This window comes from Rhodanobacteraceae bacterium (assembly GCA_016713135.1).
Lineage (GTDB): Bacteria > Pseudomonadota > Gammaproteobacteria > Xanthomonadales > SZUA-5 > JADKFD01.
Window position 1 is genome coordinate 1 of record JADJPR010000018.1, and the last position, 115,343, is coordinate 115,343.

82 protein-coding genes, 1 tRNA gene and 6 pseudogenes (1 of these 89 running past the window's edge) are annotated in these 115,343 nt (G+C 67.8%); 46 read left to right on the forward strand and 43 right to left on the reverse strand.

Annotated elements, in window-relative coordinates; all coding sequences use genetic code 11:
- The first annotated feature begins 543 nt into the window (after positions 1-543).
- From IPK27_14385 to IPK27_14420, 8 genes are all read left to right on the forward strand, one after another.
- Positions 544-1,023, forward strand: a complete 480-nt coding sequence (locus IPK27_14385) for a hypothetical protein (protein ID MBK8068762.1) — start codon at positions 544-546, stop codon at positions 1,021-1,023.
- A 408-nt stretch (positions 1,024-1,431) separates the two neighbouring features.
- Positions 1,432-1,647 (forward strand): hypothetical protein, encoded by a 216-nt coding sequence (locus tag IPK27_14390; protein MBK8068763.1) that lies wholly within the window; start codon positions 1,432-1,434, stop codon positions 1,645-1,647.
- An 880-nt stretch (positions 1,648-2,527) separates the two neighbouring features.
- Positions 2,528-3,046 carry a hypothetical protein gene (locus tag IPK27_14395; protein ID MBK8068764.1) on the forward strand — a complete coding sequence of 173 codons (519 nt, stop codon included), beginning with the start codon at positions 2,528-2,530 and terminating at the stop codon, positions 3,044-3,046.
- Between the two features lie 477 nt (positions 3,047-3,523).
- Entirely contained in the window at positions 3,524-3,718 is a 195-nt protein-coding gene (locus IPK27_14400; GenBank protein ID MBK8068765.1) for a hypothetical protein, read from the forward strand.
- Positions 3,719-3,869: 151 nt separating this feature from the next.
- Positions 3,870-4,151 (forward strand): DUF1441 family protein, encoded by a 282-nt coding sequence (locus IPK27_14405; protein MBK8068766.1) that lies wholly within the window; start codon positions 3,870-3,872, stop codon positions 4,149-4,151.
- On the forward strand, positions 4,141-4,371 hold the full coding sequence (locus IPK27_14410) for a DUF1441 family protein (protein ID MBK8068767.1): 231 nt from the start codon (positions 4,141-4,143) through the stop codon (positions 4,369-4,371). The genes IPK27_14405 and IPK27_14410 overlap by 11 nt, the downstream gene beginning before the upstream one ends.
- Positions 4,322-4,588, forward strand: coding sequence for a hypothetical protein (locus IPK27_14415; protein ID MBK8068768.1), 267 nt, complete (start codon positions 4,322-4,324; stop codon positions 4,586-4,588). Before IPK27_14410 ends, IPK27_14415 begins: the two co-directional genes overlap by 50 nt.
- Positions 4,554-4,703 (forward strand): hypothetical protein, encoded by a 150-nt coding sequence (locus IPK27_14420; GenBank protein MBK8068769.1) that lies wholly within the window; start codon positions 4,554-4,556, stop codon positions 4,701-4,703. The genes IPK27_14415 and IPK27_14420 overlap by 35 nt, the downstream gene beginning before the upstream one ends.
- 77 nt (positions 4,704-4,780) lie before the next feature.
- On the opposite strand, the gene IPK27_14425 is transcribed toward IPK27_14420, so the two are convergent.
- Positions 4,781-5,050, reverse strand: coding sequence for a hypothetical protein (locus IPK27_14425; protein MBK8068770.1), 270 nt, complete (start codon positions 5,048-5,050; stop codon positions 4,781-4,783).
- 107 nt (positions 5,051-5,157) lie between these two features.
- Here IPK27_14425 and IPK27_14430 point away from each other — a divergent pair, with 107 nt between their 5' ends.
- On the forward strand, positions 5,158-5,745 hold the full coding sequence (locus IPK27_14430; protein MBK8068771.1) for a DUF4124 domain-containing protein: 588 nt from the start codon (positions 5,158-5,160) through the stop codon (positions 5,743-5,745).
- A 16-nt stretch (positions 5,746-5,761) separates the two neighbouring features.
- On the opposite strand, the gene IPK27_14435 is transcribed toward IPK27_14430, so the two are convergent.
- The 3 genes from IPK27_14435 to aspS all read right to left on the reverse strand — a co-directional run bounded on the left by IPK27_14435 (position 5,762) and on the right by aspS (position 11,007).
- Positions 5,762-5,837: transfer RNA gene (locus IPK27_14435), tRNA-Thr, on the reverse strand.
- A 47-nt stretch (positions 5,838-5,884) separates the two neighbouring features.
- Positions 5,885-8,836 (reverse strand): EAL domain-containing protein, encoded by a 2,952-nt coding sequence (locus IPK27_14440; protein ID MBK8068772.1) that lies wholly within the window; start codon positions 8,834-8,836, stop codon positions 5,885-5,887.
- Positions 8,837-9,204: 368 nt separating this feature from the next.
- Positions 9,205-11,007, reverse strand: a complete 1,803-nt coding sequence (gene aspS / locus IPK27_14445) for an aspartate--tRNA ligase (GenBank protein ID MBK8068773.1) — start codon at positions 11,005-11,007, stop codon at positions 9,205-9,207.
- A gap of 174 nt (positions 11,008-11,181) precedes the next feature.
- Between aspS and IPK27_14450 the strand changes: the two genes are divergently transcribed.
- Both IPK27_14450 and IPK27_14455 read left to right on the forward strand, forming a co-directional pair.
- Entirely contained in the window at positions 11,182-12,414 is a 1,233-nt protein-coding gene (locus IPK27_14450; GenBank protein ID MBK8068774.1) for an HD-GYP domain-containing protein, read from the forward strand.
- 10 nt (positions 12,415-12,424) lie between these two features.
- Positions 12,425-13,648, forward strand: a complete 1,224-nt coding sequence (locus IPK27_14455; GenBank protein ID MBK8068775.1) for an EAL domain-containing protein — start codon at positions 12,425-12,427, stop codon at positions 13,646-13,648.
- 258 nt (positions 13,649-13,906) lie between these two features.
- Here IPK27_14455 and IPK27_14460 read toward each other — a convergent pair whose 3' ends face one another.
- From IPK27_14460 to IPK27_14470, 3 genes are all read right to left on the reverse strand, one after another.
- The gene (locus IPK27_14460) at positions 13,907-14,902 is read right to left on the reverse strand and encodes an NADP-dependent oxidoreductase (protein MBK8068776.1); all 996 of its coding nucleotides are present in this window, start codon (positions 14,900-14,902) and stop codon (positions 13,907-13,909) included.
- 125 nt (positions 14,903-15,027) lie between these two features.
- Complete coding sequence (rraA, locus tag IPK27_14465) at positions 15,028-15,525, reverse strand: ribonuclease E activity regulator RraA (protein MBK8068777.1); 498 nt, start codon at positions 15,523-15,525, stop codon at positions 15,028-15,030.
- A 528-nt stretch (positions 15,526-16,053) separates the two neighbouring features.
- Complete coding sequence (locus IPK27_14470) at positions 16,054-17,655, reverse strand: proprotein convertase P-domain-containing protein (GenBank protein ID MBK8068778.1); 1,602 nt, start codon at positions 17,653-17,655, stop codon at positions 16,054-16,056.
- Positions 17,656-17,838: 183 nt separating this feature from the next.
- On the opposite strand from IPK27_14470, the gene IPK27_14475 reads away from it, so the two are divergent.
- The gene (locus tag IPK27_14475) at positions 17,839-18,438 is read left to right on the forward strand and encodes a peptidyl-prolyl cis-trans isomerase (GenBank protein MBK8068779.1); all 600 of its coding nucleotides are present in this window, start codon (positions 17,839-17,841) and stop codon (positions 18,436-18,438) included.
- Positions 18,439-18,445: 7 nt separating this feature from the next.
- Positions 18,446-19,174: a UDP-2,3-diacylglucosamine diphosphatase gene (locus tag IPK27_14480; GenBank protein MBK8068780.1), complete on the forward strand. Its 729-nt coding sequence runs from the start codon at positions 18,446-18,448 to the stop codon at positions 19,172-19,174.
- A gap of 37 nt (positions 19,175-19,211) precedes the next feature.
- Here IPK27_14480 and IPK27_14485 read toward each other — a convergent pair whose 3' ends face one another.
- The 8 genes and pseudogenes from IPK27_14485 to IPK27_14520 form a co-directional block, all read right to left on the reverse strand.
- Complete coding sequence (locus IPK27_14485; GenBank protein MBK8068781.1) at positions 19,212-19,985, reverse strand: hypothetical protein; 774 nt, start codon at positions 19,983-19,985, stop codon at positions 19,212-19,214.
- The gene (gene glmU, locus IPK27_14490; protein MBK8068782.1) at positions 19,978-21,351 is read right to left on the reverse strand and encodes a bifunctional UDP-N-acetylglucosamine diphosphorylase/glucosamine-1-phosphate N-acetyltransferase GlmU; all 1,374 of its coding nucleotides are present in this window, start codon (positions 21,349-21,351) and stop codon (positions 19,978-19,980) included. Before glmU ends, IPK27_14485 begins: the two co-directional genes overlap by 8 nt.
- A gap of 72 nt (positions 21,352-21,423) precedes the next feature.
- Entirely contained in the window at positions 21,424-21,954 is a 531-nt protein-coding gene (locus IPK27_14495) for a hypothetical protein (GenBank protein ID MBK8068783.1), read from the reverse strand.
- On the reverse strand, positions 21,942-22,922 hold the full coding sequence (gene dusB / locus IPK27_14500) for a tRNA dihydrouridine synthase DusB (protein ID MBK8068784.1): 981 nt from the start codon (positions 22,920-22,922) through the stop codon (positions 21,942-21,944). Before dusB ends, IPK27_14495 begins: the two co-directional genes overlap by 13 nt.
- Positions 22,923-23,073: 151 nt before the next feature.
- The gene (gene leuB, locus IPK27_14505; protein MBK8068785.1) at positions 23,074-24,162 is read right to left on the reverse strand and encodes a 3-isopropylmalate dehydrogenase; all 1,089 of its coding nucleotides are present in this window, start codon (positions 24,160-24,162) and stop codon (positions 23,074-23,076) included.
- Between the two features lie 157 nt (positions 24,163-24,319).
- Positions 24,320-24,887, reverse strand: a pseudogene (gene leuD, locus IPK27_14510) (3-isopropylmalate dehydratase small subunit).
- A 151-nt stretch (positions 24,888-25,038) separates the two neighbouring features.
- Entirely contained in the window at positions 25,039-26,436 is a 1,398-nt protein-coding gene (gene leuC, locus IPK27_14515) for a 3-isopropylmalate dehydratase large subunit (GenBank protein ID MBK8068786.1), read from the reverse strand.
- Positions 26,437-26,596: 160 nt separating this feature from the next.
- Positions 26,597-28,186, reverse strand: coding sequence for a 2-isopropylmalate synthase (locus IPK27_14520; GenBank protein MBK8068787.1), 1,590 nt, complete (start codon positions 28,184-28,186; stop codon positions 26,597-26,599).
- 306 nt (positions 28,187-28,492) lie between these two features.
- Between IPK27_14520 and IPK27_14525 the strand changes: the two genes are divergently transcribed.
- Together IPK27_14525 and IPK27_14530 are read left to right on the forward strand one after the other, a co-directional pair.
- Positions 28,493-30,307: a hypothetical protein gene (locus IPK27_14525; GenBank protein MBK8068788.1), complete on the forward strand. Its 1,815-nt coding sequence runs from the start codon at positions 28,493-28,495 to the stop codon at positions 30,305-30,307.
- Complete coding sequence (locus tag IPK27_14530) at positions 30,252-30,719, forward strand: hypothetical protein (GenBank protein MBK8068789.1); 468 nt, start codon at positions 30,252-30,254, stop codon at positions 30,717-30,719. The genes IPK27_14525 and IPK27_14530 overlap by 56 nt, the downstream gene beginning before the upstream one ends.
- 688 nt (positions 30,720-31,407) lie before the next feature.
- Here IPK27_14530 and IPK27_14535 read toward each other — a convergent pair.
- The 7 genes from IPK27_14535 to IPK27_14565 all read right to left on the reverse strand — a co-directional run bounded on the left by IPK27_14535 (position 31,408) and on the right by IPK27_14565 (position 39,255).
- Positions 31,408-32,532, reverse strand: coding sequence for a bifunctional chorismate mutase/prephenate dehydrogenase (locus IPK27_14535; protein MBK8068790.1), 1,125 nt, complete (start codon positions 32,530-32,532; stop codon positions 31,408-31,410).
- A 115-nt stretch (positions 32,533-32,647) separates the two neighbouring features.
- Positions 32,648-33,079, reverse strand: a complete 432-nt coding sequence (locus tag IPK27_14540; protein ID MBK8068791.1) for a CBS domain-containing protein — start codon at positions 33,077-33,079, stop codon at positions 32,648-32,650.
- Between the two features lie 328 nt (positions 33,080-33,407).
- The gene (locus IPK27_14545; protein ID MBK8068792.1) at positions 33,408-34,787 is read right to left on the reverse strand and encodes a leucyl aminopeptidase family protein; all 1,380 of its coding nucleotides are present in this window, start codon (positions 34,785-34,787) and stop codon (positions 33,408-33,410) included.
- A gap of 31 nt (positions 34,788-34,818) precedes the next feature.
- Positions 34,819-35,220: a VanZ family protein gene (gene vanZ, locus IPK27_14550; protein MBK8068793.1), complete on the reverse strand. Its 402-nt coding sequence runs from the start codon at positions 35,218-35,220 to the stop codon at positions 34,819-34,821.
- Between the two features lie 275 nt (positions 35,221-35,495).
- Positions 35,496-36,677 carry an SAM-dependent methyltransferase gene (locus tag IPK27_14555; protein MBK8068794.1) on the reverse strand — a complete coding sequence of 394 codons (1,182 nt, stop codon included), beginning with the start codon at positions 36,675-36,677 and terminating at the stop codon, positions 35,496-35,498.
- Positions 36,678-36,833: 156 nt separating this feature from the next.
- Positions 36,834-38,027: a hypothetical protein gene (locus tag IPK27_14560; GenBank protein ID MBK8068795.1), complete on the reverse strand. Its 1,194-nt coding sequence runs from the start codon at positions 38,025-38,027 to the stop codon at positions 36,834-36,836.
- 4 nt (positions 38,028-38,031) lie between these two features.
- Entirely contained in the window at positions 38,032-39,255 is a 1,224-nt protein-coding gene (locus tag IPK27_14565) for a uroporphyrinogen-III C-methyltransferase (protein ID MBK8068796.1), read from the reverse strand.
- A 223-nt stretch (positions 39,256-39,478) separates the two neighbouring features.
- On the opposite strand from IPK27_14565, the gene IPK27_14570 reads away from it, so the two are divergent.
- The gene (locus tag IPK27_14570) at positions 39,479-39,925 is read left to right on the forward strand and encodes a hypothetical protein (GenBank protein ID MBK8068797.1); all 447 of its coding nucleotides are present in this window, start codon (positions 39,479-39,481) and stop codon (positions 39,923-39,925) included.
- 64 nt (positions 39,926-39,989) lie between these two features.
- Here the strand turns inward: IPK27_14570 and IPK27_14575 are convergent, their stop codons facing one another.
- Both IPK27_14575 and dnaE read right to left on the reverse strand, forming a co-directional pair.
- Positions 39,990-40,742 (reverse strand): uroporphyrinogen-III synthase, encoded by a 753-nt coding sequence (locus IPK27_14575; protein ID MBK8068798.1) that lies wholly within the window; start codon positions 40,740-40,742, stop codon positions 39,990-39,992.
- Complete coding sequence (gene dnaE / locus IPK27_14580) at positions 40,739-44,266, reverse strand: DNA polymerase III subunit alpha (protein ID MBK8068799.1); 3,528 nt, start codon at positions 44,264-44,266, stop codon at positions 40,739-40,741. Before dnaE ends, IPK27_14575 begins: the two co-directional genes overlap by 4 nt.
- 512 nt (positions 44,267-44,778) lie before the next feature.
- Here dnaE and IPK27_14585 point away from each other — a divergent pair.
- Entirely contained in the window at positions 44,779-46,560 is a 1,782-nt protein-coding gene (locus IPK27_14585; GenBank protein ID MBK8068800.1) for a YadA-like family protein, read from the forward strand.
- Between the two features lie 290 nt (positions 46,561-46,850).
- Here the strand turns inward: IPK27_14585 and IPK27_14590 are convergent.
- Positions 46,851-48,042: pseudogene (locus IPK27_14590) on the reverse strand (PLP-dependent transferase).
- Positions 48,043-48,140: 98 nt separating this feature from the next.
- On the opposite strand from IPK27_14590, the gene IPK27_14595 reads away from it, so the two are divergent.
- The 6 genes from IPK27_14595 (at position 48,141) to IPK27_14620 (ending at position 56,846) form a co-directional block, all read left to right on the forward strand.
- Positions 48,141-48,611, forward strand: coding sequence for an Lrp/AsnC family transcriptional regulator (locus IPK27_14595; GenBank protein MBK8068801.1), 471 nt, complete (start codon positions 48,141-48,143; stop codon positions 48,609-48,611).
- Between the two features lie 172 nt (positions 48,612-48,783).
- Positions 48,784-49,677 (forward strand): sulfide/dihydroorotate dehydrogenase-like FAD/NAD-binding protein, encoded by an 894-nt coding sequence (locus IPK27_14600; protein ID MBK8068802.1) that lies wholly within the window; start codon positions 48,784-48,786, stop codon positions 49,675-49,677.
- Positions 49,678-49,702: 25 nt separating this feature from the next.
- Complete coding sequence (gltA, locus tag IPK27_14605; protein MBK8068803.1) at positions 49,703-51,220, forward strand: NADPH-dependent glutamate synthase; 1,518 nt, start codon at positions 49,703-49,705, stop codon at positions 51,218-51,220.
- A 352-nt stretch (positions 51,221-51,572) separates the two neighbouring features.
- Entirely contained in the window at positions 51,573-53,420 is a 1,848-nt protein-coding gene (locus IPK27_14610; GenBank protein MBK8068804.1) for a 2-oxoacid:acceptor oxidoreductase family protein, read from the forward strand.
- Positions 53,417-54,391, forward strand: a complete 975-nt coding sequence (locus IPK27_14615) for a 2-oxoglutarate oxidoreductase (GenBank protein MBK8068805.1) — start codon at positions 53,417-53,419, stop codon at positions 54,389-54,391. Before IPK27_14610 ends, IPK27_14615 begins: the two co-directional genes overlap by 4 nt.
- A gap of 268 nt (positions 54,392-54,659) precedes the next feature.
- Positions 54,660-56,846, forward strand: a complete 2,187-nt coding sequence (locus IPK27_14620) for a hypothetical protein (GenBank protein MBK8068806.1) — start codon at positions 54,660-54,662, stop codon at positions 56,844-56,846.
- A 102-nt stretch (positions 56,847-56,948) separates the two neighbouring features.
- On the opposite strand, the gene IPK27_14625 is transcribed toward IPK27_14620, so the two are convergent.
- Together IPK27_14625 and IPK27_14630 are read right to left on the reverse strand one after the other, a co-directional pair.
- A complete protein-coding gene (locus IPK27_14625; protein MBK8068807.1) occupies positions 56,949-57,395 on the reverse strand; it encodes a nuclear transport factor 2 family protein in 447 nt (148 codons plus the stop codon).
- Entirely contained in the window at positions 57,392-58,174 is a 783-nt protein-coding gene (locus IPK27_14630) for a dienelactone hydrolase family protein (protein MBK8068808.1), read from the reverse strand. Before IPK27_14630 ends, IPK27_14625 begins: the two co-directional genes overlap by 4 nt.
- A 717-nt stretch (positions 58,175-58,891) precedes the next feature.
- On the opposite strand from IPK27_14630, the pseudogene IPK27_14635 reads away from it, so the two are divergent.
- The 7 genes and pseudogenes from IPK27_14635 to IPK27_14665 all read left to right on the forward strand — a co-directional run bounded on the left by IPK27_14635 (position 58,892) and on the right by IPK27_14665 (position 66,789).
- A pseudogene (locus IPK27_14635) lies at positions 58,892-59,329 on the forward strand (hypothetical protein).
- Positions 59,330-59,697: 368 nt separating this feature from the next.
- Positions 59,698-59,991, forward strand: a complete 294-nt coding sequence (rpoZ, locus tag IPK27_14640; GenBank protein MBK8068809.1) for a DNA-directed RNA polymerase subunit omega — start codon at positions 59,698-59,700, stop codon at positions 59,989-59,991.
- A gap of 96 nt (positions 59,992-60,087) precedes the next feature.
- Complete coding sequence (locus IPK27_14645; GenBank protein MBK8068810.1) at positions 60,088-62,187, forward strand: bifunctional (p)ppGpp synthetase/guanosine-3',5'-bis(diphosphate) 3'-pyrophosphohydrolase; 2,100 nt, start codon at positions 60,088-60,090, stop codon at positions 62,185-62,187.
- A gap of 158 nt (positions 62,188-62,345) precedes the next feature.
- Positions 62,346-62,729, forward strand: a complete 384-nt coding sequence (locus IPK27_14650) for a RidA family protein (protein MBK8068811.1) — start codon at positions 62,346-62,348, stop codon at positions 62,727-62,729.
- A 4-nt stretch (positions 62,730-62,733) separates the two neighbouring features.
- Positions 62,734-64,823 (forward strand): annotated as a pseudogene (gene recG, locus IPK27_14655) (ATP-dependent DNA helicase RecG).
- A 109-nt stretch (positions 64,824-64,932) separates the two neighbouring features.
- Positions 64,933-65,178, forward strand: coding sequence for a type B 50S ribosomal protein L31 (locus IPK27_14660; protein MBK8068812.1), 246 nt, complete (start codon positions 64,933-64,935; stop codon positions 65,176-65,178).
- 321 nt (positions 65,179-65,499) lie between these two features.
- Complete coding sequence (locus tag IPK27_14665; GenBank protein ID MBK8068813.1) at positions 65,500-66,789, forward strand: citrate synthase; 1,290 nt, start codon at positions 65,500-65,502, stop codon at positions 66,787-66,789.
- Positions 66,790-66,881: 92 nt separating this feature from the next.
- Here IPK27_14665 and IPK27_14670 read toward each other — a convergent pair whose 3' ends face one another.
- The gene (locus tag IPK27_14670) at positions 66,882-67,232 is read right to left on the reverse strand and encodes a hypothetical protein (GenBank protein ID MBK8068814.1); all 351 of its coding nucleotides are present in this window, start codon (positions 67,230-67,232) and stop codon (positions 66,882-66,884) included.
- Positions 67,233-67,303: 71 nt separating this feature from the next.
- Complete coding sequence (locus IPK27_14675; protein ID MBK8068815.1) at positions 67,304-69,790, reverse strand: penicillin-binding protein 1A; 2,487 nt, start codon at positions 69,788-69,790, stop codon at positions 67,304-67,306.
- Between the two features lie 214 nt (positions 69,791-70,004).
- On the opposite strand from IPK27_14675, the gene IPK27_14680 reads away from it, so the two are divergent.
- The 7 genes from IPK27_14680 to IPK27_14710 all read left to right on the forward strand — a co-directional run bounded on the left by IPK27_14680 (position 70,005) and on the right by IPK27_14710 (position 79,421).
- Positions 70,005-71,063 (forward strand): pilus assembly protein PilM, encoded by a 1,059-nt coding sequence (locus tag IPK27_14680; GenBank protein ID MBK8068816.1) that lies wholly within the window; start codon positions 70,005-70,007, stop codon positions 71,061-71,063.
- On the forward strand, positions 71,063-71,665 hold the full coding sequence (locus IPK27_14685; GenBank protein ID MBK8068817.1) for a PilN domain-containing protein: 603 nt from the start codon (positions 71,063-71,065) through the stop codon (positions 71,663-71,665). The genes IPK27_14680 and IPK27_14685 overlap by 1 nt, the downstream gene beginning before the upstream one ends.
- Positions 71,662-72,309, forward strand: a complete 648-nt coding sequence (gene pilO, locus IPK27_14690) for a type 4a pilus biogenesis protein PilO (GenBank protein MBK8068818.1) — start codon at positions 71,662-71,664, stop codon at positions 72,307-72,309. The genes IPK27_14685 and pilO overlap by 4 nt, the downstream gene beginning before the upstream one ends.
- Positions 72,306-72,836 (forward strand): pilus assembly protein PilP, encoded by a 531-nt coding sequence (locus IPK27_14695; protein MBK8068819.1) that lies wholly within the window; start codon positions 72,306-72,308, stop codon positions 72,834-72,836. Before pilO ends, IPK27_14695 begins: the two co-directional genes overlap by 4 nt.
- A gap of 44 nt (positions 72,837-72,880) precedes the next feature.
- Positions 72,881-75,115, forward strand: a complete 2,235-nt coding sequence (locus IPK27_14700) for a type IV pilus secretin PilQ (GenBank protein MBK8068820.1) — start codon at positions 72,881-72,883, stop codon at positions 75,113-75,115.
- A 17-nt stretch (positions 75,116-75,132) separates the two neighbouring features.
- Positions 75,133-77,871, forward strand: coding sequence for a hypothetical protein (locus tag IPK27_14705; protein ID MBK8068821.1), 2,739 nt, complete (start codon positions 75,133-75,135; stop codon positions 77,869-77,871).
- A gap of 341 nt (positions 77,872-78,212) precedes the next feature.
- Positions 78,213-79,421, forward strand: a complete 1,209-nt coding sequence (locus IPK27_14710; protein ID MBK8068822.1) for an EAL domain-containing protein — start codon at positions 78,213-78,215, stop codon at positions 79,419-79,421.
- A 57-nt stretch (positions 79,422-79,478) separates the two neighbouring features.
- Here the strand turns inward: IPK27_14710 and IPK27_14715 are convergent, their stop codons facing one another.
- Positions 79,479-80,042, reverse strand: a complete 564-nt coding sequence (locus IPK27_14715) for a porin family protein (GenBank protein ID MBK8068823.1) — start codon at positions 80,040-80,042, stop codon at positions 79,479-79,481.
- A 182-nt stretch (positions 80,043-80,224) separates the two neighbouring features.
- A complete protein-coding gene (locus IPK27_14720; GenBank protein ID MBK8068824.1) occupies positions 80,225-81,298 on the reverse strand; it encodes a GGDEF domain-containing protein in 1,074 nt (357 codons plus the stop codon).
- A 178-nt stretch (positions 81,299-81,476) separates the two neighbouring features.
- Here IPK27_14720 and tkt point away from each other — a divergent pair, with 178 nt between their 5' ends.
- On the forward strand, positions 81,477-83,480 hold the full coding sequence (gene tkt / locus IPK27_14725) for a transketolase (GenBank protein MBK8068825.1): 2,004 nt from the start codon (positions 81,477-81,479) through the stop codon (positions 83,478-83,480).
- Positions 83,481-83,534: 54 nt separating this feature from the next.
- On the opposite strand, the gene IPK27_14730 is transcribed toward tkt, so the two are convergent.
- Positions 83,535-84,308, reverse strand: coding sequence for a S1/P1 nuclease (locus tag IPK27_14730; protein ID MBK8068826.1), 774 nt, complete (start codon positions 84,306-84,308; stop codon positions 83,535-83,537).
- Positions 84,309-84,385: 77 nt separating this feature from the next.
- On the opposite strand from IPK27_14730, the gene prmC reads away from it, so the two are divergent.
- The 3 genes from prmC (at position 84,386) to IPK27_14745 (ending at position 88,012) form a co-directional block, all read left to right on the forward strand.
- Positions 84,386-85,285, forward strand: coding sequence for a peptide chain release factor N(5)-glutamine methyltransferase (gene prmC, locus IPK27_14735; GenBank protein MBK8068827.1), 900 nt, complete (start codon positions 84,386-84,388; stop codon positions 85,283-85,285).
- A gap of 51 nt (positions 85,286-85,336) precedes the next feature.
- On the forward strand, positions 85,337-85,774 hold the full coding sequence (locus IPK27_14740) for a MerR family transcriptional regulator (protein MBK8068828.1): 438 nt from the start codon (positions 85,337-85,339) through the stop codon (positions 85,772-85,774).
- Between the two features lie 138 nt (positions 85,775-85,912).
- The gene (locus tag IPK27_14745) at positions 85,913-88,012 is read left to right on the forward strand and encodes a VWA domain-containing protein (protein ID MBK8068829.1); all 2,100 of its coding nucleotides are present in this window, start codon (positions 85,913-85,915) and stop codon (positions 88,010-88,012) included.
- Between the two features lie 148 nt (positions 88,013-88,160).
- Here IPK27_14745 and IPK27_14750 read toward each other — a convergent pair whose 3' ends face one another.
- The 4 genes from IPK27_14750 to IPK27_14765 all read right to left on the reverse strand — a co-directional run bounded on the left by IPK27_14750 (position 88,161) and on the right by IPK27_14765 (position 94,744).
- A complete protein-coding gene (locus IPK27_14750; GenBank protein ID MBK8068830.1) occupies positions 88,161-89,585 on the reverse strand; it encodes a DUF3999 family protein in 1,425 nt (474 codons plus the stop codon).
- 188 nt (positions 89,586-89,773) lie between these two features.
- Positions 89,774-93,826, reverse strand: a complete 4,053-nt coding sequence (locus tag IPK27_14755; GenBank protein MBK8068831.1) for a DUF2339 domain-containing protein — start codon at positions 93,824-93,826, stop codon at positions 89,774-89,776.
- Between the two features lie 154 nt (positions 93,827-93,980).
- On the reverse strand, positions 93,981-94,382 hold the full coding sequence (locus IPK27_14760; protein ID MBK8068832.1) for a hypothetical protein: 402 nt from the start codon (positions 94,380-94,382) through the stop codon (positions 93,981-93,983).
- Entirely contained in the window at positions 94,349-94,744 is a 396-nt protein-coding gene (locus IPK27_14765; GenBank protein MBK8068833.1) for a hypothetical protein, read from the reverse strand. The genes IPK27_14760 and IPK27_14765 overlap by 34 nt, the downstream gene beginning before the upstream one ends.
- A gap of 197 nt (positions 94,745-94,941) precedes the next feature.
- Here IPK27_14765 and IPK27_14770 point away from each other — a divergent pair, with 197 nt between their 5' ends.
- Positions 94,942-96,078 (forward strand): winged helix-turn-helix domain-containing protein, encoded by a 1,137-nt coding sequence (locus tag IPK27_14770; protein MBK8068834.1) that lies wholly within the window; start codon positions 94,942-94,944, stop codon positions 96,076-96,078.
- Positions 96,079-96,516: 438 nt separating this feature from the next.
- On the forward strand, positions 96,517-97,848 hold the full coding sequence (locus IPK27_14775; GenBank protein MBK8068835.1) for a tetratricopeptide repeat protein: 1,332 nt from the start codon (positions 96,517-96,519) through the stop codon (positions 97,846-97,848).
- A gap of 277 nt (positions 97,849-98,125) precedes the next feature.
- Here the strand turns inward: IPK27_14775 and IPK27_14780 are convergent, their stop codons facing one another.
- The 5 genes and pseudogenes from IPK27_14780 to IPK27_14800 form a co-directional block, all read right to left on the reverse strand.
- Positions 98,126-98,290: a hypothetical protein gene (locus IPK27_14780; protein ID MBK8068836.1), complete on the reverse strand. Its 165-nt coding sequence runs from the start codon at positions 98,288-98,290 to the stop codon at positions 98,126-98,128.
- Positions 98,291-98,832: 542 nt separating this feature from the next.
- On the reverse strand, positions 98,833-100,596 hold the full coding sequence (locus IPK27_14785) for an EAL domain-containing protein (GenBank protein ID MBK8068837.1): 1,764 nt from the start codon (positions 100,594-100,596) through the stop codon (positions 98,833-98,835).
- A 145-nt stretch (positions 100,597-100,741) separates the two neighbouring features.
- Positions 100,742-101,656, reverse strand: a complete 915-nt coding sequence (locus IPK27_14790; GenBank protein ID MBK8068838.1) for a PAS domain S-box protein — start codon at positions 101,654-101,656, stop codon at positions 100,742-100,744.
- 93 nt (positions 101,657-101,749) lie between these two features.
- Positions 101,750-103,685 (reverse strand): annotated as a pseudogene (gene dxs, locus IPK27_14795) (1-deoxy-D-xylulose-5-phosphate synthase).
- 188 nt (positions 103,686-103,873) lie between these two features.
- Complete coding sequence (locus tag IPK27_14800; protein ID MBK8068839.1) at positions 103,874-106,231, reverse strand: hypothetical protein; 2,358 nt, start codon at positions 106,229-106,231, stop codon at positions 103,874-103,876.
- 123 nt (positions 106,232-106,354) lie between these two features.
- Here IPK27_14800 and IPK27_14805 point away from each other — a divergent pair, with 123 nt between their 5' ends.
- From IPK27_14805 to IPK27_14815, 3 genes and pseudogenes are all read left to right on the forward strand, one after another.
- Entirely contained in the window at positions 106,355-106,855 is a 501-nt protein-coding gene (locus tag IPK27_14805; protein MBK8068840.1) for an SUF system NifU family Fe-S cluster assembly protein, read from the forward strand.
- Positions 106,852-107,172 carry a non-heme iron oxygenase ferredoxin subunit gene (locus IPK27_14810; GenBank protein ID MBK8068841.1) on the forward strand — a complete coding sequence of 107 codons (321 nt, stop codon included), beginning with the start codon at positions 106,852-106,854 and terminating at the stop codon, positions 107,170-107,172. The genes IPK27_14805 and IPK27_14810 overlap by 4 nt, the downstream gene beginning before the upstream one ends.
- Positions 107,173-107,322: 150 nt before the next feature.
- Positions 107,323-107,799, forward strand: a pseudogene (locus IPK27_14815) (peroxiredoxin).
- A gap of 110 nt (positions 107,800-107,909) precedes the next feature.
- Here IPK27_14815 and IPK27_14820 read toward each other — a convergent pair.
- A complete protein-coding gene (locus tag IPK27_14820; protein ID MBK8068842.1) occupies positions 107,910-110,720 on the reverse strand; it encodes a serine/threonine protein kinase in 2,811 nt (936 codons plus the stop codon).
- Positions 110,721-110,939: 219 nt separating this feature from the next.
- Positions 110,940-115,343, reverse strand: partial view of an NAD-glutamate dehydrogenase gene (locus tag IPK27_14825; GenBank protein ID MBK8068843.1) — the 3' portion only. It continues 534 nt past the right edge of the window; only the last 4,404 of its 4,938 coding nucleotides appear in the window; its start codon lies beyond the right edge, outside the window — the gene reads right to left on this strand; the stop codon is at positions 110,940-110,942.

A 115,343-nucleotide genomic window follows, 5' to 3' on the forward strand; every position in this document is an offset into this window, starting at 1 on the left:
TGCGCACGGCACGCGACGCCATCGCCGCCACACTCGCGCCTGCCGATGCTGCCGGGCAGGTTCGCCGCGTGGCGCAACGGTTTGCGCTGGTTGCTGCTGCCGGCGAACTGGCGACGGAGTACGGCTCACAGGATGGTCCGAGGGCGAAGCCGCCTGCCGCCGCCGTCTGTTTCTGCGCGCATGGCTCGGCGCACGCGGGACCACTGGCGCGGCCGAACCCCGCAGCAATGCTGGCGCAGGTTCGCCGCTTCCTGAGGCGCACGGCGAAAGCCGCTTTGCACCGATGGACGAGGCCGACAACCACGCCACCATCAACCGGGCCGGGTTCCGTCGGAAACATCCGAGGGCACGGAATACCTGATCCTTCGCGAGCTTCCGCGAAATCTGCACGGGCTTCGACCATAAGGCCGTCGCGAAGGTATTTCGCTGAGGCCGGCGCATTGAAACCCGACAACGACGGCAGCACGACGAAACCGGAACGGCTGCCGGGGTTCGGTCTCACCCGGTGCTACGTCATCACCGCAGCAATCTGGAGCGCCGGCAATGCTTGACCTGCCCCGCATCCTCGCCGCTGTTACGGCTGTTACGGAAGGCCGCGCGCCAGCCGTAACAGTGAAAACCGCACCAGAACAAGCCTGTACGGCTGTTACGGAAGTTACGGCCGGAATCAGCAAGGGCGCGACTGATTCGGCAGAAGCCCCACAACCACCGACCACCGACCACCCGGAAAGGCTCACGCGAGTCTCTAGTTTTCACCGTAACAACCGTAACAACCGTACAGCCAGCAGTGACGCGGGTTCCGCTGTTACGGAAGCCGAAACGGAAACCGTAACAGCCGTAACAACACCCGCCGCGGTTGTGCAATTGGTGACCTGCGAAACCTGCCGGCACTTCCGACCGGACCCGATCAACCCGCCTGCCGGTGTCGGCATCTGCGCCGCTGGTGTCGCGCATCTGAGCATCGGCCGCGCCCTGCATCCGATGGCGCCACGGTATTGCGCCGGGCATGAGGTGGCGGGATGACCGGGGGGCGTGGGTCCCACAGGGGCGGCAATGCAGGCGGGTCTATGCCGCGCGTCACAGCGCTTGCGCCAGCCGTCGCCCGACTTCCTACCGGCCGGACATTGCCCGCGGCTCTGGCGCTGGTGAGGCATTGCGGTTTACCCATCCGCTCCGATGCAACGTCACAAGGACCCCGGCCGAGGGATTGTTACGGATTGTCCGGGTCCCTGTAGAGGCTCGAAAAAGCACCGCGGGCGCCCTGCCGCGGGGCTCGACAATTTTTCGGCTCCCTAGCGACACAGCAACAGATGCCCGATTTGCGCGTCCTGACGCGCAAAATCGACTGTATCAACTGTAGCGGCACGTTCAATAGGCGGCGACTATGACCGACCACGAACTAGACCAGCGAGTGCAAGCCTGGCCGCCCGGCTGGAGCAACGCGGACATTGGCGTTGGCCCCGAGTTCGCGTCCGCGAGGCGACAGCGGCGCATGTGATCGGCGTGGCCGGCAGAACCTTGCAGCGCTGGCGTGAGGCTGGCATCGGTCCGGCATTCGTCGTGATCTCGCGCAGCGTGACGTATCGCCTGGCTGACTTGCTCGCGTGGATCGACGAGCGCCGGCATGCAGCGAAGGGTCAGTTGTAGCCGCCCCCACGTAATGCGATTGAAGGATGAGTTTGTGCTCACGCACAAACTGCCCATCAAGGGAGACGTTACCACCAGTTGTAACGTCGAATTGCCACCAACCCGCACCGACTCAATCGGCCGCGCGAAAACGGCATCCGCCCCACCCGAGGCGATGTGCGGCATGCGGTGGAGCTGGCGCTGCGGACCTGGCCGGAGAAGTCGCAGCGGTTGATCGCCGAGCAAGTAGGGGTGCGATCAAGGTCACGTGTCGCGACCAAGACTGAGTTTATGCGTAGTCATCACTGCCCGACGCCCCCGCCACCGTCACCGGCAAAGACGGCAAGGTTTACCCAACATCGAAGCCGCGCGAGAAGCGCCGGTGGAAACGCAGATGCCCCTCGGCGAAGACTTGACGAGATCGCCGGCAACCGCCCGTTTCGCGTGATCGTTGTCACCGTCACGACACCAGGCGACACGCGCCGACGCTGACGGCTCACGGCGCAACGGCAGCGCCGGCAAACTGGCACCCATCGACGACAGAGGGTGCAGGATGGACTACTGGCAAGCATTCACGCGAGCCGCCGCGATTTCGGTCGGCGCCGATGTTGCGCGCGCCTCATTGCTCGCACTCGGGCCGCTGACGACCGATGTCACACAACGAACCGATGGCGGTGCAGGCGCAGCTCGCGAACTGCGCGAAGCTCCCGGCCGCCGCGGTGCTGGCTGGACGCGGGCAACGCTGAACGCCGAGATCGCACGATTGAGCGCCAAGAGCGCCGGCTCACGATCCGCCGCGAAGGGCTTCGCGAGCACGAGGCGCGCATGCAAGAGGAGCTGGGCCGCCTGACTCGGCAGCGCGAGAGCACCGGCCGTCTTCTCGAAGAACTGACGCGCGACTTTGAGGCGCTGGCGAACGCCGCAGAAAAGGAGAAAGCAGATGCACGCTGATATCACCAAGGTTCGGGCCGAGATCGAGCGCGTTTGCGCTGAACTGCGCACCCTGAAATCCGGATCAATGACCGTCCCGGAGGAAATCGCGCTCCGTCGCGTGGATCAACTGACCGCGCACTATGCGGAGCTCGCCGAGCCGTGGCTCCGCGGCCTGATCGGCGAACTGACTAGCACGGGCGGCGACAACCCCGCGGCCCTGCTGGAGTGCGGAAACCACCGTGCCCTGCAAATGCAACTGGTGGCGCTGCTGCCCGACCTGATCGGCGACGCGCTGAAATCCAAAGTGCGCGCCCACTACTCGGCAACCGGCGAAACCGGCACCGATCCGGCAACGCTTCCTGCGCGTATCCGCAAGCTGGAAGCCGACTTGCTGGCGCTCGAAATCAAGGACGTTGCACTCAGCGAAAAGCACGGCGAACCGCTGCGCGCCGACACCAATGCGCGCGCCTTGCTCGGCGTCGCTTGATCCACCACAACCGGAGTACGCAAAGATGAAGACGCTGTCGCTGGAAGAGTTCAACGCGCCCGTCGGCCAAGACGAAGCCGGCCGCCGCCTCCACCACGAAGCCGGCCAGCAAGGCCACCACGCCGAACCCCTTCACGCGCGAATACGTCGCCTCGGTCTACGCCGCCCGCAAGGCCAGCACCCCTTCGGCTCCACGCGCCTAGTGCGCGGCGGGATTAGCCGGAGAGTGCCCGCGGAACGCAAAACCCCGGCAGCCGCGGTCCGTAGCTTCTGAGTAACTCCGGCGCGGATGACGCGGCAAACACCACCAGGAGACAGAACATGCAGCCCGATTCCTTCAACGTCCGCCACCAGGCCCAGCGCCGCCCCGAGCCGCCCCGAGCCGCCGGCACCCCAGCCGCGAACCGCCCGCGAGAAGTTCATCGCGTTTGCGACTCGGCGTGCTGCCGAGCTGGGCATCAAACCGGGCTATGACGCATGAACGCCGCCACCTTTTGCGGACTCACTGATGCCGAGAAGCGCGCACACGTCGCCACGCTGAGCAACCACCAGCGCCGCAAGCTGATTGACGCGGTGGCCGACTATCACCAGAGCAACGGCAACCCGGACCCGTTCAAGCTGAAAGCGAATGCCGAGTTCCGCGAGTGGGCAGCCAAGCGCGCGCCGAGGTGACAAGGCCTGCCGCGTGTCTCATTGCACGCGAGAGCCGGCCGCCGGCTGCGATGCCGGCCGCCTGGCCGGTGAGTGGCGACAAACCCCGGCAGCCGCGGCTCGGCCGTTCGTCGGCGAGTGACGCGGCAACCCTGCAACCGATAGGCGCACCGTGGACGAACTGACTTTCAGCATCGCGCAGATTGCCCGGAGCATGAGGGCGGCTCGCGAGACAGTCTCACGGAAGCTAGCCGCGGCAGGCGTGGAGCCAGCCGGGCAGCGTGGCGGATATCCGGTGTACGACCTGCCCGCCATCGTGGCCGCATTCGCAGCGCACGGCGGCAAGCGCGACCCTAGCCAGATGAGCGCGTTCGAGCTGCGCGCGTTCTACGCCGCCGAACGGGATCGGCTAAAGCCTGGGCGTCGAGGCCGGCGACCTGCTGGTGCGTGCTGATGTTGCCGCTGTCCTCGGGCGCATCGCCGGGCCGCTGGTGCGCGAGCTGGAAACGCTGCCGGATCGCCTAGAGCGCGACATGCGCGTCAGTGGTGAGGTTGTGGAGTACGTGCGCGGAGTGATCCGGGCAGCGCGTGATCGGATGGCGGCAGCGATAGACGAGGTGGGAAGTGAACGACTACACCCAGCGCTTCAACGAAGCATTGGCCGCGATCTGTGACCGCGCCGACGCCGCGATGCAAGCGGAGCCGGAGCGATGCCGCGAGATCCGCCAGCAGGCCGAGCGCGACATCGCCGCCCTACCGGAAACCCTCGCGCCCGATCCCGCATGGCCGGCTGACAAGCGGCAGGCGTTCGAGCTATGGCGCGGCGATCTGATCCAGCAGCAAAGGAGAAAGCAACATGCAGGACAATCCGATCATCAACCCCACGGTTGAGCAAGCGAGGTTCCTCGAAATCGCCGACCGGCAGGCCGCGCTTCGCGACTATGAATCGGCCCTGGCGCGCGTCCGTGTGGCAATGAATGTGCATCGCGGTGCCTGTCGGCAATGACTTCACGTTCCCGGCGCGACCGACTGACCGACGCCGACAACGAAGTCCACGAGCCCGGCCACGTGCCGGGCTTTTTGTTACTGCACCTGCCCGCCATCTGGCACCAGCGCGCCCGCTATCTCGTCGAAGCGCCAGCGCGCCGCGCGCTGCCTGTCCGCGTCGCCGTCCACGATGGCTAGCGCGTAGTCGGATAGCAGGCCGCGGAATCGAGCCGCTAGCGGTGTGTCGCCGTCAGGCCGCAAGGACTCGCGCACCCACCGCGCCACCGTCTGCGCCTTCGGATCGTCCGGCAGGCGTGCGCACTCGTCGAGGATGCGAAGGGCTTCGCGTAGTCGGTCGGGCTGCATGCCTGGACTATCGCACCGTCTGCGGCTCGCTGGGGACTTGGCACGATGCAGGCCGGGAGGCATCGGTGGGATACTCGGACTCGCTGAGGCACTCACAGAGGGCAAGCATGCGAACCGTGATCGCAATCGCGCTGACACTGGCCGCTAACGCCGTGTTCGCCTCGCAGGTCTACAAGTGCAAGGACGTCAATGGGACCGTTGTGTTCAGCCAGCGGCCCTGCGCGGATGATCCGGCGCAAGTGGAAACCGTTGATACGTCGCGTTCGCTCAAGACCGGAACGGGTGGATCGGTCGAGGAACAGAGCGAATTCGCCGCTATGAACGAGATCCGCCGCAAGTGTGCGGCCAGACTGGACGGCATATCCGGCCGATACGCTGCGCAGCGAGCCAGCATCGCGAGACAGATCGCGGCACTGGAGGCCAGCATCGAGCGGACCAACAACAACTTGGCCGGCGCAACGGCGGAATCCGGCTTGCGTCAGCAGATTGGAAGCCTGTCGGTCGAACGTGGCTCACTCGCTGCCGCTGAGGCAAGCGAGATGCAGTCAGCACGTCAGCAGTGCCGCGACGAGAGAGAAGGCAGAGGAAGAGCGCCAAGCGGAGGCGCAGAGGGAGCGCACGAAGTAGCGCTTGTTACGCAGTCGTTACGCACCGGCAAAATTGTCGCCTTTTCGGACGTCCAAAAACAGCGATAACCTATTGATTTATAAATGGTGCCGGCGGAGGGAATCGAACCCCCGACCTACTGATTACAAATCAGTTGCTCTACCAATTGAGCTACGCCGGCGCGGGTTGGCGATTGTAAGCGCTGGGCGGTGTGTGCGCGAGGGTGGATCAGGCGTGGCCGGGTGTGAGGAAGCGGCGGGCGAGTTCTTCGGCGTTGACCGCGGGGCTGATCAGGAAGCCCTGGAAATGGTCGCAGCCGCGCGCGCGCAGGAATTCGAGCTGGGCCTGGGTTTCCACGCCTTCTGCCAGGATGTCGAGGTGCAGGGTGTGGCCGAGCGCGATGATGGCTGCGGCGATCTCCGCGCCGCCTTCGTGGCTGGGGATGTCGGCCACGAAGCTGCGGTCGATCTTCAGCGTGTCCAGCGGCAGGCGCTTGAGGTAGGCGAGCGAGCTGTAGCCGGTGCCGAAATCGTCGATGGCGACGCGCACGCCCAGGCCGCGCAGCGCGTGCAGGGTGCCGATCACCATGCTGCCGTGCTCCATCAGCATGGATTCGGTGATCTCCAGCTCCAACGCGTCCGGGTCGAGGCCGGTGTCGGCGAGCACACGCGTCAGCCGGTCCGGGAACTCCGGTTGGCGCAACTGGCGCGCCGACAGGTTGACGCACAGGCGCAGGTCCGGATGCGCGCTGCGGCGCCAGCGCTGGACCTGGCGACAGGCGGTCTCCAGCACCCAGTCGCCGAGCGCGGAAATCAGGCCGGTTTCCTCGGCCAGCGGGATGAAGCGGCCCGGGTAGACCATCGGCTCGCCCGGTGGCTGCCAGCGCACCAGCGCCTCGACGCCCATGATGCGGGTGCTGTCGCAGTCGAGCAGCGGCTGGTAATGGACCTCGAATTCGCCGCGCGTGAGTGCGCGGCGCAGGCGGCCCTCGAGTTCCAGGCGGTCGCTGGCGGCGTCGACCAGGCTCGGCGTGTAGAAATGGAAGGTGTTGCGGCCCAGGTCCTTGGCGCGATACAGCGCCGCGTCGGCGCAGCGCACCAGGTCGGTGGCAGTGCTGCCATCCTCGGGATACAGGCTGATGCCGATGCTGGCGTCGGCGAAGACCTCGTGACCGCTGGGCAGCAGGAAGGGCTCGCTCAGCGTCGAGAGCAGATGGCGCGCGACATCGCCGGCGGCGCGCGCGTTGCCCACGCTCTCGACGATCACCAGGAATTCGTCGCCGCCGAGGCGCGCGACCGTGTCGCTGCTGCCGGCGGCGCGGCGGAAGCGCTCGCCGACGGCGCACAGCAGCTCGTCGCCCACCTGATGGCCGAGGCTATCGTTGACCGTCTTGAAGCGGTCCATGTCGATGAACAGCAGGGCCAGCCGATGCCCGTCGTGCTCGGCGCGGCTGATGGCGTACTCCAGCCGTGTCTGCGCCAGCAGTCGATTGGGCAGCCCGGTGAGCGGGTCGAAGTGCGCCAGGCGCGCCAGTTCGGCCTCGGTCTGCTTCAGCCGCGAGATGTCGGTGACCACGCCGACGTAATGCCGCAATCGGCCGCCTTCGTCGCGCACGGCGCTGATCGTCAGCCACTCGGGGAAGACCTCGCCGTTGCGCCGGCGGCTCCAGATCTCGCCCTGCCAGTGGCCCTTGCCGCCAAGGTCCGCCCACATCTCGGCGAAGAAGCGGTCGTCGTGGCGCCCGGACTGCAGCAGGCGCGGGTTCTGCCCGAGCAACTCGGACTCGGGATAGCCGGTGATCTCGCAATAGGCGCGATTGACCGCAATGATGCGAGCGCTGAGGTCGGTGACCACCACGCCATCGCGGGTGCTGTCGATCACCGCGGCCGACAGGCGCAGGCGCTCCTCGGTCTGCTTGCGTGCATCGATGTCGAGCAGGATGCCGACCATGCCTTCCGGGCGCCCGGTGCTGTCCACCAGCGTACGCCCTACCGACTGCACCCAGCGGGGCGACTCGTCCGTGGTCTGCACCCGGTATTCGATGGACAGCGGCGCCGCGGTGCGGAAGGCGTGCTCGAACTCGGCGTCCACCCAGGCGCGATCGGCCGGATGGACCGCGCCCAGCCAGTTCTGGTAGCTCGGCTCCACGCACCCGGGTTCCAGGCCGAGCAACTCGAAGTAGCGTTCCGACCAGCGGCTGGGTTGCCCCGGGCGCCATTCCCAGGCGCCGGCGCCGGCGCCCTCCAGGGCCATGCGCTGGCGTTGCTCGCTGGTGCGCAGGGCGGCAACCACGCGTTCCTGTTCGATCGCCGCGGCCAGCGCGGCGGCCGTCAACCGCAGCACGCGTTCTTCGGCCGAAGTCCAGTGGCGCACATGGCGCACGGAATCGAAGCCGACGAAGCCCCACAGCTGGCCGCGCAGGTTGACCGGCACCACGATCAGGCTCTGGATCTGCTGCGCCTCAAGGATCTCGCGCTCTTCCGCAGGAAACCCGGATACGGCCCCGGCGACCGCGCTGTCGCCACGCAGCAGCGCCAGCCAGCGCGGGAACAGGCGCTCGAACGGCAGGTCCCGCAAGGTCGGGTTGTCGATCTCGGGAGCGATCCCTTCCTGGCACCATTCATGGCGCTGGCTGGCGAGCACTTCGCCATGCATGCTGTGGGTCTCGAAGATGTAGACGCGGTCGGCGCCCATGCCCAGGCCCAGGCGCTCCAGCACGCGCTGCACCAGGTGCCCGAGTGGCTCGTCCTCCAGCAGCGCCGGCACCGCGCTGGCCGCGAGTTCCAGCCCAAGCTCGGCTTGCTTGCGCCCGGTGACGTCGAGCAGGACACCGTTGAAGGCGACCGGATGGCCGTCCGGCGCGCGTTCGATCCAGGTGTGGTCCTCCACCCAGCGCCAGCCATCCTGGCCGTCGCGCAGGCGGTACTCCTGCAGGAAGCGGTCGCGGCCCAGGGTGGCGTGACGCTCCACCTCCAGCGCCACGCGCGGCAGGTCCTCCGGGTGGATCAAGTCGGCGAATGGCGGGTCGCCGCGTTCCAGAGCGCGCGGTTCGTAGCCCCAGCGACGCACGTTGTCCGACACCATCGCGACCGGCCACCCGGGTGCAGCAATCCAGCGGAATGCGACCGCTTCGGTGCGCAGCAGGATTTCCCCGAGTGCCGCGGTAGACGGTTCCTGCATTGCTCGCGTGGCCAGAAGGGTGGCGCGGTCCATGTTAGTGACACTGGCTGCCGGTGTCACAGTTTGGGCCAAGTGTTGCGCAGTCCCAAATAGCGCTTTGGCCTAATCCGGCGATTCCGCGCGCGGGCGCACGGAAATTTCCCTCTCGCCGAACATGCCGCAAGGCATTGATTTAGCGATGATAAATTCGGAGGGCACGAGGGCACGAGGGCAAGAGGGCGCGAGGGCACGCAAGGCGCTCCTGCGCACCGACCGGCTCTTGCGTGCCCTCGTGCCCTCGTGGCCTCATGCCCTCCAGTCCGACGCGCGAATGGCCGCACCGACAGGGGCGACCGGCCCACCCACGGGTGGATCGGCCGGCGGGCTTCTCAACCGTTTGCCGCGTCCTTTTCCTTGCGCACCACACGCACGGAGAGCTCCTGCAACTGGCGGTCAGGCACCTCGGACGGCGCGTCGGTCAGCGGGCACTGGGCGCTGGCGGTCTTCGGGAAGGCGATCACCTCGCGGATCGAGTCGACCCCGCACATCAGGGTGGCGATGCGGTCGATGCCGAAGGCGATGCCGCCGTGCGGCGGGCAGCCGTAGCGCAGCGCTTCGAGCAGGAAGCCGAACTTGACCTTGGCCTCTTCCTCCTCGATGCCCAGCAGGCGGAACACCGCCGACTGCAGCTCCGGGCGGTGGATGCGGATCGAGCCGCCGCCGATCTCGTTGCCGTTGAGCACGCAGTCGTAGCCGCGCGACAGTGCATCGCCCGGGTTGGCGGTCAGCTCGGCCACATCGTCGATCGACGGCGCGGTGAACGGGTGGTGCAGCGAGACCCAGCGGTTTTCTGCGTGATCGAACTCGAACATCGGGAAATCGACCACCCACAGCGGACGCCAGCCGTCCTCGACCAGCTTGCAGTCGCGGCCGACCACCAGGCGCAGCGCGCCCATGAAGTCCGACACCGTCTTGTACGGGCCGGCGCCGAAGAAGATCAAATCGCCGGTCTGCGCACCGACGGCCTTGAGGATGCCGTCCAGCGCCGCGTCGTCGAGGAACTTGACGATCGGGCTGGTCATGCCGTCGCGGCCCTTGGCGAGGTCATCGACGCGGATCCACGCCAGGCCCTTGGCGCCGTAGCGCGCCACGTAAGGGCCGTAGTCGTCGATCTGCTTGCGCGTCAGCGTCGCGCCGTTCGGCACGCGCAGCGCGGCCACGCGGCCGCCGGCGTCGTTGGCCGGGCCGGCGAAGACCTTGAAGCCGCTGGTCTTGACGAACTCGGCCACGTCGACCAGTTCCAGCGGGTTGCGCAGATCCGGCTTGTCCGAGCCATAGCGCCGCATCGCCTCCGAGTAGGGCATGCGCGGGAAGGGGTTGGCCAGTTCCACTCCGATCACCGTGCGGAACACATGCCGCACCAGTTCCTCGACGCGGTCCTGGATGTCCTGCTCGCGCACGAAGGCCATCTCGATGTCGAGCTGGGTGAATTCCGGCTGGCGGTCGGCGCGCAGGTCCTCGTCGCGGAAGCAGCGCGCGATCTGGTAGTAGCGGTCCATGCCGGCCATCATCAGGATCTGCTTGAACAGCTGCGGGCTCTGCGGCAGGGCGTAGAACTGGCCCGGGTTGACGCGGCTCGGCACCAGGTAGTCGCGCGCGCCTTCCGGCGTGGCCTTGGTCAGGATCGGCGTCTCGATGTCCTGGAAATCCTGCGCGTCGAGGTAGTGGCGGATCTCCTGCACCAGCTTGGTGCGCAGGCGCAGCTGCTTCTGCATCTGGCTGCGGCGGATGTCGAGATAGCGGTAGCGCAGGCGCGCCTCCTCGTTCGGTGTCTCGTCGAGCATGAAGGGCAGCGGCGCCGACGCGTTCAGCACTTCCACGGTGGTCGCGATCACCTCGATCATGCCGGTGGACAGGCGCTCGTTGACCTGCGAAGCCGGCCGCGCGCGCACCGTGCCTTCGATGCGCAGGCAAAACTCGTAGCGCACGCGGTCCGCCGCGGCGAAGGCCGCGGCATTGTCCGGCTCGATCACCACCTGGACTACGCCGGAGTGGTCGCGCAGATCGACGAAGATCACCCCGCCGTGGTCGCGCCGCGTATTCGCCCAGCCGCAGAGCACCACATTGTTGCCGGCCAGGGTCTCGTCGACTCGGCCGCACAGGTGGCTGCGAAAGGAAGTTTGGGCGGACATGGCACGCTCATTGCGAGGGGAAAGGGGCCGCGGATGCTACGGGAGGCGTGCGCGAGGCCGCAAACCAGAGCCGCGTCCCCGCTACGCCCAAAGAGCTGGCTGCGATTGACGTCCGGCAAGCCCCATGCGTGGCATGCTTGGGCCAGGAAAGCAGGGGCGGTCGCCAGGCTTGCGATGGAAATCGAAGAGCGCAGAGTCGACATCGACCAGCTAGCTCCGGGCATGTATGTCTCGCGGCTCGATCGCCCGTGGGCGGAAACCGACTTTCCGCTGCAGGGTTTCCGGGTAGACAGCCAGGCCGACGTGCAGCGACTGGGCCAGGTTTGCCGCCACGTCTACATCGACGTGCAGAAGAGTGTGCGCGCGGAGGCGGTGACGCCGCTGCAGCGCCTGGGTTACGACAGCGTGCGCCTGCGCGGGAGGCCGCTGCCACCGCCGCTGGCGTACACGGACAGCGAGACGCTGGCCGAAGAACTTCCGGCGGCACGGCGCGCCTTCGATGAAGCGCATGCGCTCGCCGCCAGCTTCATCGCCGATGTGCGTGCGGGGCGCCGGTTGTCGCCGGCGGCGCTGAATGGTGCGATCGAGCCGATCGTTGCCAGCGTGATCCGCAATGCGGATGCCTTCCATTGGCTCAATGCGCTGCGCAAACGCGATTCCTACAGCTACAGCCATGCGGTCAACTGCTGCGCGCTGGCAGCGAGCTTCGGCCGGCACCTGGGTTTCCCACGCGAGATGCTGGTCGACCTGGCCAGCGCCGGCATGCTGATGGATATCGGCAAGTCGGTGCTGCCGCAGGAAATGCTGGCACGCCCCGGCCCACTGGCGCCGATCGAGTGGCCCCTGGTCGAGTCGCACGTGTCAGCGGGTCTGCGCATGCTCGCCGAATCCGGGATCGACCAGCCCGAGATCGTGGAGATGATCCGCGCCCACCATGAACGCCACGATGGCTCGGGTTACCCCGCCCGGCTGAGTGGCAGCCTGATCCCGCTCCCGGCGCGGATGCTCGGCCTGATCGATACTTTCGATGCGCTGTGCAGCCCGCGACCGCATCAGGTCGCGATGTCGCGGCACGACGCGCTCCAATGGCTCTATCGCCAGCGCGACCTGCTGTTCCAGGCCGAGCTGATCGAGCAGTTCAGCCAGTCGCTGGGGGTTTACCCCACCGGCACCCTGGTGCAGCTCAGCACTGGCGAGATCGCCATGGTGATGGCGCAGAATCCCGCGCGACGTTTGTATCCGCGCGTCACCGTGCTGACCCGTGCGGACAAGACGCTGGATCCGGCCTTCCGCCAGGTGGACTTGTGGTTGCTGGCGAATGCCGGGTCCGGCCAGACCCGGGTGGTGATCGAACGCGCGCTGCCGCCCGGTGCGCATGGTCTCGACGTGAGCGAGCTCTACCTGTGAAGCGGGCTCCGTGCTGATCGGCCGCGCCGATCTCGACAGCATCGACCGGACCCTCGCGGAGTCCGCGTCGCATGGCGCATCCGGCCTGCTGCTGGTGCACTTGCGCGGCATGCGCCAACTGGTCGCGCTGCTGGGGATCGAGGCCGGCGCGGCGCTCGCCGATGCCGCCGAGGCGCGCTTGCGGCAGTTGCTGCGGCCTCAGGATCAGGTCTGGCGCCTGGCCGACGACGAATGCCTGGTGGTGCTGCCGGGTTTGCTCAGCGCCAACCACGGCATGCTTGCGGCACGCAAGGTCCAGCGCGAGTTCGAAACCCCGCTCGATGTCCTCGGCCGGCCGATGACGCCGCTGCTGACACTGGCGCTGGCTACCTGCACCGAGGCGGACCCGGACAGCGACCGCCTGCTCCGGCGCGCGCTGGTGGCGCTCGATCGCGCGCTGGAGCGCAACAACCGCCTGGAACTGGCGGGCGATGCCGCCGACGACCTCTGGCTGCAGGATGATCTGCGCGACGCGCTGGTCAACAATGAGCTGTCGGTGCTGTTCCAGCCGGTGGTGGCCTTGGCCACGCGGCGGATCGTCGCGGTGGAGGCGCTGGCGCGCTGGAACTCACGCCGGCACGGCATCATCCCGCCCAGCCGCTTCATCGCCCTGGCCGAGCAGGCCGGGCTGGCGCCGGAGCTGACGCGCTGGAGCGTGAATGCGGTCCTGCGCGAATACGCACCGCTGCGCAGGCAGGCGCCGGCGCTGCGCTGCGCGATCAACCTGTCGCCCAAGGTGTTCAGTCACTACGGTTTCGAGGACCAGATCAAGTCCGCGCTGGCGATCTGGGACGTGCCGCCGGCCAGCCTGACGCTGGAAGTCACCGAAACCGCGGTGATGGAGGATCCCGAGCTGAGCAGCGCCGCCCTGCGCGAGTTGCGCGCGGACGGTGTCCGGGTGGCGATCGACGACTTCGGCCAGGGCTATTCCTCGTTCTCCTACCTCAAGCATTTCCCGGCGACCGAACTGAAGATCGACCAGTCCTTCGTCACGCCGATGGTCCGCGACGCGCGCGCCGCGCAACTGGTGCGCTCGATCGTCGACCTCGCCCACCATCTGGACATGGAGGCGGTGGGCGAGGGCGTGGAGGACGACCAGACCGCCCAGGCGCTCGCCGCACTGGGTTGCGATCTCGCCCAGGGCTATCACCTCGGCCGGCCGATGCCGGCCCGGGAACTGCTGGCGTTGATGTAGGAATCCGGGTCAACGCTGCCGGTGCGCTTGTTCGCGCATCTAGTCGTGGATGCGCGTAGCCCGGCGGTACGCGCGCAGCGCGTTCCCCGGGTGCTTGCCGCCAGTCGCCGGCGGTGAATCGCTGCGCGATACGCCGCCCTGAAAAAGAGCGATTCTGCGTGCCCTCGTGCCCTCGTGCCCTCGTGCCCTCGTGCCCTCCTGGCCCATCACCGCGAGATCATCGCACCGCGAAAGATCCGGGCAGAGCGCGGCGGTCGCTCAGACCTTCAGCACCTGCTTGCCGAAGTTTTTCCCCGCCAGCAGATGGCGCAGCGCCGCCGGGAAATTCGCCAGTCCCTCGATCACGTCGACCTTGCCCTTGAGCTTGCCGGCCATCACCAGCGGTGCCATCGCGGCGATGGCTTCCTCGCCGCGGTGCAGGTAGTCGATCACGACGAATCCCTCCATCCGGGCGCGTGACGAAATCAGCGAGAGGTAGTTGGCCGGGCCGCGCATCTCGCCGGTGGCGTTGTACTGCGAGATGCCGCCGCAGACCACGATGCGGGCGCGCAGGCGCAGGCGCTTGAGCACCGAGTCGAGGATCTCGCCGCCGACGTTGTCGAAATAGACATCGATGCCATCCGGGCACTGTTCCGCCAGCGCCTTGCCGACCTTCTCGGACTTGTAGTCGATGACGCCGTCAGCACCAAGTTCATCCTTCACGTAGGCGCACTTGTCCGGGCCGCCGGCAATGCCGATCACGCGGCAGCCCCAGGCCTTGGCCAGTTGCACCACGGTGGAGCCGACCGCGCCGGCGGCCGCGGAGACCACCACGGTCTCGCCCGCCTTGGCCTGGCCGATCTCCTTGAGGCCAAAATAGGCGGTGAATCCGGTGGCGCCGAACACATGCAGCGCCCAGGTGGGATCCGGCAGCGCGCGCGCGTCGAAGGCGCGCAGCCCGCGGCCGTCGGTGATCAGTTCCTCGGTCACGCCGGTCATGCCGCCCACCCAGGTGCCGACCGGCAGCTTCGGGTTCTTCGACTCGACCACCTCGCCGGCGCCGCCGGCGCGCATCACCTCGCCCAGGCCCACCGGCGGCCAGTAGGACTTCTGCTCGGTCATCCAGATGCGCATCGCCGGATCCACCGACACATAGCGCACCGCCACCCGCGCCTCGCCATCGTGCAATTCACGCGGCGCGATCGGGCGCAGTTCGAAATCGGAATCCTTGGGCTCGCCTTCAGGGCGGGCGATGAGGTGCAGGGAGTGGGGCATGGTGGGGCTCGCAGGTAGAGGCGGAAGGGAAATCGTGGGACGCGGAGAAGGTCAAAAGTGAAAAGTGAAAAGTGAAAGCCGCGGCCCGCAGTCCTTTCACTTTTCACCTTTTACTGCATCACGCTTCACCCGGCATGTAGCCGTACACCCGACACCAGCACGCCGTCCACGTCCGCGTAGATCCAGTCATCAGGCGCGATGGTGCAGCCGGCGAATTCCACCACGCGGCCTGCATGGCCGGTGTGCAGGCCCTTCTCGCTCTTGCGCGGATGGGGGGCGAGCGCCTTGATGCCGATGGCGTGCTGGACCAGCTCGGCCAGGTCGCGGACGCAGCCATTGACGATGATGCCGGCCCAATTGTTGCGCCGCCCGAGCTCGGCCAGCATGCCGCCTACCAGCGCGCAGCGCAGCGAGCCGCCGCCATCCACCACCAGCACCCGGCCGTCGCCCGGGGTTTCCAGGGTGGCGCGCACCAGTGCGTTGTCTTCGAATACCTTGAGCGTCACCGCGCGCCCGTGGAAAGCGGTCACGCCGCCGAAATCGCGAAAGACCGGCGCCAGCGCGCGGGCTTCAGGGTGGGCATCGGAAAGGTCGGTGGTGGCGAGCGTCACGGGCGGGGCCATCGAGTGCAATGCCCACGATTCTAGTGTCCCCTGCCATTCGTTGGTTGAAGAAATTTCCGATGCATTTTGGCCCGAGGCGAGGCGAGAGGAGGGTGAAACCGGCGGCTTGCGCGGCATGCCGCGCGCCGGCTTGGACGCCCGCAACTGGTTGCGGGCCGGAACCGGAGGTCATGGCAGGGCTATGGCGACGACGAGCAACGCCGCATCGGTGCAAAATTCATCGGAAATTTCTTCAACTTAATTACGGAACACCACACTAGGCCGGGATTCCGCCGCACCTGATTCGTACCAATCCTCATCGCGGGAGCGCCCCAAGAGCAACAGCGTTTGGACAAGGTCCAAACCCACGCACAGCAAGCTCGCGGTATCTGTGGGTTCGGACCTTGTCCGAACGCTTCGCATCGCCAGTCCATCGGCGATGAGGATTGGTACGAATCAGGCCGCCGCAAGTGCGAGCGCGCCCCCGGAAACGGCCGTGGGCGGCCCCTTGCGGGTGCCGCCCACGGCTTGCGTTGATCGCTTGCAGCGTCAGTTGTTGCGCGAACGAGCCACCGGGAAGTCACCTTGCTGTCCCGCCGGCACTTCCAGCGGTGTCGCCGTGTTGGTCGAGCGACGGACGATGAACTTCGATTCGCCCGGCGTGGAGCTCGGGCGCCACACAGCGTAATCGTCCAGGCCGTCGCCGTCATAGTCGCCGGTGAGAATGAAATCGATCCCGGAATTCCCGAGTATCACCGTGGGTTGCGCCACGCCCGTCACTGTCTCCCGGGTGGTCCAGTTGATCGAGCCCATGACGCCGCGTGCCACTGTAATGTCGCCGCGCAGATTGCCCGCATGGTTGCCCGGGACGATTACATCCGAGGGTGTGCCGAAATTCGTGTCCAGGAAATTGAAGCCCGAGGTGCCGTCGAACAGGCGGAAACGTCCATTGCCGCCGCCGCCATTCGTCTGGACGCCGATGTCTGCACGCGTGTCGCCGTTGAGATCGATGCCGCCGGTCGGGAATGCGCCGTTTTCGCCAGCGACAAGGGTGCGGATCTGCCCGGTCGAAGACAGCCGAATCAGGAAAAATGACGGGTTTCCGGCCGAGGCGCCTTCGCGATACATCGTGGCATCGGTCACGCCGTCGCCGTCATAGTCGCCCATGGTGTTCGGGTTGTCGCCGGACTGGCCATGCGGGATCAACAGGTTGAAGTCCGCCGGCCGCGAGGAACGCCGCACGTACAGCATGCCCTCGGCTGCGCGCCAGACGGCCAGGTCGGCAATGCCATCGCCGTCATAGTCGCCATCAAGGAAGAAGTCCGAGGCGAGGCCATGCGGGAAAATGAAGGTGGCGCCAGTGCCGCTTCCCGTGCTTTCCAGGATGGTCCAGGTGATCTGGCCATTGGCCCCGCCGCCGGTGTTGCGCAGCGTGGCGAAATCGCTGCGGCCATCGCCGGTGTAGTCGAAGAATGCCTTCTTGCAGATGCCGGCGGCGGCCGATGCGGCGGCTCCCGGGCCGTTCGACACGGTCTCGAAGCCGGACGCGAACATCGACGGCGCCGGCTCCAGCGTCAGGGTGGCGGAATTCACCGAGCCAGTGTCGTTGTTCGCCGTGTCGACAATGTTGACGGTCCAGTTGCCGCTGGCCTGCGCCGAGCTCAGGCCACCGAAGGCCAGGTCCAGATGGGTGGAGCAGCCGCCGACATCGGAGACACCGGGAGCGCCGGCGGTGCTGGTGCGATAGGCGCCCTCGGGGATGGTTTGCGACGTCGACAGCGGCTGGGCCGTGGCCCAGAGGTCGCCGCCCAGGGCGTCGTCGAACACGTAGAAGCCACCCAGGTTCGAGCTCGCGCCCAGGCTGGTGGAGCGCTTGTTGCCGACTTTCGCAAGGATGACCAGGCGCGCGATTCCCGACGGCGCATTCAGCGTGATCCGCAGGTCGCCCACGTAGGTGTGGGTCAGGTTGAGGCTGAGCCGGACATGCTTCAGCGGCCCCTGGAAACCGGTGGTGTTGAAATTGACGGTGCGGCCCTGGGGATCGTTGTCCGGGATCGCGCCCACGCCGGTGCCGGCGTAGTCCACCGCACTTGCGGCGCCGGTCGCCAGCAAGCCGAGTGCCATCGTCCAACCGCGCAGTGTCGTCGTCATGTCGCCTGTCCTTGTTTGCCGAGTCGAGGTGTTGCGCTCGCCGGGGTGCGTGGCGTGGCCGGGCGAGTGCGTTCGACAAGGGGAACGCGCATTCGACAGGGAACCGGACATGCGGCGCGTGCGGCCCATTTCGGCGAGAATCTGTTATCACTCGCGCCCTCAGCCTGACAGGAGTCCATGACCATGTTCCGCACCGCCGCTGCCATCGTCCTGATGAGTCTCGCCGCCACCGGGTGGGCGCAGACCCCGAATCCGAAGGTCCTGATCAAGACCAACCAGGGCGACATCACGGTCGAACTGGATGCCGCCAAGGCGCCGAAGTCGGTCGAGAACTTCGTGGCCTATGTGAAGGCCGGCCAGTACGACGGCACGATCTTCCACCGCGTGATCGACAATTTCATGATTCAGGGCGGCGGCTACACCACCGAACTGGTGCCGAAGGGCGGCGAGCGCGCCCCGATCCAGAACGAGGCGACCAACGGCCTGTCGAACCTGCGCGGCACGCTGGCGATGGCACGCACCATGGATCCGCATTCGGCGACCAGCCAGTTCTTCATCAACGTGGTCGACAACAAGGCGCTGGACCATGTCAGCACCGCCGACGGCCGCACCTGGGGCTATGCAGTGTTTGGCAAGGTGATTTCGGGAATGGAGGTGGTCGACAAGATCAAGGTGATGCCGACCAGCCGGTTCTCGCCCGAGTTCGCAAACCTGCCGCGGCCATACGTCGTGATCGAGAAGGCGACGCTGGTGGAGGAAGCCGCAGCCAAGCCGGCGCAGTAAGCCGGTGATGGGCGCGGTCTATTTCGCGTCCGATCTGCACCTGACGGCGGTCGAAGACCCGGTCTTCGACCGCTTCGTCGTTTTCTGCGCGCGCGTGGCTGCCGATGGCAGCGCGCTGTACCTGCTGGGCGATGTGTTCGAGGCCTGGGTCGGCGACGATGACGATGCGCCGCTGGGCGGGGCGGTCGCCGCCCGGTTGCGCGCGCTCAGCGATGCCGGCGTTGATGTGGCGTTCATGCATGGCAATCGCGATTTCCTCGTCGGCAGCGACTTCGCCGCCCGCGCCGGCGCGCGGCTGCTGGGCGAGGTCGAGTTGATCGAAATGGCCGGCCGGCGTGTCGCGCTGCTGCACGGCGACACCCTTTGCACCGACGACCTGAAGTACCAGACGGTGCGTCGCCAGTTGCGCGATCCGCGCTGGCAACAGGCTTTCCTGGCGCAGCCGCTGGCCGCGCGGCGCGCCTTTGCCGCCCAGGCGCGCGCCGAGAGCGCCTCGCATACGGCGATGGCCGCGGCAGAGATCATGGATGTGAACCCGGGCGCCGTGTCCGCGCTGCTCGCGGAGGGCAATGTGGACTGGATCATCCACGGCCATACCCACCGCCCGGCGGTGCACTGCCTGGATGGCGAACGCAAGCGCGTCGTGCTCGGCGACTGGCCGCGCGCGGCGTCCTGGCTGCGGGTGGAGGGCGATTCCGCAGTGTTGCATTTCGAGGGGCGCGAGGTGCCCGCGTAGGCCGCTGTATCGCGCAGCGATTCAGCGGCAGGGATTGTCAGCGCAGCAACGCAAACGGCACCGGCAGCAGCAGCCACAGCGCCAACTGGCCGAGGATCAGGCCCATCCCGGATTCGTTCGCGTACACATCGCCGATGGTCTTGTCGCCGCGCGCCAGCGGGCGCAGCCAGAGCCAGTCGCGCACGCACTGGATGGCGAAAGCTGTTGCCAGCGGGAGCTGGCGCCAGCCCGCGTATTCGGGGTTGATCAAACGCCAGCCGGCGACGAAGGCCCACAGGAAACAGCCGGTGAAGATCGCCAGGATGATGATGCCGGGCCAGGCCATCTCCTTGCCTTCGCCTGGCTGCAGCACCATCACCAGGACCAGCATCAGCAGCAGTGCGCTGACATCGACGATGGTGATCTCGATCAGTGCATTCGCCAGCGCGTGGCCCGCATCGCCCCAGCCCTGGGTGGCGAACAGCAGCGTGGGTGCGAGCAGCCAGGCCAGGTTCCACGGATTGCGTCGCGCCTGCGCCATGCGCTGGTTGTGCGCGCCGACCGCGAACATCTGCCACACCAGGATCAGGACCCAGCCGGTCAGCACCGCCGGCATGGCCTGGTCATGGGCAACCGCGAGCAGCGCCAGGTAGCCGCACCAGGGCAGCAGCCACAGCCAGGCGAGCTCCAGCCGCTCGCCCAGCGTGCGCCGGGCGTGGTCGCGACTGACCACCGCGACATAGGCATCGAAGACCCGTCGCTTGAGCGCCTCGCTGCGGGCGCGCGCCGCGGCGATCCGGGACTTCTCGTCGGCGTGGCCGGGGTCAGCCACGCTTGATCGGCCGCTTCCAGCCCTTGACCGTCAACTGCCTGGCGCGCGCCACGGTCAGTTCGCCCTCGGGCGCATCCTTGGTGAGGGTGGAGCCCGCGCCGATGGTCGCGCCCGGGCCGATGCTGACCGGGGCCACCAGCGAGGAATTGGAGCCGATGAAGGCACCGTCGCCGATGCGGGTCTCGTGCTTGTTCACCCCGTCGTAGTTGCAGGTGATGGTGCCGGCGCCGATGTTGACGTTGGCGCCGACCACCGCGTCGCCGAGGTAGCTCAGGTGGTTGGCCTTGGAGCCCTTGCCGATGCGCGCCTTCTTGGTCTCGACGAAATTGCCGACATGCGCGCCGGTTTCCAGATCGGTCCCCGGGCGCAGCCGCGCGAAGGGGCCGATGCGGCAATGCCCGCGGGTGGTCACCCCGTCCAGGTCGCAGTGCGCCAGCACCTCTGTGCCGGAGGCCAGGTGGCAGTCGCGGATGCGCACGAAGGGCCCGATGCGCACGCCGTTGCCGAGCGTCACGCGGCCCTCGATGAGCACATTCACATCGATCTCCACGTCGCGGCCGAAGGCCAGTTCGCCGCGCAGATCGAAACGCGCGGGATCGGCCAGGCGCAGCCCCTCCTTGCACAGCGCGCGCGCCTGGCGCCGCTGGAAGTGGCGTTCCAGTTCCGCCAGCTGCCAGGCGTCGTTGGCGCCGAAGGCTTCGTGCGCGTCGCTGCACGGGATCGCCAGCGCCGGCGCAGCGTCGGCGCTGGCCAAGGCGAACACATCGGTGAGGTAGAACTCGCCCTGGGAATTGTCCGGCCGCACCTGGGAAAGCCAGCCCCGCAGCGCCCCGCACTGCGCCGCCACCACGCCGGTGTTGACCATCCGCACCCGGCGCTCCTCGGCGCTGGCATCGCGTTCCTCGACGATCCGCGTCACCCGGCCGTTGGCATCGGTCAGCACCCGGCCGTAGCCGTGCGGATCGTCCAGGTGCGCGGTGAGCACGGCCAGGCGCGTCGGCGCCTCGATCAGCGGCCGCAGGGTCTGGCCCGTCAGCAGCGGAACATCGCCGTACAGCACCAGCACGCGCGCGTCCGAATCAATGTGCGCCAGCGCCAGCGACACCGCATGCCCGGTGCCGCGCTGCTCGGCCTGGTGCACCCAGCGCAGATCGCAGGCATCGTCGTAGGCCTCCATCAGCGCGCCGCCGCGATGGCCGTAGACCACGTGAATGGCCTGCGGTGAGAGTTCGCGCGCGGCGGCCAGCACGTGATCGAGCATCGGGCGACCGGCCAGTGGCACCAGTACCTTGGGCAGGTCCGAGCGCATGCGCTTGCCTTCGCCGGCGGCGAGGACGATGACGTGGAGCGGCTGGGTCGGGAGCATCGATGCCACCTGGGAAGAAGGAAACCCGGGATTATCCACCGCGGCAACCGCCACTGCTTGCCCGGGATCAGGTCAGGACGACACCCGCGCCACCCCGTCGACCACCTCGAAACGGAAGCGCATGTCGAAGCGGAAAGGGCGGGTCTGCTCGCCCACCACCTGCTGGCCGTCCGGCTCGCCGTTGCCGTCCGCATCCGGGCCGTCGGCCCACTCGATCACGCGGAAAGGTTCGAAGCGCCACCGCATCACGGCCTCGCGCACCGCAGCGAGGAAGCGCGCATCCGGCGTCCCGGCGCCTTCCAGCGGATCCACCCGCGCGACACGCCCTTCGCGGTCCACCACGATGCGCACGCTGACCGATTGCGGCGGCAGGCGTGCCGCGATGAGTTCCGCCGGGTAGACCGGCGACAGGTTGCCGGCGCGCTGCATCGGCGGCTCGTGCACTTCATCGGGCTCGGGCTCTGCGACCAGCGTGCCGGGATCCAGGATCAACTCGCCCGACACGCGTCCGGAAGCGGCCGGCTCCGGCGGCACTGGCGGCTGGCTCGCGCAAGCGGCCAGCATCGCCAGCGCGGCGAGCGCGCAATGCCTCAGGCGGCGCAAGCCAGGGTCTCCCCGGCCAGCCAGCGCTCGGTGAACGCATATTGCGCGTCGGCACAGTCGAAGCGCACTACCGCCTGGCGGAAGGCCTCGCCGTCCGCGCGGGTTTTCGCGTACCAGCCCAGGTGCTTGCGCGCGATGCGCAGCCCGTGGTGCTCGCCGTAGAAGTCGTACAGGTGGCGCAGATGGCCGAGCAGGATGCCTGCGGTCTCCGCATCGGAAGGCGGCGCCAGTTCCTCGCCGGTGGCCAGGAAATGTGCGATCTCGCGGAAGATCCACGGCCGGCCCTGCGCGGCGCGGCCGACCAGCACGCCATCGCATCCGGTGGCGTCGAGCACCGCGCGCGCCTTGGCCGGGGAATCGATGTCGCCATTGGCGAGCACCGGGATCGACAGCAGCGATTTCACCTCGGCGATGGTGGCGTACTCGGCCTCGCCCTCGTACATGTCCTCGCGCGTGCGCCCGTGGATCGCCAGCGCGGCGATGCCCGCTGCCTGCGCGATGCGTGCGATCGCCGGCGCGTTCTTCACCGCGCGGCACCAGCCGGTGCGGATCTTCAGCGTGACCGGCACCGGCACGGCGGCGACCACCGCATCCAGGATGCGTCCGACCAGTGCCTCGTCACGCATCAGCGCAGAGCCGGCGTCGACCTTGCACACTTTCTTCGCCGGGCAGCCCATGTTGATGTCGATGATGTCGGCGCCGTGGTCGACATTGAAGCGCGCCGCCTCGGCCAGCTGTGCCGGGTCGTAGCCGGCGATCTGCACGCTGATCGGCGCCGGTTCCCCCGCGTGATCCATGCGCCAGCGGCTCTTCTTGGTGTCCCACAGGCGCGGGTCCGAGGTGGTCATTTCGGACACGGCCAGCCCCGCGCCCAGCCGCTTGCACAGCAGCCGGAACGGCTTGTCGGTGACCCCGGCCATCGGAGCGAGGATCACGGGCGGGGAGATGAGGTGGGGGCCGATGTTCACGGGAAGCACGAGGGCACGAGGGCACGAGGGCACGAGGGCACGAGGGCACGAAACAGCAGGCGGCCCGCGGTGTCAACCGGCTCGGTCCATAGGACCCATTTGGCGAGGTGAATCTGAAGGCGGGGGGCAATGAGAACCGCGAGGACTGCTCTCACGTGCCCTCGTGCCCTCGTGCCCTCGTGCCCTCCAGGGCCGCCAGCACCGCCGCGGTCATCTCCCGCGTCCCCATCGCCGGGCCGCCGTTGGCGATGTCGGCGGTGCGCGCGCCGCTGGCGAGGACGCGGTAAACGGCGTCCTCGATGGCCCGGGCTTCGGTCTCCAGCTTCAGGCTCCAGCGCAGCATCATCGCGGCGCTGAGGATGGTGCCGATGGGGTTCGCCTTGTCCTGGCCGGCGATGTCCGGCGCGCTGCCGTGGATCGGCTCGTAGACGCCCGGGCCGCTGTCGCCGAGCGAGGCGGAGGGCAGCAGGCCGAGCGAGCCGGCGAGCAGCGCGGCCTCGTCGGTCAGGATGTCGCCGAACAGGTTCTCGGTGACGATCACATCGTAGGCGGCCGGCTTGGCGATCAGGTGCATCGCCATCGAATCGACCAACTGGTGTTCCAGCTGGATCGAAGGGAATTCATCGCTCATCACGCGGGTGGTGACCTGGCGCCACAAGCGCGAGGTCTCCAGCACATTGGCCTTGTCCACCTGGGTCAGGCGGCCCTTGCGCGCGCTGGCGAGGCGCGCCGCGAGGCGCACCACGCGCTCGACCTCGGCCACGCTGTAGCTGCAGCCGTCAAAGGCCACGTCGCCCTCGCGCCGCTTCTCGCCGAAGTAGATGCCGCCGGTCAGTTCGCGCACCACCAGCAGATCGACCCCGACCAGCCGGTCCGACTTCACCGGCGCCAGGTCGGCGAGTTGCGGATGCACCGTGACCGGGCGCAGGTTGGCGTACAGGCCCAGCTCACGCCGCAGCTTGAGCAGGCCCTGCTCCGGCCGCACCGGCGCATTCGGATCGCTCCACTGCGGGCCGCCGACCGCGCCGAGCAGGATCGCGTCCGCGCTGCGGCAGGCCGCCAGCGTCTCATCGGGCAAGGGATTGCCGCTGGCGTCGATCGCCGCACCGCCAATCAACGCCTCGCGGAAATCGAAGGTGTGGCCGAAGCGCTGCGCGATCAAGGAAAGCACTTCGGTGGCCGCAGCCACTACTTCGGGGCCGATGCCGTCGCCGGGGAGCAGGGTGATGGTGGAGTGCATGGTTGGGAGGTGGTCCGTGGCGGGTAAGTGACAGGCGAACAGTTGTGGGTTGTGGGTTCTGGGTTGTGGGCGGCGAGAGCCGGCGAGATCGCGACCGTGTCGGTGCGGGCGCGCTTTCGCTGCCCACAACCCAGAACCCACAACCCACAACCAGATGTCAGCTTTCGAATGCCTCGATCGCCGCGCGCTGCGCCAGCAGGTAGCCGAGCTGGTCCACGCCCATCATCAGGCAGCGGCGGGCGAAGGCGTCGAGGATGAACTCGGCATACCAGCCGTCCGGTCCGCTGATGCTCATCGATTCGAGGTCGATGCATAGCTCGATTCCGGGCCGCGCAAGGAGTTCGGCGTGCTTGTCGGGCGCGAGCACGATGGCCACGAGGCCGTTCTTCAGCGCGTTGGAGCGGAAAATATCGGCGATCTCGCTCGAAATCACCGCCTGGAAACCATAGTCCAGCAGCGCCCACGGCGCGTGCTCGCGCGGAGGAGCCGCAGGCGAAGTTGCGCCCGGCGACCAGGATTGCGTGCTCGCGCGCCTCGGGCTGGTTCAGCAGCGCATCGGCGCGCGGCTTGCCATCCGCGTCGTGCCGCCAGTCGTAGAACGCCGCCCGGCCCAGGCCGGTGCGCTCGGTCGTGGTCAGGAAGCGCGCCGGGATGATCTGGTCGGTGTCGATGTTTTCCTGGGGGAGGACCAGGGTGGTGGAGCGGATCGAGGTGATCGGTTTCATTGGCATTTCCGGGAACGAGCATTGGGTCCGCAAAGGACGCAAAGGACGCAAAGAGAAGCGATCGAGGATTGGGTCAAGAGTCCGCTTTTGCGCCCGATTGCCTCCGCTTTCCTTTGCGCCCTTTGCGTCCTTTGCGGACAAGAATCAGCTTTCAACCCAGCAAGGCTCGCGGATCGGCGATCGCGCCCGCAATCGCGCTGGCCGCTGCAGTGGCGGGGCTCGCCAGTACGGTGCGGGCGCCCTTGCCCTGGCGGCCTTCGAAGTTACGGTTGCTGGTCGACACGCTGGTCTGGCCTGGGCCGACCAGGTCGCCGTTCATCGCGATGCACATCGAGCAGCCGGGTTCGCGCCACTGCGCGCCCGCGGCAAGGAAAACCTCGTGCAGACCCTCGGCCTCGGCGTCCTTCTTCACCGCTTCGGATCCCGGCACCACCAGCATGCGCACGCGCGGGTGCACCTTGCGTCCGCGCAGCAGCGCGGCGGCGGTGCGCAGATCGGACAGGCGCCCGTTGGTGCAGCTGCCGATGAACACCACGTCCACCGGGTGGCCGAGCAGCGCCTCGTCGGCGTCGAAACCCATGTAGGCGCGCGCCTTGGTCAATTGCGCGTCATCGCCCGCCGGTACGCGCGCGTCAATCGCCGCACCCATGCCCGGGTGGGTGCCCCAGGTCACGGTCGGCTTGATGTCCGCGGCGTCGATGCGCACCACGCGGTCGAACTCGGCGCCCTCGTCGGTGGCCAGTTCGCGCCAGCGCGCGACGGCCGCATCGAAGTCTGTCCCCTGCGGCGCCAGCGGACGTCCGCGCAGGTAGTCGAAGGTGGTGTCGTCGGGCGCCACCATGCCGCAGCGCGCGCCGGCCTCGATCGACATATTGCACAGGGTCATGCGGCCTTCCATGTCGAGCCCGCGAATGGCGCTGCCGCGGTATTCGATGGCGTAGCCGGTGCCGCCCTCGACGCCGATGGTCTTGATGATGTGCAGGATCACGTCCTTGGCCGACACGCCCGCGCCAAGGGTGCCGTCCACCTCGATCGCCATGCGCCGGGGCTTGCGCTGCAGCAGGCACTGGCTGGCGAGCACATGGCCCACCTCGCTGGTGCCGATGCCGAAGGCGATCGCGCCGAAGGCGCCGTGCGTGCTGGTGTGGCTGTCGCCGCAGACGATGGTCATGCCGGGCTGGGTCGCGCCGAGTTCCGGCCCGATCACGTGCACCACGCCGCGGTGCCCGGAGCCGAAGTCGTACAGGCGCACGCCAAACTCGGCCGCATTGCGCCGCAGCGTCTCCACCTGCGACTTCGCCTCGGCCGTGTGGTACGGCAACTCGCCGTCCGCGCCCGCCGGCAGCGTCGGCGTCGAATGATCCAGCGTCGCCAGGGTGCGATCCGTCCGCCGCACCGGCAACCCGCGCTGCTTGAGCTCGGTGAAGGCCTGCGGCGAGGTCACCTCATGCACCAGGTGCAGGTCGATGTAGAGCACCGCCGGCGCATCGGCGGTCTCGGGCACCACCACGTGGGCGTCCCAGAGTTTGTCGAAGAGGGTCTTGGGCATGGTTTCCTCTTGAAGCTGGCTTTGTCCGCAAAGGACGCAAAGAGAAGCGAAGGGCGAATGATGTGTCCTGCAGGAAGCGACCCGGCGCGACTCCCGCCGAATCAACCTTGCTCTGGCTTTCCTTTGCGTCCTTTGCGTCCTTCGCGGATAAAAAGGCTGTTCAAACGCCTGCCTCTTCCACCGCAGCCGCAGCCGCGCGTGCGCGGGCCTTGAGCAGGCGGTTGGCGACGTCCAGCCAGGCCAGCGCGCTGGCTTCGAGGATGTCGGTGCTGGTGCCGCGGCCGATGTGTTCGGTGCCGTTCCACTCCGCCTCGACGGTGGCCTGGCCCATCGCGTCGGAGCCGTAGCTGATCGAGCGGATGTGGAAGCTGCGCAGCACGATCTCGGCGCCGATGGCGCGGCCGAGGGCGCGGAACAAGGCGTCGACGGGGCCGTCGCCGACCGCGGCCTCGCACACCTCGCTGCCGTCCGGCGCGGCCAGGCGCACGCTCGCGGTGGGCATGCGCGACTCGCCGGTGGCGGACTGGATCGACAGGCTCTTCAGCTGGTAGCTGGAGGTGTTGCCGCCAGTGACGGCCAGCACCAGCGCTTCCAGGTCGGCGTCGTAGACCTCCTTCTTCTTGTCCGCCAGCGCCTTGAACGCGGCGAACACCTTGTCGGTCTCGGCGTCGTCCAGGCTGTAGCCCATGCGCGTCAGGCGGTCCTTCAGCGCATGGCGGCCGGAGTGCTTGCCCAGCACCAGTTCGCTCTTGCTGATGCCCACGTCCTCCGGATGCATGATCTCGTAGGTCTGGCGGTGCTTGAGCATGCCGTGCTGGTGGATGCCGGATTCGTGCGCGAAGGCGTTGTCGCCGACGATCGCCTTGTTGCGCTGCACCTGCTGGCCGGTGATCGACTGGAGCAGGCGCGAGGTGGGGTAGAGCTTGCGCGTATCGATGCCGGTGGTCAGGCCGAAGCGCTCCTGGCGCGTGCGCAGCACCATCACCAGTTCTTCCATCGCCGCGTTGCCGGCGCGCTCGCCGATGCCGTTGACGGTGCATTCCACCTGGCGCGCGCCACCTTCCAGTGCCGCCAGCGAGTTGGCCACCGCCAGGCCCAGGTCATTGTGGCAGTGGCAGCTGAAGATCACACCCTCGGCGCCGCGCACGTTCCGCTTGAGGTAGGCGAACAGTTCGCGCACTTCCTCGGGCGTGCTGTAGCCCACCGTGTCCGGCACATTCAGCGTGGTTGCACCGGCGGCAATCACCGCGCTGAAAACCTCGACCAGGTACTCAGGCTCGGTGCGGATGGCGTCCTCGGCCGAGAACTCGACATCCGCCACATGGCTGCGCGCCAGTTCCACCGCGGCGACCGCGGCATCCAGCACCTGCGCCTTGTCCATGTTCAGCTTGTGCAGCCGGTGCAGCGGACTGGTCGAGATGAAGGTGTGGATGCGCGGTCGCTCGGCGTGTTCCACGGCGCGTGCCACCGCCTCGATGTCGCCGCGTGTCGCGCGCGCCAAGCCGGCGATCGTTGCGCCACGCACCTCGCGGGCAATTCCGGCGACCGCCGAGAAATCGTCCGGACTGGCAGAGGGAAAGCCCGCCTCGATCACATCGACCCCAAGCTCCGCCAGCGCGTGCGCCAGCCGCCGCTTGCCGCGCGGGTCCATCGAGAACCCGGGAGCCTGCTCGCCATCGCGCAGGCTGGTGTCGAAAATGATGACGCGGTTCTGGTCATGCACTGCCATGGTGCTTCTCCGGATGCCCATAAAGCGAAAGCCCCGCCCTCGTGACCGAGGTGCGGGGCTTTCAGGTTTGTCGCTTCCTGTCGCCTGGGGTGACTTAGACCCCTTGGCAGCCGCACACCTCGCGTGAGCGCAGAAGAAGTCGAAGCGCCAGTAGCGCTGCGGCTGCGTTCGTGCTGCGGTGCGGCATGGAATTCATGGCAGCGAGAGTGCATTCGCGGGCGTGGAGATGTCAACCCTACCTTGGTCGTCGCCTCAGGGCCTTCTGGCAGGGGATGCTGGTGTGGCAGGCGCCTACAATCGCGCGCCCCGAACCTGCCTGGTCCTCCCATGCGCGTGCTGCTTTCCGGATTGGCGCTGCTGTCGCTGGCTGCGCACGCGGCTCCGTCGGCCATCACCATCGACGGCCAGGTCGACGAGCCCGCGTGGGAGCAGGCGCAGGTCTTCCGCGATTTCGTGGTGGTGGAGCCTTTCACGTTGGGACAGCCGGCGTATCCGACCGAGGCACGGCTGCTGTCGACGCCGGAGGGCATCGCGATCGCCTTCCGCTGCACCCAGCCGGAAGGCGTGCCGCGGATCCGCGAACGCACGCCGCGCGATGCGGACATGCCGGGCGACCGGGTCAATGTGTTCATCGACTTCAATGGCGATGGCGAGACCGCGTACAACTTCACGATCGCGCTGTCGCACTCGGTGCAGGACGCGACGATCACCAACGAGAATGCCTACAGCACTGACTGGGACGGCGACTGGAAACACCGCGTGGCGGAAACCGCGGACGGCTGGAGCGCGGAGTTCCTGCTGCCGTGGACCGTGGCCTCGATGAAAGGCAGCGATGCTCCGCGACGCACGGTGGCGATCATGTTCGATCGGGTGCTCGGACACACGCGAGAGCGCGCGGGCTTCCCCGCGGCCAGTTTCATGCGACCGCGCTTCGTCTCCGAGTTTCACAAGGTGGAGATCGATCAGTACCAGGTCTCGGTATTCCACGTGTTTCCGTACGCCACCGCCGCCTACGACTTCAAGGGCGATGCGCGCGACGGCAAGGCCGGCGCGGACCTGTACTGGAAGCCGTCCGGCGACCTCCAGCTGACCGCCGCACTGAACCCGGATTTCGGCCAGGTCGAGGCCGACGAACTGGTGGTCAACTTCGATGCCATCGAGACCTTCTTCTCCGACCGGCGCCCCTTTTTCACCGAGAACCAGGCGTTGTTCGACGTGCGCACGCCGGACAACGGGCTGCTGATCTACACGCGCCGCATCGGCGGGCCGCGCGACGACGATCCGGCGCGCGCAGCGGAAATCGACCTGGCGCTCAAGCTCAATGGCTCGGCGCTGGGCCTGGATTACGGCGTGCTCGCGGCGCAGGAGGCGGAATACGCGGACGATGTCGGAAGCCTGTTCTATGCGCAGCGGCTGCTGCGTGCCAGCGGGGCGCTCAGCGTGGGTTACCTCGGCACCTATGTCGAACGGCCCTTCCTCGGTCGCGAGGCACTGGTCAACGCGGTCGACGCCACCTGGCGCGTCAATGATCGCTGGGCGGTCACCGGCCAGGCGATCGCCAGTGGAATCGAGCGACCAGGTGCCGACAAGGACGGCAGTGGCGCGTGGGCGCGCATCGACTACACACCGGATCCGAACCTGCGCCAGGAACTCGAAGTGACGCACTTCGACCGCGAGCTGGACTTCAACGACATGGGCTTCCAGCGCCGCGCCAGCCTCAACGAGGCGGAATGGACGATCCAGCGGCAGCAGCCGGTGGACGACGAGGCCTCAGCCCTGCGCAACACCAGTTGGACCTTCGAGTTGCAGGCGCGCAGCAACGATGCCGGCGACCGGCTGCCGCTGGTGTTCATCGGCAACCGCAGCTGGGGGTTTCGCGACGGATCGGAACTGTCGCTGGATCCGTATGTGGAGAGCGCCGGGTACAACGACCTGCTGTCGCGCGGGAACGGCCTGGTCTACTTGCCGCAGCGCACCTCGATCTTCATCGAGTACGACACCCGGCGCTTTGCCAGCCCAGTACGAGATCGGCGGCGGCTGGCGCGAAGAGGGCCTCGGCGGAGGCAATCTGGCTTTGTGGGGTGGCGTGCAGTGGTTCGCCCGCGAGAACCTGACACTGGAGGCCAATTTCGGCTGGGATGATGGGCGCGACTGGTTGATCTGGGACAGCGGCGCGCTGCTTGGGCGCTACCAGCGCGAGCAGCTGAGCACCGACTTCAACCTGGATTGGTTCCCTGCACCCGGGCACGAGTTCCGCCTCAAGCTGCAGTGGCTGGGCCTGAACGCATTCGACGCGCGCGCCGTGCGCATCGGTGCGGGTGGCCGGCTGCATCCGGCGGACGACGTGCTCGAGGACTTCGTCGTCAACAACCTCGGCCTGCAACTGCGCTACCGCTGGGAGTTCGCGCCGCAGTCGGACCTGTACGTGGTTTATGGCCGCGGCGGCATCGTCGAACGCGCCGGACGCGAGCGCGATTTCGTCGAGCTGCTGGACCAGGCGCTCGAATTGCGCGACGCCGACCAGGTGCTGGTGAAGCTGCGGCGCAGGTTCTGAGGGGAGCGACGGCCAGTTGGCCCCCGGTGCGAGCGGCTTCAGCCGCGAGCCTTTTCGGCGATCGGCGTACAACCGCTCTCACCGAACATCAGATAACTCATTGATCTGAAGAGCAGTTTGTCCGCAAAGGACGCGAAGGACGCAAAGAAGAGCGGAAACCGTTTTCGCTTCCTTTGCGTTCTTTGCGTCCTTTGCGGACAAAAAAGTAGCGCGGGTCGCGAAGAAGTTCGATGCGCGAATAAGCGCACCGGCAGGGGCGACCGGAACTCTCACCGAACATCCGATAACTCATTGATCTGAAGAGCAGTTTGTCCGCAAAGGACGCGAAGGACGCAAAGAAGAGCGGAAACCGCTTTCGCTTCCTTTGCGTTCTTTGCGTCCTTTGCGGACAGGGGTCGCGTTGGGCGGCCGCTCCTTTGCTTGCTCCCGGACAAAAGTGGCGCGGGTCGCGAAGAAGTTCGATGCGCGAATAAGCGCACCGGCCAGGGGCGGCCGGGACTCTCACCGAACATGTCGCAAGGCATTGATTTATAAATTATAAATTCGGATGGCACGAGGGCAAGAGGGCACGCAAAGGCGCGCCTTCGCACCGAACCGGCTCTTGCGTGCCCTTGTGCCCTCGTACCCTCGTGCCCTCCAGTTCGATGCGCGAACAAGCGTGCCGGCAGGGGCGATCGGGACCCACAAATCAGCGGCCGGGTGCGCCTCTCGCCGCCAGATAACCGCGCCCGCGCTCCATCAGGGCCACGAAGCCGATCTCGTCGCCCTCCTCGACGCAGCGCACCAGTTCGCCCACGGCGCGCTTGAGGGCGCCGAGCGCCTCGCCGCGGTAGGCGTTGAGGCTCTGGATCTCGTAGTACATCCGCGGGTTTTCGCCGGCCACGCCGCTGGCGATCTTCAACTGACGGTCGAAGGTGGTGGAGGACATCTGCGCCAGCTTCGGTGCGGCTTCGCCGGAATTGGCCAGCGCGGTGAAGAAGGCGATGTTGAGCGCGTGGCTCAGGCCGAGCACGTAGGCGATCAGGTGGTCATGCTCCGCCAGCGGCATCTCGACCGCCTGCACCATGGTCTCGGCGAACAGTGCGCGCGCTTCCTTCACTGCCTCCGGCGCGCCGACCGGCATGAAGATCACGTGGCGGTCCGACAGCAACTCGGTATCCGGCCCGAACATCGGGTGCACCGAGCACACGCGCAATCCAGCCGCGGCGCAGGCTTCAAGGCCCTCGGTCAACGGGGTCTTGAGCGAGCCGATGTCGAACACCAGGCCTTTGGGCTGGCGCTCGGCGAGCCCGAGCAGGATCTCGTTGCTGCGCTTCATCGGCGCCGCAACCACGATCAGGTCCTGGCCCAGCGCACCGTCCTTCCAGTCGCTGCGCCCGCTCACGCCCTCGGGGGTGCCGGTGGGGTCAGCCACTTCGACATCGAAGCCTTGCGCGGCCAGGAAGCGCACGAACCAACGGCCCATGCGTCCGTTGCCGCCGATGACCAGCGCGCGCCGCCCGCCGCCCTGTCCGGCCAGGCGCACGCGGTCCTGTTCCTGGGTGGTCAGCGAGGATTCGATCAGCAGCTTCATCACCTGCTCGGCGATGCCCGGATCGAGGCCGACGACCTCCGCCCTGCGGCGGACATTGGCGATCACCTCGCGCTCGCGCTGGAAGTCGCGCAACTGCTTGCCCTGCGCATGCTTCCAGCGCCCGATCTCGGCGACCAGTGCCTGGCGCCGCTGGATCGCTGCAATCAGTTCGGAATCGACGGTATCGAGTTCGGCGCGGAGTTCGGAGAGGGGGCGCGGGGCAGCGGTGGCTTCGGTCATGGAGGGGATGAGTTCGCAGAGGAGCAAAACGTAAAACGTGAAACGTCAATGCGCACCCGATTGCCGGGCGCGGCCGATTGACGTTTGACGTTTGACCTTTGACCGCTGTTCCGCCTCACCCCGCGATGTACTGCTTGAGCTGTTCCACTTCCCCTTCCAGCCCCTCGATGATCGAGCGTACCAGGTCGCCGATGGAAAGCATGCCGACGACCTTGCCGTCGTCGACCACTGGCAGGTGGCGGATGCGGCGGTCGGTCATCAGGCGCATGCATTCCTTGGTGCGCGAGTTCGAGGACACGGTGACCAGCGGTGCCGGGGTCATGATCGCGGAGACCGGGGTGTCTTTCGACGAGCGGCCCATCAGGATCACCTTGCGCGCGTAGTCGCGCTCGCTGAGGATGCCGAGCAGCTGGTCGCCCTCCATCACCAGCAGCGCACCGATCGACTTGTCGGCCATCAGGCGGATGGCTTCCAGCACCGGGGCGTCCGGAGACAGCCGGTAGATTTCCTGACCTTTTCCGGCAAGCAACTGGCTGACTGGAACCATCGTCCGTCTCCGCAGGTGGTGGCGTGGCTCACCATCTTTTCACGCGCTGGCGAAGCGTGCAAACGGTTTGGTGAAATCTCGCGGGGTTGGTCAGGGTCTCCGCGATTGGCCAGCCTGCTCCCCGATTCAGTGCCTTGCGCCAGCAGCCCTCAGTGACGAATGGGGCCTCGACGCTTTCGGGCAAAGGCATCCAGCCTTCGTGGACGCGGTCGCGGTGGGCGGAATGGAAACGATCGTCGACTGGCGCAATACACCGGCCTACGCAGGTCCCGAGCGTAGGCCGGGGTGGCGCGCAGCGGCTCCCCGGCCCGCACGCAGACGGCCAGTCTCAACCGTAGCGTTCTTCGAGGTAAGCAAAGGCCGCGCGCAGGCCCTGGCAGTCGCCGCCGGCGGGGCGGCCGGGCTTGCCGTCGCTCCAGCAGTAGGTGTCGAGGTGCGCCCACGGGATGCGGTCCGGAACGAAGCGCTTGAGGTACAGAGCTGCGGTGATGCAGCCGGCCATGCGCGAGCTGCCGGCGTTGTTGAGGTCGGCGATCTTGCTGTCGAGCAGGCTGTAGTAATCCTCCCACAGCGGCATCGCCCACAGCGGATCGCCGGCTTCCCGCCCCGCTGCGACCAGGTCCAGCGACAGCTCTTCGCGGTTGCTGAAGACCGGCGGCAAATCGGGGCCGAGCGCGACACGCGCGGCGCCGGTCAGGGTGGCGAAGTCGAGGATCAGCTCCGGCTCGGACTCGCTGGCGTAGGTCAGCGCATCGCACAGGATCACGCGGCCCTCGGCATCGGTATTGCCGATCTCGACACTGAGCCCGGCGCGCGTGGCGATGACCTCGCCCGGCCGGTAGGCATTCGGGCCGACGGCATTCTCCACCGCGGCGACCAGCAGTTGCAGTCGCACCGGCAGGCCGGCTGCCATCACCAGGCTGGCCAGGTGGATCGCCACCGCCGAGCCGCCCATGTCCTTCTTCATCAGCGCCATGCCGTCGGAGGGCTTGAGGTCCAGGCCGCCGGTGTCGAAGCACACGCCCTTGCCGAGGATGGCCACCCGCGGATGCGCGGGGTTGCCCCAATTCAGTTCGACCAGGCGCGGCGCGCGATGGCTGGCGCGGCCGACCGCGTGGATCGCCGGGAAGTTCCTGGCCAGCAGCGCCTCGCCGGCAATCGAATGGAACTCGGCACCATGCTTTGCGGCGAGTTCGGCGATGACGTTTTCGAGATGCTCGGGACCCAGGTCCTCGGTCGGCGTGTTGACCAGATCGCGCGCGCCGTGCACCGCCTCGGCGATCCGCGCGATCGCCACACGCTCGGCCTCCGGCTCCAGCACCAGCGAAGCCAGCGGGCGCGCCGCTTTCGGCTTGTAGCGCAGGAACTGGTAGGCGCCGAGCGCGAAGCCGAGCGCCAGGCGCTGCTGCGTGCCGGCCGGCAGCGCGTTGCTGAGGGTGTAGCTCTGCGGCGGCAGGGTCAGCGCGGCGTTGCCGAGCGCCCACACATCGTTGTTCCCGCGCACGCCCACCACCGCACCCGCGAGGCGGCCGCTGCCGTCGAAGCGCAGCGCCTGGGTGTAGCGCTTGCCCTCGAAGCGTTGCGCCGACAGTTGCGCGCGGGTGGCTTCGTCCTGCGCGGCAATCCAGGCGGCGTATTCGCTTTCGAGGACGATCTCGATCGGGACGGCATTTCCAGGATCGGAGGTCAGGATCGCAGCGAGGCTCATCGGGGATTCCCGGGTGGACAAACCCCGGATGTTACAGCCTCGCGCGTGAGGGTAAACGGCGCTCGATGGCCAGCATCAGCCGGCCCAGCGCCGTCGGCAGCAGCAGCGCACCGATCGCCATTCCGCTGAGATTGGCCGCCAGGTCCGCCAGCTCCGCCGTGCGCGGCGGCAACTGCGACTGCAGCAGCTCGATGGTGATCCCGTAGGCGAGCAAACCTCCGGCCACAGCCAGCCTCCGGCGCCAGCCGCCGCCGACCAACTGGCCGAAGTACAGCATCAGCACGCTGTAGGCGAGCGCATGGTTCAGCTTGTCGCTGTTGGGCAAGTCGAGGTCCGGCCCACGGATGGGCAGCAGCGACAGCGCGGTGATCAGCGCCAGCAGCGCGCAGCCGAGGGACCACCAGAGGCGGGAGAGTTGGGGCAGGGCGGTCAAGAGTGAAAAGTGAAAAGTGAAGGGGAAGCTGTGAAAAGTGAAAAGTGAAAAGTGAAAAATGAAAAGGGCGGGGCGAGATACCGGTCCGCGCACTTCCGTGTCTTCAGTCCGGCCGTCCCGTCAGTTGCCGAACTCCCTTCTTTTCACCTTTACTACCCTCAGGGGAAGTGGGGAGTCCGGTCCGCGCACTTCCGTGTCTTCAGATCCGGTCCTGCCCGAGCCCGTCAGATTGCCGAACTCCCCCTTTCACTTTTCACTTTTCACCTTTCACCGCTTCACCCCAACATCCTCCGCTGCCCCTCGCCCAGCAGTCCGTCTGGCAGCCATGTTTCATCGATGCCGCGGCCGAGGAGCATGATCTTGAAGCGTTCGCCCATTTCGCCGGGCAGCATCAGCTGCTTGACCTGGCTGGTGATGCGCAGGCGGGCGCGGTCGTCGAGGGTGTCGAGGTGGGCGAAGATCCTTTCGATGCCGGCGCCGAGCAGGAAGCCGCTCTGGTTCTCGTAGGCGACGAGGTCCAGGCCGCAGTCGATGCCGGCTTCGGCCAGCGCGGTGAAATCGACCGAGGCCGAGAGGTCGTTGAGGCCGGGGTACCAGTACGGATCGGCATGCGCGTGCTGGCGGTAGTGGCAGATCAGCGTCCCGTCGCCACGGTCGGGGCGGTAGTACTCGGGGCGCCCGTAGCCGTAGTCGGCCAGCAGCACCAGGCCCCGGCGCAGCGGCGCGCTGACGGCCGCGAGCCAGGCGCCGAGTTCCGGGATCACTTCGCTGGTGTAGCCCGGCGGCAGCCGCGCGGGCAGGTCGCGCTGGATGCGTTCGAAGGCGGCGCAGACGCCGGGACGTGCCGGGATTCGGGTCTCGACGAAACGGCCGTCGCTAACATCGACGGCCAATTCCGTGGCGCCGTCCGGCGCGACCACGAAGCGCGCGCAGGCCAGCGCATCGACCACTTCATTGCCCACGATCGCGCCGTCGAAAGGTTGTGCGGGCGGCTGGTCCAGCCATTCGACCCGATCGGCCAGCGCGGGCAGCGCCTCGTGGATTCTCTCGCGCTGGCGCTGGCGCAGGTCGGCGCTGCGTTCGAGGATCCGGTAGCGCGCGGGCAGGGCATCGCGCCGGGCGAGGGCGCCGAGCAGGTCGACCGCCAGCGCGCCGCTGCCGGCGCCGAGTTCCATCAGCACCGGCGAGTCGAACTGCCTGAGCGTGGTCGCCAGCGCCTCGGCGAGGGTTTCGGCAAACACGCTGCCCAATTCCGGCGCGGTGATGAAATCCCCCGCCGCCCCGAACTTCTGCGCCCCGGCCGCGTAATAGCCCAGCCCCGGCGCGTACAGCGCCAGCTCCATGTAGCGCTGGAAGGGCATCGGGCCCTGCGCGGCGATCTCGCCGGCAATCAGTTGGCACAGGCGCGCGGAGTGTGCGCGGGCGTGGTCGTCGGGTTCGGGCAGCATGCGGGTCAAGCTGGGGAGGGCACGAGTGCACGAGGGCACGAGGGCACGCAAGAGCAAGGGCGTGCTTCGAACTCGCTGTTGCGTGGCCTCGTGCCCTCGTGCCCTCGTGCCCTCGAGGGGCGCCGTGTCCGTTTCGCCCTGCAAAGCCCGATCATCAGAGTGGCCTCAACGGAGCAACTGCGCCAGGTCTTCCTTCGACGGGCCTTCGCCGAGCGCGGTCTCGGCGGCGATGCGCCACGCCAGGCAGGCGCGTTCGGGTTCGCCGCGGGCCGCGGCGAGGCGCGCAGCTTCGGCGATGGCCAGCGGGCGCGGCGCCAGGCTGAGCGACAGGCGCAGGTACTCCTGGGCCTTGCCGGAGATCTGCTCGATGCGGCACCAGCGCGCCAGCGCGAGCAGCAAGCCGGGGCTCTGCGGGTGCTGCAGCAGCAGCTTCTCGGCACGCTTGATGCGCGGCGACGCCTGTTCCACCGGCGCCTGGGCGTAGAGTTCGGCCAGCTCCTCGCTCCATTCGCGCACCAGCGCGGCCTCGATCGCGGTGGCGGCGAGGTCGCGGCTGCCCACGCGGGATTCGGCGCGGATCAGCGCCTGCAGCACCATCTTCTCGCGCCGTTCCTGGCGGCTGAAGCGCTGCCACAGGGCGTCCAGCGCGGCGCGGTCGGCGGCCTGCTCCAGCGCCTGCGACCACACCCGGCGTTCCAGCGCAGCCAGTTCTCGATCGCCAATCTGGCGGCGTTCCGCCAGCCGTTGCAGGGCCGACACCGCCTCGCCGGCGCGCCCACGCGCGAGCAGGCCCTCGATCAGCGCGCGCAGCACCACCGGTGCGGCATCGGCGGCCTCGGCGCGCTTGACGATGGCGGCGAAGGCGGCCTCGTCGCCGCGCTCGGCGCGCCAGGCATCGGCCAGCAGCGGGGCGACGCGCTGGCCGCGTTCGAGTTCCATCGCATTGCGCAGGATCTCGTCGACCAATCCGGTCTCGCCGCGCTGGTGGGCCACCTCGGCGGCGCTCAGTAGCGCCGACAGGCGCAGCCGCGGCTCGGTGCTGGCGTCCAGCAGGGCGCGCTGGGCATCGTGCAGATTGCCTTCGAAGGCGAGCACCAGCCCGTTGTCGAGTTTCTCGGTGGCGCGCGTACGCCTGTGCCAGCCGAAGCGCCGCGGCCAGCGCACCACCAGGGTGTAGATCGCCAGTGCGAGCAGCGCGAGCAGCGCCACGACGATGCCGAGGAAAACCACGCTGGTCTCCACTTCCCAACCCTGGAAGCGCACGTAGACCATGCCGGCATCCTGGCGCAGCCAGTAGCCGATCAGCGCGGCCGCGAGGGCCAGCAGCAGGAACACGCTCAGCCGAAGGATCCAGGCCATCGTCTCAGCCTTGCGGCGCGGTGTCGGCGGCGTCCGCCGATTCGCCGTCAGGCGCGGCCGGCGCGTCGCCTGCAGCTTCGGGCACGACCGGCGGGATCACGTCGAGGTGCCCTTCGGGCGCCTCCGCGGGCGCGGGATCCGGCGGCAGCGCGGCCGCGGGTGCGTCGACCGGCGTGGACGGCTCCTGGGCCGGCGCCGGCGGCGCAGGTTCCGGGGCGCCGCGCAGGCGCGCCAGCTCGCGGCGGGCCTCGCCCAAGCTCGGCAGCGCCGGCGCCAGCGGCGCGCTGCGGATCTCATCCAAGACCGTCAGCGCGGCGGAGACGCCGTCATCGGCGGGATCGAATTCCGCCTGCAGGCTGGCGCGCACGGCCTTGATCGCGCGCAGCGCCAGTTCACCCTCGCCGCGCAGCAGCAGCAGGCGCGCACGGCTCAGGTCCAGCGCCATGCGTTCGCGCAGGAGCGGCCCACCGGCGGCATGCTCGTCCGGGTCGACGCGGCGCACGCGGAAATAGCGGTCGATGCTGCCGGCGGCGCGCCGCCACCAGCCCGCTGGTGGTGCGTCGCCCGTGGCGGGCGCGCCATCGCGACCGCGCAGCGGCCAGTGCGACACGCCTTCGGCCAGTCCATCCAGGCGGCCGAGGATCACCGGCAAATCGGCCACGGCGATGGCCGCCAGCGCATCGCGCTCCAGCGCCAGCGTCTGGCGCACCGAGGTGGCGCGCGGATCGCTGACCTCGGCGAGCTGCGCGTCGGCCAGTTCGAAACTCGCGCGCGCCCCAGCGACATCGCCAAACAGGCGCAGGCGCTCCTCACCCAGGCGCAGCAGGAAATCGGCCTCGGCCAGGCGCACCGCATCCACGCCTGGCGCGGCGCCGCGTTCCATCCCCGCCAGACCATCCTCGACCAGGCCCACGCGTTGGGTCAGCCCGAGGACCTGTTCGCGCAGCGCCCGGTTGACACGCGCGGCGTCGTCCAGGCTGCGCTGCAGGGTGGCGACGTCCACGGCGGCGGCGGCGGGCGCGGCAGTCTCGTCCGGCGTCGCGGCGAAGTTGTCGTCGGCCGCGGGCGACCTGTTCCACAGGTACCAGCCAGCTGCCGACACCAGCCCGACCACGAGCAGCGCCCATGGCCAGCGTGCAGCCCTGCGCCTGGCTGGGGCAGGGCTGGCGGCGGTCGCGGGTACCGATTCGCGCAGGGCGGCGTCGGTCGGGTCGGCTTGGTCGGACATAGAACCGGGTTAAGAATTCGTTTGGAGGGATGGTAGCGGATCGTTACTGCCAGCGCACCCCAGCGGCTGTGACGGCGAGGTCTTGGATCCCGATGAACGAATCGTGCCGCCCGGGAGAGCCAGAAAGGCGTTGGCCAGGGGCGCAAAGTGGAGGTGGGGGCCGTCAAGGAAGGCTCCAGAACGAGCAGCATGCGTGACACCTCGGCCAGCGTTGCGTCCTCGCTTGCTCTCGTCCGCGTACTTCACGTCCAATGCGCTTCCGGGCAGCTCTCGCGGCAGTGGCAAGCACATGGTCTGGCGGATTCCAGGCGGCGACTGGCTGGTCCGGGGGCGGAGCAGCACCATCCAGCTCAGCTTGAGCCGTAACCGCGTGCGCCTGCCGGACGGTAGCCTGGTACGCGAATCCTGCGAGTACTTCCGGATTGGTCCGGACGGCGCGCTGCTGCAGCGCTATCCCGGGCCACAGACATCGACGGTCGACGATGACCTTTACGCGTTCGACATCCACGTCGTGCTGGATGGCGCTCTGCACCGATGCACCTGGATCGAGAACTTCCGCGATGGCGACGAACTGCGCGACAGTGTCTGCCTGACCGGGCTGGAGGCGGCCGCTGTCGGCGTACTTCCCGAGGCGGTCGCGCAGGCAATGGCGCGGCTGGTGGCGGCATGAAGCGCTGGTTTGCCATGTGGCCGAGGCAAGCACCCGGGGAACGCGCTGCGCGCGTACGCCCGGGCTACGCGAGTGGTCCGTCGTCGCGGGCGAGGGCACCGGCCAGCGCCTGGGCCGAGGCGCCGCGGGCGACGCGCACATCGGTGTAGCCGAGGTCGGCGGCCATCGCGGCAATGCGCGGGCTGGCGACGACGAGCGGCCGTGCGCGCAGCGGTGTCAGACCGGCACGCACCAGTACCGCGTCCAGCGCCTGGAGCAACAGGCCGCTGCTGGCGCTCAGCACCACAGCCCCCCTTGCCAGTCGGCGCAGGGCCGCAGGCCGCGGCCGCAGCGGAATTCGCCGGTACACCATCAGGGTGCGCACTGCAGCACCGCGGCGGTTGAGTTCGCTGGCGATGCGATCGCGCCCGCCAGGCGCCGCCCAGATGGCGATGCGCTGTCCGGCCACCGATTGCAGTTCGGCTAACCTGAGGATGCCGTCGCTGTCTTCGGCATCGCCCGGCGCGCGCACCACATCGAGGCCGAGGCGCTCCAGCGCGGCGCCGGTCGCCGCACCGACCGCGATGTGCGTCCTGGCCGCCGCCAACTGCGCCGGCGCCAGCGCCGCCGCCGCGGCCACTGCCGCGCGGCTGACGAAGATCTGGATCGATGCGCTGGCGGCCCAGGCAAGGTCCGCCGCCAGCGCGGCCGACGCCGGCGCGCGCCGGGTGGACTGCAGCGGCATGCGGACCGCGTCGATTCCTTGCGCGGCCAGCACCCGCGCGGCCTGGCGCGACTCGCGCCGCGGCCGGGTCAGCAGCACGAGGGGCGCACTCACGCCGCCTCGCTTTCCGCAATGCGCCGGTTGAACACCCATTCGGCCGACAGCACGCCCGGGATGCGCAGCAACAGGTCGGGCAGCGCCGGGTCCGCGCGCAGCCGCCAAGATTCGGGGAATTCCAGGTCGATGCTGGCCGGCCCGCGCCGGTAGCGCAGCCGCAGCGGGGTGCCACCGCCGCGCCAGGGTGCCAACGCCTGCTTGAGGTCGGCGGCGAAGTCGGCGGCCGGGTCGCGCACGCTGATCGAAAGCGCCCGCGCATGGTGCTGGCAGGCGGCGATCAGCGGCCAGGCGCGACGCACGCGCAACTGCGGCCCGCCGTTGAAGTCGTCCCAACTGGCGCTGCCTTCGACGACGATGATCTCGCCGGCCTGGATCAGCCCGCCGAATTCGGCATAGGCCTCGGTGAAGAAGGCCGTCTCGAGCTTCCCGCTGCCGTCCTGCAACTGGGCGAAGGCGATGTTGTCGCCGCGCTTGCGCACCGGGCCGACCATCCCGGCCAAGGTGAGGTTCAACTCGTCCCGACGGCCCTTACGCTCGCGCGGCACGCGCGCGGCGGCCTCCCCGAGCGAGCAGCTGACGATTTCGCGCAGCCAGGGCGCGAGGGCATCCACCGGATGGCCCGACACGTACCAGCCGAGCGTGGCGTATTCCGCCTTCAGCTTGTCGATCAGCGGCTGCTCCGGCAGCCGCGGCATCGGCGGCGGGGGCGCGGCCGCGGCGCTCGACACGCCGAACAGATCGACCTGCCCCGCGGCGCCATCGCGGCTGCGTTGGTCGGCGGCCTTCAGCGCATCCGGCAGCGCGGCCAGCAAGCTGGCGCGGTTGGGCCCCAGCGCATCCAGCGCGCCCGCAAAGATCAGCGCTTCCAGCACGCGCTTGTTGAGCTTGGACAGGTCGACGCGCTGGCAGAAATCGTAGAGGTCGCGATAGGCACCGCCACGTCCGCGTTCCTTCGCGATGGCCTCGGTGGCGGGAAAGCCGACGCCCTTGATTGCGCCGAGGCCATAGCGGATGGTGCGCGGATCGGTCGCACGGAAGTGGTAGACCGAGTGGTTGACGCAGGGCGGCAGCACCGCCACGCCGCGCGCCCGGGAGTCGGCCAGGAACTCGACCACCGCCTCGGTCTTGTCCATGTCCGAGGACAGCGTGGCGGCCAGGAACTCGGCCGGGTAGTGCGCCTTCAGCCAGGCGGTCTGGTAGGCGACCAGCGCATACGCGGCGGCGTGCGACTTGTTGAAGCCGTAGCCGGCGAACTTCTCCATCAGGTCGAAAATCTCGTCGGCCTTGGCCTGGCCGATGCCGTTTTTGGCTGCACCCTCGCGGAAGATGGCACGGTGCTGGACCATCTCCTCGAGCTTCTTCTTGCCCATCGCGCGGCGCAGCAGGTCGGCGCCGCCGAGCGAGTAGCCGCCGACGATCTGCGCCACCTGCATCACCTGCTCCTGGTAGACCATGATGCCGTAGGTCTCTTTCAGGATCGGTTCGACGCGCGGATCGGGGTAGGCGATTTCCTCGCGCCCGTGCTTGCGCGCGCAGAAGCTCGGGATCAGCTCCATCGGCCCCGGGCGGTACAGCGAGACCAGCGCGATCAGGTCCTCGAAGCGGTCGGGCTTGGCGTCCTTGAGCAGCCGCTGCATGCCGGCCGATTCGAACTGGAACACCGCCACGGTGTCGCCGCGCGCGAACATCTGGTAGCTCGGGGCGTCGTCCAGCGGCAAGAGGTCGATGTCCAGCGGCGCCTCGCCCGCGGCGGCGCGGCGCTCGTTGATCGCCTGCACGCACCACTGGATGATGGTCAGCGTGCGCAGGCCGAGGAAGTCGAACTTGACCAGGCCGATAGCCTCGACATCGTCCTTGTCGAACTGGGTGACCGGCAAATCGGTCTCGACGTTCGCCTTGGCTTCGACGTAGAGCGCGGTGAAATCGGTCAGCGCGGTCGGCGCGATGACCACGCCGCCGGCGTGTTTGCCCGCATTGCGCGCCAGGCCTTCCAGCGACAGCGCCAGCTCCAGCACCGGGCGCGCCTCGTCGTCCTCGTTCTCGTAGCGCGCCTTCAGCTCGCTGGAGATGCGGTCCGGCTCCTTCTTCGACTTCTCCGACAGCCCGAGTGCGTCCTCCAGCGTCAGGTCGAGCGGGCGCGCCGGGATCAGCTTGGCGATGCCGTCGACCGCCGGGAACGGCAGCCCGAGCACGCGCCCGCAGTCGCGCACGCAGGCCTTCGCCGCCATTGTGCCGTAGGTGATGATCTGCGCCACCTTGTCGGCGCCGTAGCGCTCGCGCACATAGCGGATCACCGCGTCGCGGCGCTCCATGCAGAAATCGATGTCGAAGTCCGGCATCGACACGCGTTCGGGGTTGAGGAAGCGCTCGAACAGCAAGTCGTAGCGCAGCGGGTCGAGGTCGGTGATGCCGAGCGCATAGGCGACCAGCGAGCCGGCGCCGGAGCCGCGCCCCGGGCCTACCGGGATGCCGTTGCGCTTGGCCCAGCCGATGAAGTCGGCAACGATCAGGAAGTAGCCGGGGAAGCCCATCTTCGCGATCACCGCGGATTCGAGTTCCACCCGGTCGATGTAGGTCTGGCGCGGCTTGGCCAGCGCCCCGGCGCCCTCCAGGCGTGCCAGGCGCACCTCCAGCCCCTCGCGCGCCTCGCGCGCCAGGCGCTCGGCGGCGGTCTCGCCCTCGCGCGTCGGCACTTCGGGCAGGTAGTAGGTGCCGGTCTTCAGCGTCAGGTTCAGCCGCCGCGCGAGGTCTACGCTGTTTTCCAGGGCCTCGGGCAGGTCGGCGAACAGGATTGCCATCTCGGCGGGCGACTTGAGGTACTGCTCCGGGCTGTAGTTGCGCGGCCGGCGGCTGTCGCCCAGGGTGTAGCCTTGGGCGATTGCCACGCGCGCCTCGTGCGCGTCGAAGTCCTCGCGGTCGATGAAGCGCACGTCATTGGTGGCCACCGCCGGACAGCCGGCGTTGGCGGCCAGTTGCGCCGTCGCCAGCGTGAGCACGTCTTCCTGCGGCCGCCCGCAGCGCGATAGCTCCAGGTAATAGGCATCCGGAAACAGCCGCATCCAGCGGCGCAACTGCAGCGCCGCGGTGTCTTCCCGGCCGGCCAGCAGCAGGCGACCGATCTCGCCGTCCATGCCGCCCGACAGCGCCACCAGACCCTGGGTATGACCGGCCAGCCAGTCGCGCTGCAGCACCGGGCGGTCCAGTTGGCGGCCCTCGCTGTAGGCGCGGCTGAGCAGGATGCACAAATTGCGGTAGCCGTCGCGGTCCTGGCACAGCAGCGTCAGCCGCGCCGGTTCCTCGCTCTCCTGCACCCAGACATCGGCGCCTGCGATCGGCTGGATCCCCTTGCCCTCGCATTCCTTGAAGAACTTGAGCAGGGCGAAGACGTTGCCGTCATCGGTCAGCGCCAGCGCCGGCATCCCGCGCTTGGCGCAGGCCTTGACCAGCTCGTCGATGCGCACCGTCGAGTCGGTCAGCGAGTACTCGCTGTGCAGTCGCAGATGGACGAAACGGGCGGTCATCTGCCGGGTCAGGGAGGAAGGCGGGCGGGCTGGTCAGTATAGGGGGCGGCGGGCGTGATCCTTGGGCTGGACCGGGCGTCGAGGCTGGCGACCCTGCAGGCGGCAAAGGCGGGGCAGGGGTCAAGGGGCAGGGGCCGGGAACTTCGGCTCGGCCGGAGTGTGCGCTGGGCCCTGAAACGGAGCAGGGACCGCGAATTGCGGCTAGATCCAACCTTGCGCAGGCCCTCGTCCCCTGTCGCCTGACCCTTGCCCCGCTTTTCCCGCCCTGGACTTCGCAGCCGCATCGCCCATCAAGTGTCCCCTTTTGTCACGTTTCGTCGTAAGGTGGCGGGTGCGGCGCCCATGTTCCGAATCGTTTCAATATCGACAGATCATTCACACGGGCGGGCGTGTCATCCCCGGGGATGAAATGACCGGCTGCCACCGGAGGATGTCCGCTCACTGCCTTTTTCGCCGTTTCTGCGTTTGCTGTAACCGTTCCATTCCCAACGCCAGACAAAAGGAATTCAGCAATGAACACCCCCATGCTCCGCCGTGCGCCGCTGGTTGCCGCCCTGCTTCTCGGCTTGGCCGCGAACTACGCCCATGCCGGCCAGGACTGCGACGATTCACCCGGTTCCGTGACTGGCGTCAGTGCGCCCGGAGTTGAAGCGTTTGCTTGCGGAACCGGCGCCCGCGCCACCGGCGTGCGCTCCTCGGCGTTCGGCACCCGCGCCAATGCCAGCGATGAAGAAACCGTCGCGGTCGGCACGGACAGTGTGGCCTCCGGCTTTCATTCCAGCGCGATCGGCGCGCTCGCCGTCGCCAGTGGCCGTGGTGCCACGGCAACCGGCTGGCAGTCACGCGCCTCCGGTGACCTGTCGACTGCCACCGGCAACAATGCTGTCGCCAGCGGCGCAAACAGCACCGCCAACGGGCGCGCGGCGCAGGCCACCGGCAGCAACAGCACGGCGGTCGGCCAGGATGCGCAGGCGACCAATGTGAACACCACTGCAGTCGGCCAGGGCTCGCGCGCCACCGGTGAGGATGCCACCGCCGTCGGCCAGGGCTCGGTTGCTTCAGGCTTCCATTCCAGCGCCCTCGGCGCACTGGCTGTCGCCAGCGGCCGCGGCGCCACCGCCACCGGCTGGCAGTCACAAGCCACCGGCGATCTGTCGACCGCCACCGGTAACAGCGCGGTCGCCAGCGGCGCCAACAGCACGGCAACCGGCCGTGCGGCCACTGCGAGCGGCGCCAACTCCACGGCGACCGGCCAGGGTGCGTCGGCCACCGGTATCAACGCCACCGCGACCGGCCAGGGTGCCGTTGCCTCGGGCGAAGACGCCACCGCGACCGGCCAGGGCGCTCAGGCGGCCGGATTCCACGCCACCGCCACCGGTGCGCTCTCGAATGCCTCGGGTCGTGGCGCCACTGCCACTGGCTGGCAGGCCGCCGCCACTGGCGATCTCGCCACCGCGACCGGCAACAACGCGGTCGCGAGCGGCGCCAACAGCACCGCGAACGGCCGCGCTGCGACCGCCAGCGGCGCCAACTCGACCGCCCTTGGCCAGGGTGCGACGGCAAGCAGCGTGAACAGTTCTGCGCTCGGCCAGGGCGCCGTGGCCAGCGACGAGGATGCGCTGGCCGCCGGCCAGGGCGCGCAGGCGACCGGCTTCCACTCGACTGCGGTCGGAACCCAGTCCGTCGCTTCGGGCCGCGGCGCCACCGCCAGCGGCTGGCAGGCGCGCGCTACCGGCGAGTTGTCGAATGCCTTCGGTAACTCGGCAGTCGCCAGCGGCGCAAACAGCACGGCGGTTGGCCGCGCGGCGACCGCTTCGGGCGCCAACACGGTCGCGCTCGGCAACGGCGCCAATGCCTCGGCATCCGGCAGCGTCGCGCTCGGCAATGGCTCGGTTGCGGATCGCGCGAACACGGTGTCTGTGGGTTCGGCCGGCGCCGAACGCCAGATCACCAACGTCGCCGCCGGCACGGCGCGCACCGATGCGGTCAACTTCGGCCAGTTCACCGATGGCCTGACCGACTTGCGCACCTATGTGGACCGCCGCTTCTTCGAGCAGGATGAGCGCATCGACAAGCTCGGCGCGATGAACGCCGCGATGAGCACCATGCTGGCGAGCGCCGCCGGCATCCAGAAGGAGAATCGCCTGGCGGCCGGCGTCGGCTTCTCCGGCGGCGAATCGGCCTTCGCGATCGGCTACCAGCGCCAGCTCAGCGAGCGCGCGACCTTCACCCTCGGTGGCTCGTTCACCGACGATGAGAGCAGCGCTGGCCTGGGCTTCGGCTTCGGCTGGTAAACGATAGCCGCAAGAGCAGCACTGAGTCCCGCGACGCGGACTCCAGCGAGAGCCCGCGCATCGCAAGGTGCGCGGGCTTTTTCATGGCGCGGTGCCGCCCGGCGAGGTGGGCGGCGGGCGGCACTCGTTGCTGGTCGACGGCGAGGACGTCGAGCTGTCGAACCATCGCAGCGGCTGGCGCCGCGGACATGCGCTGTACCGCCTGGCGCTGCCCGCGGGCGAAGGCGAGTTCGGCCTCGACGCCGACCTGTCCTTCCTGCGCCAGGACTCGACCAGCGGCCCTTGCAACCTCAGGCCGCCTTCGCGACCGGCTGGGTGGCCGCATCCAGCGCCTGCGCCAGGTCCGCCCACAGGTCCTCGCCGTCCTCGATGCCCGCCGACAGTCGCAGCAGTCCCTCGCTGATGCCGCTGGCCTGGCGGGCGGCGGGATCGACCACGCGGTGGGTCAGCGCCGCCGGACGCTGGATCAGGGTGTCCACCGACCCCAGGCTCACCGCCGGGGTGATCAACTGCAGCCTCTGCAGCAGCGCGTCCGGGTCCACCTCGGGGCGCACTTCAAAGGCCAGCACGCAGCCCGGGCCGTCCATCTGGCGCCGCGCGATCGCCGCCTGCGCACCCTGGTGGCGCGCCGGGTAATGCACCGCGGCGACCGCCGGGTGGCGCGCCAGCCGGGTCGCCAGCAAGGTCGCGTTGTCCTCCGCCGCGAGCACCCGCAGCCGCAGCGTCGCCAGCCCGCGCAGCAGCAGGAAGGCCGCCAGCGGGTGCAGCAGCGCACCGGTCAGGATGCGCACCTGGCGCAGTGCCGCGGCAAACTCCGCATTGCACGCGACCACGCCGGCGATCACATCGCCATGGCCGCCGAGGAACTTGGTTGCGCTGTGCAGCACCATCGCAGCGCCGTGTTCCAGCGGACGCTGCAGCACCGGTGTCGCGAAGGTGGAGTCGACCAGCACCGGCACCTTGCCGGCCTGGCGCACCAAGTCGGCGATGTCGACCAGCTTGAGTGTCGGGTTGGCCGGCGTCTCCACTACCACCAGCGCGGTGTCCGGGCGGATCGCCGCGGCGATCCCGTCGGGCTCGACGAAGCTGACCTCGGTGCCGAGCAGGCCGGTGGCCAGCAGGTGATCGCTGCCGCCGTACAAGGGACGCAGCGCGACCACATGCCGCCCGTGCGTCGCGCGTGCCAGCAGCACCGCGGTCAATGCGGCCATGCCCGAGCTGAAAGCCACTGACTGCTCGGCGCCTTCCAGCGTGGCCAATGCGCGTTCGAAGCGCGCAACGGTGGGATTGTGCAGCCTGGAGTACACGGGGTTCGGCGCTTCGGCCGCGCCCGCGACGAGGGGCGTCGAGACTGGCGCCGGCGAGCGCCGGGTCCGGTGTGGGATAAGTGCTCGACAGGTCGATGGGCGCGACATGCACGCCCATCCGGACCAGGTCCTCGCGCCCGGCGTGGACTGCCTGGGTAGCCATTCGATGTTCCATGACGATCCCTCCCGGATTCGCTGATTCGGAAGGAAGCGTATGCTCTGCGGGTATGGCGCGCACAAGGGCCGAACAATCTTCGGGGATCGTCCGTGAAGATCGAGCTTGACCGAACGGATGTCGAATTGATCAAGCTCCTGCGCAAGCATGCGCGGATGAGCAACAAGGACCTCGCCGAGGCGGTCGGCGTGGCGCCTTCCACGGCCCTGGAAAGGGTGCGCCGGCTGCGCGAAACCGGCGTGATCCGCGGCTATCACGCGGAGTTTGATCCGGATGCGCTGGGCATCGCGCTGCAGGCGATGGTAGCCGTGCGCCTGGCGCGGCATTCGCGCGAGATGGTGGATGCTTTCCACGCGCACCTGCTCGGCCTGCCCGAGGTGCTGGCCTTCTACCACGTGGCCGGTGCCGACGATTTCCTGGTCCACGTGGCGGTTCGCGACAGCCACCACCTGCGTGGCTTCTTGCTGGCCGCGTTCACCCAGCGCGAGGAAGTCGCGCACATCGAAACCCACCTGATCTTCGAGTATCGGCGCAATCCCGAGGTGCCGGTCTACGTGCGGCCGGAGTAGGGCGCGACGAGGGCACGAGGGCACGGCAAGGCGGTTGGATGCGAGCTTGTGATTCGCCGCACCGTCCCGCCCTCTTGCCCTCGCTCCACTTGATCCACCGCAAGATGCACTGCACGCATCGGGGTACGCTGGAACGGCCTGATGGCGCCACTCCGCGGATGCAGAGGCTCCCATGTCCGACTTCGAAATCGTCACCCGCCAGGATTTCTCCGAAGTCACTTACCTGCTGGAGGTCCGCCATCCGCTGATGGCGAAGGCAGCGAAGCCGGGGCAGTTCGTGATCGTCATGGAACACGAGCATGGCGAGCGCATTCCGCTGACCATCGCGGATTTCGACCGCGAGCGCGGCACCATCACGCTGGTGATCCAGGCGGTCGGCAAGACCACCCGCGAGATGCAGCAGAACTGCCGCGTCGGCTCCCACCTTTTCGCGATGGTCGGGCCGATGGGCATTCCAAGTCATCTGGGCAAGGCGAAAAAAGTCATCTGTGTCGGCGGCGGCCTGGGTGTCGCGCCGGTGTTTCCGCAGGCGCGCGCCTACAAGCAGGCGGGTGCCTACGTCATCGGCGTGCTCGGCTTCCGCAACCAGGGACTGATGTTCTGGGAGGACAAGTTCCAGCAGGTTTGCGATGAACTGATCGTCTGTACCGATGACGGTTCAGCCGGCATCAAGGGCCTGGTGACCGAGGGCATCCGCCAGGCAATCGAGAAGCATCCGGACATCGACGAGGTGGTCGCGATCGGGCCGCCGATCATGATGAAGGGCTGTTCCGACGCGACCCGCGCGCACGGCATCAAGACCATGGTCAGTCTCAATCCGGTGATGGTCGACGGCACCGGCATGTGCGGCGGCTGTCGCGTCAAGATCGGCGAGACCATCAAGTTTGCCTGCGTGGACGGGCCCGATTTCGACGGTCACCAGGTCGATTTCGACGACCTGATGAAACGCCTCGGGCGCTACAAGCCGACCGAGAAGGCCGCGCTGGAGGTGTTCAACGACAGCTGCCGCATCCGCAACGCCGCGCCCGTGGCAGGTCCCGCCGCGCCGCACACCCACGAGCACTGATCCGCAGCCTGCCGGAGCCGAGGCCATGGCCAAGAAGAAGACCATCCGCAGCATCCCGCAGGCGCGCACGCCGATGCCCGAACAGGCACCGGAAGTGCGCGTGCACAATTTCGACGAGGTCGCCTGCGGCTACCGGCTTGAGGATGCGCTCACCGAAGCACAGCGCTGCCTCGATTGCGCCGACCAGCCGTGCGTGCGCGGCTGCCCGGTCGGCATCGACATCCCCGGCTTCATCTTGAAGATCGCCGCCAACAACTTTCATGGCGCCTACGACACCATCACCGACACCAACCTGCTGCCCTCGGTGTGCGGCCGCGTGTGCCCGCAGGAGAACCAGTGCGAGGGCGTGTGCACGGTCGGCGAATCGCTGGAGCCGGTGGCGATCGGCCGCCTGGAACGCTTCATCGGCGACATGGCGATCGCCCAAGGTTGGGCCAACATCCCCTACATCGAACACACCCGCTTCAAGGTCGGCATCGTCGGCTCCGGCCCGGCCGGCATGGCCTGCGCGGCCGACATGGCGAAGGCCGGCTGCGACGTCACCGTGTTCGAGGCCTTCCACGAGCCCGGCGGCGTGCTCAAGTACGGCATCCCGGACTTCCGCCTGCCCAACAGCGTGGTCGACGTCGAGATCGAGAAGCTGACCCGGCTGGGCATCAAGTTCGAGTGCAACACGCTGGTCGGACGCCTGTTCACCATCGAGCAGATGCTGACCGAGATGGGCTTCCACGCGGTGTTCGTCGGCACCGGCGCCGGCTACCCGAGCTTCATGGGCATCCCCGGCGAGTCGCTCGGCGGCGTGCTCTCGGCCAACGAATGGCTGACTCGCTGCAATCTGATGCGCGGGCGCGACTTCCCGAACTACGACACGCCGCTGCAACCGGGCAAGCGCGTCGCCGTGATCGGCGCCGGCAACACGGCGATGGACGCGATGCGCGTGGCGCTGCGTGTCGGCGCCGAGAAGGTGCACTGCGTCTACCGCCGCAGCGCCGCCGAGGCCCCGGCGCGCGCCGAGGAGATCCACCACGCGCAGCAGGAAGGCATCGACTTCCAGTGGCTGACCGCGCCGCTGGAACTGATCGGCGACGACGCCAACAACGTGCGTGCGATGCGCTGCATCCGCATGCAACTCGGCGAGCCGGATGCCTCCGGCCGCCGCCGCCCGGAACCGCTGCCGGGCAGCGAATTCGAGCTCGAAACCGACATGGTGGTGTTCGCGATCGGCACCAACGCCAACCCGATCCTCGGCCAGACCTCGGGCCTGAAACTCGACAAGCGCGGCTACATCGCCACTGACGAGAACTTGCAGACCTCGATCGCCGGCGTGTTCGCCGGCGGCGACATCGTCACCGGCGCCGCCACCGTGATCCAGGCCATGGGCGCCGGCCGCAAGGCCGCGCGCGGCATTAAGGCCTGGCTCGGCCTGCGCGACAGCGACTCGGTTTACCAACCCGCCAGCGACGATCCCGCCAGCCGTCTGTTCGGCATCGACCGGCGGGAGAGGAATTACGCGCGGGTGCAGCTGGCGGCCGTTGGATCGTGAACATGCGCTACGAGAAACGCGGGGCAGGGGGCAGGGGGCAGGGGACCGAACTTAACGCATCGCCTGACTTTGATGCGAATTGGGGCTGCCTGGTTTCACTCTTGAAGCGCAAGGCGGCGGCAGAGCCGCACAGCGCCGTTACTCGCGCCCTTCAACGACCCGCTTCAAAGCGCGACCGTGACACGAAGTGGGTCCCCTGCCCCCCGCCCCTTGCCCCGCCTTTGATGTGCGAATCAATGCAGCACCACGCAACCCATCGTGCTTCCCCCATTCGACAGTGTGCCTCGAAGCCATGACCCACTCCGCCACTCTTGCAGCACCTGAAGTCTTCCGGCCCGCGCCGCGGCCGGCGATGCCGATCAGTGAGGCCATTGTCGAGGTGATCAGCGACTCGGGCGAGGGCGCGCAGCGTTGCGGGCAGTCGCTCGGTGCGATTGCCGCGCGCATGGGCAACGGCATCTGGACCACCGAGATCATTCCGGCGGAGATCCAGCCGCCGGCGCGCAGCGTCGCCGGCGCCAGCGGCATCCGCATCCGCATGGGTTCCGGGCGCATCACCAATGGCGGCGACCAGACCGGACTGGTGGTGGCCTTCAACGAGCAAGTGTTGGTGGGGCGGGTGCGGGCTGGCGAGCTCCAGCCTGGCGCCAAGGTCCTGCTGGAAAGCATGTGGAAGACCCACCGTGACCCGGCCGTCGTGGTGTCCTACATGAAGACCGTGGAGGCGCTCCTCAAGGATGGATTCGAGGTCTACGAGATCCCGATGGAGGAACGCTGCCGGGAGCTGGTGGCCGATCCGCGCAAGGGCAAGAACATGTTCGTGCTCGGCATCCTGTGCAATGTCTACGGGCTCGACGATGGGCTGGCGCGCGAGCAGATCGCACGCATCTTCGGCAAGAAGGACGCCAAGGTGGTCGCCAGCAACATCGCGCTGTACGAGGCCGGCGCCGCCTGGGCCGAGGCCAACCTCGATTTCAAGTACTGCATCCCGGCGCAGAAATCCACCGTGCCGCAGATCGTCGTCAACGGCAACACCGCGATCGCGCTCGGCGTCATGGCTTCGGGCATGGACATCTGCGCGATGTACCCGATCACGCCGGCAACCTCGGCCTCGCACTACCTGAGCGAGGTGTTCGAGAAGATCGGCGGCCTGGTGCACCAGGCCGAGGACGAGATCGCCGCGTGCGCCTTCGCGGTCGGGGCGTCCTACGCGGGCAAGTGCGCGGTCACCATCACCTCGGGTCCCGGCTACTCGCTCAAGCAGGAGGTCATCGGCCTGGCGGTGATGGCCGAGATTCCGCTGGTGGTGGTCAACGTGCAGCGCGGCGGGCCGAGCACCGGCCAGCCGACCAAGGTTGAACAGGGCGATGCGCTCGCAGCGATCTTCGGCAGCCACGGCGACGCGCCCAAGGTGGTGATGGCGCCGAACAGCATCGAGGACTGTTTCTACTCGGTGATCACCGCGCGCAAGATAGCCGAGACCTTCGGCATTGTCGTGGTGGTGCTCTCCGACGCCAGCCTGTCGACGGCGCAACAGCCCTTCCCGCGGCCGGTGTTCAATGAGACCTGGCTGGCGCCGCCGGTCGACCTGACGCCGGTACCGCCGGGAAGCAAGGCCTACGACTGGGATCCGGTGACCGGGCTGTCGCGCCGCCTGCAGCCCGGCCGCGCCGGCGGCATGCACACGGTGACCGGCCTCGCGCACGACCGGTTCAGCAAGGTCGCCTACGACCCGGCCATCAACGAGGAAGGCCTGCGCGCGCGCAGCCTGAAGCTCGCGGCGCTGCAAAAGACACTCAAGGCGCCCCCCGTGTTCGGCGGCGACAGCGGCGATTTGTTGCTGATCGGCTGGGGCAGCACGATGGGCGCGATCGAGGAATCGGTCACGCGCCTGCGCGCCGAGGGCCTCGCGGTGTCGTCGATGCACCTGCGCTTCCTGCAGCCGATGCCGTCCGGGATCCGCGAAATCCTGGCGCGCTTCAAGCATGCGATGACCATCGAGGGCAACTGGTCCGACAAGCCCGCCGACGAGCTGATCGACGAGGACAACCGGCGCTACTCGGCGCTGGCGATGCTGCTGCGCTCGCGCTTCCTGGTCGACATCGACTGCTGGAGCGAGGCGCGCGGACAGCCGATCAAGCCCGGCGACATCTGTCGCGTTGCGCGGGAAGCACTCAAGCGTCGTGGAGCCCTGTCATGAGCCAGTCCCTGAGTTCTTGCGTCATCAAGCTGCACCAGGAGCACCACGCGCTGGAGGACTACCAGGGCGGCGTGCCGCGCTGGTGCAACGGCTGCGGCGACAACGCCATCCTCGCGGCGATGCAGCGCCTGTGCGTAGACGAGAACCTGGCGCCGGAGGACACCGTGTTCGTGTCCGGCATCGGCTGCTCCAGCCGCCTGCCGCACTACATGAAGACCTATGGCTTCCACAGCCTGCACGGCCGCGCCTTCCCGGTCGCCGAAGGCATCAAGATGGCGCGGCCGGAGCTGAACGTGTTCGTCAGCACCGGCGACGGCGATTGCTGCAGCATCGGCGCCGCGCACTGGATCCACGCGCTGCGCTACAACATGAACATCACCGTGGTGCTGCACGACAACCACGTCTACGGCCTGACCAAGAAGCAGGCTTCGCCGACCTCGCCGCGCGGCTTCAAGAGCAACACCACGCCGTACGGTGCGACGCTGGAACCGATGAACCCGCTGACCGTGTCGCTCGGCGTGCAGGGTGCCTCGTTCATCGCGCAGGCCGTCGACTGGATACCCGAGGTGCTCTACGACATCCTGCGCGCCGCCTACCTGCACCGTGGCTTCTCCTTCGTGCGCATCATCCAGCGCTGCCCGGAGTTCATGCCCAAGGTGTTCGACCCCTGGCTGCACGATCCGCAGCGCACCATGCTGCTGACCCACAAGAACGGCCTGACGCTGAGCCCGGGCATCGCCAGCGCCTATCGCAACCAGCGCGAACACGACCCGATCGACATCGACCGCGCGCGCGAGATCGCCTCGCTCGACGACCCGATCCCGGTCGGCATCCTCTACCGCAATCCCGACGCGCCCTGTTACGAGGACCTGCGCCACGCCGGCCAGCTGCGCTCGCCCGAATACATCCGCGCCGGCCTCGACCGCGAGCTCGACAAGTACACGGTGTGGCCGGAAGGGCAGGAAGCGTGAAAAGCGGGGCGGGGGGCAGGGGGGGGGGGGCCAGGCGCGCGGCACTGTCGGGCATTGCGTCGGGGTTGGGCTCCATTCGTCGCGATTCACCCAAGTTCGAACAACGCGGTCGATGGCGGGGAGGACCCAGTTCACGTCACGGTGTGGCGACGCGCAGAGGTTCGGCCCCTGCCCCTTGTCCCCTGCCCCGCTTCTTGAATCTGATCCGTTCCGTGAAATGTGGCGAAACACCGAAGTCCGCAGCCCCAATCGAGTACTTCCGATGGACATGAAAGCCAGGCCCTCCGAACAGCAGATCTTCCACCTGACCGGCCGGCGCCAGGGCGATTCGCTGCGCGCCGTCGATCGCCTCGGGCTGCGACCGGCGCTGCTGGCGCCCTTTCGCGATCTCGGTGCGCTGCGCCATGATTTCCCGGTGGTCCTGATCGACGGCGTCGGCGCCGCCGATTGCGTGCGCCCCTTGTCCAGCCTGGTTGACGAGATGCTGCGCGAAGTCGCGCCGCGCGGCGTCGAGGGTGAGCGCCTGCGCCGCCACGGATTGCAGCTCGAACGCAATATCCGGCGCGAGGTGGATGCGGGGGCGGGCGGCACGCTGGCCGAGTTGTGGGAAACCGCTGCCGCGGGCCTGGGCGCTCGCGAAGGCGAGACCCTGGAACAGGTGCTCAATTACGCGGCCGGCTCTCTGCGGGCCGAGGGCGAGGTCCTCGGTTGCACGCCGGCGATGCCGGCGCGGCTGCTCACGCACGCCTGGCGCGCGACGCGGGACGCGCGGGCGCGCGAGTTCCGCAACGAGCTCGGGCGCCTGACCCTCAAGTTGTCGGACATCCTGCGCGCGGCGCACAGCCATTCGCAGGCCGGTCGCCAGCCGGAGAGCCTGAAGGCCGCGCTCGGCGGTTCGCACCGGGATGCCTTCGATTTCGACGCCCTGTCACGGATCGTCGGCAAGGGCGCGCCGCTGGACGAGTTGCCGCCTGCCCGGCGCGCGCGCCTGGAGCGCACGCTCGGCGTGTTGCAGTCGCAGCGCTTCTTCGCCACCCACGCGGATGCGGCCAGCGACGAGGTCTACGACTTCGAGTTCGACAACTGCGCCGCCGCCGCGCAGGCCTGGCGCGCGCGGCTCGACGAACTTGCGGCGCTGGTCAAGGCGATCTCCATCGCCGAACTGGAAGCCAGCGGGCGCTATGTCGAGGCCGAGCACAACCTGGTGTTCGATGCCTTCGATGCATCGACACTCGGTGCCGACGATCTCGCGCGCTTTCCCGACTACCTGGTGTGCATTCCGCCGGGGCGCAATGAGGCCCCGGAAAACGCCAGCTTGATGGACCTGCTGTCGAGCGGCCTGCCGATCAAGGTGCTGGTGCAGACCGACGATCTGCTGGAAGACAGCTCGATCGGCACCGGCCACTTCGCATTCGGCGTGCGCAGCGCGCGCCTGGCCACCGCCGCGATGGGCCTGGGTGGCATGTTCGTGCTGCAGTCGGCCAGTTCCAACCTGCCGGCCTTGCGCCGCGAAATCGCCCGTGGCCTGGCCTGCCGCGGCCCGGCGCTGTTCAGCGTCTACGCCGGCACCGCCGCCGGCGCCGCGCTGCCGCCCTACCTGGGCGCCGCCGTCGCGATGCAATCGCGCGCGTTCCCGGCGTTCACCTACGATGCGGCGGCCGGGACCAACTGGGCGGCGCGCTTCTCGCTGCAGAACAATCCGCAGCCCGAGGACGACTGGCCGGTCGAGGTCCTGCGCTACTGCGACGACGCCCAGCAGACGATCGAGCAATCCTGCGCGTTCACCTTTGCCGACTTCGTGCTGGGCGATCCGCGCCATGCCGCGCATTTCGCGCTGGCGCCGCGTGCGCACTGGAACGACGCGATGCTGCCGGCAAGCGAGTGGCTGAAGCTCGACGAGACCACCTCAGCGCAGCGGGTTCCCTACCTGCTGGCGGTGGATGCTGACGACGCCCTGCAGCGGGTCATCGTCGATGCGAAAGTGATGCAGGCCACGCGCCGATGCCTGCTGCTGTGGAATCGATTGCAGGAGCACGCCGGCATCCACGATTCGCACGCCGAGCGCCTGCTCGCGCGCGCGAAGGCGGCCTGGGCGGCCACGCAGCAGGCTGCGGCGTCCGCCGCCGCGCCCGCGCCGGCAGCCCCCGCTGCGGCCGCGCCCGCCAGCGCGGCGAACGAGCCGGAGAGCGCCGCTCCCGCGCGCTCGCGCGACGAAGCCTGGATCGAAACCGCGCGCTGCCCGAGCTGCAACGAATGCCAGCTGATCAATGACCGCATGTTCGCCTACGACGAGCGCAAGCAGGCTTACATCAAGGACCTGGCGGCAGGCACTTATCGCCAACTGGTCGAGGCCGCCGAAAGCTGCCAGGTGGCGATCATCCACCCGGGCAAGCCGCGCGACCCCAACGAACCCGGGCTCGAGGAGTTGCTGGCGCGCGCCGAACCTTTCCGCTGAAGCCTTGCAGTCGGGACAACACAGGCTGATCAGTCGCCGCCGTTGCTGCGCATTGTCGGCGGATGGCGCGTGATCGCCGGTACTCAAGCGCGCGGTCGCCCCTCAGGCGCCGCGCGGCAGGTCGCTGGCCATTCCCGGCCGTTCGTTGTCCCAGATGGTGCTGACGATCCACCAGCGCTGGCCGTCGTGCGCGGCCTGGATGCTGTTGGCGCCGCGCTTGAGGATTGCCGTGTCCGCCGGATGGGCGCGTGCCTCGTATTGGCTCCAGACGTGCGCGACCTGGCCGAAGCGCTCGATCCGCTGGGCGATCTCGATCTCATGGAAGTGCGTGTGCGCAAACAGCGGCGTCACATCGGCGATGTACTCCTCGACCGAGAATACCTTCGATTCGATCCGCCCGTCCGGATGCACCACCGTGCGCAGCGACAGCGCGCGCGGATGGTGCAGCGCGCGGAACCGGTCCCAGTCCCGCGGCGCGCCGGCCGGGCCCGAGATGCAGGCGTAGACCTGCCGGATCATCGCCGACAGGTCCTGGAAATCCGCGCTCACGGTGCGCCCAGGGTCTCGCCGAAGAAATCGTTCATCATGCCGTAGGCGCGGCGCGCGACATCCGCGTTGTACTGCGCCTGGCCAGCCATGTTGGCGTCGACATCGGTGAAGGAGTGCACCGCATTGCCGAAGCTGACCAGTTGCCAGTCGGCCTTCGCCGCGCGCATCTCCGCTTGCAATGCGTCGACTTCCTTCGCCGGCACGTAAGGGTCGTCGGCGCCGTGCAGCACCAGCACCTTGGCCTTGAGGCTGTCGCCGCTGGCCGGTTGCGCGGTGCCGAGGTTGCCGTGGAAGGACACCACGCCGGCCACGTTGGCGCCGCTGCGCGCCAGTTCGAGCGAGACCGTGCCGCCGAAGCAGAAGCCGATTGCGCCGATTTTCTGCGGGTCAACCGGAACCTGCTTCTGGCCGGTCAGGGTGGCGAGCGCGGTGTTGATGCGCGCTCGCATCGCCGCGGGATCGCCCTTGACCGCGCCCGCCGCCTGACCGGCTTCGTCCGCGTTCTGCGGGCGCACCGAGGCGCCGTACATGTCGACCACGTAAACGGTGTAGCCCATGCCGGCCACCAGGCGCGCCTGCTTCAGGTTCGCCTCGTTGATGCCCATCCAGTTCGGCGTCAACAGGATCGCGCGCGACGCGGGCTTCGCATCGTCGTGGATCAGGACGCTGGCGTACTCGACGCCATCGATGGTGAACGGCAGCGGCTGCTCCACCAGCGCCGCCTGTGCGGCGGCGGATGACAGCAACAGGGCGGCGGCGAGGCTGCGGAACGGATTCATGAGGCGACTCCCGATGGCGAAAATCGGAAGTCTAGTGTCCCATGCCATTAGTTGGTTGAAGAAATTTCCGATGAATTTTGCGGCGAGGCAAGGCGAGAGGAGGGTGAAAGTCGGCGGCTTGCGCGGCATGCCGCGCGCCGGCTTGAACGCCCGCAACTGGTTGCGGGCCGGAACCGGAGGTCATAGCAGGGCTATGGCGACGACGAACAACGACGCATTCGGGGCAAAAGGCGCGGAAATAATTCATCGAATTAATGGCAGGGGACACTCGCGCCCGGCCTGTGCAGGCGATGCCGACGCCCGTTGCCTGCGCAGCGGCCCGCATGGGAGTTGATATCCAGCAGCACCTGCGGTGGAAGACGCTGGGCGCGATAGTGCTGTCGCGCCGGCGCTTCGAGCTCAAGGATCGCTGCCACAGGCGCCGCTTCGACCGAGACGGCGATGAGACCTGGGTCCCGCGTTCACCGCGCGGGTGCCCGGGCAGACGGGCGCGCAGGTTCGCACTTGCCAAGCAATGTTGCGCGCAGGGCGCAGGTGCGCGGGGACGATTGACCATTCGGGCCACGCATTGCGAAACTGACTCCAGCGCCCCGGGGATGCCGGTCCGGATCCCGCAGCGAACCTCTTGAAAACCTGGTGCAGGCGGCAGGCTGTGGTTGCGATCGACTGATCGGCAACCGACGGCGTCCGCCCGCCACCCCGCGAAGAGGAGGCTGCATGCAGAACGGCGAACCGATCCTTACCGAAGACAGCCAGACCGCGCTGTGGCAGACGCTGGTGCGCGATGCCGAGAACCGCGCCTCGCGCCAGCTGGGCGACGACCTCGAGAGCTACCTCGTGTTCACGCTGATGCGGCACCAGCGTGATGCGCAACTGGGCGGGCGCACCATCGCCATCGAATGGCTGGAGACCTTGCTGGCGAATGGACGGCGGCGCCAGGAAGGGTTGCGCGACGTCGGCGACGGCTGCCTGCTGATCGCCGGGCTCTATCCAGAACAAGCCGAGCGTCGGCGCGTGTCTCTGAGCTACTTCCAGGACATCGGCAGCGATGCCTATCGCCACCTCGGCGAGCGCGCCAGCGGCGGCCTGGAAAGCCTGTTCCGGCAACTCGCCAACGCCTTTGCCGAACTCGTCCGAGTGTTGTTCGAAGTGCGCCGCCTGGCCACCCCGGACACCCGCCTGGATCCCGGCCTGGCCTTCGACTGGTGCGAATCCCGCGGACGTATCGTTCCCGAACGTGCGGCCGCCGTATTCCCGGGTGCGATCGTGATCGAGGGTCCTGCGGGAAGGCAGTGATTGGAGCGGGTTGTGGGTTGTGGGTTCCGGGTTGTGGGCAGCAAGAGCGGCACGGCGAGGCCTGTGGGCGTCGCTGCTGAAGCCGCTCGCGCAGTTCCAGTGGCTTGCGAGCTTGGCTGCCCACAACCCAGAACCCACAACCCACAACTCGAACGCTCCCCGCTCGCGCCAACTCCCGCTCCGGTGCTACACTCCGCGATTCGTCCGAATTCCGACCAGGAGCCGCCATGGCCCGTATTACCGTCGAAGACTGCCTGAAGGTGGTCGACAACCGTTTCGAACTGGTGCTGATGGCCAGCAAGCGTGCGCGCCAGGTGGCTCGCGGCGCCGACGTGCTGGTGCCGGAGGATGACGACAAGCCGACCGTGATCGCGCTGCGCGAGATCGCCACCGGGCAGATCACCAACCAGCTGCTTGCCGAAGTCGAGAAGCGCGAGCGCGAGGCCGCCGAGCGCCAGGCGATGGAGTGGGCCGCTGCGGAACTCGACGATGGCCTGGGCAAGGGCGACGACGACCTCTGATCGTATCCGGCGCGGGAAGCCGAGCGCGTGAACACGCTGACGCCCACCGCCCCGCGCGATCCTGCCACTGTGCAGGACGAGTTGCTGCCGCACTTCATGCTGGAGTTGCGGCAGCTGCTGCAGACCTACCTGACCGCCGAACAGGTGCGCCAGGTGGAAAAGGCCTTCGCCATTGGCGAGCGGGCGCATCGCGGGCAGAACCGCAAGAGCGGCGAGCCCTACATCACCCATCCGGTGGCGGTGGCGCGGATCCTCGCCGAGATGCACCTGGACGCCGAGACCCTCCAGGCGGCAATCCTGCACGACACCATCGAAGACACGCCGGTCACCAAGGAGACGCTGCTCAGCGACTTTGGCGAAACCGTGGCCGATCTCGTTGACGGTGTCACCAAGCTCGACAAGGTGCAGTTCGCCTCGCGTGAGGCAGCCACCGCCGAGAGCTTCCGCAAGATGCTGCTGGCGATGGCGCGCGATTTGCGCGTCATCCTGATCAAGCTGGCCGACCGCCTGCACAACATGCGCACGCTGGAGGCGCAGGGTGGCGAGAGCCGCCGCCGCATCGCGCGCGAAACTCTCGATGTCTACGCGCCGATTGCTCAGCGCCTGGGTATGAACAAGCTCAAGAGCGAGCTGCAGGAACTCGGATTCCGCGCGCTCTATCCCAGGCGTCACGCGGTGATCGCCGCGCGCATCAAGGCGATGATCGGCAACCGCCGCGAAATCATGAGCAAGATCGAGCAGGCGCTCTCCGCGCGGCTCAAGGAAGACGGGCTGCAGGCGCGAATCGTCAGCCGGATCAAGTCGCCCTACAGCATCTATCGCAAGATGACCGGCGATCACAAATCCTTCGCCGAAGTCATGGACGTCTATGGCGTGCGCGTGATCGTGTCCTCGGTCAGCCAGTGTTACCAGGCGCTTGGCACCGCGCACGGGCTGTACAAGCCGCTCGACAACCGCTTCAAGGATTACATCGCGATCCCCAAGGCCAACGGATACCAGTCGCTGCACACGGTGCTGTTCGGCCCGGCCGGGGCGCCGATCGAAGTGCAGATCCGCACCGAGGATATGGACATCGTCGCCGAGCGCGGGGTGGCCGCGCACTGGATCTACAAATCCGAGGCGAGCCCGGCCAACAACGCGCAGATGCGCGCCCGCGAATGGCTGCAGGGCCTGCTCGACAGCCAGCGCCAGGCGGGCAGTTCGATCGAGTTCCTGGAGAACGTCAAGGTCGATCTGTTCCCGGACGAGGTCTACTTGTTCACGCCGAAGGGTCGCATCCTGGCGCTGCCGCGCAATGCCTGCGCGATCGACTTCGCCTACGCGGTGCACACCAATGTCGGCGACCATGCCGTCGCTGCCCGGGTGGACCGCACCCTGCGTCCGCTGCGCACGCGCCTGGTCAGCGGCCAGACGGTGGAGATCGTCACCGCGCCGAGCGCCGCGCCGCAGCCGCAGTGGCTGGAATTCGTGGTCACCAGCAAGGCGCGCACGGCGATCCGCCACTACCTCAAGCAGTTGCAGCACGAGGACGCGGTTTCACTCGGCCACCGCATGCTCGGTCGTGCCCTCGGCGAGATCGGTGGCAACCTCGATGCGGTGCCGGAATCCACGCTGCGGGTCTATCTCGAAGAAAACCGCTTGCGCCGGCTGGAAGAACTGCTGGCCGACATCGCCCTCGGCACGCGAATGCCGGCGCTGGTCGCGCGCCAACTGTGGCGCGGCGACGGCCCTTCCGGCGGCAGCGCGCGCGACCAGGTGGTGCGCATCAGCGGTACCGAGCGCGGCGTGCTGACCTTCGGCAACTGCTGCATGCCGATCCCGGGCGACCCGATCATCGGCTTCCTGTCCGCCGGCAAGGGCCTGGTGGTGCACCAGACCACCTGCCCGAACGTCGCCGAAATGCGCAAGCAGCCCGAGCGCGTGGTGCGCGTCGACTGGGAGCCGGACGTCACCGGCGACTACCGCGTGCAACTGCGCATCGACGTGGCCAACCGCCCTGGCGTGCTGGCCACCGTTGCCGCCGCGATCGCCGCCGCCAATTCGAACATCGAGAACGTCGAGTACCTCGATCGCGACGCCCACAGCGCCTCGCTGCTGTTCACCATCGAAGTGCGCAACCGCGAGCACCTCGCCGAAGTCATGAAGCGCGTGCGCCGAGCGGATGTGGTGCTGGTGGTTCACCGGCAGCAGGTGTGAGGAGAGGGTTGTGAGTTCTGGGTTGTGGGTTTTGGGCGGCAAAGGCGGGTAGACCGCGGCCTGCGTGCTCTGCCGCCCACAACCCACAACCCGGAACCCACAACCGGCCCTAGACTGCGACGAAGCCCACCCTCTTGCCGGGCATTTGAGGAACCCACATGTCGCGCGCCATCATCCGCACCGACGCCGCACCCGCCGCCATCGGCACCTATTCGCAGGCCATCCGGTTCGACCGCACGGTCTACCTGTCGGGCCAGATCCCGCTCGATCCGGCGACGATGCAGATGGACAACGCGACCATCGAGGCCGAAGTCGACCGCGTGTTCCGCAATCTGCGCGCGGTCTGCGAGGCGGCGGGTGGCGGCCTGGCGGACATCGTCAAGCTCAACGTATTCCTGACCGACATGACCAACTTTCCGGTGGTCAACCAGATCATGGGCCAGTACTTCAGCGAGCCGTACCCGGCGCGCGCAGCGATTGGTGTGGCGCAATTGCCGCGCGGCGCGCGGGTGGAGATGGACGCCATCCTCGTGCTGGGCTGAAGCGGTGATCGATGCCGCAGTCGATGCCTTTGCGGCGGCGGCTGCCGAGCCGCTGGCGAGCCTGCCTGGTCTTGGAAAGTCGCTGATCGGCGACCTCAAGGAGGCCGGCTTCGAGACCCTGGGCGACCTCTGGTTCCACTTTCCCCTGCGCTTCGAGGATCGCACCGAGATCCTGCGCATTGGCGCCTTGCGGCCCGGCGCGCCCGCACAGTTCGTCGGCACGGTCGATCACTCCGAAGTCAGCTTCCGCCGGCGGCGCACCCTGCTGGTTTCGGTCAGCGACGGCAGCGGGCGCATCCTGCTGCGCTTCTTCCACTTCAAGCAGGCGCAGGCCGACCAGCTGAAGGCGGGCACGCGCGTACTGGTCTACGGCGATCCGCGGCCGGGAGGTTTCTCCCTCGAAATCGTGCATCCCCGCTACAAGGTGCTCGGCAAGGACGAGGAAGTCGCGCCGGAGGACAGCCTGCGGCCGGTGTATCCGAAGTCCGAAGGCCTCGGCAACGCGCGGCTGCAGCGGGCAGTCGAGCGCGCGCTGGAACGCTTGCCCGAGGGCGGCGATGGGGTGCTCGCGAGCTTGCTGCCGAAGGGCTGGCCGTCGCTGAGTGCCGGCGTGCGCAGCCTGCACCGTCCGCGCGACCGGCGGGAGCTGGAGGCGATCGCGAGCGGCGCGCATCCGGCACGTACCCGCCTGGCCTTCGAGGAACTGCTGGCGCACCACCTCAGCATGCGCCTGGTGCGCGCGCGGGTCCGCCGCGAGCGCGCGCCGGTGCTGCGCGCCTCGGGACGGCTGCGGCGGCAACTGGTCGCCGCCCTGCCGTTCGCACTGACCGGCGCCCAGGCCCGCGTGCTCGCCGAGATCGACCAGGACCTCGCGCGCAGTGCGCCGATGCTGCGTCTGTTGCAGGGCGACGTCGGTTCGGGCAAGACCATCGTGGCGGCGCTGTCCGCACTGGCCGCGATCGAGAGCGGGATGCAGGCGGCGGTGATGGCACCCACCGAGTTGCTCGCCGAGCAGCACCGGCGCAGCTTCGAGCGCTGGTTCGCACCACTCGGCATCGACGGCGTCTGGCTGTCTTCGCGGGTCAAGGGCAAGGGCGCGAGGACGCGCTCCGTCGCCTGGCCGAGGGTGCGCCGTGGGCGGTCGGCACGCACGCGCTGATGCAGGAGCAGGTGCAGTTCCGCGCGCTGGGCCTGGCCATCATCGACGAGCAGCACCGCTTCGGCGTCGATCAGCGCCTGGCGCTTGCACACAAGGGCCGGGTGGGTGAGCTGCGCCCACACCAGCTGGTGATGACCGCCACGCCGATCCCGCGCACGCTGGCGATGACCGAGTTCGCCGACCTGGATGCCTCGGTGATCGACGAGTTGCCGCCCGGACGCAAGCCGATTCAGACCGTCGCGGTCAGTCGCGTGCGTCGCGAGGAAGTGATCCAGCGCATCGCCGACGCCTGCGCCGCCGGGCGCCAGGCCTATTGGGTTTGCACGCTGATCGAGGAGTCGGACGAGGTGGAGGCCGAGGCGGCCGAAAAGACTGCGGCCGACCTGACTGCGGCGCTGCCGCAACTGCGCATCGGCCTGGTGCACGGGCGCCTGAAAGCGGCCGAACGGGCGGGCGTCATGCAAGCCTTCGCCGCCGGCGCAGTCGACCTGCTGGTGGCGACCACTGTGATCGAGGTGGGTGTGGACGTGCCCAACGCCAGCCTGATGATCATCGAGAATCCCGAGCGCCTGGGACTGGCGCAGCTGCACCAGTTGCGTGGGCGGGTCGGCCGCGGATCGGCCGAATCGAGCTGCGTACTGCTGTATCAGCCGCCGCTGTCGCAGACTGCGCGCCAGCGCCTGGCCGTGCTGCGCGAGACCACCGATGGCTTCGTCATTGCCGAGCGCGACCTCGAATTGCGCGGGCCAGGCGAGGTGCTCGGCACGCGCCAGACCGGCGAGGCGATGTTCCGCGTCGCCGACCTGTCGCGCGATGCCGGCTGGCTCGACCACGCGCGGGAACTGGCCGACCGCCTGCTGGCTTCTGACCACGCCGCTGCGGAGCAACTGGTGCGCCGCTGGGTTGGCTCGGCGGCGCGCTACGCCAAGGCCTGAACCGCGCGAATACGTCGCGATGCTTCGCATCGATCGCACGCTTTGATCTGGCGTCGAATCGCGTGCTATGCTCGCGGGCTAGCTGTGTGTCGCCAGGAGAGGCGTAGCCATGAAGCCCGATATCCATCCGAAGTACTTCGAAGTCGTGTTCCAGGACGTGACCACCGACTTCGCGTTCCTGACGCGTTCGACCAAGAAGTCGAAGGAAACCATCAAGTGGACCGATGGTAACGAGTACCCGCTGATCAAGATCGACGTGTCGAGCAAGTCGCACCCGTTCTACACGGGCAAGCACAAGGCCATCGACACCGGCGGCCGCGTGGACAAGTTCCGCAAGCGCTACGGCCAGAAGTAAGCGTTTCCTGGCTGCGGCTGCCGGAAACCGGCAACCTGCGCAGCCAGGCTGACGACAGCCTGATCCCGTCCCCTGGTGCCGCGAGGCACCGGGGCGGTTTTGTTTGCCGGCCGGGCTTGGGATGGGCGGCTTGCGTGCGCTGGTCGGCGTGGAACGGTGGCGGCAACCATCGGCGGCGGGGATCAATAATTCGTCGCATGCGCATCGCCCCGTGCGCACGCGCGAGAGTGGCGATGGTAGTGTTAGCGGACCGACCCAGACCCCGGCGCCTGTGGTCGCCGTTTGCGGCGACAGCGACGTCGACCCGACCCGGAGCAGACCATGTCGAACACCGTTTCCATTACCGATGCGCGCACTGGAAAGACCGCGGAGATGCCGATCGTCTCTGGCGCAATGGGCGATCCGGCGGTCGACATCGGCAAGCTCAACAAGGAGCTCGGGCTGTTCACCTTCGACCCGGGATTCGTCTCGACCTGCTCGACCAAGAGCGCGATCACCTATATCGATGGCGACCAGGGCGTGCTGTTGTATCGCGGCTACCCGATCGAACAGCTGGCGCAGCACTCCAGCTTCCTTGAGGTGGCCTACCTGCTGATCAATGGCGACCTGCCGTCGCCGCAGCAGCACAAGGAGTTCGAGTACCACGTCACCAACCACACGATGATCCACGAGTCGCTCAAGCTGTTCATGAACGGCTTCCACTACAACGCGCATCCGATGGCGATGATGGTGGGCATCGCAGGTTCGCTCGCGGCCTTCTATCACGACTCGCTGGACCCGGAGAATCCGGCCCACCGCATGATCACGGCGATCCGCTTGATCGCGAAGATCCCGACGCTCGCCGCCGCCTGTTACAAGCATTCGGTCGGCCAGCCTTACGTCTACCCGAAGAACAACCTGGATTACTGCTCGCGCTTCCTCGACATGATGTTCGGGGTGCCGGCCGAGCCCTACAAGGTCAACCCGATCGCCGCCAAGGCGCTCGACCTGCTGTTCATCTTGCACGCGGACCACGAGCAGAACGCGTCCACCTCCACTGTCCGTCTGGTCGGCTCGACGGGCGCGAACCCGATCGCCTGCATCGCCGCCGGCATTGCCGCGCTGTGGGGACCGGCGCATGGCGGCGCCAACGAGGCAGTGCTGAAGCAGTTGAACGAGATCGGCGACAAGTCGCAGGTCGCCAAGGCGGTGGCGCGTGCGAAGGACAAGAACGACTCCTTCCGCCTGATGGGCTTCGGTCATCGCGTCTACAAGAACTTCGACCCGCGTGCCAAGATCATCCGCGAGATGTGCCACAAGGTGCTGAACGAACTCGGCATCCACGACCCGCTGCTGGAAGTGGCTATGGCGCTGGAGGATGTGGCGCTCAAGGACGACTACTTCATCGAGCGCAAGCTGTACCCGAATGTCGATTTCTACTCGGGCATCATCTACAAGGCCCTGAACATCCCGGTCGAGATGTTCACTGTGATGTTTGCGATCGCGCGCACGGCGGGATGGATCGCCCACTGGCTGGAGCAGAATGGTTCCGGCGACGTCAAGATCGGGCGTCCGCGGCAGATCTACGTCGGCGCCGGCGCACGCGACTACGTGCCGCTGGCGCAGCGCTGAGCTGAAGCGGATGTTGGTGTTGGTTGCGGGTGTTGGTTGAAATGCCGCTGGCGGCTTCTTCCAACACCAACAACCCACACCAACACCGTCCCTCAGAGGTTCTCAAGCCACCGCCGCACCGCCGCGAGCCCCACCCGTTTCGACGGCTCGGGCTCGTCGCCCACACGCAGGCGCTGGCGGAACTGCGCTTCGCTGAACACCAGGATAAGGAATTCCTGCTCGCCCGCGAGGAAGCCGATGCCCGGCAACGGCTGCGCGCCCTCGCGCGGGATGTGCAGGCGCGTCTCGAAGGTGCGCGTGGGGATGCCGTGCACGGCCAGGGCGTGGTGTACTTCGTCGACATGCTCCGCGCGGACGTGCAGCACGACCGGCAGGCTCGGATCTGCGATTCCCGTGACCAGCGGTCCGGCCAGGCGTGGATCGAAAGGCTGCAGCAAGGTCATCGCTTGCAGCGCGCCATCCAGCTGGCGCCGCAAGACGGCGCCCGATGTCGGTCCAATCCCCATCGCCGCGCTCAGAAGACCTCGTAGGGATCCTGCCGGCCGGTGCTGCTGGCGCTGCGGCCCAGGCGTTCAAGATCCTCGACGCGGAAGGTCTCCATGATCGCGTCCGGATCCGAGGCGGAGGTCAGCTGGCCGTTGCCGGCGTTGATGCGCGCCGTGGTGATGCCGGTGGGCATCGACGGCAGTTCCTCGGGAACATCCTTGAGTGCCGCTCCCATGAAACTGGTCCACATCGGAAGCGCGGACTTGGCCGCGAACTCGCCGTTCCCGAGGGTCGAAAAGTCGTCGAAGCCGACCCACGCCGTGGCGACCAGCGACTGATTGAAGCCCGAGAACCAGGCGTCGCGGTGTTCATTGGTGGTGCCGGTCTTGCCGGCCAGGTCGTTGCGACCCAGTTCCATCGCCTTGCGCCCGGTACCGCGCTTGACTACATCCATCAGCAACGAGGTGATCAGCCAGGCGTTGCGGGCATCGATCGCGCGTGGCGCCAGGCGCAGCGCGTCTGCGGTGCCTGCAGGGTCGGCAGGCGGCTCGGGGGGCGCCTCGGGGCCTGGCGTCGCTTCGATGGGGGCGACGGACTCCACAGCCGGGTCGAGCACGGCCGGTTCCAGGGCGAACTCTTCGGCAATGCGCTCCGGGCATTCAGCACAAGCACGCGCCGGATTGGCCTGGTAGACCACCTTGCCCTGGCTGTCCTCGATACGCTCGATCAGGAAAGGATCGACCAGGAAGCCGCCGTTGGCGAACACCGCATAGCCGCGTGCCATCGTCAACGGCGGTGCCGACGCGGTGCCGAGAGCGATCGACAGGTTCTCCGGCAGGCGCTTGGGATCGAAGCCAAAGCGCTGGATGTACCCGCGCGCGTACCCGACGCCGATGGCATCCAGGACCCGGATCGACACCAGGTTCTTGGAACGCACCATCGCCTCGCGCAGCCGGATCGGACCCGAGAAGGTCTCGTTGTCGTTCTGCGGACGCCAGGCTTTCTCCACTCCAGGAATCTCGAACACGATCGGTGCGTCGTTGACGATGGAGGCTGGCGTGAATCCCTTCTCGAATGCCGCTGAATAGACGAAGGGCTTGAAGCTGGAGCCCGGGTTGCGCTCGCTCTGAGTGGCGCGATTGAACTTGCTGCGGCCGAAGCTGAAGCCCCCGACCAGCGCCCGGATGCCGCCGCTTTCCGGGTCGAGTGCGACCAGCGCAGCCTGGGCCGACGGAATCTGGGCGAGGCGCCAGCCTCCGTCTTCGAGCGCGCGCACGCGGATCACGTCGCCGGCCTTGATCACGTCGGCCAGGTTCTTCGGCGCAGGCCCGCGCTCGTCGGGAGAAACATAGCGGCGCGCCCACTGAGTCTGGGCGAAGGCGAGGGCGCCTTGGGTGCCGTCCTGCAGCAGCAGCGCCGCCTCGTCACCGGAAACCTGGGTCACCAGGGCCGGCAGCAGACCGCCGCTCGCGGACAGCCCCTTCAGCATGCGCAGCGCAGCCTCGGTATCGCCGTCGGCGCCGATCTCGACATGCGCTTCCGGCCCGCGATAGCCGTGGCGTTCCTCGTAGTCCACCAGTGTCTGGCGCAGTGCGCTGTTGGCCGCAAGCTGCAGCGGGGAGTCGACGCTGGTGTAGACCGAGTAGCCGCCAGTCAGGGCCTCCTCGCTGCCGAGCTGCTGCTCCGCTTCGAGTCGTGCCATCTCCGCGACATAGGGTGCTTCCAGTTCGATTGGCAGTTCGTGGATCTTCGCAACTTCGGGCGTGGACACTGCAGCCTGGTAAGCAGCCTCCTCGATGTAGCCCACTTCGCGCATGCGCAGCAGGACATAATTTCGCCGTTCGAGGGCGCGCTGCGGATTCTGGATCGGATTCAGGTCGGAGGGTGCCTTGGGCAGGCCTGCGATCATCGCCGCTTCCGCCAGGCTCAGCTCTGGCAGCGCCTTACCGTAGTAGACCTGCGCCGCCGCCGCCACGCCGTAAGCGCGCTGGCCGAGGAAGATCTTGTTGAGATACAGGCCGAGGATCTCGTCCTTGTTCAGCTCGCGCTCGATCTTCAGCGCCAGCAGGATCTCCTTGAGCTTGCGCTCGAGGCGGCGCTCTGGCGTCAGGAAAAAGTTGCGCGCCAGCTGCATGGTGATCGTGCTGCCACCGGAACCGAACTCGCCGCCGGCGCGGATGAACTCCCAGCCGACCCGGGCCATCCCCTGGTAGTCGACCCCGGGATGCTCGTAGAAGCGCTCGTCCTCGGTGGCAATGAAAGCCTGCTTCAGCACTTCGGGGACTTCGCCGATGGCTGCCGGGAAGCGCCTCGCCTCACCGAAGTTGGCGATCAGCCTGCCGTCACGGGAGTACACCTTGAGCGGCACTTGAAAACGCACGTCGCGCAGCGTGGCGACATCCGGCAGCTGCGGCGCGTAGTGGCGATAGACCAGGTACACGGCGAGCGCACCGATCAGCGCGCCAGCAATGGAGAGGAGCGCCAGCCAGCGCAACAGACGTTTCCAGCGTTTGATCAAGGCCAAGGTCCGGCATCGGGCAGGCGCGGGATTCTAGGGCACGCCGGAGGCCGGTGCAGGGCACCGTAGAGGCGATCGCGCCCGTGCCAGATCCGGCTGGATCAATGTGTGAGCGTTCCAACAAAGTTCATGTTGCCAAGCATTTAAGTTTCCGATCTAATGTAAAAGCACACGTATCGCTCGTAAGGGCTCGTCGGAAGGGGAAAAATCCGTGGGTCTGTTCACGCCGAAGAGGCCGCCGCTGGTGGGTGTAGACATCAGTTCGACGGCCGTAAAGCTCTTGCAGCTCAGCCAGACTGGGGGTCGCTACCGTGTAGAACACTACGCGGTCGAGCCCTTGCCACCCAACGCAGTGGTCGAAAAGAACATCGTCGAGGTCGAGGCGGTGGGGGAAGCGATCAAGCGCGCGGTCCAGCGCTCCGGGGTCAAGACCAAGTTTGCCGCCGCCGCGGTGGCGGGGTCTGCGGTCATCACCAAGGTGATCCAGATGCCTGCCGATCTGAGCGAGGAAGACCTCGAAGACCAGATCCAGGTGGAAGCGAACCAGTACATTCCGTACCCGATCGAGGAAGTCAGCCTCGACTTCGAAGTGCTGGGGCCGGTCAAGGACAACCCCGAGAGTGTCAATGTCCTGCTCGCGGCTTCTCGTACCGAGAATGTGGACCTGCGCGTGGCCGCCCTCGAAATGGGCGGACTCACCGCGAAACTGGTCGACGTCGAAGCGTTTGCGATGGAAAACGCGTTCCAGCTGATTGCCGACCAGATGCCGGCCGGTCGCGATGGTCTGGTGGCGATCGTCGATGTCGGCGCCACGATGACCTCGCTGAACGTGCTGCGCAACCAACGCTCGATCTACACCCGTGAGCAGGTGTTCGGAGGCAAGCAGCTGACAGACGAGGTCATGCGGCGTTACGGGCTCTCCTATGAAGAGGCCGGCCTCGCCAAGCGTCAGGGCGGTTTGCCGGAGAGCTACGAGATCGAAGTCCTGGAGCCGTTCAAGGAAGCGATGGTCCAGCAGGTGAGTCGCCTGTTGCAGTTCTTCTTTGCGGGCAGCGAATTCAATCGCGTCGACCACATCATCCTTGCCGGTGGCTGCGCGTCGATCAATGGGGTGCAGGAACTGGTGGAGGAGCAACTCGGCGTGCCTACGCTGATTGCCTCTCCGGTCGCCAGCATGGCGGTGTCGCCCAAGATCCAGGCCTCGTCGCTGGCCGCTGACGCGCCGGCGTTGATGATCGTCTGCGGCCTGGCACTGAGGAGCTTCGACTGATGGCCAGGATCAACCTACTCCCTTGGCGCGAGGAGCGCCGCAAGCAGCGCCAACAGGAATTCTATGTCCTGCTCGGTGCGTCCGCGGTGGTAGCCATCATCGCGGTGTTCCTGAGTCTCTGGTACATCGAGTCGCAGATCGAGGCGCAGAACGAGCGCAACAACCTCCTGACACAGGAGATCAAGGCGCTCGACGCACAGATTGCCGAGATCGAAGAACTCGACCGGCAGCGAGACCGGCTGATCGCCCGAAAGGAGATCATCGAGCAACTGCAGGCGACCCGCTCGCAAATGGTGCACCTGTTTGACGAACTGGTGCGCACGCTACCTGATGGGGTCCAGCTCAGCTCGATCAAGCAGGGCGGTTCAACGCTCACGCTGGAGGGCGTTGCGCAGTCCAACGCGCGCGTATCCGCTTACATGCGGAATCTTGATGCATCGGCGTGGCTGAAGGAATCCGAGATCATCAAGATCGAGGCCAAGGGCAACGACAAGGCGATTCCCTACACCTTCTCCCTGAAGGTTAATCTGGAGGACCCCAACGCCAAGGATGAGAATGCCGAGGCTGCGGTAGCCGTCGTCAACGGGGGGGCGCAACCATGAGTCTGTTCGATGATCTGCGCAAGGCAGATGTCAACAACCTGGGATCCTCGCCGTTCGGTGTGCAAGTCGTATTCGCCTCGATCTTGTTCGTGGTTATCGGTGCAATCGGCTGGTACATGTACTTCAATCCCAAGCACCAGGAGTTCGATACCCTCGTCGCACGGGAGACGGGATTGCGAGGCGAGTTCGAGCAGAAGCAGGAACGGGCGGCAAACCTTCAGGCCTACCGCGAACAGTTGCAGCAGATCGAACTCGTCCTGCAGCAGATGCTGCGTCAGCTGCCGGGCAAGACGGAGATGCCTGATCTGCTTGTCGACATCTCGCAATCGGCTCTGGCCTCGGGCATCTCGAACGAGCTGTTCGAACCCCAGGTCGAGATCAGCAAGGATTTCTATGCCGAGAAGCCAATCTCGCTGCGGATGGTCGGTAGCTACCACCAGTTCGGGGAGTTTGTGAGTACCGTGGCGTCACTGCCGCGCGTCGTCATCCTCACGATGCACGACATCTCATTGAAGCGCGCAGAGCGCAGCCCGGGAGCACCCGCTGGTCAGTTGGTGCTTGAAGGAACCGTCAAGACCTATCGTTATCTCGACGAAAGCGAGCAGATCGCCTCGCCAGCACCGACCACGGGGAGGCCACAATGAATCGCGTCCTCTTGGCCGCCAGCGTTGCGCTGGTCGCCATTACCCTCGGCGGATGCGCCGAGAGCCGCAGCGAACTGGAAGCCTACGTGGCTTCCGTGAAGGCGCGGCCCGGCAAGCCTTTGCCGCCACTGCCAAAGATGCAGGAATTCGAGACCTTCGAATACGCGGCGTACGAAATGCGCGACCCGTTTTCGCGGATCGCGACCGATGAGCGCGACGAGGGTGTGACGGACGTCGCGGTGGCCGGACCGCGACCGGATCGTGACCGCCGCAAGGAAGAACTCGAAGGATTTCCGTTGGACGCGCTCGACATGGTCGGAACCATGGGTGGGGGCGCCGATATCTTCGGCCTGATCAAGGATCCGACGGGAGTAGTACACCGCGTGAGACCGAGCAATTATCTCGGACAGAATGACGGGAAGATCCTTGGTGTTTATGAGGATCGGATCGAGTTGGTGGAGCTGTTCCCGAACGGACTCGGTGGCTGGGAAGAACGCCGTTCCGCGATTGCTCTTGAGAACGAATGATGCCTTTGGGGGTTGACGACATGACTGAGAAGAGCCTCTCGCGCATGCTCGGAAAGTATTTCGGGCCGAAGCTCCAACAAACTTACCGCAAGGCAGAAATCCTGGGCTTCGCAGCTCTGTGCCTCCTGGTAACCACTGCCGCCAGCGCGGCTGACGCTCTCAAGAACGTCAGCTTCCAGCCATTGCCCGGGGGCGTCGTTGACGTCAGCCTGGAACTGGAGAGCGGGACTGTAGATCCGAAGGTGTTCGCCACCAGCGACCCACCTCGGATCGCGATCGATCTGCCGGAAACGTCGAATCGTTTCGCCGAGCGCATGCTCTCGATCTCGACGGGTGCGGCGAAAGGCCTGACTGCGGTCGAGGCGGGCGGCCGCACGCGAGTGGTGATCGACCTCTACCGCTCTGCGCCGTATCAGGCGCGCCGCGAAGGTAAGTCGTACATCATCCAGATCGCCAATGGCTTCGCTGATGTGATCAGCAGCAGTGCTCCACGCGACCCGGCGAAATCGGTCGCAGGCAACACCAACATCGAACTCAGCTCCCTGGATTTCCGTCGCGGAAAGGCAGGCGAAGGACGTCTGATTCTCAAGTTCTCCGGCGACAACGCCAGCGCCAACCTCCGCGAGGAAGCTGGGCGTCTGGTGCTTGACCTGCCCAACGTCACTGCTCCGGAGAAATACCGCCGCAAGCTGGAACTCGTTGATTTCGCCACCCCGGTCGAGTCGATCGACGTGCGCACGCAGGCAGGTGGTACCCGCATGACATTTGCCACCTCGGGTGAGTACGAAAAGCTCGCTTATCAGGCGGGTTCGGAATATGTGGTCGAGATCTCGCCGAAGCGCGAGGAACCAAAGAAGCGACTGGCCAGTGATCCTCCCGTCTACAGCGGCAATCGCGTCACGTTCAACTTCCAGGATATTCCGGTCCGTTCGGTCCTGCAGTTGGTTGCAGACGTCTCGGAGCTCAACATAGTCGTGGCGGACTCGGTGCAGGGCAACGTCACGCTGCGGCTAGTGAATGTACCTTGGGATCAGGCCCTCGACATCATTTTGCAGGCCAAGGGCCTCGACAAGCGGCGCAATGGCTCGGTCATCTGGGTTGCGCCGACCAAGGAAATCGCTGATCGCGAGCAGGCGCTGGAGGATGCGCGGATCGCGATGGAAGATCGCGCAGAGCTGATCATCGACTACATCCAGATCAGCTATGGCAAGGCAGAAGATCTCGCGAAGCTGCTCACAACCGATTCCCTGACTGCCAACAACCAGGGCGGCAATCAGGATCAGGCGCAGCAGCGCGGCGTGCTGTCCACACGCGGATCCATCAGTTTCGATGAGCGGACCAACACCTTGATCGTCAGCGACATTCCGGAGAGGGTCGAAAAAGTTCGCCAGCTCATCGCAATGCTCGACAAGCCGGTGCGTCAGGTGCTCATCGAGTCGCGCATCGTGATTGCGCAGGAAGGTTTCCGCAAACAGATCGGCGCTCGCTTCGGCATCTCCGGGGCCAGTGAGGACAGTGACGGCAATCTGATTACCGTTGGTGGCACTTTGGCCGCAACCGACCAGATGACCGGCATTGGACTCTCCAATCGCCTCAATGGCAGTGGCAGTTCTTCTGCGCTTCCGGTCGGCTTGGGTGATGCAATCGGTGGCGGCGTGATTGCCCCAAGCGCGCTCAACCGGCTGAATTTCAACCTGCCGGTCACGGAATCGGGCGCCGGGTCGTTTGCAGCGACGATTCTCGGTGCTGACTATATCCTCGACATGGAGCTTTCCGCGCTTGAGTCGGAAGACCGTGGAGAGCTGTTGTCGAGCCCGAAAGTGATCACAGCGGATCAGCAGGAAGCCGTCATCAAACAGGGTCAGGAGGTCGGTTACGTCACACTCCAGTCGGGCGGGACGGGGCAAGCCACTGCGACTGTTGCGTTCAAGGAGATCGTGCTCGAATTGCTCGTGACCCCCCGAATCACCGCCGATGGCCGAGTGTTCCTGGCCTTGAAGGTCAAGAAGGACAATCTGGCTGGCTTCATCGCAACTCCCGGCGGTCAGGTCCCGATCATCGACAAGCGCGAGGTTCAGACCGGCGCCTTGGTCGACAATGGCCAGACGGTGGTACTGGGTGGTATCTACGAGTTCGAGCGAAACGACACTTTGACCAAGGTGCCGGTACTCGGTGACATCCCGGCGTTGGGCAGTCTCTTCCGTAACAAGGATCGTCGTAACAGCAAGGTAGAGCTGCTCATTTTCGTCACGCCGAAGATCCTGGCCGACACCCAGTAAACTGGCCCACACAGAACATGAGCATCAAGATGAACATCAGGAGAGCGACGATGAGCGCCTGGAAGAAATTGCTGGCGGTGGGCTTCGCAAGCACACTGCTGGGCGCCTGTGGGGGCGGTGGTGGCAGTAACGGCGACGACGGCTTCGCCGCACCCGCCCCGGGAACGATGCGCTACGATATCGTTGGCGGCATCACTTCGCTGCCGACTAACCGCGCCGGTATTCCGCCGGAGCGAAACTCGCCCTACTGGGTGCAGTTGAACATCCGGGTGCAAAGGGCGAACGGCAATCCGGTGGCCGACGGGACTACGATCAATGTTCGTACGAGCAATGTGCGTAGCGCCGTGTTGTCGCGCCTTGATGACCCGGAAACAAGCGACGTCAACGAGTTCACGACTTATTTCGGGACGATCTTTGCCGAGACCACCGGCGGGCAGGCGACTTTCTTCGTGCATTCGTCGAACGACCCCGGCAGCATCGCGATCACCGCATCCTCACCGGATCCGGAGAATGCGGGACGTACGCTGTCGATCGATATTCCGTTCACAATCACCCAAGGCCCAGAGCCTTTCGAGCGCATCACGATCGAGCCACAGCGCACGGTTCTTCCCGCCAACGTCTTCGGCATCTCGCCCTTCTGGGGATCGCCATTCATTGCGGAAACAACGGTCACCCGGCGCAGCCTGCGCGGCGACTTGCTGAATTCCGGTTCGGTCAATGTCTCGCTGAATCCGATCACTAATACTGCGTACTCGACTCTGGACGATCCGGCGACGCCAGATATCAACGAGTTCGAGCAGTTGATTGGCCAGGGGCCGGAGAACTTTGTTGCCGGCAAGCTCACGCTCTTCGTTCATTCCTACAACATCGATGGGCAGGCGACGCAACCAGGTCCGTTCACGCTGACCATCACTGCGGTTGATCCTGACTCGGGTGCGAACATCTCCAAGCAGCAAGTCTTTACGATTGCCGCGGGGGCGCCGCAGTTGCCGGCGAACATCGCGGTGATCCGGCCGTCGAGCGCGCTCTACGTGCAAGGTTCCGGTGGCAACAACACCCTGTTGATGCAGGCCCAGGTGACCGACGCAGCAGCGGCCTTGGTGCCCGATCCGCCGTCAACCGCCACGTTCAACAATGTCCAGTGGGAGATCATCGACCAGGGTGCGAATGGCGGTGAAGTCTTCCGCGGCGTCAATGCAGCCGGGCAGAACGTCCAGGGTCGCTCCATCCGCGTTCGCACCCAGCAGGGAATCGCGACCGGTACACTGGTCGCTGGAACGCGTCAGGGAACCTTCCTGATCCGGGCGAGCTCCGACGCGGCGGACAACAACGTGGACAACGGAATCACCTCGCCGGTCATTCGCGACGAAACCGTCATCATGTCGGATGGCAAGCTCTTCTCGTTGAAGATCACCTCGCCAGATGTCAATGCGCTGCGTACAAACCGCGTTTCCGGTGGCGTGCAGCCGATCGGGGGCTCGACCGCGATCCCGACAGATCCCAATGGAACCTACAGCCTGACGATCAGCGTGCTCGCGACCGACCGCCAGGGGAATCCGGTGCTGCCCAACACGCCGATTGACTTTGGACTGATCGACGCGCCCGTGAGCGGCTTCCCGGTCTCTGGCCCTGGCAGCTTCCTGCTGAGTGGCGGCGACGGCGATCCGCAGGAAGGCAATTTCCTGTTCACTGCACCGACGGGGGCATTCACCAGCGCCGGTGGTGGCGCGGGTCCGGGTGACACGCTGCTGCTGTTCGCGGAGCAGTCCAATCCGAATCGCGACCTGGAAAGTGCGCGCCGGATCGACCGCATCAACAGCGCTACCAGCCTGACCGTCACACAACGCTTCAACTCCAACAACGACACCGGTTCATCGGTCAACAACGGTCCGGTCATTCCTTATGTGATCGGACGCGCGACGGTCGCGAACATCACGCCGAATGTGCTGACCAACAACATCGGTGTGGCCACGACGACCATGAACTATCCGGTGAACCAGTTGGGACGCCTGGCGGCAATCTGGGCGCGTGGTGCGGGTGAGATCGTCAGCGGCAACCAGGAACTCGTCACCGATGCGGAGATGGTTGTCTTCCCGGGTGCCGCTCCGGGGCGGTTGGTGGCTTCTCCCAGCCAAATTCCGGCAAACAAGACTGTCACGGTCACCATCTGCGTGCAGGACGCACTCGCGGCGCCGATCCAGGGTGTGCCGATCGGGTTCAGCGTTGCCAATGCGTCGTCCACCACGACGGTCGACGGCCAGTCGAATACCGGTGTGGTGAACGCACGTACCGGAACCGGCGGCTGCACAACAGCGACCGTAACCACTGCGGGTGTGGCCAACTCCGTCCAGGCGCCGTCGATTACCTTCTTCGGGGTCGGTGGTTCGTCGGTTGTCACTGTGGTGCCGCCGACGATCTCCATCCTGCAGGCGTTCCCGTCGGCGTTCTTTGGCGGAAATGGCGGTCCGGTGCGTCTGCGCCTGATCAACGGCAACGCCGAGCCGATTCCGGGCGTGCTGATTACAGGGACCTGCACCGCGGCGGGTGGAGCTCAGGTCCAGATGCCAGAGCCGCCGGGAATCACCAACGCGAATGGTGAGACCACAGCGCGCATCACGGCCATCAACCTCGACCAACCGCAAGGTGCTGCCAGTGGACAGTGCACTTTTGTTGCTGCGGGTGGCTCGCCACAGGCGACGGTGACGATGCAGGGTATCAACCTCTGCTCGATCTTCTTCTCACCCGCGTGTAACTGATTTCGGTTCGAGCTGCGAATAAAGGGGGCCTCGTGAGAGGCCCCCTTTTTTGTGCGCCCGGCAGGGCGTACCGGTCTTGAGGTGACCTCCCTCTACACGCCCGGCAACGGGAAGCGTCAGCCGAACGGCAAGGCCAGGGCGTCGTGGGTCACTGCGAATCTGGAAGAAGCCGCAGGCAAAGCGCACTGGCCTGACGAATGGGAAGCGGTTACAAGGAGGTACAGCCGGGTATGGCGGCAAAGCTCTTCGAAGCCCGGTTCTTGCACGCAACGCCTTGCGGCAGGTAGGTCCGGCGTCCGCATTGGCTCTATTCTCCCTCCGTAGAACTCCAGGGACACCTCATGTCGGCTGTCAGTGCTCGTCGCGTGTTTCGGGCAGGGGAGCGCATCTTCTCGGAAGGTGACCCCCCGGACGTGGCCTATCTGATCGAATCGGGTCGAATCGAGGTATGGACCGGGCACGGGGCCCGCCGAATTACACTGAGCTACCTCGGGTCAGGCGAGATCCTCGGCGAAATGGCGGTGATAGATCTGGCTCCCCGGAGTGCCAGTGCAGATGCCTTGACGGATGTCGTGGCGACCGAGATCCGCGCAGACCAACTGCGCGCCCGACTGGACGAAGCGGACCCGGTGCTTCGTGGTCTGTTGATCGGGTTGCTCTCGCGTTACCGTCGCGGAATGCATGTTGCTCGCGGAGGAGCCATCGAGCAGGACCTTGGCGAAGACCTCGCAACTGCGGACCAGAAGCGCCGAGTTGCCGACAAGATCCGTCTTGAGCGGGAACTGCTGGAAGCACTGGAAAAGGACGAGTTGCGTGTGGTGTTCCAACCGATCTTCGATCTGCACCGGGGTCTGGTGGCAGGATTCGAGGCTCTGGTTCGCTGGGACCATCCGACGCGTGGCCAAGTGTCGCCAGCAGAGTTCATCGCGCTGGCGGAAGAGACTTCGCTCATCGTACCCGTGGGCCAGTATGCATTGAGACGTTCTTGCCAGTTGCTGGCCGAGCTCGGCGCGCGGCTTCCCGCGGAAATGCAGCCGTGGATCGCGGTGAACATTTCCGCTCGCCAGTCGCTTGTGCCCGACTTTGCCGATCTTCTGGCGCAAACCGCTCGGGGCGCGGGACTGGACCCGTGCAGGTTGAAGGCGGAGATTACCGAGAGCCTCGCGTTGGACTATCCGCGGGTATCGGAGCTGATCGCCCGCTGCCGGATCCATGGAATCAGCGTGTCGCTGGATGATTTCGGCACCGGTCACTCGGGACTAGGTCATCTGCACAAGCTCGATTTCGACTCGGTGAAGCTCGACCAGAGTTTCGTAAAAGCGCTGCCCGCAGACGCGAAGGCGGCGGCGCTGGTTCGGGGAATAGCCAGGATGCTCCTTGGAATGGGCGCAGAGATCGTGGCTGAGGGCGTCGAGCACATAGAGCAGGCTCGTCTACTGAAGAGTTTCGGCGTCCGTTACCTGCAGGGTTGGTTGGTAGGACGGCCGCAGGACCCGGGAATCCAGGACCCGCTCAAGATTGCTCCGGAGCTCGCGGAGTTCTGTGCATGAGCAACGCCGACGTGGCCGGCCCACTGGTCCGGCCACGTCGGTCACCTACGAATCCGCCTAGAAGCGAACCTCTCCGGCGAGCGAGACCACGCCGTAATTCAGGTCGGCGTTGCCATCGCCCAACTGGTAGCGGTCATAGGTCAGGCCCAGGCCGAACTGTTCGTTGAAGTCATAGCCGCCGCCGATGCCAACGTAGAAGTCGTTGTCGCTGTCATCCAGGCGCACGGTGGTGGCGCCTTGGCGCACGCGGCCGGTGGCGTCCCAGAAATAGAGGCCAGCGCGTGCGCTGAGGAAAAAGCCGGTATCCGCGTCGTACAGCGGAATGCGACCGGAGACGCCGGCGTAGAAACCGTCCGCCTCGATGGAGGCAGTCGCTCCGCCAATGGCGACTTCCTCGCTGACCTTGCCGAGATCCAGGTAGCCGAGTTCGGCGCCGAAGTTCTCCAGGAAACGGTAGCCCACACCCAGCCGGAACGCCGTGTCATTGTCGTCGATGCCTTCGTCATCGACCGATGCCTGACCGATCGCGCCATCTGCATACAGCCCGGTGTCGGCAACCGCCAGCGTCGGCAGCGCGAGGGCAGCGGCCAGCGCCAGGCCAAAGAGGTTCAGTGATCGCATGAAGATTCTCGCTTTTGTTTGTGTCGGGGACGCCGCAATGGCGCCGATCTGCGCGTTGCACGCGAGCGGCTACCGTCGCCGGCTGCGCCAAGCATCCGCCTTTCCGATGAATTCCACGTAGCCCGAAAGTTGGGAACTCGTTGGCGAGTGGGCGCCGATTCAGCTTGCGCGATCAGCCGCCCTCAACTCCGCGCCGCGCCAGCGAGGGTCAGACGGTTGCGCCCGCGTTGCTTGGAACGGTAGAGCGCCTTGTCGGCGGCATCGATCACGGCCGCACAGGTACGACGCTCCGGGTCGCGCTCGGCGACGCCGATACTGACGGTGACGCCGACTTCGCCGTCGCCCTGGCCGCGGCGTACAGCCTGGGCGCGTTTGCCGCTGTTCGTGCCAAGGCGCACACGCAGCGCCTCAACCTCACCACGTACCAGCTCCAGCGACTCGCCCGCGTTGTCGACCTGGCGGCCTTCGAACACGATCGCGAACTCCTCGCCCCCATAGCGGTAGGCGTCGCCACCGCGGCAGCGACGCAGACGTCGCGCCACTGCGCGTAGCACGCGATCGCCCGCCTCGTGGCCGTGCCGGTCGTTGAACCGCTTGAAGTGGTCGACATCGACCATCGCCACCGCAATGCGCCCGATGCTGCGGGCGAGACGCTCATCCAGCGCGCGGCGATTCGGCAAGCCAGTCAGCGCATCGATGAAGGCCATGCGATACGCACCGTAGAGCACGGCGATCCCGATGCACGCCGCCGACACCGCGAGCCACGCGCGCGGTCCATGCGCTGCGCCCTGCGAGAACGCCAGGATGACGGGCAGCAGGGCCAGCGCGAGGTAAAGATCCAATGGCCATCCGTGGCGCAGCCAGCGCAGCATCGCCCAGCCCGCGGCGATGACCGTCAGCCATGCGCCGGCGCCAAATCCTGTCGGTCTGGGCGAGTGCCACGCCGCCGCGGGCGCCAGAATGGCGGTTGCCGTTGGTGCGTACTCGGGAAGCCATGGCAGCGCGAGCGCACAGCCGAGCGTGGCAAGGCTGCGCAGCGAGCGCAAAGGGGGTTCCGGGGTCACCACTACCACCCACACCAGAGTGGCGACGCCCAATAGCACGACCGGATGCAGTGAGGTGTCCTGAATCGGGACCGCGAGCGCAGCCAGCACCAGGACATAGCGGTTGCGCCGGAATCCGAGCGCGAGCAACACCGCGGCCAGCCACAGGGCCCCGGCATTGTTCTCCAGCACACTCAGCAGGTTGGCGAGCATTGTCAAGGCGGATTCGAGCTGCGGCGATTGTACGTGGCCGCACCCGCCGGGCAAGCGGCGCGGCATCACAGTCTGACTGGCGCCACAAGCGCCCCTCCGGCGCCGCGCAATGGTCAACGACAGCCGCGACTGCTTGCGGCAGAATCCGCCCCCTGCCTCGATACCCAGGAGCCTCCTGATGCCCAGCCGCCGCGATCTGGCCAATGCGATCCGCGCATTGGCGATGGACGCCGTCCAGCAAGCCAATTCCGGTCATCCGGGCATGCCGATGGGCATGGCCGACATCGCCGAGGTGGTATGGAACGACTTCCTGCGCCACAACCCGAGCGACCCGAGCTGGTTCAATCGCGACCGCTTCGTGCTCAGCAACGGCCACGGTTCGATGCTGCACTACGCGCTGCTGCACCTGGCCGGCTATGACCTGTCGATCGACGAACTGAAGCGCTTCCGCCAGCTGCATTCCAAGACCCCCGGTCACCCGGAAGTGCACGAAACGCCGGGCATCGAAACCACCACCGGCCCGCTGGGACAGGGGCTGGCGAACGCAGTCGGCATGGCGCTGGCGGAGAAGATCCTCGCGAAGCGTTTCAACCGTCCGGGCCACACCCTGGTCGATCACTACACCTATGTGTTCGCCGGCGACGGTTGCCTGATGGAGGGCATCTCGCACGAGGTCGCCTCGCTTGCCGGCACGCTCAAGCTCGGCAAGTTGATCGTCCTTTACGACGACAACGGCATTTCCATCGACGGCAAGGTCGGCGGCTGGTTCACCGACGACACGCCCAAGCGCTTCGAGGCCTATGGCTGGGAAGTGATCCCGGATGTCGACGGCCACAATGCCGAGGCGATCAAGGCGGCCCTGGTGACCGCCGCGGCCGATCCGGAGAAGCCCACGCTGATCTGCTGCAAGACGGTCATCGGCTGGGGTTCGCCGAACAAGGCCGGGTCCGAGTCCAGCCACGGCGCGCCGCTCGGCAAGGACGAAATCGCGCTGGCCCGCGCGCAGATCGGCTGGCCGCACGCGCCGTTCGAGATCCCGGCCGAGATCCGCGCCGAGTGGGATGCGCGCGTCGCCGGCGCCGGCTGGCAGCGCGACTGGGAGGCGGTGTACGCCAGTTATCGAAATGCGTATCCGGAGCTGGCGGCCGAGTTCGCGCGGCGCCTCGCAGGCGACCTGCCGGCCGAGGCGCATGTCGCCATCGACCAGCTGATCGCCGATTTCAACCGCGACGGCGCGGCGATCGCCTCGCGCAAGGCCAGCCAGCGCGCGCTGGAAGTGCTCGTCCCGGTGGTGCCGGAACTGGTCGGCGGCTCGGCCGATCTGGCGCATTCGAACTACTCGATCGTCAAGGCCAGCCGCGATGTGCAGACCGCGGAGGACGGCGGCAATTACGTCTATTACGGCGTGCGCGAATTCGGCATGAGCGCGATCGCCAACGGCCTGGCGCTGCACGGCGGCATCCTGCCGTTCACCGCGACCTTCCTGGTGTTCAGCGACTACGCGCGCAACGCCGTGCGCATGAGCGCGCTGATGCACACCCGCGTGGTGCATGTGTACACGCACGATTCGATTGGTCTGGGCGAAGACGGGCCCACGCACCAGCCGGTCGAGCACCTGCCCAGCCTGCGCTACATCCCGAACAACCGCGTCTGGCGCCCGGCCGATGCGGTGGAGTCGGCGGTGGCGTGGAAGTGCGCGCTGGAACGTCGCGACGGCCCGAGCTGCCTGGCCTTCTCGCGTCAGAACCTGGCGCACCAGCCGCGCACCCCGGAACAGATCGCCGCCATCGCGCTTGGTGGCTATGTGCTGCTCGATACCGCCAGCGACAAGGTCGACGCGATCCTGATCGGTACCGGTTCGGAGCTCGATCTGTGCGTGCAGGCCGCGCGCGCCCTAGCCAGCGAAGGCCACGCGATCCGCGTGGTTTCGATGCCTTGCTCCGAGGCTTTCGATGCGCAGCCGCTCGAATATCGCGAGTCGGTGCTCCCCGGTTGGTGCCGCAAGCGCGTCGCCATCGAGGCGGCCATCGCCGACTATTGGCGCAAGTACGTGGGCCTGGACGGCGCGGTGATCGGCATGGACCGCCTCGGCGCGTCGGCGCCGGACAAGGTGCTCTACCAGCACCTCGGCTTCGGCATGGACCGGATCCTCGGGGTCGTGCGCCAACTGCTCGCGAAGTGACCCACGGTGCCCCGCCGGCGGAATGCCCGCCGGCGGGGCGGTTTCAGGCCAGGCTCAGCCCTCGCCGAGCACCCGATTCAGCAGCGCGGCGAGGCGCGCGCCGGCCAGCTTCAGGCGCTGGTCGGCCAGCGGGCGCTTGGCTTCGAGGTAGCGCCCGGTGATCTTGTGCTTCGGCGGGTAGAAATCATCCGCCTGGGCGATGCCGCAAGACTCCTCGGCCCAGGTTGATGGTTGCGCGGCGCTTACGCGGCCCTGCGAATCGGCGGTGAATGCCATCGCTTCCACCCGGCGCTGGTATTCCGGCCATTCGAGCTTCAGGCTTTCGACGATCAGGGTGTCCCAGACGGAGTGCAGGTTCCAACCCTCGCGCATCAGGCTGATCTGGAAGTCGTTGCCGCCGCGGTCCGCCGCGTAGCCGGCATGCAGCGGCTGGTGCACGTCGCCGACGAAATGGACCACGAACTTCAGCGCGTCGCGCCGGGCCGACCGCGGCAGCCAGCGGTCGCCGAGTTGCGCGGTGTAACGCTCGATGGCTTCGACCACGCACAGCCCATCGCGGCAGTTGCGCGCCGCTTCATAGCTGCATGCGCCACGCTCGAAGTTGACCCAGTGCAAGGGCACGGTCCAGGTGTATTCGGGCTCGTGCTCGCGCACGTGGTCGGCCCAGACCGAAACCCCAGCGAGCGTCGGGTCGGGCTCGCCGGCGAGCAGATCGGCCACCGCCGCCTTCGCCTTGGGATCGAGCTTGGCCTCGGCGATCGCACCCACGATGCGGTGCCCGCTCTGGCCCCAGGCCAGCGCATCGGTCGCATGCAGGAGGCACAGCAGTGCAGGCAACAGCAGCAAATTCTGGCGCATCGGGCAGTGGCATCGGCGTGGGAGAGGGGCGAGCATATCGCCCGCCCATGATCAGGTCCCCTGGCGACGTGAAACAAACTGAGCCTGCTTCGCCCGTGTTCACCTGGTCGCAACTGCTGCGCAGCGCGCAGGTCGGCGCACCGGCGGAAGTGGCGCCACTGGATGCCGAATTGCTGCTGGCCCATGCGCTCGGCCGCAACCGGGCTGGGCTGTATGCACGTCTGAGCGATCAGGTCGACGCGGAAGTCGCCGCGCGTTTTGGCGACCTGTGGCAGCGACGCTGCGCTGGAGAGCCCTACGCCTATCTGGTCGGCACGCGCGAATTCCATGGGCGCGCATTTGCCGTCACCCCGTCGGTGCTGATCCCGCGTGCGGACACCGAGATCCTGCTCGAGGCCGCACTGCAGCGCTTTCCGGCAGGACATTCCGGTGTGGTGGTGGACGCCGGTACCGGGTCGGGCGCGTTGGCGATCAGCCTCCAGCTCGCACGCCCACAGGCGATGGTGTGCGCGGTCGATTACAGCCCGGCCGCGTTGGCGGTGGCCCGGGCGAATGCCTTGCGGCTACGCGCGCCAGTGCGCTTCTGGCGCGGCGACTGGCTCTCGGCGCTGGCAGACAGCTCGCTCGACCTGCTGCTGGCCAATCCGCCCTACCTGGCCGCGGACGATCCGTACCTGCCCGGACTGCTCGCCAGCGGCGAGCCGCGGCTGGCCCTGGTCGCCGACGACGATGGACTCGCGGACCTGGCGCGCATCGCCCGCGCGGGCTGCCGCGTGCTGCGCGATGGCGGCTGGCTGCTCATGGAGCACGGCTGGACCCAAGGGGCGGCGGTGCGCGCCTTGCTCGAATCCCTGGACTACCGGGACGTTGCGACTGAACGCGACCTCGGCGGCCATGAGCGGGTCAGCGGTGGACGAGTCGACCGCAGCGGGGGCCGTGCCGCGTAGATCTTGACAGCGTGCAATTCGATCAGTAATTTGAACACCATGAGTGTATCAATGACTGATCCGACGCAACTGTCCCTGGAGCAACTGGCCGTAGCGGCCGATCTGCCGCTGCGAACGGTGCGCTTCTACATCCAGAAGGGCCTGCTGGCGCGGCCGCACGGCAGCACGCGCGCGGCCTGGTACGACGCGAGCCATCTGGAGACGCTGCTGCGCATCCGCAAATGGAGCGATGCCGGCCTGTCGCTGGCGCGCATTGCCGAGTTGCTGAGCGGGGCGGACACCATTGCGCCAGCGCGCCACGCGCCGGGCGCCATCGAAGTGCGCACGCATGTGCACCTGGCCGAGGGCCTGGAACTGGTGATCACGCCGGACCAGGCCCGGCTCAGCCCCGGGCAGTTGCGCGCGCTGGTGCGCGCGGTGCTCGAAGCCCACGCCGCCGTGAGCGCCTCCGCGCCGGCGGCATCCACCGAAGGAGATTCCGATGAATGACGCCCTGCATGCCCAGCGAACCGCGCCGCGCGCGATCGTCCGGGCGCCGTCGCCGCTGTCCGCCACCCGCTTCCGCGTCGAGATCGACGGCCTGCTGGCCTCGCTGACCCTGACCCAGGACTACGCCAACCGCGAGGATTGTGCGATCGAGGTCAGCTACACCTGGCGCTGCCGCTGGAAGCCTGCCTGCTGGACGTCGAGGTCCAGATCGGCGAGCGCCGCCTGCGCGGCCGGGTGGAGCCGAAGCAGCGCGCCGAGGCGCGCTACGAGGAGGCGCTGGCCGAGGGCCACAGCGCCTTCTCCATCCGCATGGTCGACGACGGGCTGGTCAATATCGCGCTCGGCAACCTGCTGCCGGGCGAGCGGCTGACCCTGACCATCCGCATGGCGCAATGGCTGCACTGGAACGGCAACCGCGTGCGCCTGACGCTGCCGACGACGATCGCGCCGCGCTACGGCCAGAGCCGGCTGCAACCGGCCGACCAGCCGGTCGTGGACCTGCTCGCCGAGCACGGCTTCGCGCTGACGGGCAGCGTGCGCGGCCTGCTGGCGCGGGCCGAACTGGCGTCGGCGACGCACCGGCTGGCGGTGCGCGCGGTGGCCGAAGGCATCGACTTCGCCATCGAGCGCGGCCACCTGGACCGCGACATCGTCATCGATCTGCGCGATGCCGGCAGCGGCGCACGCATCGCCGGCAGCGTGGATGCAGATCTCGCCGGCCGCCACGCGGCGATGATCAGTTTCTGCGCCAGCGCCGATGCGGGCATCGCGCGCCCGCTGGTGGCCGAAATCGTGGTTGATTGCTCCGGCTCGATGGGCGGGGTGTCGATTACCCAGACCCGCGCCGCGGTGCGCGCGATCGTCGCGCACCTGGACGCCCGCGACCTGGTGAACATCCTGCGTTTCGGGTCCAGCCACCAGTGGCTGCTGCGTCGGCCGCAACCGGCGACACCCGCGGTGCGCAACACCCTGCAGCAGGGCGCCGACGACCTGCAGGCGGACCTCGGCGGCACCGAGTTGCTGCCGGCACTGAACGCCGGCCTCGACGACCTCGCGCGCCTGCCGGCGGAGGTGGTGGGCGAGCGCGTGCTGTTCATCATCAGCGACGGCGAAGTGTGGAACCTCGACACGCGCGCCTTCCTCGAGCGCTGTCGGCGCGAGCGCGTGCAGGTCTACGCGGTCGCGGTGGGCACCGCGGCGGTCGAGGCCACCTTCGCGCCGCTTACGCGCGCCACCGGTGGTGCGCTGGAACGCGTGCTGCCGGGCGACGCGATGGCCGAGCGCATCGAGCGCCACTTCGCGCGCATGCGCAGCGGTGCGCTGCGCGAGATCCGCGTCGAATGGCCCGGCACGCCCGGCTGGAACCTCGGGCCTGAGGCGGTGTTTCCCGGCGATGGCGCCATCCTCGCGGCTGGACTCGATGTGCGGCCCGAGTCCGTCGAAGTCAGCTGGCTGGCGCCGGATGGCGAGCGCCGCCAGGCGCAGGTCCCGCTGGTGGCGAACGCATCGGTCGACACCACCGCACCCTCAACCCAGGCGCGCATGCTGGCGCGCGAGCGGCTGGCGAGCCTGGGCGATGTGGCCGCCGCCACCGCGCTGGCGGTCGACTACCAGTTGGTGACGCCGGACACCGCAATCACCCTGGTGCTCGAGCGCACGGCGGGCGAGCGCCAGCAGCAGCTGCCGGAACTGCGCCAGGTCGAGCATATGCTGGCGGCGGGCTGGGGCGGCACTGCGGTTCAGGATGTTGGTGCCGAGCCGCCGATGCTGATGCAGTGCGCGGGCGAAAGTCTCGACATGCCGGCCTTCTGCTTCGCGCCACTGACGCCGACTTCGCTGCGCCGTCGCCGGCTCCGCCGCGCGCCGGCGCCGGTGGCCGCCGCACCCAAGGGCATGCTGCAGCGCGTGGCCAAGCGGGTGCGGCAGGCATTCGGCGGCGAACAAGAAGAGGCGACGTCGACGCGCACCACGGCCGATGCCGCAATGCGCGCGCAACTGTGCGCGCTCCTGGTTGCGCGCCTGCGCGAGGATCCGTCGCTGGGCGCTGCGCTGGCGTCGGGCGATTGGTCGCTGGACCGGCTTGGACTGGCCTTGCCCACCGCGCTGTTCAACTGGCTGGACGAACGCGCCGAGCGCGACGGTGGCGACCTGCAGTTCGGCGGCTGGTGGCAGCGGCTGGTCGATGAGTTGTGCGCCAGTCCGGAGGGGGCGGAACTGCGGTGCATGCTGGATCGCTGAAAGTTGCGTCGCGGGTACCCTTGATTCAGCGTAGGGCGATTCACCGCCGGGGAGCTTGCGGCAAGCACCCGGAGCACGCGCGATGCGCGTACTCCGGGCCGCGCGCCTGGATAGGCGGAACGCGCACCACCGGCGTTTTTCGGACCGCTCAGCCGCCCGAATTGCCAGACCGGCCCTCGACCATCTGCTCGTACAGCCGCCAGGTCATCCAGCACAGCAACACGATGCCCAGGCCGAGCACGCTCCACAGGGCGAAGCGGCGCTGGCGTGCGGCAGCTTCCGCATCGGCTTCGGGCGGGGCAGGGGCGACGGCCTCAGCCTTGGCGGGCGGCGGCTGCGGCAGACCCACCACCGCGCGGTCCAGTTGCGCGATCTCGCCAGGGCTGAATCCCGGCGCCACTTGCGCCAGCGCCGCCGGTCCGCCGCGCCAGTGGCGCACCGCTTCCGGATCGGCGCCGATCGCCAGCTTGAAGTCCTCGCCACGCGCGGTGAACACCAGCGTCTGCGGGCGCCAGCCGAGCACCAGCTGCGGCGGCGCGTGGCCGGCGGTGTGCGGGCGCACCACCCATTCGGCATTGCCCTGGGGCGACACATGGATGCGGCTGGACACCCGCTCGCGGCCGTTGTGGTTCAGGCGGTAGAAGGTGCTGCCGAGCTGCGGCGCCAGCAGCCACTCCGGCTTGGGCACGCGCTGTCGCCGATAGAAGCCGATGGTCACCGGCATCACGGTATTGGCTTCCGGCAGGTCGAGGCCGATCGCGGTCGCGGCGATCGACGGGCTGGTGTGGAACACCCAGTCGCCACCGACACGCCCGGGTTGCGCCTGCAGCGTGAGTTCCAGTTGCGGATCGAGCGTCGCCGTGGCGCCGCGCCACTCGCCGACGATGGCAGCGAAGGCAAGCGGCTCGCCGTCCACCCAGCGAACCTTGAGATAACGGCCATCGCCACGCGGCAGCTCGATGCGGTCGCTGACCAGCTGGATGGTCTGGTCGCTGGCGCTGATCCAGTCGAGCGTGCCGTGCGCCACCCCATCCCACAGTTTCAGGTCGTCGCTGCGCTCGATGGCCAGCCGCGCGTGGTAGTCGCCCACCGATTCCGCGAGCTGGAAACGCAGGCTCTGCAACACCTCGTTGCGCGCGCTAGGGCCCAGATCCACCACCAGCGCCGCCAGCTTGCGCGATGGCGCCGGCTGCGGCGCGGAGGTGCGCGCATCCAGGCTGACCAGCGCGCCATCCGGCCCAGTGCGCAACTGCAGGTCAATCCCTCCCGCCGCGCCCGGCGTCACCGCGGTTTCGTACAAGGGGAACTGGGTCGTCGTTTGCTCGCGCACCTCGATGCGGGTGCGTTGCTCCGGATAGTGCAGCGCGTACGGCAGCAACTGCCCGGCGCCGTTGTAGACCCGCACATCCGCCAGCCCCGGCGCGCGCGAGGCCTGGTACACCGGCAGCGGCAGTTGCACCTGGAGCACGCCGTCGTCGCCTTCCACGGAAAGCGGAAACACCGTCGCGAATTCGTCGAGGCGTGGATCGTGGGGCGGCGGGGGCTCGGCGCTGGCGCACGTCTGGGCGCACATCAGGGCGGCTGCGAGCAGCGCGGGGAGGGTCCGGTTGTGGGTTGTGGGTTGTGGGTTGTGGGCGGCAAAAGCGGGCAAGCGCGGACATCCAACGCGTGCCCGAAGCTCAAGTGAATTCCACCAGGCTGCCAGTTTGCGAGCTGCCCACAACCCAGAACCCACAACCCACAACCCGGAAAAAGGCCGCATCACTTCCCGTCCTCCCGCGGCAACGGCGCCAGATACCCGATCAGCAGCATCAACCCGCCGACGCCCATGAAGGACACGATGCGCGCCACGCTGCCGACGTTGCTCAGATCGATCAGGAACAGCTTGAGCACCACCACGCCGAGCAGGGCGGCGCCGATCATCCACAGCGGCTTGGACAGCCGGCGCACGGCGTAGCGCATCACGGCGAAGGCGCACAGGGTCCACACGATGGACAGCATCGCCTGCACGAACTGCGAGTGGTACAGCGGTTCGAAGCGGTAGGGCAGGCCGAGGAACTGGGCGGCGGTGCGCAGCAGCATCAGGTTGAACCAGCCAAAGCCCAGCGCCATCGACGCGCGCAGCGCCAGCCGGCGCTGGTCGTCGTTGGCCTGCGCGCCGTGCATCCGCCACAGGTCCGCCAGCAGCAGCGCCACGAAGCCGGTGGTCAGGTCCAGCGGATTCAGGATCGGCAGGTAGGGCAGCGGGGCCATGCTGCCGTCCTGGCGCAAGTTCCAGTAGACCACCAGCAGCAGCGACCACAGCGCAGCCAGCGGAATCACCACGCGCCCGTACCAGGCGTGCACCGGCTCCAGCGGCCAGCCCGCGCGGCGCACCTGCACCAGGCCGGCAAACAGCAGGCCGATGGCCGCCCAGGCCGCGAGGTAGTCCGGCCACATGCCCGCGACCACCCAGCCGGATTCCTCCATTTGCTGAGCGATCACGTCCGTGCCGACCAGCCACGGCATCAGGTTCAGCGACACCACCGGCGGCAACATCAGCCAGGGCGCAATCACGCGGCTGAAGTGCAAGCCCTTGAAGCCGGTCTCCGAGATCTCCCAGCGTGCGCGCCAGGTCCTGAGGCACCAGGCCATGCCCAGCCACACCAGCAGCATCGCCACGCCCGTGCCCGGGGGCGGCAACTGCTCGCGCTGGTAGGCCTGGGTCAGCAGTGTGATCCAGGCCAGCGCCTGCAGCACCATTGTCGGCACCGCCAGCCAACGCAGCGCGGGCGCGCGCCAGGCGCCGGCCGCGAGCACGGACAGGGTCGCCATCGCCGCGGCCAGGATCAGGCGCGTATCGGCAAAGCCGAGCCATCCGGACTCGCCGTGGACCGCGCCCGCAGCGAACAACAGCCGCGTGCCGAGTTGCGCCAGCACATCGACCAGCGGCAGGTAGAGCACGATGCCCAGGCCGATCAGCCACACCGCCAGCCCGGTGCCGCGCTGCTCCTCGCTGAGCGAAGGCGAACGGCGCGCGTCCAGCATCCGCGTCACGCCGATCCACGCCAGCGCCAGCAGAATCAGGGTTCCGGCCAGCGGACCACCGAGGAAGACCAGCAGCGCATCGCGCGGGCTGCCGTCGCCGGCCAGGCCGAGGGTCCAGTCGAACTGCAGCAGGCGTTCGACTGCCAGGCTGTCGCTGACTTGCACCAGGAAGATCCAGGTGCCCACGGCGGTCAACACCGGCCAGCCGAGGCGCTGCACATTCGCCGCGTTGGGGAACCCGAAACGCTGGGTCAGCGCCATGCAGGCATAAGCTGAGAGCGCCAACCCGATGCTCCAGGCCGCCCAGAAGCTGATCTGGTACCAGGGCGGCAGCGCATCCGGCGCCGGGGCGGTGGCCCAGGCCAGCGCATGCGCCGCGCCATGCAGGGCGAAGCCGCAGAACCAGAACATCGCCAGCCACAGCCAGGCGACGGTCGCGCTGCGGTCGCGGTCCTGCTCCACGCCGCTGCCCGTCTGCCAGCGCCGCTTGAAGGCGAAGGCAGAGACCAGCGCACCCGCCGCCAGCAGCGCACCGCCGAACAGCGCGCCACCGCTCAGCACCTCGCCGATGCTCTGTTCGGAGTAGACCGCGACGTTGTGCCAACGCATGTACTGCGCCATCAGGCCAAGGAAGGTCAGCCCCGCGACCGCAGTCACCGCACCGCCAAGCACTGCCGGCAGGCGCCAGTCCGCGCGCTTGCCCAGCCATTGCAGGCCGTAGACCAGCAGCATCGCGGTCAGCACATACAGGCTGGCGCGCTGCGCCGGTGCCACCCGCAGCCAGACCTCCACCCACAGCCCGCCGAGCAGCCAGACCACCGCGATGGCGATGAAGGCGCTGGCCCAGCCGCCGAAGCGCGCGCGCACGGCGTCCTCGTCGTCGCCCACCGGCATGCTCTGCCGGCGCAGCGTCAGCGCGAGGAACATGCCGGTGGCGCCGAGCAGCAGGAAGCCCAGGCTGATGTGCTCGGACATCGCGCGCAGCGGGTCGATTCCGGTCAGCACGCGGACGAAGGAGATCCACGCACCGAACTGCAGCAGGATGCCGAAGCGCCACACCAACGCCTGCTTCTGCCGCAGGCCGACCCAGACCATGCCGGCGCCCTGCAGCGCCCAGGCCGCGCTGGTCCAGCGGCCGTCGAAGGCCAACGGGATGGCGAGCGTGGCGAACACCACGGCGAGCGCGAAAAAGGACTCGACCAGCAGGCGCAGGCTGCCCGCACGCCAGCGCCACAGCGCCAGCCCGAGGCTCGCGTAGAACAGCCCGAAGACCACCGCCGACAGCGCGCTGCCCAGGTGCATGTCCTTGACCATGCCGTACTGCAGGCCCATCGCCACGATCGGCACGCCGAACACCAGCGTCGCATCGACGTAGGACTTGAGCTTCGGCGCCTGGCGCCAGGCGTAGAGGATCGCGATGGCCGCGTACATCACCACGAACAGCGCGAGGAAGAACTGCGAACTCTGGTAATGCTCGGCTTCGTAGCGCTGCACGCCCCAGGCGGTGCCAATCAGGAAAGTGAACAGGAAGCCGAGGAAGTTCAGCACACGCCAGGAGCGCGTCCAGGCAATCGCGAAGATGCCGGCGTTCAGCAGCGCGTAGTAGCTGAACAGGGCGACGTGGTTGCCGCTGCCGCTGGAGACCAGGATCGGCACCGCGAAGCCGCCGACGATCCCGAAAATCGCCAGCCACAGCCCGTCCTGCAGCACCGCGAGGATGCTGGTGAAGGCCACCAGCGCCAGCAGCAGACCGAAGGTCGCGCCAGTGGGCAGCAACTGCCAGAACTTGTAGGCGCCGAACACCACCATCATCAGCGTGGCCAGCGCCGCGCCCTGGGTCGGCAGCGCGATGCCCGGTCGTTTGGTACGGATATGCCAGCCCCAGCCGAGCAGCGCGATGGCGCCGGCGGCGATGCCCGCGAGGCGCACTTCGATCGGCACCACCACATAGCTGGAGGCGAAGCGCAGCAGGAAGGCGACGCCGATGAACAGGATCATCAGGCCCAGGCGTGCGACCAGGTTGCCGCCGAACAGCCAATCCTTGGCGCCGGTCAGCAGGCGTGCGATGGGGCCCGGTTCCTGCGGCTCGCGAGGTGGCGGCAGCGGGCGTTCGACCGGCGGCTTGGGCTTCCAGACCGGCTCGCGTTCGCTGGATTGCGCCGGCGCCGGTCGCGCGCCCGCCTCGGCCCAGGCGCTGGCCGGGGTGGCGGCCTGCGCCACTGGTTCGGCCGCTTCGGCGGGCTCCGCCGGCTTCTCGACCGGTTCCAGGTTCCAGCTCGCATGCGCGGGCCGGCGCGGGGTCGCGGCGGGCGTGCTGCGCGGGGGCTCGGGTGCCGGGGCGGACGGTGGAGGGGCGGCTGTGGCCGGGGCCTCCGGGATGCCGAGATCCGCCGCGCTGAAATCGAAGCCGGGTATGACCGGGGTTGGCTGCGGTGCCGGTGGCGCCGCGGGGGCCGGCTCGGGCTCGCCGACCTTGAACACGGCGCGCCCCGCAACAGGCTCCGCCGGTTCTGCGGAAGGCGCAGTCTCGGGCGCCGTGGCCGCGCGCACTGGCTCCGCGACGTCTTCCGTCGACGCCGTCCCCCGCCGTTCCACCCGTTGCAGCAGCGCGGCCTGATGCTCGCGCAGCTGGCGGATTTCCCTGCGCAAATCGCTCACCTCGCGCGCCTGGCGCTCGGCCAGCTTCTCCATGTCGGCGCGGGCGGCGTTGGCCTTGGCCCATGCGATCGCCGGGGCGATCAGCAGGTACAGGAAGAACAGCACCGACAGCAGACCCAGGAATTCCATGCGTGACTGGTGACCGATTGTGATACTGGCGTGATGGTAGCAGGGCGGCAGCCGCGTGCGGGGCTGCCTTGGCCAGCCTTGAGCAGGGCGCTCTCAAGTTTCCGGAGGGCGCCCATGGTTCATGGATCCGGGGTCGTGCCCCGCCACGAGCAACTCACTTGTTGCCGAAATAGAGCTGGTCGAAGGGCGCGTCCGCCAGGGTCGGCAGCGATGCCTTCTGCTCCCGGGTAAGCGCCTGCCGGCCCAGGTTCGTGCTGCTGACTTCGGCCGCTTTGCTCAGGATCCATTCGCGCGTCTGCGCGTGCTGCACGCCCTCCACCTTGATCCGCTGGCGCAGCTTCTTGACGCCGGGGTCGGTGGCTTGGGTGGTGTCGTCGACGATGAACTCGCCCTCGATCTCCCACGCGTGTTCGAGGTCGCTGATCTGGCGGATCGATCCCGGGACCACCACGAAGGCATCGACGCGGTAGACGTTGCGCGGGTCCACCGGCATCCAGCCGCCCGGATTCTCGCGCATCGCCTTCAAGGTGAGCGCGTGCCGCTTCGCGGCGTCCATGGCGCCGCTCGCCGGGCGCTGCCATCGAGCGATTTCCATCCATAGGAGAACAGCCGGTCGAACACCCACGGATCGCCCGCAGCACCGCGCTGATAGATCGCCAGCGCGTTGAACTGCTGGCGCGTGCCATCGGTGTTCTGCTTTTCGGCAACGATCGCCTGTTTCGCCAGGTTGGCGAAGGTATAGCCGCCCTCGCGCTCCAGCTTCCAGCCGCCATCGATCTCGACGCGGGTGACCCGGCCATTGGTCACCGCGGCGCGCGCATCGGCCTCCACTTGCGCGGCCGTGGGGAAGTTGTTGGCCGTCGCGCTGCCCGCTTGCAGCAGGCACAGGAGCAGCAGGGTGGCAAGCCATCGGAACATGGGATCCTCCATCGGTTCAGTTCGGACGCGACCACCGCGACCGATCTGCCCCAAGCATCCGGATCCGCGCCCGGCAAGACTTGCCGGTGGGTTCAGCGGCTCATCAAGATTCGATCAAGGCGTTGATTCACCGGCCCTTGAAGCCCCCAAGGGGACCTGCCGCTCATCGGCGGGGGAGCGCAGGCTAGACTGGTGCCATGCGCTATCGCCTCGGCGAGTTCCTACTCGACACCCAGCGTGAACTGCTCATCGGCCCGGCCGGTGTCGCCAACCTGCGCCCGCAGGCCTACCGCTTGCTGTGCTTCCTGGTCGAGCGCGCACCGGCGCTGGTCTCGCGCGATGCCCTGATGGACGAGTTGTGGGGCCATCACGCGCTGTCGCCCAATGTCATTCCGCAGACGGTCAGTGAGTTGCGCCAGGCACTGGGCGACGACCCGCAGCAAGCGCGCTTCATCGAGACCCGTCACCGCCGCGGCTACGCATTCATCGCGCCGGTGGAGATCCTTGCCGACGAGTCGCCCGCATGGCCGGTCGCCGCTGTCGCGGTGTCCGCCGAGGGATCGGACCCGGCTTCCGAGCGTCCGGCGGTTGCACAGCCTGGCGGCGCCGCAGTCGCTGGGACGAGCGCTTGGCCGCGGTACGCAGCGCTCTGGCTGACGCTCGGCGCGCTGTTCCTGGTGCTGGCCGGATGGGTCGGGTGGATCGCGCTGCGCCCCAGGCCCGGACCGGCGGTCGCCGAGGTCGCCGTCAACCCACCGGGTCTGCGCCTGGAGTCGGCGCCAGCGGCACTGGGTGCCTACCTCGGCCTGCTGGCGCGCGCAGCAGCGGCTGGATCTTTGCCGCGCCGGGCGCCGCTGCCGGGCCGACCGCATGGAGGCTCGCGATCGCCGCGGATGGTCGCTGGCAGTTGCGCGACGCGGCGGGCAGCGAACGCAGCAGCGGAATGTTGCCGCAGGCCGACGTGGCCACCCAGGCCCAGGCCTTGCTGCGTACCCTGGAGGCGTCGATCAGGCCCGGTGCTTCCGCCGGCGATCCGGACGGCTGGCCGACGGGTCTGGATGCGCGCCAGTCTCTGGCAGAGGCGGCGCTGGCGACGGCCGAGGATCGCCATGTGGATGCTCTTGCCGCTTACATACGGGTGGCGGAGGCGACGGAGATCGCCGGATGGCCGGCGCTGCTGCATGCTGAAGCGCTTGTCCGTAGCGGGGATTGGCGCGGCGCGAGCCAGCGCCTCGCCAGCCTGCGCGGCGACAGCGACCGCGCGCTGGCTTTGCAGGCCGAGATCCTGCGCGCTCGCTTGCGCGCGAGCCCGGCCGAACTGCTCGCGGCGCTGACCGCATACGCCCTGGGGCATCCCGAAGCCATCGATGCACGGCTGGAGGTGCTCGACCTGCAGTTGGCGCTCGCGAAGTGGCCTGCGGCAGCTGACTCGCTGGAGGCGCTCGGCGCCGAACTCGGGGAGGAGGCGCCCACCCTGGCATGGCGACGCGCGCTCTGGCTGGGAGCGATGCAACCGGGCGATGCCCCGGCGGCCTTCGCATGGGCGGTGCAGCGGGCGCGCGAGGCGGGCGACATGGCCAGCCTGCGGCGCGCGCAGCTGGCGCTGGCGCGTTGGCAGTTGGGCCGGAGCCAACTCGTCGCGGCCGCCGCTGCCCTGGAAGGACTGACCGGCGACGATCCGGAGGCGCTTGGCTTGCGAGCCCGGCTGGCAACCGAGCAGGGCGAACTCGCGCTCGCGCGGACGCAGCTGGACAGCGCCGAGGCGATCTGGCGTGCCCGCGGCCTGGCCGGCGAAGCCCGGGCCGCGCAGTTGGGACGGGTGGAAGTGGCGCTGCGCGCCGGCGAGCACGCCGGCGCGCTGGCCCTGGCCGAAGCCCTGGCCGCCGAGGGCCGAGCGCAGTGGCGATTCGCGCCTGAGGGGCGAATGGCTCGAAGCCCTGGGCCGGGCGCAAACCGGGCTGGGGCGGCTGGAGCCTGCTGCGGAGAACTTGCAGCGTGCGATCGACCTCGCTCGCGAAGCGGGCGATGTCGCGCGCGAGGCAAATTCGCGCTACCACCTGGGCAATGTGCGTGCCCACCAGCGCCGCCTGCACGAAGCGGAGCAAGCCTACCGGCTGGCGGCGGAAACCTGGCGCAGCCTGCGCGATACGCGCGGCGAGGCGCTGGCACTGGCCAACCTGGCGCTGATGGCGGAGCGCTCCGGGCGCCGCGCGGATGCGCGCGAGGCCTATCGCGAAGCACTCGCCCGCCTCGAGGAACTGGCCATCCCGCGTGAGATTGGCCGCGTCACCTTCAACCTCGGCATCAGCGAGCGCGATCTCGGGCAACTGTCCGCGGCGGCGGCGCACTTCGACGCTGCCGCCGCGGCGCTGGACCAGGCGGGCGCGGTCGACATCCGGGTAATGGTGGGTGCCGCGCGCGCCGATCTCGCGCTGCTGCAGGGGGACCAGCTGACCGCCGGGCGGGCGCTCGACGCTGTCGCCGGTCTGCGCGAACAGGCAGCCTGGCTGCCGCGATCCGCCTGGCTGACGGCGATGGCGCGGGTCCGGGAACTTGCCGGCGAGCGCGACCGGGCACGTGAGCTGCTGCGCGAAGCCCGCGAGATCCGCGAGCGCGCGGCGGTGCGCGTGGCCGTGCTCGATGTCGATCTGCGCCTGCTGCGGCTGGACTACGCCGCGGGCGCATCGGCCGGCCCGACGCGCCTGGCGGTCGAGGCGATCGAAAGCGAATTGCTGCGTCTCGGCGAGGACGGCTATGCCCTTGGCGCCAGCCTGGCGGCGCTGGAAACCGCCTGGATGGCGGGCGATGCTGCAGAAACGGCGCGGCGCGCGCAGGCACTGCGCGGACCGGTGCAGAGCCGCGGCACCCGGGCGCAGCAGTTGCAGTTCGACTGGCTGCTGGCGCTGGCAGGCGAGGACAGCCTGCGCCAGGGTCGCCTTGAGGCACTGGGCCAGGCCGCCAGGGCCGACGGTTTCGACCTGCTCGCGCGTCTCGTCCGTCGCGAAATGCTTGCGCCGGATTCGCCGGAGCGGGCCGCGGTGGATCGCGAGCTGACGCGCGATGGCTTGGCCGGCGCCCTGCGCCTGCCGGCGGCGGCGTTCTGATTCGCCGGACGAATCAATGACTTGATGGTTGCTTGATGGTTCTGCCGAGGACCCGGGCCTGGCCTTGAGCATTTGCTGAGGGGCTGCAGACAGTCCCTGCAACACCTGGCGTCCGGGCACCCCGACACTGGCGACGAAGCGGTGGACTTCCCACCTGAACGGAGCTGTGTCTTGAAGTCTGCTGTCCTGCCTGTCCGCCCTTCGGCCTCCTTGTCGCAACCCCGGCCCGCGCCGGGAGCAATCCCGACATCCTCTTGCTCGCGGCCACCTTCAACGATCAGCCGCTGGGCGCGCAGATCGGCACTGGCGGCGCGATCCAGGGCCAGCCGGTATCGATCGCCAGCCAGTTGCAGGCATTCGTGATGCCGGCCGGCGTGCTGCCGACACCGTCGCTGCGGATCACCCCGCTGGCCACCGGAACGGCCCGCTTCGTGGTCTTCACCTTCCTCGATGGCGCTGAAGTGGCGGCCGGCGAGGCCCGTATCGGCTTCGTGCTGAAGCCGGCGCAACTGGACAATTTCATCATCAATGTGCGCGAACGCGACGGCGCCGCCAACGACTATGCGACCCTGCGCCTGGGCAGTGGCGGCACGATTGCGATTGCTGACGCGGCGGCGCCGATGACGACGGCCATCGGCAGCTACAGCGTCGGCGCCACGCTGGTGTTCGAGCTGCGCTTTCGCATGGACACAGGGCGCTACGACATTTTCCTGAATGGCGCGCGGATCGCCGCCGATCGCGCACACGGGTTGACCACGCCCGGGGTCGGCTCGGTCTGGTTCGGCAGCGACAGCAGCACTGCCAGCGGCAGCAGCTGGTTCGTCGACGATGTCTACGCGTATCGCCCGGATGATTCCTCAGCGACGGTTTCGAGTGATCCGCCCAACCGCGGCTGCGGATCGCTCTTGGCCTTTGACGACCCGGGCGCTCCATCCCGCCAAGGCGACGCCGCGTCCGACAACCGACTGCGACACCTGTGCAGTCTCAGCGACCAATGTCCAGCGCCTGCTCCGGCGCCATCGGGCGGGCGTACAGGAAGCCCTGGGCCAGTTCGCAGCCGAATTCGCGCAGGAGTTCCGCCTGCGTTTCAGTCTCCACGCCCTCGGCCACCAGGCTCAGGCCGAGGTCGTGCGCAAACTGCACGATGGTGCGCACGATGGCGCGGTGGCGGGGATTGCTGTCGAGATCGCGGATGAAGCCCTGGTCGATCTTCAAGCCATCGAAGGCCGCCTCGGAGAACGACACCAGCGAGGAATAGCCAGTGCCGAAATCGTCCACCACCAGGCGTACGCCGAGCGCTTTCAACGCCGCCAGCGATTCGCGCAGGCTCGCATGGTTGCTGCGGAACACGCTCTCGGTGATTTCCAGATGCAGGCGGGCGGCATCGGCACCCCAGCGTTCGAGCATTCCGCGCAGTCGGGTTGGAAACTCCGCAGAGGTGAAAAGTCGGTCGGAAACATTGACGCTGAGGCTCGCGGGTGCCTGCTCCCCGCGTTCGCGCAGCCAACCGGTCCATTGCGCCAGCGCCTGATCTAGGATGCGCAAATCGATCTCCAGTTGCATCCCGCTCTCTTCGGCCACGCACAGGAACTGCGAAGGCGGCAGCAGGCCGCGGGTGGGATGCTGCCAGCGCGCCAGGGCTTCCACGCCAACCACGCGCCGGCTGCCGAGTTCCACGATCGGCTGGTAGTGCGCCACCAGTTCGCCGCGCGCCAGCGCGAAGCGCAGCTCGGTTTCCAGCGCCAGGCGCGCGCTTGCTGCGGCGTGCATGCGGCGGTCGAACAGGGCATGTCCGCCGCCCTGCGATTTGGCCCGGAACATCGCGGTGTCTGCATCGCGCAGGATGTCCTCGGGCGGCATGTCGCCGTCGTCGATCATGACAATGCCTATCGAGGCCCCGGTGAACACCTGGTGCCCGCGAACCTGGAAAGGCGCGGCCGCAAGATCCTGTACCAGGCGCGCCACATCGACCGCCCCGGCTCGGTCCAGGCGCGCACGCGACAGCAGCGCAAACTCGTCGCCGCCGTAGCGCGCCAGCCACAGGTCGCGACCGAATTCATGCGTCAGCCGGGCCGCAAACTGCACCAGCAATTCGTCGCCGGCCGCGTGCCCAAGGCTGTCGTTGACGAGTTTGAAACGGTCCAGGTCCAGCAGCAGGACCGCATGCGGGCCTTCGACGCCGGCCTGCAGGCGTTCCAGGATGGTCCTCAGGCTGCGCTCGAAGCTGCGCCGGTTGGCCAGGCCCGTCAGGCTGTCGTGGTGCGCGATGTAGTCGAGTTCCAGTTCGGCCGCGCGGCGCGCGCTGATGTCGATCAGGCTGCCCTCGAGATGGCCGCTGTCGCCCTCGTGGTGGCGCACCAGGCGCATGCTCGCCAGGGCCCAGAAGCGGGTGCCGTCGCGACGCACCAGCTCGACTTCCCAGTTGAGCAACTGACCTTCGCGTTGCAGCGCAGCCATCGCCCGCGGACGCAGCTCGGCATCGGCGTAGTGGGTACCGATGTCGGTCACTTCTGCGCACATCCGCGCCGGCGCGTCGTAGCCGAACATGTGTGCGAAGGCGACGTTCACCTCGATCAGCCGTCCGTCCAGGGTGCTCTGGTACATGCCGAGCACGGCGTGCTGGAACAGCAGGCGGTAACGCTCCTCGGCCGCCTCCAGCCGGGTCTGCTGGGCGCGCTCCTCGGTGATGTCGCGCAGGGTTCCTATCGATGCCGGCTCGCCGCGGAACTGGACCGCGCCGGCACGCACGGTGCACAGGCGCCGGCACCGTCGCGTCGCAGCAGGCGGATCTCGTAGTCCTGGGTTTCCTGCGAACCCGATTCGCGCGCCTGGCGGCGCTGCGCCTGCGCATCGAGGTCCTCGGGTGCGACCCAGTCGAAATAACTCGCGCCGATCAGGTCCTCGGTGCGGCACTCGAGGATGACCGCGAGCGCCTCGTTGGCGTACTGGACCTGCCATGCTGCATCAGGAACACCGCATCGCGCGAGTTCTCGACCAGGTTGCGGTGCAGCGCCTCGCTCTGCGCCAGCGCCTGCTCCGCGTGCATCTGGCCGCTGATGTCGATCATGGTGCCATCGGCGTGCAGCAGGCGGCCGTCGGCATCGAAGACCGCCCGCGCGCTCTCGCTGACCCACACGCTGCTGCCGTCGAAGCGCCGGATCTCGGCGCGGACGTGGGCGAATCGTCCCTCCGCGCGCAAGCGTTCGTCCAGATGCCGGGCGTGCGCGGGATCCACGTAGTCGAATTCGGCGCGGCCGGCGCAGGCGGCCAGCAAAGCCTGCGCCGATGGGCTTCCGAGCATCCGCGCGAGCGCCGGATTGGCATCGATCAGCCCGTGCGGCAGCCCGCGCCGGCGGTACACGCCGACCTCGGACTCCAGGATCAGCGTGCGCAGGCTCTCGATCTCGCGGGTGCGCGCTTCGGCCTCGCTGGCGTATTCGCGGACCTGCTGGATCAGGCTGAACAGGTGCGGCTCGCCAGCGTGCTCGATCAGTGCGCAGGTCATCAGGCCGTCGTACTGGCGGCCGTCCCGTGCGCGGATCGACACCGGCTCGCCGGTGATCGACCCCTGCTGCTGCAACAGGTTCAGCACGCTGGCGCGATGGGCGGCATCGCGCCACAGGCCGGCCTCCAGCGCGGTGCGGCCGATCACCTCGCCGGGCTGGATCCCGAAGCGACATCCGAATCCGGGACTGAGCGCGATGATGGCACTGTCGCGCAGGCGCGTGACCACCGCCAGCGATTCGGGCGCTGCGAAGACGCGGGCCAGGAGTTCCAGTTCCGACTGCGGGGCAGCGATGGCAGACATGTGCGCCAGTGTAACGAAAGACCCGTGATCTGGCGGTGTCGGCCAGATGCCTTTCGCCGCCAATCCGCCCCGGGCGCCGACCGGCTCATCGGTTCAGGCGGCTGCGGCGCGGACGTTGCGGCCCTGCGGGAAACGCTCGCGGATGCTGCGCGCGATGCCGTCGGCGTCCAGGCCGTTCAGCGCCAGCAGGCGTGCCGGGTCGCCGTGCTCGATGAACACATCGGGCAGGCCGAGCTGCAGCAGCGGCAGCGCAATGCCATGGGCGCTCAGCGCTTCCAGGCAAGCGCTACCGGCGCCACCCATCACGCAGCCTTCCTCGACGGTGACCAGCGCGTCGTGGGAGCGCGCCAGTTCCAGCAGCAGTTCCTCGTCCAGCGGCTTGACGAAGCGCATGTTGGCGACGCTGGCGTCGAGCTTCTCGGCGGCACCGAGCGCCGCCTGCAGCGGCGCGCCGAAGGCGAGGATCGCGATGCGCTGGCCATGCACCGCCTGGCCGCGGCGGCGGATCTCGCCCTTGCCCCAGGGCAGCGTGTCCAGGGTCTTCTTCACCTCGACGCCCGGACCGGTGCCGCGCGGGTAGCGCACCGCAGCGGGGCCATCGTGGGCGAAGGCGGTGGACAGCAACTGGCGGCACTCGTTCTCGTCGGCCGGCGCCAGCACCGCCATGTTCGGGATGCAGCGCAGGTAGGCAAGATCGTAGGCGCCGCAATGGGTGGGGCCATCGGCGCCGACGATGCCGGCGCGGTCCAGCGCGAAGGTCACCGGCAGGTTCTGCAGCGCCACGTCGTGGATCAACTGGTCGTAACCGCGCTGCAGGAAGGTGGAGTAGATCGCCACCACCGGCTTCATGCCTTCGCAGGCGATGCCGGCGCCGAAGGTCACCGCGTGCTGCTCGGCGATGCCGACGTCGAAGTAGCGCTTGGGGAAACGCTGCTCGAACTCGACCATGCCCGAACCTTCGCGCATCGCCGGGGTGATGCCGACCAGGCGCGGATCGGCCGCGGCCATGTCGCACAGCCAGTCGCCGAACACCTGGGTGTAGCTGACCTTGGTCGACTTGGCCGGGCGGATGCCCTCGCTCGGGTTGAACTTGCCGGGGCCGTGGTAGAGCACCGGATCGGCCTCGGCCAGCTTGTAACCCTGGCCCTTGCGGGTGACCACATGCAGGAACTGCGGGCCGTCGCCCTCATCGATGCGCGACATGATGTTGCGCAGGGTCGGCACCAGCGATTCCAGGTCGTGCCCGTCGATCGGGCCGATGTAGTTGAAGCCGAATTCCTCGAAGATCGTCGCCGGCACCACCATGCCCTTGGCGTGTTCCTCGAAGCGCCGCGCCAGTTCGTACAGCGGCGGAGCCATCGACAGCACCTTGCCGATGCCCTTCTTGGTGTGCGCGTAGAACTGGCCGCTCATCAGGCGCGCAAGGTAGCGGTTCAGCGCGCCCACGGGGGGCGAGATCGACATGTCGTTGTCGTTGAGGATGACGATCAGCGGCAGGTCCTTCTCGATCCCGGCGTTGTTCATCGCCTCGAAGGCCATGCCGGCGGTCATCGCGCCGTCGCCGATCACCGCGATCGCATGGCGCTTCTCGCCCTTGATCACCGCAGCGCGCGCCATGCCGGCAGCGGCGGAAATCGAGGTGGAGGAATGCGCGGTGCCGAAGGCGTCGTACACGCTCTCCTCGCGCCGCGGGGAAACCGCTGATGCCGCCGAGCTGGCGCAGGCTGGCCATGCCCTCGCGGCGACCGGTCAGGATCTTGTGCGGATAGCTCTGGTGGCCGACATCCCAGATCAGCCGGTCTTCCGGCGTGTTGAACACATAGTGGATGGCGATCGCCAGCTCCACCGTGCCGAGATTGCTCGACAGATGGCCGCCGGTCTGCGACACCGATTCGAGCACGAAGGCGCGCAACTCATCGGCCAGCGGCGCCAGCTTTTCGCGCGGCAGCCGGCGCAGGTCCTTCGGGTCGTTGATCGTGTTCAGCAGCGCAAACGTGGACAAGTCGTGAAGCCCTTGATTCTCAAGCATGGCCGAATTGTCATGCACGGCCTGTAGGCGAGTCCAGAACGAATCCGGGCAGGGGGAAAGCAGTGAAAGGTGAAAAGTAAAAAGTGAAAGGGTGAAGCGGCAGAGGCGAACCGATGCGCCACTGCGCGAGCTCGCCCCCTTTCACTTTTCACCTTTCACTTTTTACTGCTAGCCGCAAGGCCAGTCCGTCACTCGAACCCATCGCCGAACAACCCATCCGGTGACCCGCCGCACACTGCCCCGGCGCCGGTGAGGACGATGTCGTCGACGCTCCAGCCCTCGCGCTGCACCGCGCCATCGCTGGTCAGGCGAAAACGGATGTGGGCACTGGAAGCACCATCCAGTGCCCCGAGGTCCAGTTGCACCGCTTGCCATTCGGCGCTGCCGCTGCAGGTCCAGACCTCGGTCCACGCGCTGCCGTTGGTGGAGATCTCGATGCGCCCGCGGTCGAAGCCGGCCTCGGTGTCGCACCAGGACTGGAACTGCAGGTGCACATGGGACACGTCGCGCAGGTCGAGCGGCACCAGGGAGAGCGCGATGTCGGCATTCGGGGCGTAGTCGCCATCGGGCGAATCGGTGAAGGCAGCGGGGGCGCTGAAGTAGCGTGCGCTGCCGATGCCCCAGGGCGGCTGCGCGCTGAAGTTCCCGAGGCCGCCGCTGGCCGAGTCCTCGACCAGGCTGCAGACCGGCACCAGCGCCAGGTTGCGCACCAGGGTCTGTCCGGCGGTGAGATTCAAGCCTGCCAGTTCCAGCGGTGCATAGCCCTCCGCGCTGGCCTTCAGGGTGCGGCTGCCGGGCAATGCGCGCAGGGCGTACTGCATCTGCTCGCCGGGCAGCGCGAGGGTGGTTGAGGTATCGAGCTGCAGCACGGCCGGAACCGTCAGCAGGGATCCGGTGTTGGCATTGCGCAGCTCGCCAGTCACGCGCCCGCTGCTGCCCGGCGCGACCAGTTCGATGCTGGCGGCGTAGGCCGGTCCGACGATGCCATCGCGGGCGCGCAGGAACACGCTGTGGGTTCCCGGCGCGTCGTCCTCGAGCAGCACATCGGTGTGGAACCATTCGCTGGCGCCATCGAAGGCGCCGTCCGCGGCCTGCGCCGCGCGCGATGTCGCCAGGGGATCCCACGGCAGCTGTGTCAGGTAGAGATCGACGCCGGCAATCGCATCGACCGGCTCGCTGCCATTCGCCTGGTTGAACGCGGCGTCTTCCGCCAGCCCGACCACGCGTATCGACTCGCCGACTTCCGCGAGGTTGCGCCCGAGTTCCTCGATCGACGGACCGGACGGCTCCAGGTACGGCAGCCGGGCGACCCGCAGCAGGTAGACGAGGGCGGCCAGATTCGCGTCGAGGACCTGGCCTTCGAAGCGCTCGCACGGCTCGAAGAAGCTGGTGCCGAGCTCGAAGCTCAGCGCCGGCACGCCGAGTTCACCATAGGCAAAGTCGCGCGTGCCGCCGTCGGTGACGTACAGCTCGACGCCTTGTTGCGGGCGATAGCCGTTGAGGTGTCCGAGGCGACGGCCGAGCGTGCGCATGGCAGCGCCATTCGGCGCCAGCGCGGCGTCGAAGCCCCACGGCCACATCACCAGTTCGCCGTAGCTGTGCACGTCCAGGAACACGCCGCTGCGATCGGCTGGTGCCGGCGTCACCAGGTCCGGCGGGCGCAAGTCCGGGTACAGGTTGGCGACATAGCTGATGATCGCCGCCGTCTCTGGCTCGGAGGCGGCAGCCTGGCCGCGGAAGCTCTCGTCGCAGGCTTCGCCGCTGGAACCGCTGTGGGCGCCCCACTCGAAGGTGAAATTGCGATTGAGATCGGCGCCGCGCCGGTTGCTGGTTGCACCGCAGTAGTTCTCGTTGACGTTCTTGCGCCACATCAGGCCGGCCTCGGCCTTCTTGCGCGCGTCGGGATTGGCCTGCGGCAGCAGGTGCACCTCGTGATGGTCGAGCATCCAGCGCACGTCGGCGTCGACCGGATAGCGCGCCAGCAGCCATTCGCCGAAGCGGATCACGGTCTCGGCGGTGGTGTACTCGCGCGCATGCAGCGCACCGACGACGAACAGCCGCGGCTTCGGGCCCGGAATCGCCGAGTTGCTCAGCTTGAGGACCTTGAGGTCATAGCCGAGTGCGGCGTTGCGGGTCTTCTCCCAGGAATCGCCGATGTCGATGCTGCTGGCCAGCGTCGGGTGCGTCGCCACCAACTCGTCGAGGCTCGCCAGCGTCTCTTCCACCGTGCGGTAGCAGCCGAAGCCGGGCACCGAGCGCAGCGCCGCGGCCGGGTCGCGCAGCAACAGGGTGAAGTCGGGATCGATGCCGATACGGAAGCCCTGCGCCAGCAGTTGCGAGTATTCGAAGCGGTTGGCGACTTCGAGCACCGCGTAGTGCTGCGCGTGGTTGACCTCCCACGGCGGACTGCGCCGCGCCGCCAGGTTCAGTTGCGCCTTGCTGTCGAAATAGGCGCGCACGACCCAAGGCCCGGTGTCGGCGGGCAATCGCGTCGACGGCTCCACGGCGGCGGCGTGCGCCAGACGGCTGCAAAGAAGCAGGAGCATCAAACAGGCGAAGCGACGCATGCCCATACCGACAGCCAGGATGCGGGCAGCCTAAGGTGCACGTCACCGAGGCGGCAAGGTGCGGGCGACCAGGCGTTCACCTTTCGCCGATAGAATCGACGGATGACCCTGTCCGATGCCTACCGTACGGTCGTGCTCGACCACAACCGCGCGCCGCGCCGGCGCGGGCGCCTGGTCGCGCCCAGCTTGAGCGCGCACGGGGTCAATGCGCTGTGCGGCGACTCCCTGACGCTGGACCTTGCGCTCGCCGACGGTCGCATCGCCGACTTTGCCTTCGAGGCCGAGGCCAGCGCGATGACCCTGGCGGCCTGCTCGATCATGGGCGACCTGATCGCCGGGCAGTCGGTCCACGAAGCCGCGGCGCTGTGCGAGGCTGCCATCGACCTGGTCACGCGAAACCCCGCGCGGGCGGAGGATCCTCGCTTGGGCGAGTACAACGCGCTGATCGGCGTGATGGGTCATCCCAACCGGATCAAGACCGTGACCCTGCCGTGGGCGACGCTCGCTGGCGCGCTTGCCGGGCGCCTCGCCACCTCCACCGACATCGACATCCGCGGTGCGCTGCCGCCGGCGCGCGCCGCCAACCAACGGAGCCAGATATGAGCGATTGGGTGCGCGTGTGCGCCATCAACGAGATCCAGCCCGGCCAGTGCCGCGTGCTCGACGTCGACGGCGCGCAGGTCGCGGTGGTCAACGTCGAGGGCGCGTTCCACGCGATCGAGGACGTGTGCACCCACGATGGCGGCCAGCTCACTGGCGGCGCCATCTGCGGCCACGAAATCGAATGCCCCCGCCACGGCGCGCGCTTCGACTTGCGCACCGGCGCCGCCCTGTGCGCGCCCGCCTACGAAGCCACCGCGGTGTTCCCGATCCGCATCGAGGACGGGGTGGTGTGGGTGCGGGATGATCGATGGGATTGATCAGCGGGATGTGAGTTGTGGGTTCTGGGTTGTGGGCAGCAGTCGGTTGTCGCGACAGTGCTGCGGACTCGCAGCTTCCGCCGCCCACAACCCACAACTCACAACCCACAACCTAGAATCGAAAGCCCTCAGACCAGACGGAACCATGTCATGACGATCCAAACAGGCGACCGCATCCCGAGCGCCACCCTGAGTTACCTGAAGGACGGTGTGCAGCAGATCGCCACCGATGAGCTGTTCGCCGGCAAGACCGTGGTGCTGTTCTCGGTGCCGGGTGCGTTCACGCCGACCTGCTCGGCGCGCCACTTGCCGGGCTATGTCGACCAGTTGGATGCGCTGAAGGCCAAGGGTGTCGATGCCGTGGTGTGCATGGCGGTCAACGATGCTTTCGTGATGGACGCCTGGCGCAAGAGCCAGAGCGTGCCGGACGAGATCTACCTGCTGGCCGACGGCAATGCCGCCTTCGTCAAGGCGCTCGGCCTGGAACTGGATGCGACCAAGTTCGGCATGGGCGTACGCGGCCAGCGCTTCGCGCTGGTGGCGAAGGACGGCGTGGTGACGCATTTGTTCGTCGAGGCGCCGGGCGAGTTCAAGGTGTCGAGCGCAGAAGCGGTGCTGGAGAAACTAGGGCCGTTGCCGGGCCGGGGGGGGGCCGTGCAGGGACGCGGGGGGGGGGGGGGGGGGGGGGGGGGGGGTCGCGGCGAGGCGGGGCTCGGGCGCGGCGCGCCTGTGCGGCGCTATCGAGTCGTCAGCAGCGCCTGGAGCGCGACGGCATCCGGGTGCCAGGGGCGCTGTCGCTGGTATTCCTCGAGCGCCTCGCTGACCGCCGCGCGGGCGCTGCGGTCGGCATGTGAGTGCCAACGCGCCTGGGCCAGCACGCCGCGCGCCTCGGTGACCTCGAAGTGCTCCGGGCCGTAGATCCGACCCAGGGCGTCGTACGCGGATTGCGCCTGGTCGAGTGCGTCGCCCGGCTTGCCGTCCGCCAGCGCCAGCCGCGCACGGGCGATCTGCAATTGCGCTGCGTCCTCGGCACCGATGGCGCCGCTTTCCGCGAAGGCCTGTCCGGCGGAATCGATCGCGCGTCCGGCGGCGGGGCGGTCGCCGATATCGATCAGCGCCAGGGTGTACTCGATCCAGGCCCGGCCGCGCGCCGTGCCGCTCTGGCGCGGGAACTCGCCGGCCGGCCATGCCAGCGCAGGCGCCAGCGCATCCAGTGCCTCGCTCGGTTTGCCTTGCCAGCGCAGCGCGCGTGCGAGGTAGCGTCGCGTCGCCAGCCGCTGGCGCAGCGCGGTCGTGTCCGATTCGCCTTGGCTGATCGCGCGCAGGCGGTCGATCGCGGGCTGCAATTCGCCCAGCTGCAATTCGACCAGGCCAAGGTAGGAACTGGCCGCGAGCACGCGCGGATCCTCCGCTCCGAGCTGTGGCTGCAGGCGCTCGATGGCCTCGACCAGGTCGACGCGGGCGCTCGCCAGGTCGCCCAGGCGCAACACGTCGGTGGCCTGGTTGGTCAGCTCCTGGCCGAGCAACAACTGGTCCGTTCGCCGCTGTGCACGCAGCATGGTCAGCGCCTCGCGCCGGAGTTCGCGAGCGCGCCGATAATTGCCCTGGCGGGATTCCAGGTTGGCCTGCGCACCCAGGCTGCGCGCCAGGTCGCGGTGCAGCGGAGGCAGGATCTGGCGGCGTAGCGCGACCACTTCGCCGACGGCGATCAGCGCGTCGGCGACTTGGCCCAGGGCGGACAGTGCCAGGACGCGGTTGTGCATGGCGGTGGCGAGTTCCGGGTGGTCGCCGCCCGACACTTGCCGGCGTTCCGCGATCACCTGCTCGAAGATCGGGAGGGCGCCGGCGGCATCGCCGCTCTCCAGGGTCCAGGCGCCCAGGTCATTGAGCGCCAGCAGGGTTTCCTCGTCGCTGGCGCCGAGTCGCTGCGCCAGGGTGGCATGCACCTCGCCGGCCAGCGTTCGCGCGCGCACCGGGTCGCCCTCCGCGCCAGTGATGCTCTTGGCCACCGCCAAGGTGCGCGCGTGTTCCAGGGCATCGTCCGCCGCCGCGGTGGCCAGCCGCTGCAGGGCAAGGTCGGCATGCGTGCGCGCCAGCTTGATCTGGCCCATCGCCAGTTCGGCCTGCGCCAGCCCGCGCAGCAGGGTCACCTCGGTGAGCCAGTTGTCCGCATCGACCAGCCCACGGCCGGATTCGTACATCTCCGCGGCACGCGCGTAGTCCCCGATGTAGAACCAGGCGCGCGCCAGCGAGGCGTACAGCCGTGCGCGCACCGCCGGCTCGGCGGCCAGTTCGCGTTCGATCCGCTGGCTGCCGCGCTCCAGCAGCGAGCGCGCGGTGATGTCGCCGCTGGCGGCGCCCTCGGGTGTGGCGCTCTCGAAGACCTCGGACAGGAAGCTGCTGACCGCTTCAGCGTGCAGGGCCTCGCGGCGCGCGATGTTGGCCTGCCACAGGGCAAGCGCCGCGCCGGCGATGACTGCAAGCACAACCGCGGCGCTTGCCCCCACCACCACCCAATGACGTCGGATGAAGCGCTGTGCGCGGTAGCTGAAGGTGTCCGGCCGCGCGCGCACGGGGCGGCCGTCGAGGCAGGCGCGCAGATCGTCGGCAAAGGCCTCGGTGCTGGCATAGCGCCGCTGCGGTTCGGCGCGCACGGCCATGGCCACCACCAGCGCCAGGTCGCCGCCGAGCGCCGTCGGCCTGACCGCTGCCGGGCCCTCGTCGCCGGCACGCCGACGCGCCAGCGAAAGCAGGTCGCGGGTGTCGGTGCCGGCCATCCGCGCGCGGTGCAGCGCTGTTCCGGTCAACAGTTCGAATAGCACCGCGCCGAGCGCGTAGATGTCGGTTGCGGTGCTGACCGGTTCGCCACGGACTTGCTCCGGCGCGGCGTAGGCGCGGGTGAAGAAGCGCGGTCCGGTGGCCGAGGTGTCGTCCTCGCGATCGGACTCGAGCACCTTGGCGATGCCGAAATCGAGCAGTCGCGGCTCGCCACGCGTATCGACCAGGATGTTGCCGGGCTTGAGGTCGCGGTGGACCACCAGTTGTCGATGTGCGTGCGCGACCGCATCGCAGAGCTTGAGGAACAGCTTCAGGCGCGCCGGCACATCCAGGTTGTGGCTGTCCGCGTACTCGATCAGCGGCAGGCCATCCACCCATTCCATGACGAAGTAGGGGCGCCCCGACTGGTCGACGCCGCCATCGATCAGGCGCGCGATGTTCGGGTGTTCCAGCCGCGCCAGGATGCGCCGCTCGGCGAGGAAGCGCTGCTGGATCTCGCCCGAGTCCATGCCCAGCTTGATCAGCTTGAGCGCCGCGCGCTGCTGGAAGTCCTGGCGCGTGCGCTCGGCCAGGTAGACCGCACCCATGCCGCCGTGGCCGAGCAGCCGGCGCAGCTGCCACGGGCCGACCATCGCGCCGATCGACGGTTCGCCGGCCGCTGCGGTGGTGGCCTCGCCAGGGCCCGGCGCATCCGCCGGGCCGTCGTGCTGCGGGACCGGAATGGTCGGATGCTCGCCCACCATGGAGGTCTTCGCGGGTTCCTGCGCCATCCGGGGCCGTGATCGATCCGAGGCCGCCAGTGTAGGGGCAAGCGCCACCGCTTGCTCGGTGGCAGCCGGCGGCTGCAGGCTTCGGTCACAGCACCCGGATCGCTGTCCAGGTTCCGAAGGCTCGCGTTGCGCAGCCCGGAGTACGCGCAGCGCGCGTGCTCCGGGTACTTGCGGCAAGCACCCGAAGCACCGCTGCGCGGTACTTCGGGCTACCCAGGATCAGGCCCCCGAGGCCACCAGCAACGCCAGACGCCGCACGGCCACCGAGATGGTCGGGTAATCGAGCGACTTCTGCGTGCGGATCTCGTTGAACATGCCGAGGGTGAAGGTCAGCGTGCTGTCGGCCGACTCGACCCAGGCCTGCACCCGACCCTGGCCCGCGGGCGCCGGCCGCTTGAGCAGTTGCGCCGCCAGCGCACGGCGCTGGCTGAACAACTCGTCGCGCAGCACGCCGCGGGCATTCGCATGCCAGCGGCCGGACACCGGCAGGGTCTCGATCGCGTCCGAGAACCACTTCAGGTGCAGCGCCTCGCCGATGTCGAAGTAGACCCGTGCGGCTTCGACCACCGGCACCTTCTGCTCCTGCGCCAGGTCGATCACGTCGAAGGCCGAATTCAGCGCGCCGAGCGCGCTGATACGGCGGGCCATCGCCTGCGGGTAGCCTGCGGCGGTCAGTTCCCGCTCCTTCTCCGCATAGCGCAGGCGATAGCTCTCCGGCAGCACCTGGTCCAGCGCCGTGACCAACTGCTCGAAGCCCGCCGAGAAGCGATCGACGATCGCGGCGATTTCCAGCTTCTGGGTGGGTAGCTGCAGCAGCCAGCGGGTCAGGTTGCGCAGCAGATTCCAGATGCTCAGGGTCACGTCGATGTAGACGCGCTCGGGCACGCCGCCACAGCTGTCCATCTCCGCCCACCACTCGCGCGCATGCACCACTTCGCGCGCGATGGTGAACGCCTTGGCGATCTCGGCGGCGCTCTTGCCGGTGTCCTCCGCCATGCGCATGATGAAGGTGGCGCCCATGCGGTTGACGATGGAATTGGTCACCTGGGTGGCGATGATCTCGCGGCGCAGGCGGTGCTTCTCCATGGTCTGCGCGAAGCGCTCGCGCAGCGGCGTCGGGAAGTACATCTGCAGTTCCTTCGACAGGTAGGCGTCCTCGGGGACGTCCGAATCGAGCAACTGCTTGTACAGCACGATCTTCGAATACGAGAGCAGGATCGACAGCTCCGGCCGGCTGAGGCCCTGGCCCTTGGCCTTGCGCTCCTCGAACTCGGCGTCGGTTGGCAGGTATTCCAGCCCACGGTCCAGCAGTCCCTGCTGCTCCAGGGTGCGCACGAAATGCTGCTTGGAGCCCAGGCGCGGCACCGACAGCGCCTGCATCAGGCTGATCGCCAGGTTCTGGCGGAAGTTGTCGAACAGCACCAGGCGTTCGACTTCGTCGGTCATCGCCACCAGCAGTTCGTCGCGCTGCTCCAGCGTGAGCTGGCCGAGTTCGATCGCGGTGTTCAGCAGGATCTTGATGTTGACCTCGTGGTCCGAGGTGTCCACGCCGGCCGAATTGTCGATGAAGTCGGTGTTCAGCAGACCGCCGGCCTGGGCGAACTCGATGCGCCCGCGCTGGGTCAGGCCGAGGTTGCCGCCCTCGCCGACGATGCGGCAGCGCAGCTCGCGGCCATTGACGCGCACCGCGTTGTTGCCGCGGTCGCCGCACTCGTCGTTGGACTCGCTGGTCGCCTTGACGTAGACGCCGATGCCGCCGTTCCAGAGCAGCTCCACCGGCGCCTTGAGGATCGCGCGCATCAGTTCGGCCGGGGTCAGCTGGGTGACCTCGTCGTCGATGCCCAGCACCTCGCGCACCTGCGGCGTGATCGGGATGAACTTGGCGCTGCGCGGATGCACCCCGCCGCCTTCGCTGATCAGGCTGGCGTCGTAATCCGCCCACGAGGAGCGCGGCAGGGCGAACATGCGCTCGCGCTCGACGAAACTGCGCGCCGAATCCGGGTTCGGGTCGAGGAAGATGTGGCGGTGGTCGAAGGCCGCGACCAGGCGGATATGGCGGCTCAGCAGCATGCCGTTGCCGAAAACGTCGCCCGACATGTCGCCGATGCCGGCGCAGGTGAAGTCCTCGGCCTGGCTGTCCTTGCCGATCGCACGGAAATGGCGCTTGACGCTCTCCCAGCCGCCCTTTGCCGTGATCCCCATCTTCTTGTGGTCGTAGCCCTTCGATCCGCCCGAGGCGAAGGCGTCGTCGAGCCAGAAGCCGTATTCCTGGCTGAGCGCGTTGGCGATGTCGGAGAAGGTCGCGGTGCCCTTGTCGGCGGCGACCACCAGGTAGGGATCGTCCGGGTCGTGACGCACCACATCCACCGGCGGCGCCACCGCGCCGTCGACGATGTTGTCGGTGATGTCGAGCAGGCCGCGGATGAAGGTGCGGTAGCAGGCCACGCCCTCGGCCAGCACTGCGTCGCGGTCGCCGCCGACCGGCGGCTGCTTGACGACGAAGCCGCCCTTGGCGCCGACCGGCACGATCACCGCGTTCTTCACCGTCTGCGCCTTCATCAGTCCCAGCACCTCGGTGCGGAAATCCTCGCGCCGGTCCGACCAGCGCAGGCCGCCGCGCGCCACCGTGCCCATGCGCAGGTGCACGCCTTCCACCCGCGGCGAGTAGACGAAGATCTCGCGATAGGGCACCGGCTTGGGCAGTCCTGGCACCCGGCTGGAGTCGAACTTGAACGACACATAGTCCTTCGGCTTGCCGTCCAGGCGCTGGTAATGGTTGGTGCGCAACGTCGCGCGCATGGTGTCCTTGAACGCGCGCAGGATGCGGTCTTCGTCCAGGCTCGACACCACCTCCAGCAGGTCGCCCAGCACCTGTTCCAGCAGCGCGATCTGTTCCTCGCGCGGCTTGATGTACATGTCGAGCACGGTGGCGATCAGGTTGGGCAGGCGGGTGCGCAGTTCCTCGTTGGCGAGCGAGGTGAAATCCCGCTCCATGCGCCGGCGCGAGGCATCCGCATGTGCCTTCTGCTCGCGCGCTGGATCGAAGCGAGCGTGGAACAGCTCCACCAGCATGCGCGTGGTGATCGGGTGCAGCGCGAGCACGCGCTCCATGTAGGCCTGCGAGTAGGTGACGCCGGTCTGCAGCAGGTACTTGCAGTAGCCGCGCAGGATCACCACGTCGCGGATGTCGAGCTCGGCACCCAGCACCAGGCGGTTGAAGCCGTCGTTCTCCACCCGGCCGCGCCAGATCTGCTCGAAGCCCGCCTGGAAGCGCTCGCGCGCCTGGTCCAGGTTCTCGCCGAGGTGCACCAGCGGCTCCACCTCGAAATCCTGGATGTGGATGTTGATGCCCGGCACCTGCATCTCGTAGGGATGCTCCGAATGCACCCTCAGGCCCATGTTCTCCAGCATCGGCAGGGCGTCCGACAGGCCGATCGGTGCCCCCATGCGGAACGATTTGAAGCGCAGCGCGCCGTCGCTCTTCTTGCGCGGGCGGTACAACTGCAGGCGCACATCCTGACTGTCCCTGAGTTGCGCCGCGGCCTCGACATCGGCGGCAGCCACCCAGGGCGTGACCGCCTCGATGTAACCGGCAGGCAATGCCTTGCCGAAGCGGTTGCTCAGCTTGGTGCCGCGTTCCTCGCCGTGCTTCTGGATCAGGATGTCGCGCAGCTCGTCCTGCCAGTTGCGCACGATCTGCGCCAGCCGCTGCTCGATCTCGCGCACCTCGTAGACCGGCTTCTCGCCGGCCTTCGGGCGCACCACCACATGCAGGCGCGCCAGCATCGACTCGGAGACGTGCACCGAGGAGTCGAAGCGCTCGCCGGCGAAGGCGCGCTTCAGGGTCTGCTCGATGCGCTCGCGGATCTCACTGGTGAAGCGGTCACGCGGGATGTAGACCAGGCAGGAGAAATAGCGGCCGTAGCGGTCGCGGCGCACGAACAAACGGGTGCGCTGGCGTTCCTGCAGGTTGAGGATGCCGACGGCGGTATCGAACAATTCGTTGGCGGTTGCCTGGAACAGCTCGTCGCGCGGCAGCGTCTCCAGGATGTGCTGCAGCCGCTTGGCGCCGTGGCCGCTGCGGTGGAGGTTGCTGCGCGCGAACACAACGTCCACCTTGGTGCGGATCAGCGGGATGTCCTTCGGCCGCGTGGTGTAGGCGGTTGAGGTGTAAAGGCCGAGGAAGCGATCCTCGCCAACCGGGCGGCCTTCGCTGTCGAAGCGCAGCACGCCGACATAGTCCATGTAGCCCGGGTGATGCACGGTCGAGCGCGCATTGGTCTTCGACAGGATCAGGAGGTCAGGCAGGGTGCCCTGCGGCAAGTCGCGTGCCGCCAGCGAGGACAGCGGGCGCGCCGGGAGTTGCGATTCGTCGCCGCGCAGCAGCCCGAGGCCACTGCCGGGAACAGCGCGCAGCACTTCATTGCCCTCAGGCCCGCTGGTCTCGTAGGCGCGGTAGCCGAGCAGCGTGAAGTGATTGTCCGCCATCCAGCGCAGGTAATCGCCGCACTCGATGACATGCTCGGAATCGTGCTGGAGTTCACGCGCCGACAAGCCTTCGGCCAGTCCCAGCAGACGCTCGCGCATAGCGTCGAAATCGCGCACGCAAGCGCGCACGTCGGC

What these genes read in the sequence shown, in the direction of transcription:
- gltA (MBK8068803.1), top strand. Translation starts at nt 49,703, where the DNA reads ATGGCCAAGAAGAAGACCATCCGCAGCATCCCGCAGGCGCGCACGCCG.
- IPK27_14685 (MBK8068817.1), top strand. Translation starts at nt 71,063, where the DNA reads ATGGCCAGGATCAACCTACTCCCTTGGCGCGAGGAGCGCCGCAAGCAG.
- IPK27_14615 (MBK8068805.1), top strand. Translation starts at nt 53,417, where the DNA reads ATGAGCCAGTCCCTGAGTTCTTGCGTCATCAAGCTGCACCAGGAGCAC.
- leuB (MBK8068785.1), bottom strand. Translation starts at nt 24,162, where the DNA reads ATGCACTCCACCATCACCCTGCTCCCCGGCGACGGCATCGGCCCCGAA.
- IPK27_14475 (MBK8068779.1), top strand. Translation starts at nt 17,839, where the DNA reads ATGTTCCGCACCGCCGCTGCCATCGTCCTGATGAGTCTCGCCGCCACC.
- IPK27_14765 (MBK8068833.1), bottom strand. Translation starts at nt 94,744, where the DNA reads ATGTTCCGATGGCTTGCCACCCTGCTGCTCCTGTGCCTGCTGCAAGCG.
- IPK27_14645 (MBK8068810.1), top strand. Translation starts at nt 60,088, where the DNA reads ATGCTGGAGTTGCGGCAGCTGCTGCAGACCTACCTGACCGCCGAACAG.
- IPK27_14630 (MBK8068808.1), bottom strand. Translation starts at nt 58,174, where the DNA reads ATGAATCCGTTCCGCAGCCTCGCCGCCGCCCTGTTGCTGTCATCCGCC.
- IPK27_14440 (MBK8068772.1), bottom strand. Translation starts at nt 8,836, where the DNA reads ATGCAGGAACCGTCTACCGCGGCACTCGGGGAAATCCTGCTGCGCACC.
- dnaE (MBK8068799.1), bottom strand. Translation starts at nt 44,266, where the DNA reads ATGACCGCCCGTTTCGTCCATCTGCGACTGCACAGCGAGTACTCGCTG.
- IPK27_14710 (MBK8068822.1), top strand. Translation starts at nt 78,213, where the DNA reads ATGTCGGCTGTCAGTGCTCGTCGCGTGTTTCGGGCAGGGGAGCGCATC.
- IPK27_14565 (MBK8068796.1), bottom strand. Translation starts at nt 39,255, where the DNA reads ATGTCCGACCAAGCCGACCCGACCGACGCCGCCCTGCGCGAATCGGTA.
- IPK27_14480 (MBK8068780.1), top strand. Translation starts at nt 18,446, where the DNA reads ATGGGCGCGGTCTATTTCGCGTCCGATCTGCACCTGACGGCGGTCGAA.
- IPK27_14670 (MBK8068814.1), bottom strand. Translation starts at nt 67,232, where the DNA reads ATGACCTTGCTGCAGCCTTTCGATCCACGCCTGGCCGGACCGCTGGTC.
- rpoZ (MBK8068809.1), top strand. Translation starts at nt 59,698, where the DNA reads ATGGCCCGTATTACCGTCGAAGACTGCCTGAAGGTGGTCGACAACCGT.
- IPK27_14430 (MBK8068771.1), top strand. Translation starts at nt 5,158, where the DNA reads ATGCGAACCGTGATCGCAATCGCGCTGACACTGGCCGCTAACGCCGTG.
- IPK27_14585 (MBK8068800.1), top strand. Translation starts at nt 44,779, where the DNA reads ATGAACACCCCCATGCTCCGCCGTGCGCCGCTGGTTGCCGCCCTGCTT.
- IPK27_14700 (MBK8068820.1), top strand. Translation starts at nt 72,881, where the DNA reads ATGCTCGGAAAGTATTTCGGGCCGAAGCTCCAACAAACTTACCGCAAG.
- IPK27_14665 (MBK8068813.1), top strand. Translation starts at nt 65,500, where the DNA reads ATGTCGAACACCGTTTCCATTACCGATGCGCGCACTGGAAAGACCGCG.
- IPK27_14760 (MBK8068832.1), bottom strand. Translation starts at nt 94,382, where the DNA reads ATGGACGCCGCGAAGCGGCACGCGCTCACCTTGAAGGCGATGCGCGAG.
- IPK27_14560 (MBK8068795.1), bottom strand. Translation starts at nt 38,027, where the DNA reads ATGGCCTGGATCCTTCGGCTGAGCGTGTTCCTGCTGCTGGCCCTCGCG.
- glmU (MBK8068782.1), bottom strand. Translation starts at nt 21,351, where the DNA reads ATGCTCCCGACCCAGCCGCTCCACGTCATCGTCCTCGCCGCCGGCGAA.
- pilO (MBK8068818.1), top strand. Translation starts at nt 71,662, where the DNA reads ATGAGTCTGTTCGATGATCTGCGCAAGGCAGATGTCAACAACCTGGGA.
- IPK27_14810 (MBK8068841.1), top strand. Translation starts at nt 106,852, where the DNA reads ATGAGCGATTGGGTGCGCGTGTGCGCCATCAACGAGATCCAGCCCGGC.
- IPK27_14650 (MBK8068811.1), top strand. Translation starts at nt 62,346, where the DNA reads ATGTCGCGCGCCATCATCCGCACCGACGCCGCACCCGCCGCCATCGGC.
- IPK27_14400 (MBK8068765.1), top strand. Translation starts at nt 3,524, where the DNA reads ATGAACGCCGCCACCTTTTGCGGACTCACTGATGCCGAGAAGCGCGCA.
- IPK27_14610 (MBK8068804.1), top strand. Translation starts at nt 51,573, where the DNA reads ATGCCGATCAGTGAGGCCATTGTCGAGGTGATCAGCGACTCGGGCGAG.
- IPK27_14600 (MBK8068802.1), top strand. Translation starts at nt 48,784, where the DNA reads ATGTCCGACTTCGAAATCGTCACCCGCCAGGATTTCTCCGAAGTCACT.
- IPK27_14535 (MBK8068790.1), bottom strand. Translation starts at nt 32,532, where the DNA reads ATGACCGAAGCCACCGCTGCCCCGCGCCCCCTCTCCGAACTCCGCGCC.
- IPK27_14460 (MBK8068776.1), bottom strand. Translation starts at nt 14,902, where the DNA reads ATGCCCCACTCCCTGCACCTCATCGCCCGCCCTGAAGGCGAGCCCAAG.
- IPK27_14425 (MBK8068770.1), bottom strand. Translation starts at nt 5,050, where the DNA reads ATGCAGCCCGACCGACTACGCGAAGCCCTTCGCATCCTCGACGAGTGC.
- IPK27_14470 (MBK8068778.1), bottom strand. Translation starts at nt 17,655, where the DNA reads ATGACGACGACACTGCGCGGTTGGACGATGGCACTCGGCTTGCTGGCG.
- IPK27_14720 (MBK8068824.1), bottom strand. Translation starts at nt 81,298, where the DNA reads ATGCTCGCCAACCTGCTGAGTGTGCTGGAGAACAATGCCGGGGCCCTG.
- IPK27_14755 (MBK8068831.1), bottom strand. Translation starts at nt 93,826, where the DNA reads ATGGAATTCCTGGGTCTGCTGTCGGTGCTGTTCTTCCTGTACCTGCTG.
- IPK27_14620 (MBK8068806.1), top strand. Translation starts at nt 54,660, where the DNA reads ATGAAAGCCAGGCCCTCCGAACAGCAGATCTTCCACCTGACCGGCCGG.
- IPK27_14715 (MBK8068823.1), bottom strand. Translation starts at nt 80,042, where the DNA reads ATGCGATCACTGAACCTCTTTGGCCTGGCGCTGGCCGCTGCCCTCGCG.
- IPK27_14660 (MBK8068812.1), top strand. Translation starts at nt 64,933, where the DNA reads ATGAAGCCCGATATCCATCCGAAGTACTTCGAAGTCGTGTTCCAGGAC.
- IPK27_14750 (MBK8068830.1), bottom strand. Translation starts at nt 89,585, where the DNA reads ATGTGCGCCCAGACGTGCGCCAGCGCCGAGCCCCCGCCGCCCCACGAT.
- IPK27_14770 (MBK8068834.1), top strand. Translation starts at nt 94,942, where the DNA reads ATGCGCTATCGCCTCGGCGAGTTCCTACTCGACACCCAGCGTGAACTG.
- IPK27_14545 (MBK8068792.1), bottom strand. Translation starts at nt 34,787, where the DNA reads ATGAGCCTCGCTGCGATCCTGACCTCCGATCCTGGAAATGCCGTCCCG.
- IPK27_14450 (MBK8068774.1), top strand. Translation starts at nt 11,182, where the DNA reads ATGGAAATCGAAGAGCGCAGAGTCGACATCGACCAGCTAGCTCCGGGC.
- leuC (MBK8068786.1), bottom strand. Translation starts at nt 26,436, where the DNA reads ATGCCCAAGACCCTCTTCGACAAACTCTGGGACGCCCACGTGGTGGTG.
- tkt (MBK8068825.1), top strand. Translation starts at nt 81,477, where the DNA reads ATGCCCAGCCGCCGCGATCTGGCCAATGCGATCCGCGCATTGGCGATG.
- IPK27_14740 (MBK8068828.1), top strand. Translation starts at nt 85,337, where the DNA reads ATGACTGATCCGACGCAACTGTCCCTGGAGCAACTGGCCGTAGCGGCC.
- IPK27_14695 (MBK8068819.1), top strand. Translation starts at nt 72,306, where the DNA reads ATGAATCGCGTCCTCTTGGCCGCCAGCGTTGCGCTGGTCGCCATTACC.
- IPK27_14520 (MBK8068787.1), bottom strand. Translation starts at nt 28,186, where the DNA reads ATGGGCATCCGGAGAAGCACCATGGCAGTGCATGACCAGAACCGCGTC.
- aspS (MBK8068773.1), bottom strand. Translation starts at nt 11,007, where the DNA reads ATGTCCGCCCAAACTTCCTTTCGCAGCCACCTGTGCGGCCGAGTCGAC.
- IPK27_14800 (MBK8068839.1), bottom strand. Translation starts at nt 106,231, where the DNA reads ATGCTCCTGCTTCTTTGCAGCCGTCTGGCGCACGCCGCCGCCGTGGAG.
- IPK27_14385 (MBK8068762.1), top strand. Translation starts at nt 544, where the DNA reads ATGCTTGACCTGCCCCGCATCCTCGCCGCTGTTACGGCTGTTACGGAA.
- IPK27_14805 (MBK8068840.1), top strand. Translation starts at nt 106,355, where the DNA reads ATGACCCTGTCCGATGCCTACCGTACGGTCGTGCTCGACCACAACCGC.
- IPK27_14790 (MBK8068838.1), bottom strand. Translation starts at nt 101,656, where the DNA reads ATGTCTGCCATCGCTGCCCCGCAGTCGGAACTGGAACTCCTGGCCCGC.
- IPK27_14705 (MBK8068821.1), top strand. Translation starts at nt 75,133, where the DNA reads ATGAGCATCAAGATGAACATCAGGAGAGCGACGATGAGCGCCTGGAAG.
- IPK27_14525 (MBK8068788.1), top strand. Translation starts at nt 28,493, where the DNA reads ATGCGCGTGCTGCTTTCCGGATTGGCGCTGCTGTCGCTGGCTGCGCAC.
- rraA (MBK8068777.1), bottom strand. Translation starts at nt 15,525, where the DNA reads ATGGCCCCGCCCGTGACGCTCGCCACCACCGACCTTTCCGATGCCCAC.
- IPK27_14820 (MBK8068842.1), bottom strand. Translation starts at nt 110,720, where the DNA reads ATGGCGCAGGAACCCGCGAAGACCTCCATGGTGGGCGAGCATCCGACC.
- IPK27_14420 (MBK8068769.1), top strand. Translation starts at nt 4,554, where the DNA reads ATGCAGGACAATCCGATCATCAACCCCACGGTTGAGCAAGCGAGGTTC.
- prmC (MBK8068827.1), top strand. Translation starts at nt 84,386, where the DNA reads ATGATCAGGTCCCCTGGCGACGTGAAACAAACTGAGCCTGCTTCGCCC.
- IPK27_14540 (MBK8068791.1), bottom strand. Translation starts at nt 33,079, where the DNA reads ATGGTTCCAGTCAGCCAGTTGCTTGCCGGAAAAGGTCAGGAAATCTAC.